Annotated in this window: 104 protein-coding genes, 1 tRNA gene and 2 pseudogenes (2 of these 107 only partly in view); 67 read left to right on the top strand and 40 right to left on the bottom strand. The window is 63.8% G+C overall.

Annotation, left to right across the window (positions count from 1 at the left end; translation table 11 throughout):
* Positions 1-637, top strand: a pseudogene (locus LB572_RS15180) (GH25 family lysozyme); its annotated part reaches 224 nt to the left of the window's first position; the annotation flags it as partial.
* A gap of 203 nt (positions 638-840) precedes the next feature.
* Here the strand turns inward: LB572_RS15180 and LB572_RS15185 are convergent.
* The 3 genes and pseudogenes from LB572_RS15185 to LB572_RS15195 all read right to left on the bottom strand — a co-directional run bounded on the left by LB572_RS15185 (position 841) and on the right by LB572_RS15195 (position 5,860).
* Positions 841-1,211, bottom strand: a pseudogene (locus tag LB572_RS15185) (VOC family protein).
* A 42-nt stretch (positions 1,212-1,253) separates the two neighbouring features.
* The gene (locus LB572_RS34715; RefSeq protein WP_224668275.1) at positions 1,254-2,003 is read right to left on the bottom strand and encodes a hypothetical protein; all 750 of its coding nucleotides are present in this window, start codon (positions 2,001-2,003) and stop codon (positions 1,254-1,256) included.
* An 80-nt stretch (positions 2,004-2,083) separates the two neighbouring features.
* Positions 2,084-5,860 carry a vitamin B12-dependent ribonucleotide reductase gene (locus LB572_RS15195; protein ID WP_224668276.1) on the bottom strand — a complete coding sequence of 1,259 codons (3,777 nt, stop codon included), beginning with the start codon at positions 5,858-5,860 and terminating at the stop codon, positions 2,084-2,086.
* 709 nt (positions 5,861-6,569) lie between these two features.
* Here LB572_RS15195 and gltX point away from each other — a divergent pair.
* On the top strand, positions 6,570-7,943 hold the full coding sequence (gene gltX, locus LB572_RS15200) for a glutamate--tRNA ligase (RefSeq protein WP_224668277.1): 1,374 nt from the start codon (positions 6,570-6,572) through the stop codon (positions 7,941-7,943).
* Here gltX and LB572_RS15205 read toward each other — a convergent pair.
* Positions 7,861-9,084 (bottom strand): DUF2865 domain-containing protein, encoded by a 1,224-nt coding sequence (locus tag LB572_RS15205; RefSeq protein ID WP_224668278.1) that lies wholly within the window; start codon positions 9,082-9,084, stop codon positions 7,861-7,863. The genes gltX and LB572_RS15205 overlap by 83 nt on opposite strands.
* 234 nt (positions 9,085-9,318) lie before the next feature.
* On the opposite strand from LB572_RS15205, the gene LB572_RS15210 reads away from it, so the two are divergent.
* Positions 9,319-9,957: a DUF1287 domain-containing protein gene (locus LB572_RS15210; RefSeq protein WP_224668279.1), complete on the top strand. Its 639-nt coding sequence runs from the start codon at positions 9,319-9,321 to the stop codon at positions 9,955-9,957.
* Here LB572_RS15210 and LB572_RS15215 read toward each other — a convergent pair.
* Both LB572_RS15215 and LB572_RS15220 read right to left on the bottom strand, forming a co-directional pair.
* Positions 9,954-12,278 (bottom strand): NADP-dependent malic enzyme, encoded by a 2,325-nt coding sequence (locus LB572_RS15215; RefSeq protein WP_224668280.1) that lies wholly within the window; start codon positions 12,276-12,278, stop codon positions 9,954-9,956. The genes LB572_RS15210 and LB572_RS15215 overlap by 4 nt on opposite strands.
* Positions 12,279-12,441: 163 nt before the next feature.
* Positions 12,442-13,221, bottom strand: a complete 780-nt coding sequence (locus tag LB572_RS15220; RefSeq protein WP_224668281.1) for an SDR family oxidoreductase — start codon at positions 13,219-13,221, stop codon at positions 12,442-12,444.
* A 120-nt stretch (positions 13,222-13,341) separates the two neighbouring features.
* Between LB572_RS15220 and LB572_RS15225 the strand changes: the two genes are divergently transcribed.
* Positions 13,342-14,172: a UDP-2,3-diacylglucosamine diphosphatase gene (locus LB572_RS15225; protein WP_140806645.1), complete on the top strand. Its 831-nt coding sequence runs from the start codon at positions 13,342-13,344 to the stop codon at positions 14,170-14,172.
* Between the two features lie 200 nt (positions 14,173-14,372).
* The gene (locus LB572_RS15230) at positions 14,373-15,587 is read left to right on the top strand and encodes an MFS transporter (RefSeq protein ID WP_224668282.1); all 1,215 of its coding nucleotides are present in this window, start codon (positions 14,373-14,375) and stop codon (positions 15,585-15,587) included.
* Here the strand turns inward: LB572_RS15230 and dgcA are convergent.
* Entirely contained in the window at positions 15,558-16,541 is a 984-nt protein-coding gene (gene dgcA / locus LB572_RS15235; RefSeq protein ID WP_224668283.1) for an N-acetyl-D-Glu racemase DgcA, read from the bottom strand. The two genes, LB572_RS15230 and dgcA, sit on opposite strands and share 30 nt — an antisense overlap.
* 77 nt (positions 16,542-16,618) lie before the next feature.
* Between dgcA and LB572_RS15240 the strand changes: the two genes are divergently transcribed.
* Genes LB572_RS15240 through LB572_RS15255 form a run of 4 tightly spaced genes read left to right on the top strand, consistent with a single transcriptional unit; the run spans position 16,619 to position 20,699 of the window.
* A complete protein-coding gene (locus LB572_RS15240; RefSeq protein WP_224668284.1) occupies positions 16,619-17,806 on the top strand; it encodes an ABC transporter permease in 1,188 nt (395 codons plus the stop codon).
* Between the two features lies 1 nt (position 17,807).
* Complete coding sequence (locus LB572_RS15245; protein WP_140806641.1) at positions 17,808-18,620, top strand: ABC transporter ATP-binding protein; 813 nt, start codon at positions 17,808-17,810, stop codon at positions 18,618-18,620.
* 14 nt (positions 18,621-18,634) lie between these two features.
* Positions 18,635-20,008, top strand: a complete 1,374-nt coding sequence (locus LB572_RS15250; RefSeq protein WP_140806640.1) for an MlaD family protein — start codon at positions 18,635-18,637, stop codon at positions 20,006-20,008.
* Between the two features lie 37 nt (positions 20,009-20,045).
* Positions 20,046-20,699: an ABC-type transport auxiliary lipoprotein family protein gene (locus tag LB572_RS15255; RefSeq protein WP_224668285.1), complete on the top strand. Its 654-nt coding sequence runs from the start codon at positions 20,046-20,048 to the stop codon at positions 20,697-20,699.
* Between the two features lie 97 nt (positions 20,700-20,796).
* Here the strand turns inward: LB572_RS15255 and LB572_RS15260 are convergent, their stop codons facing one another.
* Positions 20,797-27,180: a kinesin gene (locus LB572_RS15260; protein WP_224668286.1), complete on the bottom strand. Its 6,384-nt coding sequence runs from the start codon at positions 27,178-27,180 to the stop codon at positions 20,797-20,799.
* A 301-nt stretch (positions 27,181-27,481) separates the two neighbouring features.
* Between LB572_RS15260 and LB572_RS15265 the strand changes: the two genes are divergently transcribed.
* The 3 genes from LB572_RS15265 (at position 27,482) to LB572_RS15275 (ending at position 29,497) form a co-directional block, all read left to right on the top strand.
* Complete coding sequence (locus LB572_RS15265) at positions 27,482-27,850, top strand: Hpt domain-containing protein (RefSeq protein WP_224668287.1); 369 nt, start codon at positions 27,482-27,484, stop codon at positions 27,848-27,850.
* Between the two features lie 204 nt (positions 27,851-28,054).
* Positions 28,055-28,375 (top strand): 2Fe-2S iron-sulfur cluster-binding protein, encoded by a 321-nt coding sequence (locus LB572_RS15270; protein WP_042647743.1) that lies wholly within the window; start codon positions 28,055-28,057, stop codon positions 28,373-28,375.
* Between the two features lie 90 nt (positions 28,376-28,465).
* Positions 28,466-29,497, top strand: a complete 1,032-nt coding sequence (locus tag LB572_RS15275) for an NAD(P)/FAD-dependent oxidoreductase (protein ID WP_224668288.1) — start codon at positions 28,466-28,468, stop codon at positions 29,495-29,497.
* An 81-nt stretch (positions 29,498-29,578) separates the two neighbouring features.
* Here the strand turns inward: LB572_RS15275 and LB572_RS15280 are convergent, their stop codons facing one another.
* Both LB572_RS15280 and LB572_RS15285 read right to left on the bottom strand, forming a co-directional pair.
* The gene (locus LB572_RS15280) at positions 29,579-31,060 is read right to left on the bottom strand and encodes an MDR family MFS transporter (protein WP_224668289.1); all 1,482 of its coding nucleotides are present in this window, start codon (positions 31,058-31,060) and stop codon (positions 29,579-29,581) included.
* Between the two features lie 207 nt (positions 31,061-31,267).
* Positions 31,268-31,888, bottom strand: a complete 621-nt coding sequence (locus LB572_RS15285; RefSeq protein ID WP_140806634.1) for a DUF922 domain-containing Zn-dependent protease — start codon at positions 31,886-31,888, stop codon at positions 31,268-31,270.
* Positions 31,889-31,972: 84 nt separating this feature from the next.
* On the opposite strand from LB572_RS15285, the gene folP reads away from it, so the two are divergent.
* Genes folP through folK form a run of 3 tightly spaced genes read left to right on the top strand, consistent with a single transcriptional unit; the run spans position 31,973 to position 33,685 of the window.
* Positions 31,973-32,827, top strand: coding sequence for a dihydropteroate synthase (gene folP / locus LB572_RS15290; RefSeq protein WP_224668290.1), 855 nt, complete (start codon positions 31,973-31,975; stop codon positions 32,825-32,827).
* Between the two features lie 2 nt (positions 32,828-32,829).
* Positions 32,830-33,189, top strand: coding sequence for a dihydroneopterin aldolase (gene folB / locus LB572_RS15295; protein WP_140642958.1), 360 nt, complete (start codon positions 32,830-32,832; stop codon positions 33,187-33,189).
* The gene (gene folK / locus LB572_RS15300) at positions 33,173-33,685 is read left to right on the top strand and encodes a 2-amino-4-hydroxy-6-hydroxymethyldihydropteridine diphosphokinase (protein WP_224668291.1); all 513 of its coding nucleotides are present in this window, start codon (positions 33,173-33,175) and stop codon (positions 33,683-33,685) included. Before folB ends, folK begins: the two co-directional genes overlap by 17 nt.
* A 37-nt stretch (positions 33,686-33,722) precedes the next feature.
* On the opposite strand, the gene LB572_RS15305 is transcribed toward folK, so the two are convergent.
* A complete protein-coding gene (locus tag LB572_RS15305; RefSeq protein ID WP_224668292.1) occupies positions 33,723-34,271 on the bottom strand; it encodes a DUF924 family protein in 549 nt (182 codons plus the stop codon).
* Positions 34,272-34,281: 10 nt separating this feature from the next.
* A complete protein-coding gene (locus LB572_RS15310) occupies positions 34,282-36,117 on the bottom strand; it encodes a monovalent cation:proton antiporter-2 (CPA2) family protein (RefSeq protein ID WP_140806630.1) in 1,836 nt (611 codons plus the stop codon).
* A gap of 311 nt (positions 36,118-36,428) precedes the next feature.
* Between LB572_RS15310 and LB572_RS15315 the strand changes: the two genes are divergently transcribed.
* Positions 36,429-36,695 (top strand): hypothetical protein, encoded by a 267-nt coding sequence (locus tag LB572_RS15315; RefSeq protein WP_140806629.1) that lies wholly within the window; start codon positions 36,429-36,431, stop codon positions 36,693-36,695.
* A gap of 89 nt (positions 36,696-36,784) precedes the next feature.
* Here the strand turns inward: LB572_RS15315 and LB572_RS15320 are convergent, their stop codons facing one another.
* On the bottom strand, positions 36,785-37,681 hold the full coding sequence (locus LB572_RS15320) for a LysR substrate-binding domain-containing protein (protein ID WP_140806628.1): 897 nt from the start codon (positions 37,679-37,681) through the stop codon (positions 36,785-36,787).
* 257 nt (positions 37,682-37,938) lie between these two features.
* On the opposite strand from LB572_RS15320, the gene LB572_RS15325 reads away from it, so the two are divergent.
* The 7 genes from LB572_RS15325 to LB572_RS15355 all read left to right on the top strand — a co-directional run bounded on the left by LB572_RS15325 (position 37,939) and on the right by LB572_RS15355 (position 46,077).
* Positions 37,939-39,453 carry a leucyl aminopeptidase gene (locus LB572_RS15325; protein ID WP_224668293.1) on the top strand — a complete coding sequence of 505 codons (1,515 nt, stop codon included), beginning with the start codon at positions 37,939-37,941 and terminating at the stop codon, positions 39,451-39,453.
* A gap of 39 nt (positions 39,454-39,492) precedes the next feature.
* Positions 39,493-40,398 (top strand): proline iminopeptidase-family hydrolase, encoded by a 906-nt coding sequence (locus LB572_RS15330; protein ID WP_224668383.1) that lies wholly within the window; start codon positions 39,493-39,495, stop codon positions 40,396-40,398.
* Positions 40,399-40,416: 18 nt separating this feature from the next.
* The gene (locus tag LB572_RS15335; protein WP_224668294.1) at positions 40,417-42,078 is read left to right on the top strand and encodes an ABC transporter substrate-binding protein; all 1,662 of its coding nucleotides are present in this window, start codon (positions 40,417-40,419) and stop codon (positions 42,076-42,078) included.
* A 78-nt stretch (positions 42,079-42,156) separates the two neighbouring features.
* Positions 42,157-43,152, top strand: coding sequence for an ABC transporter permease (locus LB572_RS15340; protein ID WP_263498048.1), 996 nt, complete (start codon positions 42,157-42,159; stop codon positions 43,150-43,152).
* A complete protein-coding gene (locus tag LB572_RS15345; protein ID WP_224668295.1) occupies positions 43,152-44,123 on the top strand; it encodes an ABC transporter permease in 972 nt (323 codons plus the stop codon). Before LB572_RS15340 ends, LB572_RS15345 begins: the two co-directional genes overlap by 1 nt.
* Complete coding sequence (locus LB572_RS15350; protein WP_224668296.1) at positions 44,120-45,079, top strand: ABC transporter ATP-binding protein; 960 nt, start codon at positions 44,120-44,122, stop codon at positions 45,077-45,079. Before LB572_RS15345 ends, LB572_RS15350 begins: the two co-directional genes overlap by 4 nt.
* Before the next feature lie 8 nt (positions 45,080-45,087).
* Positions 45,088-46,077: an ABC transporter ATP-binding protein gene (locus tag LB572_RS15355; protein WP_224668297.1), complete on the top strand. Its 990-nt coding sequence runs from the start codon at positions 45,088-45,090 to the stop codon at positions 46,075-46,077.
* Between the two features lie 48 nt (positions 46,078-46,125).
* Here LB572_RS15355 and LB572_RS15360 read toward each other — a convergent pair whose 3' ends face one another.
* The 4 genes from LB572_RS15360 to LB572_RS15375 all read right to left on the bottom strand — a co-directional run bounded on the left by LB572_RS15360 (position 46,126) and on the right by LB572_RS15375 (position 50,010).
* Positions 46,126-46,680 carry a hypothetical protein gene (locus LB572_RS15360; RefSeq protein WP_181179611.1) on the bottom strand — a complete coding sequence of 185 codons (555 nt, stop codon included), beginning with the start codon at positions 46,678-46,680 and terminating at the stop codon, positions 46,126-46,128.
* Between the two features lie 212 nt (positions 46,681-46,892).
* Positions 46,893-47,975, bottom strand: a complete 1,083-nt coding sequence (locus LB572_RS15365) for a YcjF family protein (protein ID WP_140806619.1) — start codon at positions 47,973-47,975, stop codon at positions 46,893-46,895.
* The gene (locus LB572_RS15370) at positions 47,972-49,444 is read right to left on the bottom strand and encodes a YcjX family protein (RefSeq protein ID WP_224668298.1); all 1,473 of its coding nucleotides are present in this window, start codon (positions 49,442-49,444) and stop codon (positions 47,972-47,974) included. The genes LB572_RS15365 and LB572_RS15370 overlap by 4 nt, the downstream gene beginning before the upstream one ends.
* Positions 49,445-49,506: 62 nt before the next feature.
* Entirely contained in the window at positions 49,507-50,010 is a 504-nt protein-coding gene (locus LB572_RS15375; RefSeq protein WP_224668299.1) for a SixA phosphatase family protein, read from the bottom strand.
* Positions 50,011-50,258: 248 nt separating this feature from the next.
* Between LB572_RS15375 and dksA the strand changes: the two genes are divergently transcribed.
* On the top strand, positions 50,259-50,675 hold the full coding sequence (gene dksA / locus LB572_RS15380) for an RNA polymerase-binding protein DksA (protein WP_040972254.1): 417 nt from the start codon (positions 50,259-50,261) through the stop codon (positions 50,673-50,675).
* 111 nt (positions 50,676-50,786) lie between these two features.
* Here dksA and LB572_RS15385 read toward each other — a convergent pair whose 3' ends face one another.
* A complete protein-coding gene (locus LB572_RS15385; protein WP_224668300.1) occupies positions 50,787-51,506 on the bottom strand; it encodes a flagellar biosynthetic protein FliO in 720 nt (239 codons plus the stop codon).
* Positions 51,507-51,718: 212 nt separating this feature from the next.
* Here LB572_RS15385 and cckA point away from each other — a divergent pair, with 212 nt between their 5' ends.
* The gene (gene cckA, locus LB572_RS15390) at positions 51,719-54,304 is read left to right on the top strand and encodes a cell cycle histidine kinase CckA (protein WP_140807329.1); all 2,586 of its coding nucleotides are present in this window, start codon (positions 51,719-51,721) and stop codon (positions 54,302-54,304) included.
* Between the two features lie 108 nt (positions 54,305-54,412).
* Entirely contained in the window at positions 54,413-55,120 is a 708-nt protein-coding gene (locus tag LB572_RS15395; RefSeq protein ID WP_224668301.1) for a DeoD-type purine-nucleoside phosphorylase, read from the top strand.
* Position 55,121: 1 nt separating this feature from the next.
* On the opposite strand, the gene LB572_RS15400 is transcribed toward LB572_RS15395, so the two are convergent.
* From LB572_RS15400 to LB572_RS15415, 4 genes are all read right to left on the bottom strand, one after another.
* Positions 55,122-56,339, bottom strand: coding sequence for a cytochrome c (locus LB572_RS15400; protein WP_224668302.1), 1,218 nt, complete (start codon positions 56,337-56,339; stop codon positions 55,122-55,124).
* On the bottom strand, positions 56,336-58,102 hold the full coding sequence (locus tag LB572_RS15405) for a GMC family oxidoreductase (RefSeq protein ID WP_140807326.1): 1,767 nt from the start codon (positions 58,100-58,102) through the stop codon (positions 56,336-56,338). Before LB572_RS15405 ends, LB572_RS15400 begins: the two co-directional genes overlap by 4 nt.
* 3 nt (positions 58,103-58,105) lie before the next feature.
* Positions 58,106-58,732 (bottom strand): gluconate 2-dehydrogenase subunit 3 family protein, encoded by a 627-nt coding sequence (locus LB572_RS15410; protein WP_318014038.1) that lies wholly within the window; start codon positions 58,730-58,732, stop codon positions 58,106-58,108.
* A 388-nt stretch (positions 58,733-59,120) separates the two neighbouring features.
* The gene (locus LB572_RS15415) at positions 59,121-59,426 is read right to left on the bottom strand and encodes a ribbon-helix-helix domain-containing protein (RefSeq protein ID WP_040987133.1); all 306 of its coding nucleotides are present in this window, start codon (positions 59,424-59,426) and stop codon (positions 59,121-59,123) included.
* Between the two features lie 343 nt (positions 59,427-59,769).
* Here LB572_RS15415 and LB572_RS15420 point away from each other — a divergent pair, with 343 nt between their 5' ends.
* The 3 genes from LB572_RS15420 (at position 59,770) to LB572_RS15430 (ending at position 62,409) form a co-directional block, all read left to right on the top strand.
* Positions 59,770-60,165: a VOC family protein gene (locus LB572_RS15420; protein WP_224668303.1), complete on the top strand. Its 396-nt coding sequence runs from the start codon at positions 59,770-59,772 to the stop codon at positions 60,163-60,165.
* 76 nt (positions 60,166-60,241) lie between these two features.
* Positions 60,242-60,790, top strand: coding sequence for a gluconate 2-dehydrogenase subunit 3 family protein (locus LB572_RS15425; protein WP_140807324.1), 549 nt, complete (start codon positions 60,242-60,244; stop codon positions 60,788-60,790).
* A 47-nt stretch (positions 60,791-60,837) separates the two neighbouring features.
* Positions 60,838-62,409 carry a GMC family oxidoreductase gene (locus LB572_RS15430; RefSeq protein ID WP_224668304.1) on the top strand — a complete coding sequence of 524 codons (1,572 nt, stop codon included), beginning with the start codon at positions 60,838-60,840 and terminating at the stop codon, positions 62,407-62,409.
* A gap of 154 nt (positions 62,410-62,563) precedes the next feature.
* Here LB572_RS15430 and LB572_RS15435 read toward each other — a convergent pair whose 3' ends face one another.
* A complete protein-coding gene (locus LB572_RS15435; protein ID WP_140807322.1) occupies positions 62,564-62,953 on the bottom strand; it encodes a hypothetical protein in 390 nt (129 codons plus the stop codon).
* Between the two features lie 303 nt (positions 62,954-63,256).
* Between LB572_RS15435 and urtA the strand changes: the two genes are divergently transcribed.
* The 6 genes from urtA (at position 63,257) to LB572_RS15465 (ending at position 69,635) form a co-directional block, all read left to right on the top strand.
* Positions 63,257-64,567, top strand: a complete 1,311-nt coding sequence (gene urtA, locus LB572_RS15440) for an urea ABC transporter substrate-binding protein (RefSeq protein ID WP_140807321.1) — start codon at positions 63,257-63,259, stop codon at positions 64,565-64,567.
* Positions 64,568-64,682: 115 nt separating this feature from the next.
* Positions 64,683-66,299 carry an urea ABC transporter permease subunit UrtB gene (gene urtB / locus LB572_RS15445; RefSeq protein WP_224668305.1) on the top strand — a complete coding sequence of 539 codons (1,617 nt, stop codon included), beginning with the start codon at positions 64,683-64,685 and terminating at the stop codon, positions 66,297-66,299.
* Positions 66,296-67,519 carry an urea ABC transporter permease subunit UrtC gene (gene urtC / locus LB572_RS15450; RefSeq protein WP_224668306.1) on the top strand — a complete coding sequence of 408 codons (1,224 nt, stop codon included), beginning with the start codon at positions 66,296-66,298 and terminating at the stop codon, positions 67,517-67,519. The genes urtB and urtC overlap by 4 nt, the downstream gene beginning before the upstream one ends.
* Before the next feature lie 6 nt (positions 67,520-67,525).
* Entirely contained in the window at positions 67,526-68,272 is a 747-nt protein-coding gene (gene urtD, locus LB572_RS15455; RefSeq protein ID WP_140807318.1) for an urea ABC transporter ATP-binding protein UrtD, read from the top strand.
* A gap of 70 nt (positions 68,273-68,342) precedes the next feature.
* Complete coding sequence (gene urtE / locus LB572_RS15460; protein ID WP_224668307.1) at positions 68,343-69,038, top strand: urea ABC transporter ATP-binding subunit UrtE; 696 nt, start codon at positions 68,343-68,345, stop codon at positions 69,036-69,038.
* A 420-nt stretch (positions 69,039-69,458) separates the two neighbouring features.
* Positions 69,459-69,635 (top strand): hypothetical protein, encoded by a 177-nt coding sequence (locus tag LB572_RS15465; protein ID WP_181179699.1) that lies wholly within the window; start codon positions 69,459-69,461, stop codon positions 69,633-69,635.
* Positions 69,636-69,658: 23 nt separating this feature from the next.
* On the opposite strand, the gene LB572_RS15470 is transcribed toward LB572_RS15465, so the two are convergent.
* The 9 genes from LB572_RS15470 to LB572_RS15510 all read right to left on the bottom strand — a co-directional run bounded on the left by LB572_RS15470 (position 69,659) and on the right by LB572_RS15510 (position 78,192).
* Positions 69,659-70,804 carry a sensor domain-containing diguanylate cyclase gene (locus LB572_RS15470; protein ID WP_140807316.1) on the bottom strand — a complete coding sequence of 382 codons (1,146 nt, stop codon included), beginning with the start codon at positions 70,802-70,804 and terminating at the stop codon, positions 69,659-69,661.
* A 113-nt stretch (positions 70,805-70,917) separates the two neighbouring features.
* Positions 70,918-71,721 carry a DUF72 domain-containing protein gene (locus tag LB572_RS15475; protein WP_224668308.1) on the bottom strand — a complete coding sequence of 268 codons (804 nt, stop codon included), beginning with the start codon at positions 71,719-71,721 and terminating at the stop codon, positions 70,918-70,920.
* A 27-nt stretch (positions 71,722-71,748) separates the two neighbouring features.
* Complete coding sequence (locus LB572_RS15480) at positions 71,749-72,207, bottom strand: GNAT family N-acetyltransferase (RefSeq protein WP_224668309.1); 459 nt, start codon at positions 72,205-72,207, stop codon at positions 71,749-71,751.
* Positions 72,204-72,614, bottom strand: a complete 411-nt coding sequence (locus LB572_RS15485) for a DUF302 domain-containing protein (RefSeq protein WP_224668310.1) — start codon at positions 72,612-72,614, stop codon at positions 72,204-72,206. The genes LB572_RS15480 and LB572_RS15485 overlap by 4 nt, the downstream gene beginning before the upstream one ends.
* The gene (uvrA, locus tag LB572_RS15490) at positions 72,614-75,535 is read right to left on the bottom strand and encodes an excinuclease ABC subunit UvrA (protein ID WP_224668311.1); all 2,922 of its coding nucleotides are present in this window, start codon (positions 75,533-75,535) and stop codon (positions 72,614-72,616) included. The genes LB572_RS15485 and uvrA overlap by 1 nt, the downstream gene beginning before the upstream one ends.
* A gap of 894 nt (positions 75,536-76,429) precedes the next feature.
* Complete coding sequence (locus LB572_RS15495) at positions 76,430-76,774, bottom strand: hypothetical protein (protein ID WP_412033564.1); 345 nt, start codon at positions 76,772-76,774, stop codon at positions 76,430-76,432.
* A 14-nt stretch (positions 76,775-76,788) separates the two neighbouring features.
* A complete protein-coding gene (locus tag LB572_RS15500; protein ID WP_140807311.1) occupies positions 76,789-77,391 on the bottom strand; it encodes an ATP-dependent Clp protease proteolytic subunit in 603 nt (200 codons plus the stop codon).
* Positions 77,392-77,407: 16 nt separating this feature from the next.
* The gene (locus LB572_RS15505; protein ID WP_224668312.1) at positions 77,408-77,881 is read right to left on the bottom strand and encodes an SRPBCC family protein; all 474 of its coding nucleotides are present in this window, start codon (positions 77,879-77,881) and stop codon (positions 77,408-77,410) included.
* Positions 77,878-78,192 carry an ArsR/SmtB family transcription factor gene (locus tag LB572_RS15510; RefSeq protein ID WP_224668313.1) on the bottom strand — a complete coding sequence of 105 codons (315 nt, stop codon included), beginning with the start codon at positions 78,190-78,192 and terminating at the stop codon, positions 77,878-77,880. Before LB572_RS15510 ends, LB572_RS15505 begins: the two co-directional genes overlap by 4 nt.
* Positions 78,193-78,429: 237 nt before the next feature.
* Here LB572_RS15510 and LB572_RS15515 point away from each other — a divergent pair, with 237 nt between their 5' ends.
* Genes LB572_RS15515 through LB572_RS15525 form a run of 3 tightly spaced genes read left to right on the top strand, consistent with a single transcriptional unit; the run spans position 78,430 to position 79,845 of the window.
* On the top strand, positions 78,430-78,957 hold the full coding sequence (locus LB572_RS15515; RefSeq protein ID WP_224668314.1) for a single-stranded DNA-binding protein: 528 nt from the start codon (positions 78,430-78,432) through the stop codon (positions 78,955-78,957).
* Between the two features lie 33 nt (positions 78,958-78,990).
* A complete protein-coding gene (locus tag LB572_RS15520; protein ID WP_224668315.1) occupies positions 78,991-79,389 on the top strand; it encodes a DUF2306 domain-containing protein in 399 nt (132 codons plus the stop codon).
* Between the two features lie 30 nt (positions 79,390-79,419).
* On the top strand, positions 79,420-79,845 hold the full coding sequence (locus LB572_RS15525) for an OsmC family protein (protein WP_224668316.1): 426 nt from the start codon (positions 79,420-79,422) through the stop codon (positions 79,843-79,845).
* Between the two features lie 22 nt (positions 79,846-79,867).
* Here the strand turns inward: LB572_RS15525 and LB572_RS15530 are convergent, their stop codons facing one another.
* From LB572_RS15530 to LB572_RS15540, 3 genes are all read right to left on the bottom strand, one after another.
* The gene (locus LB572_RS15530; RefSeq protein WP_126082577.1) at positions 79,868-80,497 is read right to left on the bottom strand and encodes a MarC family protein; all 630 of its coding nucleotides are present in this window, start codon (positions 80,495-80,497) and stop codon (positions 79,868-79,870) included.
* 93 nt (positions 80,498-80,590) lie between these two features.
* Positions 80,591-80,968: a VOC family protein gene (locus LB572_RS15535; protein WP_140807307.1), complete on the bottom strand. Its 378-nt coding sequence runs from the start codon at positions 80,966-80,968 to the stop codon at positions 80,591-80,593.
* Positions 80,969-81,000: 32 nt separating this feature from the next.
* Positions 81,001-81,531, bottom strand: coding sequence for a hypothetical protein (locus tag LB572_RS15540; RefSeq protein WP_224668317.1), 531 nt, complete (start codon positions 81,529-81,531; stop codon positions 81,001-81,003).
* Positions 81,532-81,616: 85 nt separating this feature from the next.
* Here LB572_RS15540 and LB572_RS15545 point away from each other — a divergent pair, with 85 nt between their 5' ends.
* The gene (locus LB572_RS15545; protein ID WP_224668318.1) at positions 81,617-82,447 is read left to right on the top strand and encodes a helix-turn-helix transcriptional regulator; all 831 of its coding nucleotides are present in this window, start codon (positions 81,617-81,619) and stop codon (positions 82,445-82,447) included.
* A 112-nt stretch (positions 82,448-82,559) separates the two neighbouring features.
* Here the strand turns inward: LB572_RS15545 and LB572_RS15550 are convergent, their stop codons facing one another.
* On the bottom strand, positions 82,560-83,183 hold the full coding sequence (locus LB572_RS15550) for a ParB-like protein (RefSeq protein WP_224668319.1): 624 nt from the start codon (positions 83,181-83,183) through the stop codon (positions 82,560-82,562).
* Complete coding sequence (locus tag LB572_RS15555; protein WP_224668320.1) at positions 83,180-84,910, bottom strand: SulP family inorganic anion transporter; 1,731 nt, start codon at positions 84,908-84,910, stop codon at positions 83,180-83,182. Before LB572_RS15555 ends, LB572_RS15550 begins: the two co-directional genes overlap by 4 nt.
* 173 nt (positions 84,911-85,083) lie before the next feature.
* Between LB572_RS15555 and gyrA the strand changes: the two genes are divergently transcribed.
* Positions 85,084-87,870, top strand: a complete 2,787-nt coding sequence (gyrA, locus tag LB572_RS15560; RefSeq protein ID WP_224668321.1) for a DNA gyrase subunit A — start codon at positions 85,084-85,086, stop codon at positions 87,868-87,870.
* 51 nt (positions 87,871-87,921) lie between these two features.
* Here the strand turns inward: gyrA and LB572_RS15565 are convergent, their stop codons facing one another.
* Positions 87,922-88,074, bottom strand: a complete 153-nt coding sequence (locus tag LB572_RS15565) for a hypothetical protein (RefSeq protein WP_140802482.1) — start codon at positions 88,072-88,074, stop codon at positions 87,922-87,924.
* A 190-nt stretch (positions 88,075-88,264) separates the two neighbouring features.
* Between LB572_RS15565 and coaD the strand changes: the two genes are divergently transcribed.
* From coaD to LB572_RS15605, 8 genes are all read left to right on the top strand, one after another.
* The gene (gene coaD / locus LB572_RS15570) at positions 88,265-88,765 is read left to right on the top strand and encodes a pantetheine-phosphate adenylyltransferase (RefSeq protein ID WP_140802481.1); all 501 of its coding nucleotides are present in this window, start codon (positions 88,265-88,267) and stop codon (positions 88,763-88,765) included.
* An 18-nt stretch (positions 88,766-88,783) separates the two neighbouring features.
* Positions 88,784-89,374, top strand: a complete 591-nt coding sequence (locus tag LB572_RS15575) for a peptidylprolyl isomerase (RefSeq protein WP_224668322.1) — start codon at positions 88,784-88,786, stop codon at positions 89,372-89,374.
* Between the two features lie 31 nt (positions 89,375-89,405).
* A complete protein-coding gene (locus tag LB572_RS15580) occupies positions 89,406-89,918 on the top strand; it encodes a peptidylprolyl isomerase (RefSeq protein WP_140802479.1) in 513 nt (170 codons plus the stop codon).
* Positions 89,919-89,928: 10 nt separating this feature from the next.
* Positions 89,929-90,378 (top strand): DMT family transporter, encoded by a 450-nt coding sequence (locus LB572_RS15585; RefSeq protein ID WP_140802478.1) that lies wholly within the window; start codon positions 89,929-89,931, stop codon positions 90,376-90,378.
* Positions 90,378-91,466 (top strand): tRNA preQ1(34) S-adenosylmethionine ribosyltransferase-isomerase QueA, encoded by a 1,089-nt coding sequence (gene queA / locus LB572_RS15590; protein ID WP_140802477.1) that lies wholly within the window; start codon positions 90,378-90,380, stop codon positions 91,464-91,466. Before LB572_RS15585 ends, queA begins: the two co-directional genes overlap by 1 nt.
* A complete protein-coding gene (locus LB572_RS15595; RefSeq protein WP_140802476.1) occupies positions 91,456-91,725 on the top strand; it encodes a hypothetical protein in 270 nt (89 codons plus the stop codon). The genes queA and LB572_RS15595 overlap by 11 nt, the downstream gene beginning before the upstream one ends.
* Positions 91,718-92,848, top strand: coding sequence for a tRNA guanosine(34) transglycosylase Tgt (gene tgt, locus LB572_RS15600; protein ID WP_224668323.1), 1,131 nt, complete (start codon positions 91,718-91,720; stop codon positions 92,846-92,848). Before LB572_RS15595 ends, tgt begins: the two co-directional genes overlap by 8 nt.
* A gap of 84 nt (positions 92,849-92,932) precedes the next feature.
* The gene (locus LB572_RS15605; protein ID WP_224668324.1) at positions 92,933-94,405 is read left to right on the top strand and encodes a hypothetical protein; all 1,473 of its coding nucleotides are present in this window, start codon (positions 92,933-92,935) and stop codon (positions 94,403-94,405) included.
* A 19-nt stretch (positions 94,406-94,424) separates the two neighbouring features.
* On the opposite strand, the gene LB572_RS15610 is transcribed toward LB572_RS15605, so the two are convergent.
* Positions 94,425-94,844: a DUF4864 domain-containing protein gene (locus tag LB572_RS15610; RefSeq protein WP_224668325.1), complete on the bottom strand. Its 420-nt coding sequence runs from the start codon at positions 94,842-94,844 to the stop codon at positions 94,425-94,427.
* Between the two features lie 310 nt (positions 94,845-95,154).
* On the opposite strand from LB572_RS15610, the gene LB572_RS15615 reads away from it, so the two are divergent.
* From LB572_RS15615 to LB572_RS15690, 16 genes are all read left to right on the top strand, one after another.
* Positions 95,155-95,391, top strand: a complete 237-nt coding sequence (locus tag LB572_RS15615) for an Lrp/AsnC ligand binding domain-containing protein (protein WP_059185676.1) — start codon at positions 95,155-95,157, stop codon at positions 95,389-95,391.
* 170 nt (positions 95,392-95,561) lie between these two features.
* Positions 95,562-96,974 (top strand): circularly permuted type 2 ATP-grasp protein, encoded by a 1,413-nt coding sequence (locus LB572_RS15620; protein ID WP_224668326.1) that lies wholly within the window; start codon positions 95,562-95,564, stop codon positions 96,972-96,974.
* 122 nt (positions 96,975-97,096) lie between these two features.
* Complete coding sequence (locus tag LB572_RS15625; RefSeq protein WP_040987177.1) at positions 97,097-98,038, top strand: alpha-E domain-containing protein; 942 nt, start codon at positions 97,097-97,099, stop codon at positions 98,036-98,038.
* Positions 98,039-98,059: 21 nt separating this feature from the next.
* A complete protein-coding gene (locus LB572_RS15630; RefSeq protein WP_224668327.1) occupies positions 98,060-98,854 on the top strand; it encodes a transglutaminase family protein in 795 nt (264 codons plus the stop codon).
* A gap of 134 nt (positions 98,855-98,988) precedes the next feature.
* Positions 98,989-99,756: a peptidase gene (locus LB572_RS15635; protein ID WP_224668328.1), complete on the top strand. Its 768-nt coding sequence runs from the start codon at positions 98,989-98,991 to the stop codon at positions 99,754-99,756.
* A 68-nt stretch (positions 99,757-99,824) separates the two neighbouring features.
* Positions 99,825-101,237, top strand: a complete 1,413-nt coding sequence (locus LB572_RS15640) for a pyridoxal phosphate-dependent decarboxylase family protein (RefSeq protein ID WP_224668329.1) — start codon at positions 99,825-99,827, stop codon at positions 101,235-101,237.
* 123 nt (positions 101,238-101,360) lie between these two features.
* The gene (locus LB572_RS15645; RefSeq protein WP_140802468.1) at positions 101,361-102,128 is read left to right on the top strand and encodes a DeoR/GlpR family DNA-binding transcription regulator; all 768 of its coding nucleotides are present in this window, start codon (positions 101,361-101,363) and stop codon (positions 102,126-102,128) included.
* A gap of 126 nt (positions 102,129-102,254) precedes the next feature.
* Positions 102,255-103,781 carry a glycerol-3-phosphate dehydrogenase gene (gene glpD / locus LB572_RS15650; protein ID WP_224668330.1) on the top strand — a complete coding sequence of 509 codons (1,527 nt, stop codon included), beginning with the start codon at positions 102,255-102,257 and terminating at the stop codon, positions 103,779-103,781.
* A 39-nt stretch (positions 103,782-103,820) separates the two neighbouring features.
* Positions 103,821-104,900: an ABC transporter ATP-binding protein gene (locus LB572_RS15655; protein ID WP_140802466.1), complete on the top strand. Its 1,080-nt coding sequence runs from the start codon at positions 103,821-103,823 to the stop codon at positions 104,898-104,900.
* A 10-nt stretch (positions 104,901-104,910) separates the two neighbouring features.
* Positions 104,911-105,978, top strand: coding sequence for an ABC transporter ATP-binding protein (locus LB572_RS15660; RefSeq protein ID WP_140802465.1), 1,068 nt, complete (start codon positions 104,911-104,913; stop codon positions 105,976-105,978).
* The gene (locus tag LB572_RS15665; RefSeq protein ID WP_224668331.1) at positions 105,979-106,845 is read left to right on the top strand and encodes a carbohydrate ABC transporter permease; all 867 of its coding nucleotides are present in this window, start codon (positions 105,979-105,981) and stop codon (positions 106,843-106,845) included. It begins immediately after the preceding gene.
* A 3-nt stretch (positions 106,846-106,848) separates the two neighbouring features.
* Complete coding sequence (locus tag LB572_RS15670) at positions 106,849-107,757, top strand: carbohydrate ABC transporter permease (protein WP_140802463.1); 909 nt, start codon at positions 106,849-106,851, stop codon at positions 107,755-107,757.
* A 68-nt stretch (positions 107,758-107,825) separates the two neighbouring features.
* Positions 107,826-108,113, top strand: coding sequence for a DUF2160 domain-containing protein (locus LB572_RS15675; protein ID WP_140802462.1), 288 nt, complete (start codon positions 107,826-107,828; stop codon positions 108,111-108,113).
* A 77-nt stretch (positions 108,114-108,190) separates the two neighbouring features.
* A complete protein-coding gene (locus tag LB572_RS15680) occupies positions 108,191-109,918 on the top strand; it encodes an ABC transporter substrate-binding protein (protein WP_140802461.1) in 1,728 nt (575 codons plus the stop codon).
* A 91-nt stretch (positions 109,919-110,009) separates the two neighbouring features.
* Positions 110,010-111,503, top strand: coding sequence for a glycerol kinase GlpK (glpK, locus tag LB572_RS15685; protein WP_224668332.1), 1,494 nt, complete (start codon positions 110,010-110,012; stop codon positions 111,501-111,503).
* Between the two features lie 23 nt (positions 111,504-111,526).
* Positions 111,527-111,796 (top strand): DUF6882 domain-containing protein, encoded by a 270-nt coding sequence (locus LB572_RS15690; RefSeq protein WP_224668333.1) that lies wholly within the window; start codon positions 111,527-111,529, stop codon positions 111,794-111,796.
* Positions 111,797-112,126: 330 nt separating this feature from the next.
* Here the strand turns inward: LB572_RS15690 and LB572_RS15695 are convergent, their stop codons facing one another.
* The gene (locus LB572_RS15695) at positions 112,127-112,585 is read right to left on the bottom strand and encodes a BA14K family protein (RefSeq protein ID WP_224668334.1); all 459 of its coding nucleotides are present in this window, start codon (positions 112,583-112,585) and stop codon (positions 112,127-112,129) included.
* Positions 112,586-112,875: 290 nt separating this feature from the next.
* On the opposite strand from LB572_RS15695, the gene LB572_RS15700 reads away from it, so the two are divergent.
* From LB572_RS15700 to LB572_RS15710, 3 genes are all read left to right on the top strand, one after another.
* Positions 112,876-112,951: transfer RNA gene (locus tag LB572_RS15700), tRNA-Lys, on the top strand.
* Positions 112,952-113,112: 161 nt separating this feature from the next.
* On the top strand, positions 113,113-113,319 hold the full coding sequence (locus tag LB572_RS15705) for a hypothetical protein (RefSeq protein ID WP_224668335.1): 207 nt from the start codon (positions 113,113-113,115) through the stop codon (positions 113,317-113,319).
* 97 nt (positions 113,320-113,416) lie between these two features.
* A protein-coding gene (locus tag LB572_RS15710) for a hypothetical protein (RefSeq protein ID WP_224668336.1) crosses the window boundary here: on the top strand, positions 113,417-114,045 show its 5' portion. It continues 517 nt past the right edge of the window; 629 of the gene's 1,146 nt are visible here — the first part of the coding sequence; it begins with the start codon at positions 113,417-113,419; the stop codon falls past the right edge of the window.

Consider the following 114,045-nt stretch of genomic DNA (forward strand, 5'->3'; position numbering starts at 1 on the left):
CGTGCACGGGGTCGACGTCTCGCGCTGGCAAGGCAACATCAACTGGGAGAAGCTGCGCGCCCAGGGCGCCAACTTCGCCTATATCAAGGCGACCGACGGCGGCGATCATCTCGACCCGATGTTCATGAAGAACTGGCGCAACGCCGACGCCGCCGGGCTGAAGCGCGGCGCCTATCATTTCTTCTACTGGTGCCGCACCGCCGGCGAGCAGGCCGACTGGTTCATCCGCAACGTGCCGAAGGTCGACGGCGCGCTGCCGCCGGTCATCGACGTCGAGTGGAATGGCGATTCCTCCTGCAAGCGGCGGCCTTCGCGCGAGAAGGTGCTGGAGAAGATGCAGGTGTTCATGGACAAGCTGGAGCGTCACTACGGCCAGCGCCCCGTCATCTACACCAGCCCCGATTTCTACCGCGACAATCTGCAGGGCGCCTTCCAGAACTATCCCTTCTGGCTGCGCGCGGTGGCGGCGCACCCGTCAAAAGTCTATCCGGGCCGCAAGTGGCTGTTCTGGCAGTATTCCGGCTCGGGCCTATCGCATGGCGTGAGCGGCCGCATCGACCTCAACGTCTTCCACGGCGACGAGCGGCAGTGGCGGGCGTGGCTGGGCGGTGGGCAGATGGTGGCCGACGCGGATTAGGCGCTTCTCCTTCTCCCCTTGTGGGAGAAGGTGGCCGCGCAGCGGCCGGATGAGGGGTGCTCCAGCTTGACGGAGACCTTTGCCGGCTTGGGGCGCTGCAGCAAAATCGCCAGCGTCTCACTCTGCTGGAACACCCCTCATCCGTCTCGGCGCTATCGCGCCGATCCACCTTCTCCCACAAGGGGAGAAGGAGAGGGCGCGCTTCATCCCTCGTTGATCATCGCCTCGATGTTGTAACCGTCGGGATCGAGCACGAAGCAGGCGTAGTAATGCTCGGCATAGTCCGGGCGCGGACCGGGCGCGCCAATGTCCGCTGCGCCCGCCTCGAGCGCCGCCCGGTGGAACGCATCGACCTCCGCCTTGCTCTTCACCCGGAAGGCGACATGCAGATGGGTGAGCGGCGGTGTCTCGCCCGTGCTCTGGATCTCGAACAGGCAGCCATTGCCGACGTCGAAGGCCCAGAAGATGCCTTCTTTGCCGAAGGCGAGGCTGTATCCCAAAGGCGTAACGCCTTTTCGTAGAAGAGTTTGCTCTTATCTAGGTTGCTCACTTCGATGGTGATGTGGTCGATCATGGTGACTCGATGGCCGATGCTTCGACGGTGCTGACAGCGAGATTACCGACGACGTGGCTTTGGAAGCTTGAGGTCAAAGTCAAATGCGTAGCGTTCGCTGGGATTTGTACCAGTACGGATCCAATCGTACGAATTATCGTATCTGCTAATAGGAGTTCCAGAATTGTACTCTGCCTCCCTCAAGGCTCGATACCTCAGCCCATCATCAATGTATGTCATTAGCTCAATGGCATCGATGTCTCCCATTTCTAAGAGACCCATGTCACTGCCGAAATGCTTCGCGCTAATCCATCGAAGCACCTCATGAATCGAAAGGATTGCTTTAGTTATCTTCCTACCGGTTGCAGAGACTAACTTATTCGCAACGCCCGTCGATTGCTCTAAGTCGTTATGAGCAATTCTCTTATCCCGCCACGTTCTAGCAAACGATGCTCTTCGGCTTGCTGTTTCGGCACGTTGCTTCAGTCTGCCTTTGTATCTTAATGGATCAAGTTCAACTAACGTCCAAACACTGAGGTTCCGTCGTTGCCCGGTTCCAGCAGTGTCGCTCAATCGGCAGATGCCCAACAAAACATGCTCAAGCAACACGCCCTGTATTGCATGCCAGAAGCTTCCGCCACTCTCATTTAGGAGATTAACTCGCTCTTGGCTGCCAAATAGCGCCTCATAGCGATCCCAGGACGATGACACTCGCCAAAGCTCTTGGCAACAATGGTAAAACGCAAGGCCATAGTCATTGCCTAGCACAGCTATATCGTTAGCAAGAGTTTCGGCCGCAGTTCGGTGTGTCATTGGAGAAGCCGAAGAGCCCCGACTTCTGTCGGAGCTCAGGGGTAACGAGAAGTTTCGATTTTATTATTGATCGGGCTTTCTCAGCTGCACCCGCTCGTCGATCCGCACGTGTCGCACTTCTCGCAGGTGCCGTTCCGCACCATGGTGAAGTTGTGGCACTCGGAGCATTCGTTGCCAGTGTAGCCCTGGAGAAGCGACTGCTGGCGCCTCGTCGCGGCGAGCTTCTTTGCCTCGGCGGCCTCGTTGGCGGCAGCGTCGGTGAAGAGGGCTTCGGCGCCGCCGGCGGCCTCGGCTTCTTCTTCCACCATGTCCTCGGCCAGTTCCCTGGCACGCTCCTCATAGTCGCGCTTGTAGGCGAGCGCCTCGTCGCTGGCCGGCTTCAGTGCCAGAACGTTGGAGCCGGCAAAGGCGGTTGGTGCGGCGCGGGCAGGGGCCGTGGTCGGAGCCGGGCCGCCGAAGCCCTTGGGCTCGGAACCCACGCCCGACACCAGCTTCACCGGCGAGGCGCCGCGATAGAGGCCCTTGGAGAAGGGCGTCGCCTTGCCTTCGGTGATGCCGCGGCCGAGCGCGGTCTTGTCGAAGTCCGACTGGTCGACATGGGCGAGGTCGTGGCGGCCGAGATAGGAGACCGCGAGCTCGCGGAACACGTAGTCGAGGATCGACGTGGCGTTCTTGATCGCGTCGTTGCCCTGCACTATGCCGGCCGGCTCGAACTTGGTGAAGGTGAAGGCCTCGACATATTCGTCGAGCGGCACGCCATATTGCAGGCCGAGCGAGATCGCGATGGCGAAGTTGTTCATCATAGCGCGGAAGGCGGCGCCTTCCTTGTGCATGTCGATGAAGATCTCGCCGAGGCGGCCGTCGTCGAACTCGCCGGTGCGCAGGTAGACCTTGTGGCCGCCGACGACTGCTTTCTGGGTGTAGCCCTTGCGGCGGTTCGGCAGTTTTTCGCGGTCGCGGTAGAGCCGCTCGATGACGCGCTCGACGATCTTTTCCGTCACCTGCACGGCGCGCTGCGCGGCGGGTGCGGCGATCAGCTGCTCGACCACCTCGTCCTCGTCTTCCTCGCCATCGGCGAGCAGCGAGGCATTGAGCGGCTGCGACAGTTTCGAGCCGTCGCGATAGAGCGCGTTGGCCTTCAGCGCCAGCTTCCACGACAGCATGTAGGCGTTCTTGGCATCCTCGACCGTCGCCTCGTTCGGCATGTTGATGGTCTTGGAGATGGCGCCCGAGATGAAGGGCTGTGCCGCGGCCATCATCAGGATGTGGCTGTTGATCGAGAGCGAGCGCTTGCCGATCTTGCCGCAAGGGCTGGCGCAGTCGAACACCGGCAGGTGTTCGGCCTTGAGGAAGGGCGCGCCTTCCAACGTCATCGCACCGCAGACATGGATGTTGGCGGCGTCGATGTCCTTCTTGGAGAAGCCGAGCGCCGGCAGCATCTCGAAGGAGATGTCGCCGAGCTGCTCGTCGGTGAAGCCGAGTGTCTCCTTCACCCAGTCGGCGCTCAGCGTCCACTGGTTGAACACGAACTTGATGTCGAAGGCCGACTTCAGCGCCGCGTTGAGCGCCGCGATCTTCTCATCGGTGAAGCCCTTGGCCTTGAGTGAGCCGGGGTTGATGCCGGGCGCCTGGTTCATGTTGCCGTGGCCGACGGCGTAGGCCTCGATCTCGGCGATCTGGCTTTCGGAGTAGCCCAGCGTGCGCAGCGCTTCCGGCACGGCACGGTTGATGATCTTGAAGTAGCCGCCGCCGGCGAGCTTCTTGAACTTCACCAGGGCGAAGTCGGGCTCGATGCCGGTGGTGTCGCAGTCCATGACCAGGCCGATCGTGCCGGTCGGCGCGATGACGGTCGCCTGCGCGTTGCGGTAGCCGTGCTCCTCGCCGAGCTCGATGGCGCGGTCCCAGGCGGCTTTGGCATGCTCGGCCAAAGCCTGCTGCTTCAGGTCGGAGGCGACCAGCGGCACCGGGTTGACGGCGAGCTTCTCGTAGCCGTCCTTGTCGCCATAGGCGGCGCGGCGGTGGTTGCGCATGACGCGCAGCATGTTCTGGGCGTTGCGGTCATAGTCAGGGAAGGCGCCGAGCTCGGAGGCCATTTCGGCCGATGTGGCATAGGCCATGCCGGTCATGATGGCGGTGAGCGCGGCGCAGATGGCGCGGCCCTCGTCGGAGTCGTAAGGAATGCCCGAGGTCATCAGCAGGCCGCCGATATTGGCGTAGCCGAGGCCGAGCGTGCGGTAATCATAGGAGAGCTTGGCGATCTCCTTGGACGGGAACTGCGCCATCATCACCGAGATTTCGAGCACGACGGTCCACAGCCGAACGGTGTGCTCGTAAGCGGCGATGTCGATCGTGCCGTCTTCGTTGCGGTAGGGCAAAAGGTTGATCGAGGCGAGGTTGCAGGCCGTGTCGTCGAGGAACATGTATTCCGAGCACGGGTTGGAGGCCCGGATCGCACCGGCGGAAGCGCAGGTGTGCCAGTCGTTCATCGTCGTGTTGAAGTGCAGTCCGGGATCGGCGGAAGCCCAGGCGGCATAGCCGATCTTTTCCCACAGGTCGCGCGCCTTCAGCGTCTTCAGCACCTTGCCGTCCTTGCGGGCGGTGAGCTGCCAGTCGCCATCGGCCTCGACGGCGCGCAGGAAATTGTCCTTCAGCGACACCGAATTGTTGGAATTCTGGCCGGAGACGGTGAGGTAGGCATCCGAATCCCAGTCGGTGTCGTAGGTATTGAACGACATCGAGGTGTAGCCCTGCTTGGCGAACTGGATGACGCGGTAGATGTAGTTCTCCGGCACGGCATCCTTCTTGGCCGCCTTGATCTCGCGCTTCAGCGCGGTGTTCAGCGCCGGGTCGAAGCAATCGTCGTCATGGCCTTCGCAATTGACGCAGGCCTTCATGATCGCTTCGAGGTGCTTCTTGACGATCTTCGAGCCGGTCACCAGCGAGGCGACCTTCTGCTCCTCATTGACCTTCCAGTCGATGAATTGCTCGATGTCGGGATGGTCGGCGTCGACGATGACCATCTTGGCGGCGCGGCGCGTCGTGCCGCCCGACTTGATGGCGCCGGCCGCGCGGTCGCCGATCTTGAGGAAGCTCATCAGGCCGGACGAGCGGCCGCCGCCGGAAAGCTTCTCGCCTTCGCCGCGCAGCATCGAGAAGTTCGAGCCGGTGCCGGAGCCGTATTTGAACAGGCGCGCCTCACGCACCCACAGGTCCATGATGCCGCCCTCGTTGACGAGGTCGTCCTGCACGCCCTGGATGAAGCAGGCATGCGGCTGCGGGTGCTCGTAGGAGGACTTCGACTTGGTCAGCTTGCCGGTGAAGGGGTCGACATAGAAATGGCCCTGGCTCGGACCGTCGATGCCATAGGCCCAGTGCAGGCCGGTGTTGAACCATTGCGGCGAGTTCGGCGCGACACGCTGGGTGGCGAGCATATAGGCGAGCTCGTCGCGGAAGGCGCGCGCGTCGTCCTCGGACTTGAAGTAGCCGCCCTTGTAGCCCCAGTAGGTCCAGGTGCCGGCAAGGCGGTCAAAGACCTGGCGGGCATCGGTTTCCGAACCGTAGCGCTCGGCCTCGGGCAATTTGGCGAGCTCGGCCTCGTCGGCGACGGAGCGCCACAGGAAGGACGGGACGCCGTTCTCCTCGACCTTCTTCAGCCGCGCCGGCACGCCGGCCTTGCGGAAATATTTTTGGGCCAGGATGTCGGCCGCGACCTGGCTGAACTGCGCCGGCACATCGATGTTGTCCAGGCGGAACACCACCGAGCCGTCCGGATTCTTGATCTCCGACAGGGCCTTGCGGAATTCGATTTCCGCATAAGCTGACTGGTCTGGCTTGGTGAAGCGACGCTCGATGCGCATTGGTCCGGTCCCTTTTGTCTATATATAGCGCTTTTCCCCGGGGATTTCTGCCCCGCTAGGCGAAAAGCGCAGTCCGCCGTTTGCCGGCATCACAGGCGACGCCGACACTCCTCGTCGCGGGCGCAGCCATGCAGACACGCAAACGCCTTTCCAGGCGCTTACCCAGGTTGCAGGCCGACCCGCGGGTCCCTCGAAACTGAAACTTTTGTCGATTCCCTCCGTAGAGGGAGGTTCACACTATCTAGCGTCTAGCCTGCCTGCAAACACTAAATATAGTGTTAACAGATCATTTTTTCCAGGCCGACAATTCTCCCTTTCGCCCACCCAAGTCCTAACGATCCCAACGCTTCCGCCAGCCTCGTGAACAGGCGGAAATCCGGGCAAAACGCACAAAATCCGGGAAAAAAGACCGGCCTCGAAACTCTCCGGTCGCGCCCGCAACACAAGCGCATGGCCTATAAAAAGCGACTCGGTCTGACCCGTCAAGGATTCGTTTGTATAGGTTTTGTGACCCCAACATCTTGTGTGTCACATATGTGGATAACGGGGACATTAGAAGCCAGGGTTTGTGGGCGCTTGACGCCATTTGTCAGGCCGCCGCGAAGCGTGTCGGGCCAGCGGCTTTTCATTTTAGCTGGCTTGCACTATCTGTTGCGTTCGCGCGGGGGCGCGCCTTGTCAACACCAAAAGCATCCGTTACGCCCCGCTCATGACAGTTACCGTACGTTTTGCCCCATCGCCGACCGGCCGCATCCATATCGGCAATGCGCGCACCGCGCTGTTCAACTGGCTTTTCGCCATGAACAACAAGGGCCGTTTCATCCAGCGCTTCGACGACACCGACATTGCCCGCTCGAAGCAGGAATATGCCGATTCCATTCTCTACGACCTGCATTGGCTGGGCATCTTCCCGGATATCACCGAATACCAGTCGCGCCGCTTCGAGATCTACGACGCGGCGGTCGAGCGGCTGAAGGCGGCGCGGGTGCTCTATCCCTGCTACGAGACGCCGGAAGAGCTCGACCTGCGCCGCAAGGTGCGCCGCACGCGCGGCCTGCCGCCGGTGTACGGCCGCGAGGCGTTGACGCTGACGCCCGAGCAGGTGGCTGAATACCAGTCGGATGGACGCAAGCCGCATTGGCGCTTCCTGCTGCCCAACTTCACCAGCGATCCGCTGCAGCCCGAACGGACCGAGGTGCACTGGAACGACCTCGTGCGCGGCGAGGAGACCGTCGATCTCGCCTCGCTGTCGGATCCTGTGCTGGTGCGCGAGGACGGCACCTATCTCTACACGCTGCCTTCGGTGGTCGACGACATCGAGATGGGCATCAGCCATGTCATCCGCGGCGACGACCATGTCACCAACACCGGGGTGCAGATCGCCATCGTCAAGGCGCTCGGCGCCGAGCCGCCGGTCTTCGGCCACCACAATCTGCTCACCACCGTCTCAGGCGAGGGGCTGTCGAAGCGCACCGGCGCGCTGTCGATCGAAAGCCTGCGCGAGGACGGCATCGAGCCGATGGCGGTCGCGTCGCTGGCCGTGCTCGTCGGCACGTCGGAGAATGTCACCGCCGCGCACGACCTCAACGAGCTTGCCGGCCATTTCGACCCGGCGGCGACGTCGAAGTCGGCCTCCAAATTCGACCCGGACGAGCTTTTCGTGCTCAACCGCACGCTGATGCATCACATGTCGTTCGAGGAAGCGCGCGACCGGCTGATCGTGCTTGGTATTTCCGGCGACAAGGCCGAGCCGTTCTGGACGGCGGTCCGCGGCAATCTCGACCGTCTGTCGGACGCGGTCGCCTGGTGGCGTATCGTGGGCGAAGGCCCGCAGGAGCCGGCCGAATTTTCCGGCGAGGACCGCGATTTCCTCGATCAGGCTTTCGAACTGCTGCCGGAGGAGCCGTGGAACGGCACGGTCTGGAAGGACTGGACCGGCAAGATCAGGGAAGCGACCGGGCGCAAAGGCAAGCCGCTGTTCATGCCGCTGAGGCTCGCCCTTACCGGGCGGACTTCGGGGCCGGAGCTTTCAGATCTATTGCCGCTGATGGGTCGGGAAGGAACGCTGGCCCGACGACCCTGACCTTGCGCTGATCCGGCGGCAGCGCCGAGACCGGAGACACCGGCACCTTGGTGGTCAGCCGCTTGATCGCTTCCTGGTCGAGTCCGCCTTCGGCATTGGCGATCGTTTCGGGATCGGCGCCTGGATCAGGCTTGGCCGCCGGCACGGGAATGAAAGGCGCCGCCTCGCCGTCCGGCTGCGACTGTTCCGGATTGGGCGGGTTGCCGCCGATGATCGTGAAATTTCCATTGCCGGCTTGCGCGTTGCAGCCGCAGCTCGGCGGCCGCGAATAATTGGCCTGCTTGTAGAGATAGGCGGTCGGCAGCTCGCTGTAGGGTTGACCGGTGACCGAGGAGGTCATCGACTCAGAATCGTCGTCCATTCCACGTGAATAGAAGACCTGCATCTCAGTGCCCGGGCAGCTCGATTCGCAATTCTTCTGGTCGCGCTCGAAGTCGCCGATGGAAGCCGCGTTGGACATCGGGAAGAAATAGCCGTCGCAGGTGCGCACGCACATGGTGCGGAACTCGCCGCCCAGTCGCGGCAGGTCCATGCCGTCCGGCTGGTTGATGACGCGGCGGATGCTGCGCTCGCCGGGATCATCCGAAGGCACCTCCGCAGCGTCCGGGACATCGGGCGTTTCGAGCTGCTCGTCCTGGCGGCCGAAAAGCTGCTCGAACAGATTGCCGCCATTGTCGCGGGCCGCCTCCCGAAACGGGGCGCGTCGCGGCGCGATCTCGTCGTCGCGGCAACCATTGGCATCGAGCGACGCCAGGATACGGCTGCGGTCGCGCCGCGTGCCGCCGGCGGCGAGCCGCTCGCGCTTGGCCTGCAATGTGTCGAGATTGGCGTTCATGCGCTGGATCGAGGCATTGATCGCCGCGCATTGGCTGACATTGCGCGAAAACAGCGTGAAGCCGCAATTGGCGTCGCTCGCCCGGCCGCGGGCCTTGGCAAGCTGCTCGCGCTGGCGCTGGATGGCATCGTCATATTTGCGCACGATGCCTGGTCCGCCGCCGCCACCGCGTGTCGCGGCGAGTTCGGCTTCGAGCTGCCTGCAAGCGCGGGAGGCCGCCTGGGATTGGGTCACGGCGACGGCCGAGCCTGCAAGCGCTGCAAGCAGCGCGAACAGGTGGGTCAGCTTCAGCCCCAAGCCTTTCATCCGAAACCCCAATAGCCCGCCCAAATCGCTTGATCGACCCGAAGCTACCCGGCCGTGGTTAATCGACTATGCCAGAGTCGGCGCCCATCGGGCTCGAGGACAATTCAGCCCGAAGCGTTTTCAACCGGAAACACGACCTGCCATCGCCGGGCGGCAAAACGCCGAGAGCCTAAAAAAGACGCTTTCGCGCGAGACCAATTCCCGTGAACTCGGCTTGCAAGAGAGGGGCGATGCATGATCCCGATGACCCGTCGAACCGTGCTGCAACTCGGTCTTCTGTTCCTGGCGGTGCCGTACGCGATGGCCAGGAAAGCCACGCCCGAGGCGATGGCGAAGATCGCCACGCCCGATTGGACCTTCAGGTTGGTCGATGCCGCACGCCAGCAGATCGGCGTCACCACGCTCTACGATCCGGCTTACACCCGCATCCCTTATCCCGGCGGCGATGTCGAACAGGACCGGGGCGTGTGCACGGATGTCGTCATCCGCGCCTATCGCCGCGCCTTGCGGCTCGACCTGCAAAAGCTGGTGCATGAGGACATGCAGGCCAATTTCGCCGCCTATCCGAAGGGTTGGGGCCTGAAGTCGACCGATCCCAACATCGACCATCGCCGCGTGCCCAATCTCGCCATGTTCTTCGAACGGCGAGGCGCTTCCCTGGCCGTGAGCGAGGATCCCGCCGACTATCTGCCGGGCGATCTCGTCACTCAGATGCTGCCCGGCAACCTGACGCATATCGCCATCGTCTCGACCAATCGCTCGGCCGAGGCGCCGGAACGGCCACTGGTCATTCACAATATCGGCCAGGGCGCCCGCGAGGAGGACACGCTATACGTCTTCAGGCGGACGGGGCATTTCCGCTTCGCGCCCTAGCCAAGATCGACGATCGCCTGCGCCTTGTGCGCCGCCTCGACCACGGCAAGCGCGGTCATGTTGACGACGCCGCGCGAGGTCACCGACGGCGTCAATATGTGCGCCGGCTTGTCGGTGCCGAGCAGGATTGGCCCGACATGCAGCGCGTCCATCATGGCGCGCAGCGCCGTCAGCGTGATGTTGGCCGAATCGAGGTTCGGGAACACCAGCAGGTTGGCTTCGCCCTTCAGCCGCGAATGCGGATAGACGCGCTGGCGCAGATGCTCCGACAGCGCCGTATCGGCATGCATCTCACCGTCGCATTGCAGGTCGGGCGCGATGCGGCCGAGGATTTCCGCGGCGCGGCGCATCTTCAGCGCGCTTGGAGAATCGCGCGAGCCGAAATCCGAATGCGACAGAAGCGCTGCCTTCGGCTCGATGCCGAAGCGCTGGATTTCCTCCGACGCCAGCACCGTCATCTCGGCGATCTCCTCCGCCGTCGGGTCGACCGAGACATGCGTGTCGGTGAGGAAGATGATGCCGCGCTGCGAGATCAGCATCGATAGCGTCGACAGGTCCCAGTCCTTGATGCCCGCGCGGGGACCAATGATGAGGCTGACGTTGCGCAGATGCTTCTCGAAACGGCCTTCGAGGCCGCAGACCATGGCGTCCGCGTCGCCGCGCTTCAGCGCAAGGGCGGCGATCACCGTGTTGTCGGTGCGCACCATGGTGCGGGCGGCTTCCGTCGTCACGCCGCGCCGGCCGGCCAGCTCGATCAGAAGGTCGACATAGTGGCGGTAGCGCGGATCGTCTTCCGGGTTGATCAGAGCGAAATCGACGCCCGGCTTGATGCGCAGCCCGTAGCGCTTCAGCCTGACCTCCACCACATGCGGGCGACCGATCAAAGTCGGTTCGGCGATGCCTTCCTCCAGCACAACCTGCGCGGCGCGCAGCACGCGCTCGTCCTCGCCGTCGGCATAGATGACGCGCTTGGCGCTCGAAGCCTTGGCGGACGAGAACACCGGCTTCATCACCAGGCCGGATCGGAAGACGAAGCGGTTGAGCTTGTCGATATAGGCGGCGAAGTCGGCGATCGGCCGTGTCGCGACACCAGAATCGCAGGCAGCCTTCGCCACCGCCGGCGCGATGCGCAGGATAAGGCGTGGATCGAAGGGCGAGGGGATCAGGAAATCGGGGCCGAACATCGGCGTCTCGCCGGAATAGGCGCGCGCCGCGACATCGGAAGGCTCCTCGCGGGCAAGGGCGGCGATCGCCCGCACCGCCGCCATCTTCATCTCCTCGTTGATGGCGCTGGCGCCGCAGTCCAGCGCACCGCGGAAGATGTAAGGAAAGCAGAGCACGTTATTGACTTGATTGGGAAAATCCGAGCGCCCGGTGCAGATCATGGCGTCCGGGCGCGCGGCCCTTGCTGCTTCCGGCATGATCTCGGGATTGGGGTTGGCCAAAGCCAGGATCAGCGGTTTCGGCGCCATGTGCGCCAACAGTTCCGGCTTCAGCACGCCGGCGGCGGAAAGGCCGAGGAAGACGTCGGCGCCGGGGATGACGTCGGCCAGCGTGCGCGCTTCGGTATCCTTCACATAAGGGTCTTTCCAGCGATCCATCTCCTCGACGCGGCCCTTGTGGGCAACGCCGAAACGGTCGGTGACCCAGATGTTCTCGACCCTGGCGCCGAGCGAGACGAGCAGGTTGAGGCAGGCGAGCGCCGCGGCACCCGCGCCGGAAGTGACGATCTTGATGTCGGAAATCGCCTTGCCGGCCAGTTCCAGCCCGTTGAGCACCGCGGCGGCGACGATGATCGCCGTGCCATGCTGGTCGTCGTGGAAGACCGGGATGCCCATGCGAGCCTTCAGCCGCTCCTCGACCTCGAAACATTCCGGCGCCTTGATGTCCTCGAGGTTGATGCCGCCGAAGGTCGGCTCGAGCGCGGCCACCGTGTCGACCATGCGCTCGATTTCCGGCGCGTCGATCTCGATGTCGAAGACATCGATGCCGGCGAATTTCTTGAACAGGACCGCCTTGCCTTCCATCACCGGCTTGGATGCGAGCGGACCGATATTGCCGAGCCCGAGCACGGCGGAGCCGTTGGAGACGACGCCGACCAGATTGGCGCGCGCGGTGTAGTCGGCGGCGGTGGCGGGATCGTCGCGGATCTCGAGGCAGGGCGCGGCCACGCCCGGCGAATACGCAAGCGCGAGATCCCGCTGGTTGCCGAGCGGCTTCGTCGCCTGGATCTCGAGCTTTCCCGGCGTCGGGTGCTTGTGGAAGAAGAGGGCGGCCTCGTCGAGGTCCGACCGGGCCGTTTTCTTGCTCTCGCCGTCCATTGCGGCCCTCCACTGTTCCTTGCTTTCAAGCGTTCTAGCATGCGTCGGCGCGTTTTCGCGACGGCAAATAGCAGGCTCCGGCCTTCACAATGCCGGAGCGAAAATAATCAATTGATTCCAGCCAGTTGGCCTGTGAGGCTCAGGTCTTTTGGATTGCGGGCGGTCAGAATGCGCTGACGTAGAGACCGCCGTCGACGGGGATGTTCTGGCCCGTGAGGTAGCCGGCATGGACCGAACAGAGGAAGGCGCAGATCTGGCCGAATTCCTCCGGCGTGCCGAGACGTTTCGCCGGCACGTCGGCGCTGATGCGGGCCTTGCGCGCGGCGGCCGCGGCCGGGTCTTCCGCGGTGCCGGCCTCATGCGGGCCACGCAGCCGGTCGGTGTCGAGCTTGCCGGGCAGCAGGCTGTTGATGGTGACGTTGCGGTCGATCACCGTGCGCGCCACCCCGGCGAGGAACGAGGTCAGGCCGGCGCGCGCGCCGGACGACAGGTCGAGCCCGGGGATCGGCACATAGACCGAAAGCGAGGTGATGTTGACGATGCGGCCAAAGCCGCGCTTGGCCATGCCGTCGATCACCGCCTGGACGAGCTCGATCGGCGTGACCATGTTCTGCGTCACGCCTTCGAGGATCTTTGTGCGGTCGAGTTCGCGGAAATCGCGCAGCGGCGGGCCGCCATTGTTGTTGACCAGGATGTCGGGATCCGGGCAGGCGGCGAGGATCGCCTTCTGCACCTCGGGCTTCGATACGTCGCCGACGATCTCGGTCACCTTGACCCCGAACCGGTCGCGGATTTCCTTGGCGGTCTTGGCCACGAGCTCGGCGTTACGACCGTTGACGACGAGATCGACGCCGGCTTCGGCAAGCGCCATGGCGCAACCTTTTCCAAGTCCCTTGCTCGAGGCGCAGACGATGGCCTTCTTGCCGCGAATGCCGAGATCCATGGTGATTTCTCCTGATGAATTGCCGCGCAAGCTAGCGCCTGGGCTGGACCAACCGCAACCGTCATACGGTTGTTGCATGAATCGGGGCATAGGCACGCGAAAGCAAAGGGTAAAATCGTGATGTCGGACCCAGAGCCCCGCACTTTCCGCGCACTGTTCATTTCCGATGTGCATCTCGGCTCGAAAGCGGCCAAGGCTGATTTCCTGATCGACTTCCTGCGTTATCACGACGCCGAAATCATCTATCTGGTCGGCGATATCGTCGACGGCTGGCGGCTGCGGCGCAGCTGGCACTGGCCGCAGAGCCACAACGACGTGGTGCAGAAGCTGCTGCGCAAGGCGCGCAAAGGGGCCTCGATTACCTATATCGCCGGCAATCACGACGAATTCGCCCGCCAGTTCCAGGGTGTGCATTTCGGCGGCATCGTCGTCGCCGACCGCGCCATCCACGAGACCGCCGACGGCCGGCGCCTGCTGGTCATCCATGGCGACCAGTTCGACACGGTGGTGCACAATCAGCGCTGGCTCGCTTATCTCGGCGACTATGCCTATGACACGGCGATGCTGATCAACCGTGCGGTGACCAAGCTGCGCCATCTGCTCGGCCTGCCTTACTGGTCGTTCTCGTCATGGGCCAAGGTAAAGGTCAAGAAGGCGGTGAACTTCATCGGCTCGTTCCAGACCGTGCTTTCGGAAGAAGCGCGGCGCTCGCATGTCGATGGCGTGATCTGCGGCCATATCCATCACGCCGCGATCGAAAGCTATGGCGACGTGCAATACATCAACACCGGCGACTGGGTGGAAAGCTGCACCGCGGTGGTCGAGCATTTCGACGGCCGCATGGAGATCCTGACCTGGGCGCATGTGCTGCCCGAGGCTTCGGCCGGCAACGACGTGCTGGTGCCGGTCGACATCATCGACCTCAAGGGCAGGGCGGCTCAGGCGGCCTGAACGCGGCTGCCTTGTCCCGGTTCAGCCTGCTGCCGCCGTCGCCCTGACATAGGGCGCGCCGCGCTCGCTCCCAGGCATCGTTCGTTCGTCAACAGCTTTGCTCTTGATCGATTGATCCAGCCAGTTCCGCCGCGCTTTGCCGCATGTTAGGGATCGGGACACGTTGCGCGGAGTCGAGTGCAGCGAAATTGGATCGATTCATGTCGCTGCCGCCGCTAACGCCCGAACAGCTTGTCAAGCCGAGCCATTTCGAACTGCGCATGAGCCTGATCTTCGCGACCTTGTTCGTGTCGCAGGGCACGCATTTGCCTTACTTTCCGCTCTGGCTGCAGGCGAAAGGGTTTCATGCCGAGCAGATCGCCGTCATCCTGGCGGCGCCGATGTTCCTGCGTGTCGTGACGACGCCGATGCTGACCGCGCTTGCCGACCGCGCGAATGACCGCGCCAACGTCTATATCGCGCTGGTCGCAGCCTCGATGGTTATTTCGGCGGGCTATTTCCTGCCGGCCACCTACGCGATCGTGCTTGCCGTGTCGCTGCTGCTTACGATCGTCTGGACGCCGCATTCGCCGATCGCCGATTCGCTGGCGCTCTCGGGCGTGCGCCGCTTCGGGTCGAACTACACGGCGATGCGCAAATGGGGCTCGATCTCCTATCTTTGCGCCAATGTCGTGGGCGGCTTCATCCTGGCGGCCACGGGTCCGCAGGCGGTGCCGGTCATTATCTTCGTCGCGATCGGCGCGGCCCTGGCCGCGGCACTGCTGGCGCCGCGCATGGGGCGGCCACGCAAGGCCTCGCCGCTGTCGGCCACCGAAATCCAGCAGAAGGCGCCGAGCCTGTTCAACGCCTATTTCCTGTATTTCACGCTCGGCGTCGGCATCATCACCGCCAGCCACGCTTTCCTCTACGGCTTCGTGTCGATCTACTGGAAATCGATCGGCATCGGCGATTCCGTCGTCGGCCTGCTATGGGCCTGGGGAGTTGTGTGCGAAGTCGGTATGTTTCTGTTTTTCAATCGTATTTTTGCTTCCATCTCGGTTGCCAGGGTGATGCTGGTGGCCGGCATCGGCGCAATCGTGCGCTGGATCGCCTTTCCGTTGGTCTGGCCGCTCGGCCTGGGTGTAGCCGGCTTCTTCGCCGTTCAGTCGTTGCATGCGGTATCCGTCGCCATGGTGCTGATCGGCTTGCAGAAAATGATCGGCGAGACGGTGTCCGAGGAACGCACCGGCGCCGCGCAAGGCATCGCCTATTTCTTCAACGGCTCCTTCAGCGCGGCGGTGACGCTCGCTTCCGGCCCACTCTATGAGCGGCTCGGCGTGGACGGCTTCCTGGCGATGATCCCGATCGCGGTCATCGGCATGGTGTTGATCGGGCTGGCCTCGCGTTCAGCCCCAAAGCACCCTGTCAGGGGGTGAAACGAGCGATCCCTGGTAGACGAGGCCCGGCTCGCGATCGCGCGCCAGCAGCAGCGGGCCATCCAGGTCGACGAAGTCGGCATCCTGCGCCAAAAGCACCGCCGGCGCCATGGCGAGCGAGGTGCCCACCATGCAGCCCACCATGATCCCGAAGCCGAGATCGCGGGCGCGGTCGCGCAGCTTCAACGCCTCCGTCAGGCCGCCCGATTTGTCGAGCTTGATATTGACGGCGTCGTAGAGACCGACCAGCGTGTCGAGGTCTTTTGCGGCATGCACGCTTTCGTCGGCGCAGATCGGCACCGGATGGGCGATCCGGCGCAGGATATAGTCCTTGCCGGCCGGCAGCGGCTGCTCGACGAGCGCGATGCCGTGCTGCGCCGCGAAGGCAAGGTTCGCCTCGATAGTCTCGTCGGTCCAGCCCTCATTGGCATCGAGGATGATGCGGCTTTCGGGAGCGGCTTCGGTCACCGCGCGAATCCTCGCCATATCGTTGTCACCGCCGATCTTGACCTTGAGCAAAGGCCGCGTGGCGTTGGCGCGCGCCTGCGCCGCCATGGCCTCCGGTTCGGCGAGCGACAAGGTGTAGGCGGTTTCTAACGGCCTCATCGGAAGGACGCCGATCGCCGCCGCCACCGATGTGCCGGTCGCCTTGGCTTCGAGATCCCAAAGGGCGCAGTCGATGGCGTTTCGCGCGGCGCCCGCGGGCATGGCCGCGAGCAAGGCGGTCCGGTCGATGCCGGCGACGATCGGATCGCGCATGGCTTCGATGGTCTCGTACACACCCTCCATGGTCTCGCCGTAGCGCTTGTAAGGCACGCACTCGCCGCGCCCGGAACGTCCCCCCTCAGCGATCGTTACGGTGATGACTTCGGCTTCGGTCTTGGATCCGCGCGAGATGGTGAAGGTGCCGGCGATCGGGAATCGCTCCATTTCGACCGAAATGACACGCGCCATAATTTTCTTCTCCGGCTGAGCGACACCGGTCTGCCGGCAAATCGACACGCCAGTCCCGTCACGCTAAACAGGACGCCATGTTGACCATCCGCAAACGCGACGCAAGCGGCGAGGCCGCCAAGGACGCCGAGCACCGGCCGCGCGTCGCCGTGGGCGAGGAAGGCGGCGTGCTGGGCTGTGCCTTTTCCGGTGTATGGACGACGCGCACCGTCGCGCTGGTCGATGCCGACATGCGCAAGATCGAGCAGAGAAGCGGCGCGAAACAGCTGATGCTCGACCTTTCCCACATCGAGAAGATGGATACGGCCGGCGCCTGGCTGATCGACCGGCTGGCCAGCGCCTTCGAGAAGAAAGGCGTCGAGGTCCATTTGCAGGGGCAGAGCGAGATCGCCTCGATCCTGCTCGGCGCGGTCGGCGACGCGGTCCGCCGCGAGCCCGAATCGGGCCCATCCGGGCCGCCCAACATCGTCCTGCGCGCGCTGGAGCTGGTTGGCCGGCGGGTCTATGAGATGCGCGACGATTTCTTCGCCTCGATGAACATCCTTGGCGCCACGATCCGCGGCGCGCAGATGAAGCTCGGCCGTGGCCATGCGGTCAACCTGGCCGCGATCTTCAACCAGATCGACCGCATGGGCGTAGGCGCGATACCGGTCGTGGTGCTGATGTCGGCCATTGTCGGCGCCATCGTCGCCCAGCAGGGCGCCTACCAGCTCAGCTATTTCGGCGCCAACATCTTCGTCGTCGACCTGGTCGGCGTGCTGATCCTGCGCGAGCTCGGGGTGCTGATGACGGCGATCATGCTTGCCGGACGTTCGGGCAGCGCCATCACCGCCGAGATCGGCTCGATGAAGATGCGCGAGGAGGTCGACGCGCTGAAGGTGATTGGCCTCAATCCGATCGGCGTGCTCGTCTTTCCGCGGCTCGTCGCGCTGGTGATCGGGCTGCCATGCCTTACCATCATCGCCAATTTTGCAGCACTTGCCGGCGGCATCGTCGCCGCCTGGCTCTATTCCGACATCCCGCCGGCCGCGTTCATCGACAGGCTGCGCGTCGCCATCGATCTCAGCACCATCTTTGCCGGCCTGATCAAGGCGCCGTTCATGGCCCTGATCATCGGTATCATCGCGTCGGTCGAGGGCATGAAGGTCGGCGGCAGCGCCGAATCGCTCGGCCTGCACGTCACCGCGTCGGTGGTGAAGTCGATCTTCATCGTCATCATCCTCGACGGGCTTTTCGCCATGTTCTACGCAGCGATCGGGTTCTGAGATGGCGAACGGCAACGGCGCCACGGCAGCGCAGGACGCGAACGACGACGAAATCGTGCTTTCGGTTCGCGACGTCACCGTCGCGATCGAGGACAAGCTGATCCTCGACAAGCTTTCGCTCGACATCAAGCGCGGGGAAATCCTCGGCTTCGTCGGCGCTTCGGGCGCCGGCAAATCGGTGCTGCTGCGCACCATATTGGGATTGATGCCGAAGCAATCGGGGACGATCAGCCTGTTCGGCATCGACGTCGACAAGGCGAGCGACACCGACCGCCTGCGCATCGACATGCGGCTCGGCGTTCTTTTCCAGCACGGCGCGCTGTTTTCGGCGCTGACGGTGCTGGAAAACGTCCAGGTGCCGATGCGTGAGTATCTCGACCTGCCCAGGGCGCTGATGGACGAGCTCGCCATGCTCAAGATCGAGCTGGTCGGATTGCCGGCCGACGCCGCGCAGAAATTCCCCTCCGAGCTGTCCGGCGGCATGATCAAGCGCGCGGCGCTGGCGCGCGCCTTGGCGCTCGATCCGGACATCGTCTTTCTCGACGAGCCGACATCGGGGCTCGATCCGATCAGCGCGGCCGAATTCGACGAGCTTGTCGTCAAGCTGCGCGACACGATGGACCTGACGGTCTACATGGTCACGCACGACCTCGACACGCTGTTCACCGCTTGCGACCACGTCGCGGTGCTCGGCAAGAAGAAGGTACTGGTCGAAGGCACGATCGACGACATGCTGAAAAGCGAGGAGCCGTGGGTGAAATCCTATTTCCGCGGAAAACGCGCCCGGCAACTTGATCTTGCGGCGCGCGCATAGCCATAAGTGGGGCGATGGAAACAAGAGCCAACTACGTAATTGTCGGCATCTTCACGCTGGGTGCGATCCTGGCGGCCTTCGCCTTCGTCTATTGGACCGCGGCGATCGGCGACAGAGGCGAGACGACAATGCTGCGCGTGCGCATTCCGGGTTCGGCCTCAGGTCTCGGCCGCGGCAGCTTCGTGCTGTTCAACGGCGTCAAGGTCGGTGACGTCAAACGGGTTTACATCGACGTCGACAATCCGACGGTGGCCATCGCCGACACCGAGATCGACCGCATGACGCCGATCACCAAGTCGACGCAGGCCGATATCGGCCTCGCCGGCCTGACCGGCCAAGCCAATATCGAACTGCGGGGCGCCGACCCCAAGGAAGTGAAGCTGCTCGACGAGGCGGAGAAGGAGGGCAGGATCCCCGAGATAACCGCCAATCCGTCGGCGGTCACCAACTTGTTGCAAACGGCGCAGAACATCTTCACCCGCGCCGACAAGGTGCTGAGCGAGCTCGAAGGCTTCACCAGGGACGTTCGCGGCCCGCTGACGCAGACGGTCAAGAATGTCGAGACCTTCTCGGACGCGCTGGCCAAGAATTCCGACGGCATCGACAAGTTCCTGACGGCGGTGAGCTCGCTTTCCGATCAGCTGAAGAATGTCTCGGGCCGCCTCGACAGCACGCTGAAGGCCGCCGAAGGCCTGCTCAATTCCGTCGACAAGGACCAGATCAAGAGCATCGTGGCCAATGTCGATACGGTGACGGCGAACCTGAAGGAGACGTCGAAGCAGTTCGATACAGTCATCGGCAACGTCAACACGGCGGTCGGCTCGATCAACGATTTCGCCAAGCAGACGCAAGGCACGTTGGCCAAGGTCAACGGCGTGCTCGACGGCATCGACCCGGCCGACGTCAAGGCCGCCTTGGCCAACATCCAGAAGGCCAGCGCCAGCGCCGACAAGGCGGCCTCCGACATCGCCAAGGTCACCGACAAGATCGCCAACCGTTCCGACGATATCGACCAGACCATCAAGGACGCCCGCCAACTCGCGCAACGGCTCAACGATGCCTCTGTGCGCGTCGACGGCATCCTGGCCAAGGTCGACAAGATCCTCGGTTCCGGCGAGGCCGACGGCGTGATGGCCGATGCCAGGGCGACGCTGAAATCCTTCAAGCAGGTGGCCGACACGCTGAATGCGCGACTCGGTACCATCACCGACAATCTGGCGCGTTTCTCCGGCCAGGGCCTGCAAAACGTCGAGGCGCTTGTGCAGGACAGCCGGCGCTCGATCAACCGCATCGAGGAAGCGGTGACCGACCTCAGCCGCAATCCGCAGCGCATTCTGTCCGGCGGCGACGGCGAGGTCCGACAGTTCGATGGAAGGACACGGCGTTGACTTCGGCTGCCGCGACCGCCAAGAAAATGGATCGCAAATGCGGGTTGATCGTAAGATCCGGGGACAACGGGGATCACGCGTGAAGTCGGTCAGGGTGGTAGCGGGTCGTTTGAGATTGTCCGCGGCAGCGTTGCTGGTGCTTTCGGTTGCCGGCTGCGCGGCCCTTGGGGGCAAGCCGGCGCCGCTCGACACGTTTGAATTGTCGGCTCCGTCGGTCGACATGCGCGCCCACAGCCGCCGACAGATCCTGATCGCCCAGCCGTCGGCGCTCAAGGCACTGGACAGCCAGAACATCGTCATCAGGCCCTCCGACCGGTCGATCCAGTTCCTCAAGGGCGCACAGTGGGCGGACCGGCTGCCGTTGATCGTACAGGCGAGGCTAGCCGAAACCTTCCAGCGCTCCGGCAGCTTCGCCGGCGTCGGCAAGCCGGGCGAGGGGCTGGCGATCGACTACCAGATCATCGTCGAGGTGCGCTCCTTCGAGGTGCACGTCGATGGCGGCGAGCATGCCGATGTCGACCTGTTCGTGCGCATCCTCAACGACCGCAATGGCGAGGTGCGCGCCTCGAAGAACTTCACCGCGAGCGCTCCGGTCTCCGGCGGCGGAAATGCGGCTTACGTCGGCGCGCTGGACAACGCCTTTGGCCAGGCGGCGAAGGACATCGTCCGCTGGACGGATTCGACGATCTGAGAATCTGAGCGCGTCGGCCAAGCCGGCAAATCGATCATGGACATGAAAAAGGCGGGCCGAGGCCCGCCTTTTTCGTTCCGACCTGCTTGGCGCGACCTCAGTGCAACCGGCCGCTGGCGTGGGCCAGCATGGTGTAGACCTTGCCGGTGTCGGACGTCAGATAGGTCTGCGCCATGATGTTGTCGCGGTCGTTGCGCGAAACATCCTTGAGCAGCTTCTCGAAATCCTCGCAGTAGCGATCGACCGCGGTGCGGAATTCCACCTCGGCCTGGTACTTGCGGCGGATCTCGTCGAAGGTCTGCTGACCCTTCAGCGTGTAGAGGCGACGCGTAAAGACGTCGCGCTCGCCGCGCCGGTAGCGGTTCCACAGCTCGATCGAGGCGTCATGGTCGATGGCCCGGGCGATGTCGACGGAGAGCGAGTTGAGCGACTCCATGACATGCAGCGGCGAGCGCTGGGCAGGGGTCGCGCGCGGCGCTTCCGCCGGCGCTGCGGGCCGCAGCTCTTCCTCGCGCGAGGCGTTGGTCAGGAGGTCGCGCACCCAGCCGCCCTGCGGCGGCTTGCCGTTCGGGTCGCGGCGCGGCGCTTCGGCGGGACGCTCCAGGTCGAGCGTGCCGCGCAAAGTGGTCTCCGCGAGCGGCGCCTGTGGAGCGCGAGCCGTTGGTTGCGGCTGAGGCTGCGGCTGCGGGGCCGGCGGACGGCGCAGCGGCGGCTCGGCGGCGCGGGCCGGTGCCTGCGGAGCAGGGCGCAGACCGCGCGGTTCGCCCTGTTCGCTGCTGCCGCTGCGGCCGGATTTCGCAACGATATCCGACAGTTCCTTGAGCGCATTGATCTGTTCGGCGACAGCGCGACGGATGGCCGAGGTGGATTCCTTGGCCTCTTCCGGCATCTCGATGACGCCCTTCTTCAGTTCGGCGCGGGTCAGGTCGAGCTCGCTCTTGATCGAGCCCGCCGTGCGGCGCATCTCCTCGGTGGCGTCGGCAAAGCGACGCGTCGCCGAATCGACGACCTCGGCGATGGCGGTGCGGATCTTTTCCGCCGATTCCATCGTGCGGCCCTCCGCGGTCTGCATCGTCTGGCCTACGAGGCTTTCGAAGGAGCGCATCACCTTCTCGAGGTCTTCCGACTTCTTGACCAGGCCGACGGCGAGGTCTTCCAGCGAGGACTGACGCTCCAGCGTGTGTTCGAGATTGCTCTGCGCGGAGCTGAGCAGGTTAGAGGCGCTGGACAGCAGCCGGCTGTGTTCGTCGAACTTGGTCGCGATCGAAGCCACCTCGCGCAGCGTCGCCGAGGACAGGTCGGTGAGCCGCGTCGTGTTGGAATCGACGAGACGCGCCGAGCTGGCGAAGGTCTGGGCGGCCTTCTCCGTGGTCGTGGCGAAGCTCTGCGTGCTGCCCGAGAGCCGCTCCTCGACCTGGCCGAGGTTGACGGCTGCCTGCTCGATCAACTGGCCGAGCTGCGCGCTGGAGGTCGTCATGCGGCCGATGAGATCGGCCACGCTGTCGGCGAGCGACGAGCGGGCGCCTTCGACGGCCGACAGCGTCTCGGCCGTGCGGCTGGCCAGGGCGTTGACGAGGTTGGTGTTTTCGCTGCGCAGCTTCTCGGCCGCCCGTTCGGTGACCTCTTCCATGCTGCGCTGCAATTCCGAGCCGCCCTGGGCGAAGCGCTCGACCAGCGGCTTGGCCGTCTCGTCGAGGATTTTCGCCATCTCGGCCGAACGTGCCGCAAGCATGGTGTTGAGCTCGCGGGTGTTGGCGCCGATCGTGCGCGCGGCCTCATTGGTGCTCTGGCCGATATGCTGGCCGACCGCCGTGAAGGTCTCCGCGATGACATTGGCGCGCGAGATGAGCTGGGCCTCGGCGCTGGAGACCTGCTCGTTGAGCTTCTGGCCCATGGTCTCGGCGGTGTAGGCGAGGCGGCTTTCCACGCTCGCGACCTGGTCCTCCACGCGTGCGGCGGCGGCCGTGGCACTTGCAGCAAGCCGCTCGTCGGCGCCGGCCAGCGCCTGCTCGATCTCGCGGGCATGCACGGCAAGCTCCTGACCGGTCTGGCGGGCACGGTCGGCGACACGCTGCTCGGTGGCGGTGAAGGCGCCGACGATCGTGTCGGCATGCTCGCCGATGGTCGAGGTGCTCGAGGCGATGCGCGACACCAAGCGGTTGTCGGCGTCGTCGAAGATGCGGCCGATTTCGCCGGCGCGGGCCGAAAGCGCTTCCGAACCCTCGGCGATGCGCGACATAAGCTGCTGGTCGGCGCCGTCGAAGATGCGGCCGAGATCGGAGGCGCGGGCGGCCAGCGCTTCGGCCGATTCCGTGATGCGTACCGACAGCCGCTCGTCGGCACCCTCGAAGTTACGCAGGATGTCTCCGGCGCGGGCGGCCAACGACTGCGCCGTTTCGACGGCGCGGGCAACCAGCTTCTGGTCGGCTGTGTCGAAGGTGTTGGCGATCTCGCCGGCGCGCGTGGCCAGCTTGTCGGCGGTTTCCTCGACGCGGGCCATCATCGCGTTGGACGCATCGTCGGCGCGCGCCATCAGCATGTTGGACGTATCCTGGGCACGCTCGTGCAGGCGGCGGTCCGCTGCCTCGAAGGCCTGGGCAATGTCCTCGGCCCTGGAAAGCAGCGCGGCGGACGTCTGCTCGGCCCGTTCGGCGATCTTGCGATCGGCGTCGCTGAAGGCAGCACCCGCCTGCTCGTGCAGCGTGCTGGTGACCTCCATGACCTTGTCGCGCAGCGCGCCAGCGACGAAGACCGCGGTCTTCTCCAACACGCCGCGGACATTGTCGACACCCGTCGACAGCGCACGTTCCATGGTGCCGGCGCGTTCTTCGATCACACCGGTCTGCCGGCTGAAGGCCTGCTCGATCTTCTCGACGTCGGCGGCAATCGCCGCCGAGATGTCGGTGCTCCTGGCGGCGATCTGGTCGATATGCCCGGAAACCGAACGATCGACGTCCTTGCGCGCGTCGGCGAGCTTGACGAGATCGTCCTCCAGGGCCTTGGCAAGCATGTTGCGGCCCTCGGACAGCTTGCCGACATGGCCGGCGATGACGTCGTCGATCTCCGAGCGGCTCTCGGTCAGCTTCTGGAGGTCGGCTTCGAGGGCGCGCCTGAGGATATCGCGGCCTTCGGCGAGCTTCTCGACCTGGCCGGCGACCAGCCCGTCGATGCCTGAACGGCTTTCGGCAAGCTTGGCGAGGTCGGCTTCAAGAGCACGCGTGAGCACGTCGCGGCCCTCGGCGAGCTTCTCGACCTGGCCGGCGACAAGGCCGTCGATGCCGGAACGGCTTTCGGCGAGCTTGGCGAGGTCGGCTTCAAGAGCGCGCGTGAGCAGGTCGCGGCCTTCGGCGAGCTTCTCGACCTGGCCGGCGACAAGGCCGTCGATCGAGGCACGGCTTTCGGCGAGCTTGGCGAGGTCGGCTTCCAGCGCGCGCTTGAGGATGTCGCGGCCTTCCGCGAGCTTCTCGACCTGGCCAGACACCAGGCCGTCGATGCCGGAGCGGCTCTCGGCGAGCTTGGCAAGATCGTCCTCGAGCGCCTTGGACAGCGTGGCGCGGTTCTGCAACAGCTGGTCGGCATGGGTCTGCATGAGGCCGTTGGCATTGGCCATATCGGCGTCAAGCGCACGCGAAAGCTCGGCGCGGTGGCCGGTGATCTTCTGCGAATGATCGACGATCGCGCCCTGGATGGTGTTGAGGTCGGCCTCCAGCGCGCGCTTGAGGATATCGCGGCCCTCGGCGAGCTTCTCGACCTGGCCGGCGACCAGCCCATCGATGCTGGAGCGGCTTTCGGCCAGCTTGGCGAGATCGTCCTCCAACGACTTCGACAGCACCGAACGGTCCTGGACGAGCCTATTCTGATGGTCGGCGATAGCGCCGCTTACATTCTGGAGGTCATCCTGCAAGGCCCTCGACAAAGTCGAGCGATCCTGCGCGAGCCTGTTCTGGTGATCGGCGATGGCGCCGCTGACCGTCTGCAGGTCGGCGTCGAGCGCTTTCGAGAGCTGGGCGCGATCCTCCAGCACCTTGTCCGAGTGTCCCGCAATGGCACCCTTGATGGTGTTGAGGTCCGCCTCCAGCGCGCGCTTGAGGATATCGCGGCCTTCGGCGAGCTTCTCGACCTGGCCGGCGACCAGGCCGTCGATCGAGGCTCGGCTTTCGGCGAGCTTGGCGAGGTCGGCCTCCAGCGTCTGCGAGAGCAGGCCGCGGTCGTCCGCGAGCTTGCCTGCGTGGCTGTCGATCAGGCCACGGATGCCGCTCAGATCGTTTTCGAGCGCGCGGCTGAGTTCGCCGCGATCCTCGGCGAGCTTGGTCGAGTGGGTCTCGATCAGGTTCCTGATGCCGATGATGTCGGTTTCGAGCGCCTTGGCGAGCACGGCACGGCCCTCGGCGATCTTCTCGACCTGACCGGCGACGAGGCCATCGACCGAAGCGCGGCTGTCGGCGAGCTTGCCGAGATCTGCCTCCAGCGCGCGCGCCAGAATGTTGCGGCCCTCGGCCAGCTTCCCGACGTGGCCTGCGACCATTTCATCAATCATCGTACGGGCTTGGACGAGTCTGCCGGAGTCTTCGTTCAAGGCCTGAGACAGGCGATTGCGGCCTTCCTCGAGCTGCTCCAGGTGGCCACCCAGCGACGCATCGATGGCGGCGCGAGACTCGTTGACCTTGCGCAGGTCTTCTTCCAGCGCGCGCGAGATCAGGCCGCGGCCTTCCGCCAGCTTCTGCACCTGGTTGGTGACGGCGGCATCGATCGCCACACGGCCCTCGGCGAATTTCGCCAGATCAGCCTGCATGGCCGTGGCCATACGTTCGCGGCTCTCGGAGAGCGCGCGGCTGTGATTCTCGACGGCTTCCTCGATGCCGACACGGGCGTTGGCAAGCCGCTGGATATCGGAATCGAAGGAGCGCGACACCACATGCCGGGCCGCTTCCATGCGGCCGGCGAAGTCGGTGGCGCGGGCTTCGAGCATGGAGGAGGTGGACGAGATGATGTCGGCCATGTCGGCGCCGATCTGGGTCTTGCCCTGATCGATCATCGACGACAGCGTGTCCTTGCTCTCCGCGAAGGCGTGAGCGATTTCCTTCGCGCGCTCCACCATCGTCTCGTTGATCTGGCGCGCGCGCGCCTCGAGGGCGGCGTTGAGCTTCTGCGTGCCGGTGTCGAGCGCCTCGGCGCGGGTCTGGAATTCGCTGATCAGGGCCTGGCCGCGTTCGGCCAGCGTCCGCTCGATGCCGCTAAGGCTCGCCTCGAATTCCGAGCTCAAGGTGCGCGCCGCGCCGCCGAGCAGCGAGACCATGCCATGGGTGCGGTCGTCGAGCAGGTCGGTCAGCGAGCGCGTCAGGCCGTCCGTGGTGTCGGTCAGCTTGGCGATACGGGTGTCGAGCAGGCTTGCGAAAGCCTCGCCGGAGGTCGAAAGCCGGTCGGTGATGTTGTCCAGGCGCGATTCCACGGAATCGAAGATCGACGTCGAGCTTTCATTGATGCGGTCGATCAGCGTGTCGCCGGAATTGTTGATCGTCATCGACAGCTTGGTCGACGCGTTGAGGATGGAGTCGCGGATGATGTCGCTGGCCGAGCCGATCTCGTCGCGCAGCGTCTCGTGCGCGCTGGCAATCGAGGCGCGCACGCGCTCGGCATGCGTGACGACCGCTTCGCGCTCGCTGCCGAGACCGTCGACCAGCGAACGGATGCGGGCCTCGTTCTCGGAGTAGGAGCGTTCGATCTGGTTGACTTCGCCGTGGACAAGCGTTTCGAGCTCGACCGCGCGGGCCAGGGTGCGCTCGATGCCTTCGCCCATGGCCGCCACCTCGCGACGAACGGCCTGGCCGATCATCATGACACGGTCCTGGGCAAGGTTTTCCGGCTCCGCCAGGCGGAAGGCGACCTCGGTCATGGATTGCGCGGCGATGCGCATTTCCTGCGCGCGCCGGATCATGGTGGCGAAGGCCCAGAACAGGATGACGGGAACGATCGCGGCGACCGCCAGGCCGATCAGCTCGGGGCGGGCGAAGAACTGGTCGAAGGTGCGGATCTTCCAGATGCCGGGGCCGAACAACAGGTTGGCCAGGCCGCCGGCGCCGGCGATCCAGGCCAGCGAGATAAAGGCGATCACCCAGTAGACGGTGCTCGACGCACGGCGGTTGAGGCTGTGCAGCAGCGTCTTGTAGTCCTTCTGGCGGTCGTCATTGGCGGGCGTGAAGCCGGCCGGCTGTCCGCTGCGCGGCTCGACAGGACGCAATTCGGCTGGCTTGGCCGCGGGCGCCTTGGGCGGCTGGGGATTGTTTGCCGGCGCCGTCCGCTGGCTGCGACCTTCGCGCGCCAGCTCGTCGGCCGCCGCCGAAATCTGCGCTTCGAGGTCTTCCATCGACGCCGCCATGTCGAGGCCGCCGTCGTCGCCGTTGAGGTCAAGGTCGAGCGCCTTTTCCAGTTCCGCGGCTACGTCGCTGTCGAGAGACTTGGTCGTCGTTGGTTTCTTAGCCATGCCTTCGCTACCCTGTACTAGCTGCCGCGGGACTTATGATTTTGGCCTGATTCTGGCCCGATTTTGGCTTGTCTATCCCGAGCAGGAGGCTGAAAAATGGACCTTCGTATCGTAATGACACACTGGGGTAAAGAAAACATGCATTCCGGGCGATACGTAAAACTTTAAATATAAGGTTAACGCAAGCGTGATGCGGCCGCCTCCGTGACAACATTTTTCCCCTGCAATCGTTAACCCGTTGGCGACTGGAGTCGCCTATTTTCTTGGGCTCGTCTGCCCGCTTGATGGAGTTGCAGTGCGTATGCGTGGCGAAAGTGGTATTGCGTTCTCGATGCCGGGGGGGGACGCCTCCGGAACGGCTGGAGCCCGACCTGTGGATCTCGGCCATCTGGCTCGTCAGACGATGGGGGACCGCGACCTCGAGCGGGAAGTGCTGGCGCTGTTCGTGCACCAGTCGCTCACCGTCCGCGACCAGATCGTCGGCGCCGACGCCAGGCAAAGGGTTCTGCTGGCGCATGGCTTGAAGGGCTCGGCCCGCGGCATCGGCGCCTTTGCGGTCGCCGAATGCGCGGCGATCATCGAAAAGCAGCCGGAAGATTTCCGCGCGCTCAAGCGGCTGGGCACGCTGATCGAGGAAGTCCGCGATTTCATCGCCGGCATCAGCCGCTAGAGCGGTTCAGCGTTTCGTGGAATCGCTGACTCAATCCAGCTCTTTAATTTCTACGCAATTCCGGACGGAAAACCCCTCCGCGCTTTTCCTGGAATTGCTCTAGCATCCACCTTTTTGAAAAACGTCATTTCGTGGCGCTTTCGCGCCGCAGTTGACTTGTCCGGTGGAGTGATTATCTCGGCTGCGACTCCTCAGGTGACTTTAATGACCAAGCTGACTTACATCGCCCATGACGGGACCCGATTTGACGTGGAGGCCGAGAACGGCTCGACCGTCATGGAAAACGCGATCCGCAACGCGGTGCCCGGCATCGAAGCCGAATGCGGTGGCGCCTGCGCCTGCGCGACCTGCCATGTCTATGTCGATGAGGCATGGACGGCCGAGGTCGGCGAACCGGAGGCGATGGAAGAGGACATGCTGGACTTCGCCTACGACGTCCAGCCGAATTCGCGCCTGTCCTGCCAGATCAAGGTGCGCGACGCCCTCGATGGCTTGGTTGTTCGGGTCCCCGAACGCCAGGGTTAAAGCCGACCTCCCAATTTCTTTCACGCTGGCTGCTTGGCAGCAGGCCAGCGCTCATGCAGTCTCGCACCATTTCCCAATGGGGCGCAGCGCATGACCGATACCATCAAAACGGACGTTCTCATTGTCGGGGCAGGGCCGGTCGGCCTGTTCGCCGTGTTCGAGCTCGGCCTGCTCGACATGAAGTGCCATCTCATCGACATTCTCGACCGGCCCGGCGGGCAGTGCGCGGAGCTCTACCCGGAAAAACCGATCTACGACATTCCGGGCTGGCCCACGATCTCGGCCCAGGGTCTTGTCGACAAGCTGATGGAACAGATCCATCCGTTCAAGCCTGAATTCACCTTCAACCGCATGGTGTCGAGCCTGGAAAAGCTCGAGGACGGCACCTTTCGCGTCGCCACCGACGAAGGCGAGCTGTTCGAGGCCAAGGTGGTGGTGATCGCGGCCGGCGGCGGCTCGTTCCAGCCCAAGCGCCCGCCCATTCCGGGCATCGAGGCTTATGAAGGCAAGAGCGTCTTTTATTCCGTCCGGCGCATGGAGGAATTCCGCGGCCACGACCTGGTCATCGTCGGCGGCGGCGATTCGGCGCTCGACTGGACGCTCAACCTGCAGCCGATCGCCAAAAGCGTGACGCTGGTCCATCGCCGCCCGGAATTCCGGGCCGCGCCCGACAGCGTCAACAAAATGTACGCCATGCAGGAAATGAAGCAGCTTGAATTCCTGGTCGGTCAGGTCAGCGCCCTTGCCGGCGCCGACGGCCAGCTTGCATCGGCGACCATCAAGGGCGGCCCGGACGGCGACGTCGAGGTGCCATGCACCCGCATGCTGCCGTTCTTCGGCCTCACCATGAAGCTCGGGCCGATTGCCGAATGGGGCCTTAACCTCAACGAGAACCTGATTCCGGTGGACACCGAGAAGTTTCAGACCTCGATCCAGGGTATCTTTGCGGTCGGCGACATCAACTGGTATCCCGGCAAGCTGAAGCTGATCCTGTCGGGCTTCCATGAGGTGGCGCTGATGGCCCAGGCAGCCAAGCGCATCGTCAGCCCGGGCGAGCGCATCGTTTTCCAGTACACGACCTCGTCGACGAGCTTGCAGAAGAAGCTCGGCGTCCACGACTGAGGGTATTGAGATTCAAGTGACGCCGGCCTGCGAACGGCAGCTTCCTGCGCTGACCTGAATCTCAACACACCTTCAAGCGATCTACTCCGCGAGCACGGGCGCGGCGTGTTCGTCGGCGCCGCGCAGTTCCTTTTCGGGCATCAGGGCCAGCGTGATCAGCGTCAGGACAAGCGTGATGCCGGCGGTGAGGAAGATCATCACGAACGGCATCGCCGATGTCAGCGGGATATGCGTCTGCGAACCTTCGGCGGCTAAGGGCAGGCCATAGCCAAGCGCAACGGCGCCAAGCATGGCGACGCCCAGCGCGCCGCCCAGCGTGCGCAGAAAGGTCAGCACGCCCGTCGCGACGCCGAGATGCGCGCGGTCGACCGCGTTCTGGACCGAGACCGTGGCGACCGGGAATGTCGTGCCGCTGCCCAGGCCGATCAGCGTCGTCAGGATTTCGACTTCGAGAAGCGAGGCGTGTCCCGCAATGGCACTGAGCACGCCTATACAGACGATCGCCAGGCTGATGCCGATCATGGCGATGCGCTTGTAGTGGACGAAGCGTGGGATCATGCGGCCGCTGAAGGCGGCGCCGGCAACCGTGCCGAGCAGCAGGCCGAGCATCGCCGTGCCGGATTCGCTCACCGAAAGCCCGACGACCGATTGCAGATAGACCGGCAGGTAGACCGACGCGCCGATATTGGCGGCCTGCAGCAGGAACATCGACAGTGTGCCGGCAAGCACGATCGGGTTGCCCAGCACTTCGAGCGAGACCAAAGGCTCGGCCGCCCGCTGCAGCCTCAGCGCGAAGAAGAACCAGAATACGGCAGAGCAGGCCACCAATCCGAGGATCTGCGATGAGAACCAGGGATAGGTGCTGCCGCCCCAGCTGAGCGCCAGAAGCAGCAGCGCTGTCGCGACGACCAGGAGCACCGCCCCCAACCCGTCGATGCGGTGATGCTTGGCCGCGATCGGCAGCTTCTTCAGCGGGTTGTTGACGATGGCCATGGCCAGGATGCCGATCGGCAGGTTGATCCAGAAGATCAACGACCAGTGCAAATGCTCGGCAAAGACGCCGCCGAGCAGCGGACCGGCGACGCTGGCCACCGCCCAGGTGCCGGAGATCCAGGCCGCGTAGCGGGCGCGCTCGCGCGGCGGCACGAGATCGCCGATGACCGTCTGGGCCAGCGCGAAGAGACCGCCGCCGCCGGCGCCCTGGATGGCGCGGCCGATGACCAGCACCAGCATGTTGGGCGCGAGGGCGCTGACCAGCGACCCGAGCAGGAAGATAAGGATGCCGGCGTGGATGACCGGCCGGCGTCCATAGACATCGGAAATCTTGCCGTAGAGGGGCGCCACCGCCGTCGCGGTCAAAAGATAGCCGGTGACGATCCATGGCAGGTACTCGGCATGGCCGAGCGCGCGCGCGATCGTCGGCAGGGCGGGGGCTACGATGGTCTGGTCAAGCGCCGCCAGCAGCATCGACAACAGCACGCCGCCGATGATGGTATTCTTCTCGCTCTCGCTCATCGGCGCGGCTTTCGGCGCCATCGCCTGGTTCTCGACGGTCTGGTCCATGCGTCATTCTTTCAAAGGCTGATGCTTGGCGCGCCAAGACGGCTCTGGCCGGGCGCGCCTGTCATTTCTCATCGTGGATAGCGGCTCGAGCGTTTCGAACCCGCTATATGTCGTCCGATATAGGCCGATTTCGACCGCGCTTCGAAAGTTTTCCCGGTCTGGCACCATGCTTGGGCGAAATTGGCCTCGGATACGGCTTGCCTCAGGTCAAGGCGGCGGCAGTTGCCCGGCTTCGACGCGCTGCATCCGGTAGCGCATCAGGCGAAGGATACGGCTTTCGAAATTGACGCTCTCGACGCGGTCGAAGCGCACCTGGTCCTGATCGTGCCTGGCGAGCTCGGCTGCCTGGATCGCGGCGGCCTTGGCCTTTGCCTCTTCGCATGTCCTTTGCGCAGGGATGGCTTTCAGCGCATCCTCGAGCAGGCGCGCATGGTTCTTGGCGATCTCGACATGGCGCTCCTCGTGCCGCTTGATGTCGGCCGATAGCGTGTCCCAGAACAGCCTCACGTCGGGATCGGCTTTGCGCGGGCGACGCCATTCGGGGAGGATCACCTTGACCTTCACGGTGACGGCGGCGTCGGCGATACGGCAGGATTGCGCGCTCTGCGCGTAGCTGATGCGGGTCGTGAAGGCCATCTGCGTGGCGCCCGGGTGCCGCGAGCCGGTGCTCTTCACCTCGGGGCCGTTCTTCGAAAGCTGGTTCTGAATGTCGTCGAGCGTGCGGCCGCCGACACTGAAATAGCTGTAGGTCTTCACCAGATTGGCCGCGCCCGCCGGCATGGCGGTGAGCGAGAGCATCAGGGCGCAGAGCAGGGACCGGTTCATCATATTGCCTCTTCACGCACCTTGCTTTAGGGCCGTCGCCAGCGCAACGGAATTGATTTCGCGCGGATCACGCATGGTTGATGGATGATGACGACAAGGCGATGGCAGTTGGCGCATGGACGCTATCTCGACCTCGGTCCGAAGGCGGTCGTCGTCGGCATCCTCAACGTAACGCCCGACAGTTTTTCGGACGGCGGCCTGTTCATCGCGCCTGAGAAGGCGCTGGCGCAGGCGCGCCGGATGGTGGAAGAGGGCGCAGCCGTCATCGATGTCGGCGGGGAATCGACCCGGCCGGGTTTTGCCCCGATCTCCGCCGAGGAAGAGCAGGCGCGCGTGCTGCCGGTCATCGCGGCGCTCGCCGCGTCCGGCGAGGCGCTGATCTCGGTCGACACTTATCGCGAGGACACGGCGCGGCTTGGCGTCGCCGCCGGCGCCCATATCGTCAACGACGTCTGGGGGCTGCAGCGCGAGCCCGGCATTGCGCGCGTCGCCGCCGAGACCAGCGCCGGGCTGGTCATCATGCATACCGGGCGCGAACGGCAGAAGCTGCCCGACGTGATCGAGGACCAGTTGCTGTTCCTGCGCAGATCGCTGGAGATCGCGCGCGCCGGCAAGGTCGCCGACAGCCAGATCGTGCTCGATGCCGGCTTCGGCTTCGCCAAGGAGACGGCGGAGGAGAACCTCGACCTGATGGCGCGGTTTTCCGAACTTCAGGCACTTGGCTATCCGCTGATGGCGGGAACCTCGCGCAAGCGCTTCATCGGCAACGCGACGGGGCGCGAGGCCGCCGACCGGGCCGCCGGCACGGCGGCCACCAGCGTCATCCTGCGCTTGAAAGGAGCCGACCTGTTTCGCGTCCACGATGTCGCAATCAACGTGGATGCGCTGGCGGTGACCGATGCTATGCTGGCGCGCGAAACCGAGCTCCCTCCCGGACACTGATCATGTACGTCATCCGTATGAAGAATTGCGCCTTCTTCGCCCGCCACGGCGTGCTGGACGAGGAGGAGACGCTTGGCCAGCGTTTCTATGTCGATGCCGAGCTGACGGTCGAACCCAGCCGGCCGCTGACGGAGGATTCCATCGAGGATACCGTGAATTACGGCGTCGCCTTCGCGGTCATCGAGAAGATCGTGACCGGACATCGCCGCTTCCTGATCGAGGCGCTGGCGCTGGAGGTCGCGAAGGCGCTGACCGCACGGTTCTCGCAGATCAGGAAGGCCGAGATTACCGTGCGCAAACCGAACGCCCCGGTGCCGGGCGTGCTCGATTATGTCGAGGTGACCGTTGTCTGGCCAGAATAGCGCCGTCTATCTCAGTCTCGGCGGCAATCTCGGCGACCCGGCGAAGTCCATGGGCGCGGCATTGCGTTTGCTGGACGGCGACGACGCGACGCGCGTCACCGCCGTCTCCTCGCTTTACCGCACGCCGCCCTGGGGCAAGCTCGACCAGCCCGACTTCCTCAACGCCGCCGCCGCGATCGAGACGGCGCTTTCGCCGCGCGCGCTGCTCGACCTCTGCCTCGATGTCGAGAAGCGATTGAAACGCGTGCGCGAGGAGCGCTGGGGGCCGCGCCTTATCGACATCGACATCCTGGTGTTTGGCGACCGGGTGATCCACGAGACCGGGCTCGAAGTGCCGCATCCGCGCATGCTGGAGCGCGCCTTCGTGCTGGCGCCTCTGGCCGAGATCGCGCCCGGGCTTTCGATCAGTGGCAGGAGCGTGTCGGAACGGCTCGGCGCCGTCGATATTTCGGGTATCGAGCGCTTGCCGTCCGGCCGCGAATGGTGGCTGGGCTGATTTTGGATTTTCCTGGACTTGCTCCAAAGCCTGCTGGTTAGCCGGAAAAGCCGCCGTCGTCCAAAAATGCCCGCTCATCGGCGGTCGTCGCGCGGCCAAGCATCCGGTTGCGATGCGGAAAGCGTCCGAAGCGCCGGATGATCTCCAGGTGTTCCTCGGCATATTTCAGATATTCAGGTGCCTTGGCGGTCGTGAGTTCCACCGACCGTTGCTGGTCCGCGAGCAATTCGGAATGCTCGAAGGGCAAATAGAGAAAGACGCGAACCAGTTCTTCCATTTCCAGGTCATGGCCGGCGGCGATCGCCCTGTCGGCAAAATGCCGGGCGAGCGGATCGGTCGCGAACATGTGGCCGGTGCCGCGGAAGCAGTTGCGCGGGAATTGATCGAGCAGGATCATCAGCGCCAGCGAACCTTCGGCATCAGCGTTCCAGTCGTCGCATTCGCGTCGCGCGGCGGCGTAGTGCAACTCCAGGAAGCGATTGCGGAAATCCGTGTCGAAGGCGTCGCTCTTCTCGAACCAGGCGTCCTCGCCGGCATCGCGCCAGAATTTCGTAACGGAAAGCGCTCGCGGATCGAGTTCTGCCATGCCTTGCCCTTCAGTTCTTGGTCTCTGCGTTGTTCAGCACGACCGCGGTTTCCTGGTTCAACGCCCGGCCGGCGCGGCGTGGCTGCGTGAGCGGCGTCGGGATCGGCGTGCCGATATTGCCCTTGAGGAAGCGCTGGCCGGCGCGCACGCCTTCTGCCAGTTGCGTCTCGAAGCGCGCTTCGTCACGGCGCCGCACATCCTCGATGACTTCGGCGACTTCTTCGGGATCGACGCCCAGCGCTTCCAGCGCGGAGCCGCCGAAAACCAGCGCCGATTCGAAGGTCTCGCGCAGCTGATAGTCGACGCCGGCGCGCACGAGTTGCAGCGCGGTGCCGCGGTCGAAGGCGCGCGCCAGGATGGTGACCAAAGGGAATTCGGCCTTGATCAGCTGCGCGATGCGCACGGCGGCGTCCGGCTTGTCGACGCAGATCAGCACCGCTCGGGCCCGCCCTGCGCCGGCCGCATGCAGGATGTCCAGCCTTGTGCCGTCGCCGTAATAGACCTTGAAGCCGAAATCGGCCGCGGCCTGGATCATCTCCACCTCGTTGTCGATGATCGAGACATCCATCCCGCGCAACAGCAGCGGCTGGCTGGCGATCTGGCCGAAACGGCCGAAGCCGATGATCAGCACGTTGCCGGTGAGGCCGTCGGCGATGTCGACGCCATCGAGCGACTGCTCGTCACGCGGGGTGAGGTAACGCAGCGCTATGATCGCCAGGGGCGTCAGCACCATGGAGATGATGACGATGGCGGTCAGCGTGGCGTTGGCCTGGCCGTCGATGATGCCGACCGCGGCGGCGGACGAGTAAAGCACGAAGGCGAACTCGCCGCCCTGCGCCATGAAGACGGCGCGTTCGAGCGCCTCGCGGTGGCTGCTTTTCAGAATGCGGGCGACGGCGTAGATGCCGACCGCTTTCATGATCATGTAGGCGACGACATAGACGGCGACGAGCCGCCAGTTCTGCGCGACGACGCCGAGGTCGAGCGACATGCCGACGGCGAGGAAGAACAGGCCGAGCAGGATGCCGCGGAACGGCTCGATATCGGCTTCGAGCTGGTGGCGGAAGGTCGATTCCGACAGGAGCACGCCGGCGAGGAAGGCGCCCATCGCCATCGACAGGCCGGAGAGCTGCATGGCCAGGGCCGACCCCAGCACCACGAGCAGCGCGGCGGCGGTCATGACTTCCCGGGCGCGGGCGTCGGCCAGGATGCGGAAGAGCGGATTGAGCAAATAACGGCCGGCCACGACCAGTCCGACGATCGCCGCGATGCCGATGCCGACCTCGGTCAGCCGCTCCGAAAGGCTGGTCTCGGCGCCGCCAGGCGCGAGGAACGCCACCAGCGCGAGCAGCGGCACGATCGTCAGGTCTTCGAGCAGGAGGATGGAGACGATGCGCTGGCCTTTCGGTGTGGCGATCTCGCCGCGCTCTTCGAGCAACTGCATGACGATGGCCGTCGAGGTCAGCACGAAGCCGGCGCCGGCGACGAAGGACTGCGCGATGGGAAAGCCTCCGGCCAATCCGACCAGGGTCAGAAGCACCGCGCAGACGCCGACCTGCAATGCGCCCAGGCCGAAAATCTCGCGACGCAGCCCCCAGAGCCGCGACGGCTGCATCTCCAGGCCGATGATGAACAGGAACATGACGACGCCGAGCTCTGCGACGTGGAGGATCGCTTCCGATTCGGAAAAGACGCGCAGCCCGAACGGGCCGATGACGACGCCGGCGGCGAGATAGCCGAGGATCGAGCCCAGCCCCATGCGCTTGAAGATCGGCACGGCGACGACGCCCGCGGCGAGCAGCGCCACCACCTGCACCAGATCGCTGCTCGACGCCTCAACTGCCATGCCTGTCGTCATCCCATTGCTCTAAAGCGCGTCGCCTGAAGCTGCACACTTCTGGGCGACATGCATTAGAAGCACTCCTTGCATGCCCCGGGAGCGAGAGGCAAGGGCGCGGAGACTGGCTGGAAGAGCAGGGGCATCCACGAGGTTACGAAGCAACAGGCTCCGCGGCAAACGCTTGTTGCAAGCGCGTTACACAAGTTGACACGGCCCGGTCGTTGCGCGCCGCCACAATCAGAGGTTATGGCACGTTCGGCTTCGGCCATTGGAGGCAGCGGCGATGGGCGGCTGCCTTTTTTGAGGAGATGACTGACATGAAGAAGTTTTTGCTCGTTGCCGTCGGTGTTGCGGCGCTGGCCGGTTCCGCTTGCTCCAAGGGGCCGGAATGCACGCAGGAAATCGCTGCCAAGAAGGCGCAGGACATGGCCACCGCCCTCCAGGAAGCCATCACCAAGGATCCGAGCAAGGCTGCCGATCTGACCGCCAAGGTGCAGGCCGTGACGACGAAGTATCAGGGCGCGACGACGCTCGACGAAGCCTGCAAGGCCTATGACGAGCTGACCGCCACCATCAAGGGTTGAGCGCAGCCGTCGACAAAGGAAAAGGCGGTGGCCAGGCGGCCGCCGCCTTTTTTTGCGCGGCGCTTCGGCCGGCACCTTGCCGGGATGCGCTACGCGATACCCATCGTTTGCTTATGGTCGGCGATCTCGGCGAGCAGCCAGTCCTGGAACATGCCGGTGCCGGGCTTGTTTCCGATGCTGCGGCGCTGATGCAGGTAGATTCCGGCAGGATAGGTGTGGCGGGCGCTGAACGGAGCGACAAGCCTGCCTTGCTGCAGAAGGTCCTGCGCCATCATGGTGTCGGCCAAAGCGATCCCCGCGCCGTTTATCACCTCGCGCATGATCAAGGTGCAGTCATCGAGCGTCGTGCTTGATTTCGGCGTGGTGTCCAGAACGCCTTCCTGCTCCAGCCAGCGCCGCCAGCGCATGCTCTCGCATTCGTGGATCAGGTGATGATTGACCAGATCTGCGGGTGTTCTGAGCGGCACCGGGCCTTCGAGCAGCGAGGGCGCGCAGACCGGGGTCAGGACCAGCGGGATCAGCAACGTCAGGGCCGGGCCGGCCTTGTAGACGAACTCGTCGACGATGGCCAAATCGAAGTTGGCCCGCTTGCCGGACGTCGAGATCTCCAGGTCCACCGACGGGTGCAGCTTGCGGAAATTCGGCAGCCGGTCCGCCAGCCAAAGGTTCAGGACCGCCGGCACGCAGAGCACCCTGACGCGCTGGGTCCTGCCATGGCCATGGACGAAGCTGACGTCGTCGGTGGCGCGCCAGATGGCCTCGAACGCCTCGGAAAGACTGCGCGCGTAATATGAGCCCCTGATGGTCGGGGTGATCTGGCGAAAGCCGCGTTCGAACAGGTCCTGGCCAAGGTTCCTCTCGAGCGCGCGGATGTGACGGCTGACGGCCGACGGCGTCAGATGCAGCTCTTCCGCCGCATCCTTGATGCTGCCGAGACGCGCGGCGGCCTCGAAAGCGCGCATGCCATTGAGCGAGGGCAGGGCCATTGGCCGATCATGAATTGTCAGTTGAGTTTTTGTCAATCGACTTGGGCAAAATTGGCGTTTGATCGCCTGGCCGGTTCGGGGATACCCAAATGGCAAGAGCGACTAAGTCGCCGTCAGAAAACAATTATTTGGGTACTCCGATACCATTTCCCCAACGGCGCGAACCGGCCTCTTCGGTTTGTCCGGTGGCGGGAGAAGTTTGCGCGTGACGCAGACGACTTGGCAGGAGCCGCCCCGCAAATGGGAGAACGAGCTTCATGCCTCAGTCGCCGGTGCCGGTCTTTGAAGCGGCGGACGAGATTTCAGCGGAAACCTCCGTCGTCGTGATCCTGCAAACCGCTCAAGGCGGTTTTGGCCCCCGGGCAACGGCGCTCGATGCTGAGATGAACGGGATCTTGTCTCGCGCATGCTCCGACCCGGCTGCGCTTTCCGTATCCGGCACCTGCGTCGACGTCATCGCCCCCAAGGCAATGTCCGCCAGGCGCGTGGTTGTGCTGGCTTTGGGCAGGGCCGAGGCCGTAACCACGCTTTCCCTGGCGCGGGCCGGCGGCCTGCTTGCAGCGCATCTGGAAGGCAAGGGCGAATGCGCGGCAACTGTCGTCTTGGACCCTATCGCGGGCGTGGACCTGTCCGCGGCGGAAATCCTGGCGCGGGTCGCGCTCGGCATGCGGCTGCGGCGCTATCGTTTCGACATGCGCAACCGGCGGCAAGGAGCCGGGGCTGACCGGACCTTGCGGGTGCAATTGATCGGCGCGGCCGGCCCGGGACTGAAGGCGGCGCTGGCGCGGACCAACGCCATCGCCGATGGCGTCGAATATGCGCGCACGCTGGTCAACCTGCCGCCGAACCATCTCCACCCGGACAATTTCCACGACCACCTCGAGCCGCTGCGCGAGGCCGGCATCGATGTCGAGATCCTCGACATGGCGCGGCTGAAGGAATTCGGCATGAATGCGATCCTGGCCGTCGGCTCCGGCTCGGCGCGACCGCCGCGCGTCGCGGTCCTGCGCTACCGGGGCAAGGGCGCTCCTGCGCAGCCGCTGGCTTTCGTCGGCAAGGGCGTCTGCTTCGATTCCGGTGGCTTGTGCATCAAGCGCGGCGAGCAGATGTTCGACATGAAGGCGGATATGGGCGGCGCGGCCGCCGTGGTCGGGCTGTTGATCGCGCTCGCCCGGCAAGGCAGCCCGGTGCATGCCGTCGGCGTGCTCGGCATTGCCGAGAACATGCCGTCCGGCACCGCGCTCAAGCCGCGCGACATCATCACGACGGCGTCGGGGCAGACCGTGGAAGTGTTCGACACGGATGCGGAAGGGCGGCTCATCCTGGCCGACTGCCTCTATTATGCCGCTTCGCGCTTCAACCCTTCGGTGATCGTCGATCTGGCCACGCTGACCTATTCCGTGATGCGCGGCCTCGGCTCGGTCTTCGCCGGCCTTTTCAGCACCGACGACACCATCGCCTCGCGCATGATCGCGGCCGGAGAAAAGGTCGGCGAGCGGTTCTGGCAGCTGCCGCTCGACCGGGCCTATGATGAGGGGCTGCAATCGCCTTTCGCCGACATCCGCCACCACGCCAAGGACATGGAGGACGGCGACGCGCCCTATGCCGCAGCCTTCCTGCGCAATTTCACCGAGGACCGCCCCTGGGTGCATCTCGACATTGCCGGCAAGGAACTGGCCGACAAGGACCGGCCGCTGGGCCGGGAAGGCGCAACGGCCTTCGGCGTGCAGATGCTGGAAGAATGGGTGCAATCCGGCCGGGCGGCGAACTAGGCGACAACGAGAATGTCTTCAACCAAGCAGGGAACCGGGATGCCGTCCGAGATCGTCAGCAAGGAAGGTCGGGCCGGCTTTGGCGCCTATGAAACCTGGTATCGGATCAGCGGCGAACTCGATGCCGGCAAGGCGCCGGTGGTGATCCTGCATGGCGGGCCGGGCGCCGCCCACAACTATGTCGATGCCTACAAGCTTCTTGCCAGGGGCGGCCGGGCCGTCATCCACTACGACCAATTGGGCTGCGGCAATTCCACCTTGCTGCCGGAAAAGGACGCCGATTTCTGGATGCCCCAGCTCTTCATCGACGAGCTGGAAAACCTCGTCGACCATCTCGGCATCCGCGGCGGCTTCCATGTGCTCGGCCAGAGCTGGGGTGGCATGCTGGGCGCCGAATATGGCGTGACCCGGCCGAAAGGCCTGAAGTCGCTGACCATCGCCAACTCGCCGGCTTCCATGAAGCTTTGGGTCGAGGAGGCCAACCGGCTGCGCGCCGATCTGCCCAAGGACGTGCAGGAGACGCTGACCAAGCACGAACAGGCCGGCACGACGGACGATCCGGCCTACCAGGAAGCGACGATGCGGTTCTACGAACGGCATGTCTGCCGGGTCGTGCCGTTCCCGCCGGAGGTGACGGAGACCTTCGCCCAGATCGTGCGCAATCCGACCGTCTACAATGTGATGAATGGCCCGAACGAGTTCCACGTCATCGGCACGCTGAAGAGCTGGAGCGTCATCGACCGACTGTCGGCCATCGAGGTTCCCACACTTCTCGTCTCCGGCCGTTACGACGAAGCCACGCCCGCGACCGTGCAGCCCTTCAAGGACGGCATCAAGGGATCGCGCTGGCGGATATTCGAGCACTCCAGCCACATGCCGCATGTCGAGGAGCAAGAGGCCTGCATGCGGGTGGTCGGCGACTTCCTGAACGACAACGACAACTGAGAAAAGGGGAATAACCACATGAAGAAACTGCTTTTGGCGGCCTCGGCCGCTTCATTGCTGGCCGGCGCGTGGCTGGCTCCGGCGCAGGCCGAATATCTCAAGGAGCACCGCGGCGGCACCATTCGCCTTCTCGCCCGATCGGCCGCCGGAACGCTCGACCCGCACATCAACTACACCGACCAGGGCTGGCAGATGTACCAGCCGATCTATGACGGCCTGGTCACCTTCCGAAAGGCCGAAGGCGTCGACGGCTTTTCCGTCGTTCCCGATCTGGCCGAGGCTCTGCCCACGGTCAGCAATGACGGCAAGACCTTCACCTTCAAGCTGCGCAAGGGCATCAAGTTCTCCAATGGCCAGGACCTCGGTGTGAAGGACGTCGTTGCCTCCTTCCAGCGCATCTTCAAGGTTTCCGGCCCGACCTCGGGCACCTTCTACGCCGGCATCGTCGGCGCCGACAAATGCCTGGCCGACACCAAGAGCTGCACGCTGGAAGGCGGCGTCGTCGCCGACGAGGCGGCCGGCACGATCACCCTCAATCTCACCAAGCCGGACGCCGAGATCCTCTACAAGCTTGCCTTGCCGCATGCCGTGATCCTGCCGGCGGACACGCCGACGGAGGATATGGGCTCAAAGCCTATCCCCAGCACCGGCCCCTACATGATCTCGGCCTTCGATCCCAACAAGGGCATGACGGTTTCCCGCAATCCCAACTTCAAGCAGTGGAGCGAGGAAGCCCAGCCGGACGGCTATCCGGACGTCGTGCAGTATGATTTCGGCCTGTCGGAAGAGGCGGCCGTGACGGCGATCCAGAACGGCGAAGCGGACTGGATGTTCGACGCGCTGCCCAGCGACCGCCTTGGCGAGCTCGGCAGCAAGTCCATGGACCAGCTGCATATCTCACCGCTTTCGGCCTGGTGGTACGCGCCGCTCAACACCCGCATGGCTCCGTTCGACAATGAAAAGGCCCGACAGGCCGTCGCCTTTGCCGTCGACCGCAACACGCTGGTCAAGCTGTTCGGCGGCAAGGTTCTGGCCTCGCCGGTCTGCCAGGTCCTGCCGCCGGATTTCCCCGGGCATGAGGACTATTGCCCGTTCACCAAGAACCCTGGCGCCAAATGGTCGGCTCCGGATGTCGACAAGGCCAAGCAGCTCGTCGAGGAATCGGGCACCAAGGGCCAGAAGGTGACCATCATCGTCGAGGATACCGCCATCTCGCGGTCGATCGGCGTCTATCTGCAGAGCGTGCTGACCAGCATCGGCTACGTCGCCGACGTCAAGCCGATCTCGTCCAACCTGCAGTTCACCTATATCCAGAACACCAACAACAAAGTGCAGATGTCCGTCACCCAGTGGTACAAGGACTACCCGGCGGCGTCGGATTTCCTGAACATCCTGTTCAGCTGCGCTTCCTATCGCGAAGGCTCGGACGCCTCGATCAACATCTCGGGCTTCTGCGACAAGGATATCGACGCCCAGATGCAGAAGGCGCTGGATCTCGGCGTGACCGACCAGAAGGCGGCCGACAAATTGTGGGCGGCAATCGACAAGCAGGTCACCGACAAGGCGCCGGCGGTCGGTCTCTTCACGCCGAAGCGGCTTGATTTCGTCGGCAAGCGCATCGGCAATTTCAAGTTCAACCCGCAGTTCAACTGGATTATCACCCAGTCCTGGGTGCAGTAAGGGGCCTGGGTGCAGTTAGGGCCTGGGTGCAGTAACGAAAAGCGGAAGGCACATATCGTGTCCAGCCAAGTCGCCGCCATGCCGCGCAAGACGCGAGGGCCCTGGGCCGTCGCGTCTGCGAAGCTGGCAACGGACAGGGCCGCCATGGCGTCCCTGGCCGTGTTCCTCATCCTCGTTCTCGCCTGTTTCAGCGCGCCGCTCTACGCGAAATGGGCGGGCACGGACCCGTTCGCCTCGACGCTCGACGCCGTCATCCAGATCGACGGCGCCGACGTTCCGGTGATGGAGCAGTCGACCGAGGGGCTGGGGCTTGGCTATACGCCGATCGGTCCGACCTGGCGGCTCGGCAATTACTTCCTCGGCGCCGACAGCCAGGGCCGGGACGTCATGGCAAGGTTGCTCTATGGCGGCCTGAACTCGCTGCTGATCTCGGGTGCGGCCACCATCTTCACGCTGATCTTCGGGACGATGGCGGGATTGATCGCCGGTTATTTCGGCGGCATCACCGACACCGTGCTGTCGCGCCTGCTGGACGTGCTCTGGGCGTTCCCGATCTATCTGCTGGCGATCTCGCTTTCGATCGTCACCATCGCGCAAGGCATCGCGATCGGACCGATCGAGATCCAATCGGGCAGCCTATGGCTGCCGGTCATCATCATAGGCATCGTCTATATACCCTATGTCGCGCGCCCCATTCGCGGGCAGGTCCTGGCGCTGCGGCACAGCGAGTTCGTGCTTGCCGCGATCAATCTCGGCGTGCCAGGCTGGCGCATTCTGTGGCGTGACATCCTGCCCAACATCACCACCACGCTCATCGTCTTCGTGCCGCTGATGATGGCGCTGAACATGCTGACGGAATCGGCGCTTTCGTTCCTGTCGATCGGCGTGCAGCCGCCGGCCGCCAGCTGGGGCACCATCATCCAGGACGGGCAGGCGCTGCTCTACACGCGGCCACTGGTGGCGCTGGTGCCCGGCCTGGCGATCGCCGTTTCCGTCATGGCGCTCAATGTCTTCGGCGACGGTTTGCGCGATGCGCTCGATCCGCGCTCCAAGGTCCGGCTGGGGCGCGACTGATGTTTTACGCGATCCTTCGCCGTTTCGGTCAGATGCTGTTCGTGATGTTCGGCATCTCGGTCATCGTCTTCCTGATCTTCTTTGCCACGCCCGGCGCCGACCCCGCCGCGCGCATCGCGGGCCGCAACGCTTCGCCGGAAGTGCTGACGGCCGTGCGCCACAGCTTCGGCTTCGACCAGCCGCTCTATGTGCAGTACACGCGCATGATGGAGAAGATCTTCGTCACCGGCGACCTGACCTCCTTCGTCAATCGCGGCTGGAAGGTTGTGCCGGCAGTCATGGATTCGATCCCCGTCACGCTTTCGCTGGTGTTCGGGGCCGCGGTCCTGTGGGTGGTCGTCTCCATCATCATCGGCATCGTCGCCGCGGCCACCCGCGACAGTTGGCTGGACAAGCTGCTGATGGCGCTCGGCCTGCTCGGCATTTCCATGCCGGTCTACTGGCTGGGCGAGGTGATGAACCTCATTACCCAGAGCCGTTACCACGACAGCTGGGCGTTCTCCTGGGTGCCGCCGCTTGGTTACAAGAACTTTTCCGACGATCCGAAAGGCTGGTTCCTGACGCTGGTCATCCCATGGATCACGCTGGCCATCCTCTATATCGGCATCTACGGGCGCGTGCTGCGCGCGGCCATCATCGAATCCATGCAGGAAGATTACATCCGCACGGCGCGCGCCAAGGGCCTGTCGGAGACCCGCATCCTGTTTCGCCATGCGCTGCGCACCTCGCTCATCGCCTTCGTCACGCTGTTCGGCCTCGACTTCGGCGCGCTGGTGGGCGGCTCGGCCCTTCTGACCGAGGTCGTCTTCGGCCTGCACGGCATCGGCAAGCTCACCTATGACGCGCTGCAGAATCTCGACCTGCCGATGATCATGGCGACGGTCATGTACGCGTCCATGTTCGTGGTGATCGCCAACGCGGTGGTCGATTTTGTCTACATCCTTCTCGATCCGCGCCTGAGGGCATCATGATCCTGTCGGTGCGCGATCTCAAAGTCTCCTTCCGCACACACGATGGGCCGGTGCGCGCCATCGACGGCGTTTCCTTCGACCTCGAGGAAAGCGAGATCCTCGGTGTCGTCGGTGAATCCGGCTCCGGCAAGACGGTGTCGCTGCTTGCCGTCATGGGCCTCATCACCGACCCGAACGCCACCATCGAAGGCTCAATCCGCTACAAGGGCCGTGAGTTGGTAGGCTTGTCGCCGCGCGAGCTGAGGCGCCTGCGCGGCAACGAAATCGCGATGATCTTCCAGGATCCGATGACGGCGCTGACGCCGGTCTACACGATCGGCTGGCAGATCGCCGAGCAGATCCGGGCGCATCGCGGCGTCAGCAAGGCCAAGGCAATGGCGCGCGTCGAGCAGTTGCTGGCGGAGGTGAATTTCCCCAACCCGCACGAGGCGATGTCGCGCTATCCGCACCAGCTTTCCGGCGGCATGCGGCAGCGGGCGGTGATCGCGATGGCCTTGTCCTGCGATCCGGCGCTGCTGGTGGCAGATGAGCCGACCACCGCGCTCGACGTCACCGTGCAGGCCGGCATTCTCGACCTCGTGCGCAAATTGCGCGCCAAGCACAAATCGGCCGTGGTCTTCATCACGCACGACATGGGCGTGGTCTCCGAACTCGCCGACCGCGTCATGGTCATGTATGCCGGCCGCGTGGTGGAGCGCGGCACCCGCACGGAACTATTTTCCGATCCGCGGCACCCTTACACACGCGCGCTGCTCGGCTCGATCCCGCCGCTGACCGGCCAGAAACCGCGCCGCCTGCCGGCCATTCCCGGCTCGCCGCCGTCCTTGCTGCGGCTGCCGCAAGGCTGCGCGTTCGGTCCGCGCTGTCCGGTTCGCTACGAGCCTTGCGAGACCGGCAAGCCGGGTCTCGGCAGCGACGCGCATGCGGCCGCGTGCTTTCGGGTGGCACAGGCATGAGCGAACCGATGACAGATTTGGACCGCCCGATCCTCGAGACGCGTTCGCTGGCGAAACGGTTTTCGATCGGCACCCGCTTTTCCGCCGAAGGCAGACGGACCGTCCATGCGGTCGACAATGTTTCGCTGACCGTGCGGCGCGGCGAGACGGTGGGCCTTGTCGGCGAATCGGGATGCGGCAAGTCCACGCTGGCGCGCTGCCTGGTTCGGCTCTACGACATCACCGACGGCAAGCTTCTGTTCGAAGGCAACGACATCACCTCGAAGTCGCTGTCCGAGCTCAGGCCGCTGCGGCGGCGCCTGCAAATGGTCTTCCAGGATCCCTCGGCCTCGCTCAACCCGCGACGGCGCGTCGGCGACCTCGTCGCCGAGCCGCTGCGCATCCACGGCAAGCCTTCGTCACGTGAGATCACGGCGCGGGTGGCGGAGCTGTTCGAGCTGGTCGGACTGCTGCCGGACCACGTGATGCGCTATCCGCATGAATTCTCCGGCGGCCAGCGCCAGCGCGTCGGCATCGCGCGGGCGATCGCGTTGAACCCGGACCTTGTCGTGCTGGACGAGCCGGTTTCGGCGCTCGACGTGTCCGTGCAGGCCCAGATCGTCAACCTGCTCGCCGACCTGCAGGAGAAGCTGAAGCTCACCTATATCTTCATCGCCCACGACCTCTCGGTGGTACGCCAGGTCTCCACCCGCATCGCCGTCATGTATCTCGGCTCGATCGTCGAGGAAGGGCCGGCGGAAGAGGTGTTTGCGACGCCGGCCCATCCTTACAGCCAGGCGCTGATCTCGGCCGTTCCGGTCGTCGAGACGACGCCTACGGGCGCGCGCAAGCGCATCATCCTCACCGGCGATGTGCCAAGCCCGCTGAAGCCTCCATCCGGATGCCGTTTCCACCCTCGATGCCCGATCGCGGTTGACCGCTGCCGTTCCGAGCGGCCGGAACTGAAAGAACATCGCCCTGGCCGCAAAGTGGCCTGCCACTTTCCGACTTTGACCTGAGCCGTCTTCTTTGCGGGTGGCGGGCGCGGCTGCCGGGGCTGCGCCGGATCAATTCTTGGCGATGGAGCCGACTTCGACGGAGTCGATCCGCTTGAGGCTCATGCCGATCACCGGCACCAGCTGATTGTTGACGCGCACGGCCACCGTCACGGTCATCGAATTGCCGTCTGGCACACGTGCCTGCATGACGCCGTTCAACTGCTTGCGGTTGATGGTGAAGACGACCTTCTGGGCGTCGACGACATTGCCGCCGACGATGTCCATTCCGCTTTCGGTCGAGCCGCCCATGAAGGTGCCCCTGTAACCGTCGCGGCCCTTGCGCTCGACGCTGGCCGACATCTTTTGCGTGAAGACGCCGACCCTGCAGCCGCCGTCAAGCGTCATGCCGAGCTTGCTGGCAGGCGTCGAGCCGTTGAAATCGCAGGTGAATTTGGTGCCCTTGTACTTGCCGGCGATGATCTCGCCGGGGCCGACCCATCTGCCTTCGACCGAGTGGAAGAACTGCTTGTCCGGCTCCGCGCCAAAGGCCTTTTCGACCAGTCCGAGCGGCGCGGCAATCGCCACCGTCGCAGGCAGCACGCAGGACAAGATTACGCTTCTCATGGACGACACCTGGCACGACAGAGTCTGTTCTTGGGACCTGCCTGACCATGGAGAAGATTGGTTAATGCTTCGTCACTGGAGCATGATGCCGAAAAGTGTGAAGCGGTTTTCGGACGACATCATGCTCTACTTCTTTGACTCAGAACCGGATTCAGATTTCAGGTTGATTCGACCTGAAATCATCCGGCTCTGGCACGGGTTTTCGCGTTTACCTATTGCTCTGCCTGACCGCCCTTCTTTGCCGCGAACGACGTGAGCGCCGAAAGGAAATCGCCGAGGCCTGGGCGCTTCACGGCGATGAACGGCAGGGGGCGGGCGGTCTCCATCGCGGCGATGCCGATGCGCGCCGTCATCATGCCGTTGACCACGCCTTCGCCGAGTTTTGCCGAAAGTTTCGCGGCAAGCCCGTGGCCGACGATCTGCTGCACGAAACTATCGCCCACCGCGATCGAACCGGTCACCGCCAGATGCGCGAGCACGCCGCGCGCCAGGCGGAAGAAACCGAGCGTGCCTGGACGGCCGCCGTAGAGTTCGGAGAGCCGCCGGATCAGGCGCCCGGCCTCGAACACGACATAGGCGATGTCGACCAGCGCGCGGGGGCTGACCGCTGTGATCAGCGACACGCGCTTCGCCGCCTCCAGGATCATGATCTTGGCGCGGGCATCGAGAGGCGACAGGATTTCGGTCTCGGCCAGCCGCACCAGATTGGCGCCGTCGATGATCTCGCCGCGCAATTCGGCAAGCGAACGGCGGCCAGCGGCGGTTTCGGGTTTTGCCGCGACGAAAGCGGAGAGCTCGTCGACCAGGGCGCGCGCCGCCTTGGGATCGTCGCGCGCCACGGCATCCAGCGCCCGATTCTGCATCTTTTCGACCTCGGCAAGGCGGGCGATGGCGAGGAATTCGCGGACAAGGATGACGAGCAGCGAGAGCAGCGCGATCGCCGCCATGCCGGCCGCCAGCCAGCCGAGCCATTCGGCGCGCGCGAACAGGTCGCGGATCAGCTGGTCGGCCCATAGGCCGACCGCCAGCGAGACGAGCACGCTGAGAGCACCGAAGAACAGCCCGGCAAGCAATGAGCGCTTTCTTGGCGCCGTCGCCGGCGGCGGGGCCGCGGCTTCGATGTCCGGCTCGTCGAAAACGTCGATTTCGGAGGGGATGACCACCGCGACATCCGCCCTGGCCGCGCGCGGCCGGCGCGTCGGTTGCTCCTGCGCGACACGGCTCTGTGACGCTTGCGGCTTCGGTTCGAGCTCGGGCTCGATGCGAAAGGCCGCGGGTTTGCGGGGCGCGGTCATGCCAGATGATCTCCGATCAGGAACTGCAGCGCGCGGTCGAGCCGGATATGCGGCAGGGACAGCGTGACGCCCTCGGCGGTGCGTTCGAGCTTCGGCGGGCGGAAACGCACGAAGCGGATCGCCGGTTCGGCGCTGTCGGGCGGCGATCCGGAATTGTCGAACACCGCATCGACCTTCTCTGGCAAATCGCCCGGGAATATGGCGGTTTCGGTCTTTCCGTCGAATGTCTCGCCGTTGATCTTCTCGCCCTTCAGCGGAGTGCCGATGATGACCGGCAGCATCTCGCGCCCCTGCTTCACCGTGCCTTCGCGGGTCGAGCGAACCGCAGCCATGGCGACGACATCGACAGCGGCGCCGCTGAAATTCGCCCGCGCCACGGCGCGGTCGGTCAGCCGGCGCACGATCGCCTGCAGCCGGTCGTGGCTTTCATGGTGCAGATGGTCAGCCTTGGTCGCCGCAACCAGGATGCGGTCGATGCGGCGCGAGAAGAAGTCGGTGAGGAAATTGCCGCGTCCGGGCCGGAAGCACGACAGGATCTCGGTGACGGCACGCTCAAGATCGGCCATGGCGGCCGGGCCGGCATTCAGCGCCTGCATGGCATCGATCAGCACGATCTGCCGATCGAGGCGGGCGATGTGCTCGCGAAAGAACGGTTTGACGACATGCGTCTTATAGGCCTCGTAGCGGCGTTCCATCATCGCCTGCAGCGATCCGGAGCGCGGCCGGCCTTGCGCCAGCGTCATCAGCGGCGCGAAGGTCAGCGCCGGCGAGCCTTCGAGATCGCCGGGCATCAGGAAACGGCCGGGCGGCAGCGTCGACAGCGCCCGCTCGTCAAGCTTGCAGGCCTTGAGATAGGCGGCGAAGCTTTCGGCCAATCGCCGCGCGGTCATCTCGTCGGCGTCGGCATCGGGATCGATGGCGGAGGCCAGCTCGCGCCAGGCCTGCGACAGGTCGGAGCGGACGGGCAGGGCGGCCAGCTCCAGCGCCTCGCGCGAAAAATCGGCGAAGGATTTGCCCAGCAGCGGCAGGTCGAGCAGCCATTCGCCGGGATAGTCGACGATGTCGACCGATAGTTTTCCGGCTGAAAAAAGCCGGTTCCAGCCCGAAGCCGATTCATATTCGATGGTGAGCCGAAGCTCGGAGATGGCGCGCGTGGAGTCCGGCCAGACGCGGTCGTTCACCAGAGCCGCGACATGATCCTCATACTGGAAGCGCGGAACAGCATCATCCGGCTGCTCCTCGAGGAAGGCGCGGGCGATGCGGCCGGATTTCTGCGCCTCGAACAGCGGCAGGCGTCCGCCACGGATGAGGTTGTGGACGAGAGCCGAGATGAACACCGTCTTGCCGGCACGGGACAGGCCGGTGACGCCAAGACGCAATGATGGAGAGAAGAGCCCGGCGGCGCGGCCCGACAGCGTGTCGAGCGCAATCCTTGCCTCGTCGGTAAAATTGGTCAGCGATGATGCCAAATCAGCCTCTGGTTGCGCGCCAGCGCCCGATATAGGCCTTGGACCGCGGGTTTGAAATGGCCTCAGAGGTCGGCGGGCGTGAGAAAGGCTTCGAGATAGCCGTTGCCCTGCGCCGCTTCGGCGAGGTTGCCCGGAAAGCGCACCACGGCGAGGCCGGAGGTCGGAAAACCGTGGTTCATCATGCCGCGCGCCGCCTCCTCGCCGTCGCCTGACACCGCCATGGCCAGGTCCTCGGTCATCGGATTGTGGCCGATCACCAGAAGCTGGCCAGCGCCGCCATTCTTGCGGATGATGTCGAGGTAGCCGGCCGCATCCTCGCTGTAGAGCGTGTCGAAGAACAGGACCCGGCCGGTGTCGGCGCGCCCCGCCAGGCCTTCCAGCGTCTGCCTTGCCCGCTTGGCGTTGGAACAAAGCGTGACGTCCGGCACGTAGTTGCGCGCCCGCATGGCCTCTCCGATCGCTTCGGCATCGGCCATGCCCGCTTCGTCGAGCGGGCGGTCGAAATCACGCACGCCGGGCAGCGCCCAGCCGGCTTTGGCATGCCGCAACAGATAAAGTCTGCTCAACCGGACCCCCATGGCGCTGCTTTCCCGGCAAAGCGCGATTAGTCACCAGAACCACGTGATGCACAATGGCCGGCGCCAGCAACTGCAACGAATCGTGTGCGAATTCGTTTTGTGCCGTTGAAACAAAGTAGTCGCGCGGGCTGCCGATGCGAGACTAACAATTGCGTGAAACTGTCGCCGATAGCGCTTGTGCGGGCTCTTGTCCCCGAATATATAGGCGCCAAATTTGGGGTTGTTGGGTGAGTCGAATGAACGACATCGTTACCGCCGATTACGTACCCTCCGAAGACGAGCCGTTCATGAATGAACGGCAAAAATCGTACTTCCGTCAAAAGCTTATCACTTGGAAGAACGACATTCTCCGCGAAGCACGCGAAACCCTCGAAATCCTGCAGCAGGAAAACGCCAACCACCCCGACCTAGCTGACCGCGCCTCCTCCGAAACCGACCGCGCCATCGAATTGCGCGCCCGCGATCGCCAACGCAAGCTCATCTCGAAAATCGACTCCGCGCTTCAGCGCATCGACGAAGGCACCTACGGCTATTGCGAGGAAACCGGGGAGCCGATCGCACTGAAGCGGCTTGACGCACGTCCGATCGCAACGTTGTCGATCGAGGCGCAGGAGCGCCACGAGCGCCGCGAGAAGGTCTATCGCGACGATTGACGCGAACCGAATAGGCACGGGAACAATGAAAATGGCCGGAAATCCGGCCATTTTTCGTTTCCGGTGCTCAGGCGCGGAGATGTTCGCCAGTGCCGGCAAGCTGCCGTTAGGTCAGCGCTTGTGGTTGCCCAACTCGCCAAGCAGCTTGGTCATCTCGTCGTCGAGCGAAGGTTTGGCCGCGGGCTTGCTGGGTGGCGGCTGGGAGTGCGTTTCGTCGAGAGAGGTCTCGAGTTCGTGCATCAGCGTGTCGTCGATGGAGTCGTTTGAGGGCGGCGGCGCGTATCGGGTGCTGCCATTCGTCGTCGTCCCGTAGCCCGGCAGCGGCATGACCTTCGCCGTCGGCTGGCTCGGCGCTGCCGGCTTGGGTGCGGGAGCCGGCGCGCGCGGGCGCGCGGCAGCAACTGGCTGGGCGGCAGGCGGCGGCGCCGGCCTGGTAGGGGCGGGTGCGGGAGCTGGCACAGGCTGAGGCGAGCGGGGGCGTGGGGCGGCGGCCTGCTGCTGACCGCTGTCGCCGGTCAACGCCGGGCGGCGAGGTGCTGCGAGCCGGATGTCGCGCTCGACCACGACGTCGGTCGGTCCGCCGATCAGGATCAGGTGCTCGATGTCGTCGCGACGCACCAGCACCAGCCTGCGATGGCTGTCGACGGCGGTGGCGTCCATGACCGCAAGCCGCGTCTTGCGGTTCCTGCCGCCGGCCACGAAGGTGCCGAAGGTCAGGTTGCGCACCACCTTGATCACGAGCAGCACGACGACAAGCAAAATGAGCGCCGCGAACGTCCACAGGATTGCAGCGACATAACCCGGACCCGCCACGCTATCCAGCCACTGCATCGGTGCACCCCAATCGCCATCTTTGAAGTGAGGGGACACTAGACCGTTGGGACCAGCGACCGCAAGTTCACATCACCCATCGTGAACAGTTTGAAACATGAATCATTTGATTTTATCGGACATTTGCCGCCGGGGCCTTTTCCGTTACAGGAGAATGTGATTCAACCGACCGTCCGCGCCCGTCGGACATCGGAATCACGAGCAGGGGGAACATGGCCAAGGAAGCGCGCGGCGATTTCTATCCGGTACCGATCGTCGACCAGAACACGCGTCCGGGCGCCGTCACCAGGCTCATCGTCTTCATCGTCGTGCTGACAGGCGCTGCGATCGTCTTCGGGCTTTTCCGCGAGCGCCTCGGCGATCCGTTCCTGCTCGGCATGCTCGGCGTGCTCGCCATGATCGGCGTCGGCTTCCTGTTCGCGACCGCGATCGGCTTCGTGCAGATCGCACCGCGCTCCACCGGCGACGAACTGTCGAAAGCCTTCGTCGACTCGATGTCGCAGGGCCTGCTCGTAACCGACACCAAGGGCCGCGTGGTCTACGCCAACCGCGCCTATGCCGACATGACGGGCGCCGCCTCGGCCGCCGACCTCAAGACCGTCGAGGGGCTGCTGTCGGATGTCCCCGAGGCGTCGATGACGATCTATCGGCTGGCGTCGGGGCTGCGCGACGGCCAGGCGGGCGACGGCGAGTTCCGGCTGGCGCAGTCGATCAAGCCGGGCGCCGAGCCCGGCGCGCGCTGGTACCGCGCCCGCGCCCGCGCGTTCAGCATGCCCGGGCAAAGGCTGCCGATGCTGGCCTGGCAGCTCGCCGACATTTCGCAGGAGCGGGCCGAGCAGGAGCGTTTCTTCCTCGATCTGCAGAAAGCCATCGATCATCTCGACCATGCGCCGGCCGGGTTCTTCTCGGCCGACCAGGAAGGCCGCGTCACCTATATCAACGCCACGCTGGCCGAATGGCTGGGCATCGATCTTGCCTCCTTCACGCCGGGCGCCATCACGCTGCCGGAAATCATCGCCGGCGACGGCATGGCGCTGGTCCGTTCCGTCAAGGCAGACCCAGGCACCACCCGCAACGCCGTCATCGACCTCGACCTCACCACCATGAGCGGCCAGGCGCTCCCGGTGCGCTTCATGCACCGGGTTTCGGCGAGCCGCGAAGGCGTGAACGGCCCGACGCGCACGATCGTGCTCAACCGCACCCAGGGCGAGGACGCTTCGGCGGAGCTTCGGGCCTCCGAGGTTCGCTTCACCCGCTTCTTCAACTCGACGCCGATGGCGATTGCCGGCGTCGATGCGAACGGACGCATCCTGCGCACCAACGCGCCCTTCCTGCAGCTGTTCTCATCGGTCGTCGACCGCGACGCCGTCGACCGGCGGGTGCGCTTCGAGACCATCATCCACGAGCGCGACCGCCCGGGTTTCGCCGCCGCCTTCGAGAAGGCGCAGCAGCGGCAGGCCAATATCGAGCCGATCGACTCCGTGCTGCCCGGCAATGAGGAACGCCACATCCGCTTCTACGTCAATGCCGTCGCCGACAGCGCGGGCAGCGAAGGCGCCGAGGAATCGGCGATCGTCTATGCGGTCGAGACCACCGAGCAGAAGGCGCTCGAAGGCCAGATGGCGCAGAGCCAGAAGATGCAGGCGGTCGGCCAGCTTGCCGGCGGCATCGCGCACGACTTCAACAACGTGCTGACCGCCATCATCATGGCGTCCGACCTTCTCCTGACCAACCACCGGCCGTCGGACCCGTCCTTCCCCGACATCATGAACATCAAGCAGAACGCCAACCGGGCGGCCTCGCTCGTGCGGCAATTGCTGGCCTTCTCGCGCAAGCAGACGCTGCGGCCGGAAGTGCTCAACCTGACCGATGTCCTGGCCGATCTCAGGATGCTGCTCGCGCGCCTGGTCGGCAACGACATCAAGCTGAAGATCGACCATGGGCGCGACCTGTGGCCGGTCAAGGTCGATATCGGCCAGTTCGAGCAGGTGGTGGTCAATCTCGCCGTCAATGCGCGCGACGCCATGCCAGGCGGAGGCGATCTCACCGTGCGCACCCGCAACGTCACGGCGGAAGAGTGCAAATCCTTCGCCTATCGCGAATTGGCGCCGGCCGACTATGTGCTCGTCGACGTCGAGGACACCGGCAGCGGCATTGCGCCCGACGTGCTGAAGAAGATCTTCGAGCCGTTCTTCACGACCAAGGAAGTGGGCAAGGGCACCGGCCTCGGCCTGTCGATGGTCTATGGCATCATCAAGCAGACCGGCGGCTTCATCTTCTGCGATTCCGAAGTCGGCAAGGGCACGGTGTTCCGCATCTTCCTGCCGCGCCACATTGCCGAGGTGAAGAAGCAGGCCGAGCCCGGCGAGGCGCCTGCGACCGCAGCGGCGGTCCCGACCAAGCAGGCCGACACCGCCAAGGACCTTTCCGGCTCCGCCACTGTGCTTCTCGTCGAGGACGAAGACGCGGTGCGCATGGGCGGCGTCAGGGCGCTGACCTCGCGCGGCTACACCGTGCATGAGGCATCGTCCGGCGTCGAGGCCTTGGAAGTGTTCGAGGCGCTCGGCGGCAAGGTCGATATCATCGTGTCCGACGTGGTGATGCCGGAAATGGACGGGCCGACATTGCTCGGCGAGTTGCGCAAGCGCCAGCCGGACATCAAGTTCGTGTTCGTTTCGGGCTATGCCGAGGACGCGTTCGCGAAGAACCTGCCGGCCGACGCGCATTTCGGCTTCCTGCCGAAACCGTTCTCGCTCAAGCAACTGGCGACGATCGTCAAGGATGTCCTGGAATCCTAGAGCGTTCAGCGGCTTTCCTGGAATTGCTTTAAGTAAGCCAGCGCTTGCGCATCGCGGCCACCCTGTCATGATGGCGACCGGATGGGTCTATCATGGGGGTGGTAGCGCGTGACGCCGCATATCGAGGCGCAGAGGGGGGACTATGCCGAAACGGTGCTCTTGCCGGGCGATCCCGAGCGAGCCCAATGGATGGCGGAAACCTTTCTAGAGGCACCGCGCTGCGTCAACCGGCGAAGGGGGGCGCTGGGGTTCACCGGCCAGTTCCGCGGCAAGCCGGTCAGCATCCAGGCGACAGGCATCGGCGTTTCATCCTTTCTGATCTACGCCCACGAATTGCTCGATTATCATGGCGTGAAAACGCTGATACGCACCGGCACCTGCGGCGGCTTGTCGGAAGATGTGCCTCTGCGCGGCGTCGTTATCTCCAGCGAAGTGCGGGCAGAGGGCGCAATCAGCGGACAGGTGTTCGGGCTTTACCAGCCGGCGGGACCGGACCGGGCGCTGCATGCGCTGGCGATGCGACGCGCGGCCGAGCTCGGCATAGCCTGCAGTGCCGGCCTGACGATCTGCAGCGACGTGTTTCATCATCCCGACGGCCGCGCCCGGTTCGACGAGCCGATAGCGCTGGGAGCGTTGGCCGTCGATATGGAGACCAGCGCGCTCTACCGAATTGCGGCGCAGTTCGGCGCGCGAGCGCTGTCCCTGCTCACCGTTGTCGATCATATCGGCACCGGCGAGTTGACCGATTATTCGGAGCGTCAGGCTCTCTTCACCGACATGACCCGGCTGGCGCTCGAAGTCGCGGCAGCCGGCTAGATTATTGCGTCAATTCCTTGCGCACGGCAGCCACGTCGCCGGATGAAACCGCCGGAGCGGCGTTACCCCAGCTGTTGCGGACATAGGTCAACACGTCGGCGACCTGCTGGTCGTTCAAGCGCCAGGCCAGAGAGGGCATTGCCGGGGTTGTCCGCGCGTGTTCCGTATGCACGGCCTGGCTTCCCGCCAGGACCAGCCGCGCCAGCGTCTCCGTATTGTCCTGCGCAATGATCGAGTTGCCGGTCAGCGCCGGGAACAGGGCGCCGGCGCCCGAGCCGTCACCGCCGTGGCAGGCCGAGCAATTGTCGCGGTAGATGGCCTCTCCCGCCACCATCCTTGCCTGATCGGGTTTTGCCGGTTGGGCGGCGCCCGCATCCGAGCCAAGGCCCTTCAGATAGACGACGACGGCCTTCAGGTCCGCGTCGGTCATCTTCGAGGTCGAGTTCTCGACTGCCTCCGCCATTGGGCCAGACGCGATCGAATGCGCGTTGACGCCGGTCTTGAGGTACTGGATCAGATCGTCCTCGGACCATTTTCCGAGACCGGATTGCGCATTGTTGGTGATGTCGGGCGCGAACCAGCCCTGCAGCGACGCGCCCTGCAGGAAGACGCTGTCCTTGTCGGCGCCGAGGAAGGATTTCGGCGTGTGGCAGGTGCCGCAATGACCTGGCCCCTGGACGATATAGGCGCCGCGGTTCCATTCCGCCGGCTTGGATGGATCCGGTGTGAAGGGTGTCTCGCTGAAGTTGAGCAGATTCCAGCCCCACATGCTGAGCCGGATGTTCAGCGGGAACGGCAACTGGTTGGCTTCGACCTTGTTCGAGATCGGGTCAACCGTGGTGAGATAAGCCCATAGATCGGAAATGTCCTGGTCGGTCATCCTGGTGTAGGCCGGGTAGGGCATCGCCGGATAAAGCCGCACGCCATTGTGACCGATGCCGGTCTTCATCATGTTGCGGAAATCGGCCTCGCTCCAGTTGCCGATTCCGGTCTCGCTGTCGGGGGTGATGTTTGGCGGGATCAGGGCGCCGAACGGCGTTTCGAGCGGCAGGCCGCCGGCCAGGGGCTTGCCGCCGGGCCTTGTATGGCAACCGGCGCAATCGCCGAGCACGGCCTGATACTGGCCGCGAATGATCTGGTCCGCCTGGTCGGCAGCGATGGCGCAGGTCCAGGCCAAGGTAGCGAGGCCTGCCGCAAGGGTGAGCGCGAGCGTCCTCATGCCTGCACCAACGGCGCGCCCGGATTGCGCAGATAATGGTTGCGGATGGCATCGGCGGCGCGGAAAGCCAGCGCGCCCACGGTTCCCGTCGGATTCTTGCCCGCGTTCTGCGGGAAGGCCGAAGCGCCGATGACGAAGACGTTCGGCACGTCCCAGCTCTGCAGGAAGACGTTGACGGCGCTGCGCTTGGGGTCGGTCCCCATGATCGCGCCGCCGGTGTTGTGCGTACTCTGGTACGGCACGCTGTCCCAGCCCTTCTTGCGCCGGCCGACGGCGTATTGCTTGCCGCCGAGCTTCTTGGCGATCTCCTCCATGCGGTCGCAGAGATAGTTCGACATGCGGATGTCGTTGTCCGGGAAATCGAAGGTCATGCGCATCAGCGGTCGGCCGAAGCGGTCCTTATAGGTCGGATCGAGGTCGAGGTAGTTGGTGCGCGTGGCGTAGCTGCTTCCCTGCGAGGAGAAGCCAAGCGTGCTTTTGTAGCCCTGGACGGTCGCCTTCTTCCAGGCGCTGCCCCATTTCGGGGTGCCGGGCAGAGTGGGGCGCGTGCCGATCGGGCGGCCATTGGTCGGAATGCAGTTGATGCCGGCGCCGCCGACGAAGTCGAGGCCGCCGTGGTCGAAGGCGTCGCCATTAAAGTCGTCGATCGTCTGTCCGAGCGCGCCGGCTGCGATGAAAGGGTTGAAGTTCTTGTCGTCGTAGAACACCTGCACGCCGGCATTGGTCTGGTAGCAATAGTTGCGTCCGACCGTTCCTTCGGCGGTGTTAGGATCATAGATCTTGCCGATACCGGACAGCATCATCAGCCGCACATTGTGCAGGCCGTAGGCGCACAGAAGCACGAGATCGGCCGGCTGGAAATATTCCTCGCCGGAGGAGTCAATGTAGGTCACGCCGCGCGCGGACTTACCGCCGGAGGCAAGGTCGACATGCAGCACTTCGCTGTCGGTGCGGACCTCGAAATTGGCCTTCTTCATCAGCACCGGCAGGATGGTCGTCTGGGCGCTCGACTTGGAGTAGTTGGCGCAGCCGAAGCGTTCGCAGAAACCGCAGAACGTGCATTGGCCAAGCGTGATGCCGAGTGGATTTGTGTAGGCGCGCGACATGTTCGCCGACGGGGTCGGGAACGGATGCAATCCCATCGACCTGCCAGCCTCGGCAAACAGGGTGGGCGCGTAGGTCATCTGCATCGGCGGGTTCGGGTAATCGCGCGCCCGCGGGTCCTCGAACGGATTGCCGCCTTCCTGCAATTGGCCCTTGATGTTGCCGGCCTTGCCCGAGATCCCGGCCAGATACTCGAACTGGTCGTAATAAGGCTCCATATCGGCGCCGGTGACGCCCCAGTCCTCGACCTGGAGGTCGGCTATCCGGGCGGCGCCATATTTATTCGTCAGATTGGTCTTGGTCTTGAAGTCGGAATCCCAGAACCGCCAGGTGTGGCCGTTCCAATGGACACCGGCGCCGCCGACGCCGTTGCCCGGCAGGAAAGAGCCGAAATCGCGCATTGGCAGCGCCGTCTGCGAGGGGTCGTTGCGCATCGTCATGGTTTCGACGACCGGCTGCAGGAAGAGGTCGCGACGGATCGAGTAGCGCAACTCATCCTGCGCATAGCCGATGTTGAAGTCGGTCGCGGTATCCCGCCAGGGACCGCGCTCGATGGCAAGCACGTCCAATCCCTGATCCGTCAGCTCATTGGCAAGGATCGCGCCCGTCCAACCGAGGCCGACGATGACGACATCCTTTCGGGGCAGTATCTTCGTCATGGATCAAGCTCCCTTGCCGAGCCATTCCGGGCGCCCGGTGATCGAAACCGGCGGCTGCGGGTAGGGCTGATTGTGCTTGGCGACGTGATCGCGGTAGTCGTAGCGGGCACCCGGAAAGCCAAGCATGCGCCACGACACCATGTCCTTGTTGCCGCCATAGACCGGGTCGGCGAAGAAGCCTTCCATCGTGTTCTGCAGCATTAGTCCGAAGAATCCAGGGCCCTTGACCCCATTGGGCAGCTCGATCTTGCCCGTCTCCATCGCGGTCAGGAACGCATCCTGATCCTCGGGCTTGAGCTCCACGAACGTCTTGCCGTCGCGTTGCTTGAGGAATGCGTCGATGGCCGCAAGTCCGGCGCGATAGCGCTGCGCCGGGTTGGCTTCGCCCTGGTAGCCTTGTGTCGGCAATGCCGGCTTGAACGGCCCTTGCGTGTAGAGCCGGCTCGATGTCCCGAAGGCGCCCACCAACTGCCGGTCGATGTAGACGGCGCAGCCGGCTTCCTTGCCGCCGATGCTGAGGTCGTCATGCGGGATGAGCCTGTCGACGATGGCCTCGACCAGAGCCGCCTCCTGCGGCGTGAAGAACTGCCATCCTCCCGGGACCACCTGCATCGGCGGATCCGAAGTCATGGGCTCCCAGGGCAGCGCGCCTGAGATGGTTCGCGCAAGGCTCACCGCTGGAGCGGTGATCGTGAGCATAGCAACGGAGGAGAGGAAAAGACGCCGATTCACCCGGATAGGATAGCGATGGCTCATATTAGGTCCCTCGAAAATAAACGTGCCCCTCGGGAAGTTATTCCCAAGTTAAAGATGACAAATCGCGTAATCTTTAAGCCGCATAGCTCGATTTGTTGACAGCCTGCGGAAAGATAGACTGTCCGTCAAGCCAATCATCAACCGTGAGTTGGGCCTGTCGTCGTTGTCCGTTGTGCCTGCGTTTTAGATAGACGCAATAATACGTCGGCGCGGATTGTTCCACGCCCTGGGCTTGTCCAGCAGGATTAACCCGCGTCGCTGGTCAGGCAGCTTCCCGCTTCAATGCAGCCTGGTCCTCGGCGTTGGGCCGGTGGCCGCGCAGATAGAGCGCGCAGGTCGTGCGCAGCATGGAGGCGAAGTTCGGGATCTGACCGTTGATCTCGATTGCCTCATCGTAGAGCTTGGAGATGAATTTCGGGGTCGTCAGTCCCTGGCTCTCGGCGATCTCGTCAAGCAGACCCCAGAATGTCGCCTCTAGCTGGATGCTGGTCGAATGGCCGTCGATGCGGATCGACCTGTTGATCTGCCGGTAGCCTTCCGGATCCTGCCCAGCAAAGACTCTGCACATCGGTACCTCCCGTTGTTGTTTGTCTTGGGCGCCGATTGAGCGAGCCGGCGCCTTTTTTGAACACTGCCTGCGCTTGTAATCTTCGATCCGATAGCCGCCGACGGCAATCGGACTTTCGTCCTGAAAGCGCGTCGCCGAAACCGTTCGGCGCGACGCGCTTTAAGTCTTTCGTTTGCTGCATGCCGTTCCCCAAAACCGCGGCACACTTTTGGGCGGCATGCAGCTAGAACTGGAGCGACACTAGCCGTTTTCCAGCTCCACGCGTGGTAATCGGCTGCCACCACCTTTTTTCACCAGCGCGCATAATCGGCTTCGAAAGCATGCAGAGCTCACGGAGTCCGATTTGGCGAAGACGATCCATTCCATGATCAGGGTTCTCGACGAGGCGCGGTCTATCGATTTCTACAACAAGGCGTTCGGCCTCAAGGTTGCGCAGCGGCTCGATTTCGAGACCTTCACGCTCGTCTATCTCAGCAATGGCAGCTCGCCCTTCGAGGTGGAGTTGACCGTGAACAAGGGACGCACCGAGCTCTATGCGCTCGGCGACGGCTACGGCCATCTTGCCGTCTCGGTCGCCGATCTCGACAGCGAGCATGACCGGATCGGCGCGCTCGGTCTCAATCCGAAGAAGATCGTCGAGTTCAACCACGACGGGGCGCTGATCGCCCGCTTCTTCTTCATCGAGGATCCCGACGGCTACAAGATCGAGGTCCTGCAGCGGGGAGGGCGCTTCCAATAGGGGATATTGGCCGCGCATAGGCGCGGCGCCAGCAACGGCACCCCTTTGGGTGCGAACAGCAAGCAGGGAGGAAACAATGGTCACAGTATACGAGAAGAAACCGGTCGATGAGAGGAAGATTGGGCTTTCGCGGCGCGAGCTTCTCAAGCGCGGCGGCGCGGGCGCGCTGCTCATCATCTCCGGCAGCGCCGTCATCAGCCCAGAACATGCCTGGGGTCTGGAAACCGCGACGCTGAAGCCCGAGACGATGGCGACGCTCATCCAGATGGCGCGCGACATCTATCCGCACGACCAGGTGCCGGACAAATATTACGCCATTGCCGTCAAGGGGCACGACGAGACGGCCGCCAAGGACCCGGCCCACAAGGAGTTGATCGAGAAAGGCATCGCCGAGCTCGACAAGAAGGCCGGCAAGGGCGGCTATCGCGGGCTCGGCTGGGAAGAGGAGCGGGTGGCGCTGCTCACCGGCATCGAGAAGACGCCGTTCTTCCAGGCGGTGCGCGGCGGTCTTGTCGTCAGCCTCTACAACCAGAAGGAGGTGTGGCCGATCTTCGGCTACGAAGGCGAATCCTACTCCAAGGGCGGCTACATCGCGCGCGGCTTCAACGACATCGAGTGGCTGTAAGCCGCTCTGTTCCGAACCGTATTTCTACAGATTCATGGGAGGAAACCATGGCAGCATCATTTGATCTCAATAACGACGGCGTGGTCGTCATCATCGGCTCCGGCGCCGGCGGCGGCACGCTCGGCAACGAGTTGGCGCAGAAAGGCATCGACGTCGTCATCCTCGAGGCGGGCGCCCGCCACGAATATGAGGACTTCATCAACGACGAGTGGGATTCCTTTGCCCAGCTCGCCTGGAAGGACAAGCGCACCACCTCGGGCGACTGGCGGGTTGCCAAGGATTTCCCGAACCTGCCGGCCTGGATCGTCAAGTCGGTCGGCGGCTCGACCACACACTGGGCAGGCGCCTCGCTGCGCTTCCAGGAGCATGAGTTCAAGACGGCCTCGACCTACGGCAAGGTCAAGGGCGCGAACCTTCTCGACTGGCCGGTGACGCTGGCCGCGATGGAGCCCTATTACGCCAAGGCCGAGGCCAAGATGGGCGTGACCGGCACCAACAACTGGCCGCGGCTGCCCGGCAACAACAACTTCAAGGTGCTCAAGGCCGGCGCCGACAAGCTCGGCTACAAGGAATGCCACACCGGCAACATGGCCATCAATTCGGTGGAGCGCGACGACCGCAATTCCTGCCAGCAGACCGGCTTCTGCTTCCAGGGCTGCAAATGGGGCGCCAAATGGTCGACGCTCTACACCGAAATCCCGAAGGGCGAGGCGACCGGCCATCTGGAAGTGCGGCCGAACGCGATGGCGATCAAGATCAACCATGACGCTTCGGGCAAGGTGACCGGCGTCGTCTATGCCGATAAGGACGGCAAGCTGCAGGAGCAGAAGGCCCGCATCGTCGCGGTCGCCGGCAACTCGATCGAGAGCCCGCGCCTATTGCTCAATTCGGAATCGTCCAAATTCCCGCATGGACTCGCCAACTCGTCGGGGCAGGTTGGCAAGAACTACATGCGCCATACCACCGGCTCGGTCTACGCCATCTTCGACAAGCCGGTGCACATGTATCGCGGCACCACCATGGCCGGCATCATCCGCGACGAGGCGCGCCATGACCCCTCGCGCGGCTTCGTCGGCGGCTATGAGATGGAGACGCTGTCGCTCGGCCTGCCGTTCATGGCGGCCTTCCTCAACCCCGGCGGCTGGGGCCGCTCCTTCACCACGGCGCTCGACCATTACGACCATATGGCGGGCCTTTGGATCGTCGGCGAGGACATGGCGCGCGAGGAGAACCGCATCACGCTGCACAAGGACGAGAAGGACGAGCACGGCATGCCGATCGCCGACGTCCATTTCGACGACCACCCGAACGATGAGGCGATGCGCGATCATGCCTACAAGCAGGGTCAGGCGCTCTATGCCGCCGTCGGCGCGACCAGGACCTTCCCGACGCCGCCTTATCCGTCCACCCACAATCTCGGCACCAACCGGATGAGCGAGAAGCCGCAGGACGGCGTCGTCAACAAGCACGGCCAGTCGCACGACATCAAGAACCTGTTCGTGTCCGACGGCAGCCAGTTCACAAGCGGCGCGGCGGAAAATCCGACGCTGACCATCGTGACGCTGGCGATCCGCCAGGCCGACTACATCGCAGCCCAGATGTCGGCCAAGACCATCTGAAGCGGTTCGGCGTAACCGCCGACCCGCTCCAGCTATTTTGTTTGACGCAATTCCGGACGGAAAACCGCCACCCACTTTTCCTGGAATTGCGTTGGTCCTCCCGACTGCCTGCTGGCGCGGGACCCGCGAGGGTTCCGCGCCTTTTTTATGCGGGCTATCTTTTGGTGCAGGTCGAGGCCGTGAAGGCGCCGTCCTGCTGCTTCATGATGATGTCGAAGGAGGGACCGCTCGGGTCGTCCAGCGTCGCCTGGCTCATCGAGATCGAATTGCCGCCGCTGGTGTAGCCGCCGAGCGGACCAAGCCAGCTGATCTCGCCGTTGGGGTTCATCTGGTAATTGTAAGGCGGCGGCGCGGCGCCGAAGGTCACCGGGCCGCTATAGAGGTTGCCCTTGATGGTGATGTCGCCGAGGTTGAGGAACAGGCCGAGCAGGTAGACCTCGCAGTGATAGACGCCGTCAGGGAGCTTGCCGTCGGTGAAGTCGGCGCGGGCGCCGCCGGCGGCGGACACGAGAAGCAGGAAAGTCAGGATCGTTCGCAGGGCCATCACGTTGCTCGTTTGCTGCGACCTTGCCCCATTTTGTCGTGAGCCTGCAACAGGGCCAATCGGGCTGATTTGCCTGAATGATGAATGTTTAAGCATTTTTACAATTTGGGCAAAATCTAGGCAGCGTTGCGTAAACTTTTCTCAACCTGCTGCATCGCAGCGGATGCGGAAAGTTTCCGGCTACCTTGTAACCAATTGTAATCTCTTCGCTATCCTGAAATTCCGCCCGACCCATCCCCGTCTGGCACGTCGCTTGCACAGTCTATGTTGCGATGCAAACAACCATGCTTGGGAGTGTGTCATATGAGGGGTAACTTCGCGAAAATAACAAAAATCCTGTCGGCGGGCGTCGTCGCGGCCGGTCTGCTGGCGTCGGCTTCCGCAAGGGCGGCCGAGGACACGATCAAGGTCGGCATCCTCCATTCGCTGTCGGGGACCATGGCGATTTCGGAGACGACGCTGAAAGACGTCATGCTGATGCTGATCGACGAGCAGAACGCCAAGGGCGGCCTGCTCGGCAAGAAACTGGAAGCGGTGGTCGTCGATCCGGCGTCCAACTGGCCGCTCTTCGCCGAAAAGGCGCGCGAGCTGATCTCGAAGGACAAGGTCGCGGCGGTGTTCGGCTGCTGGACCTCGGTGTCGCGCAAATCGGTGCTGCCGGTGTTCTCGGAACTCGACAACATCCTGTTCTACCCCGTCCAGTATGAGGGCGAGGAGAGCGAGCGCAACGTCTTCTACACCGGCGCGGCGCCGAACCAGCAAGCCATCCCGGCGGTCGATTATCTGATGAGCGCCGATGGCGGCTCGGTGAAGCGCTGGGTGCTCGAGGGCACCGACTATGTCTACCCGCGCACCACCAACAAGATCCTCGAGGCCTATCTGAAGGCTAAGGGCGTTCCGGCCGAGGACATCATGGTCAACTACACGCCGTTCGGCTTCTCCGACTGGCAGACCGAGGTTTCTGCGATCAAGAAATTCGGCTCGGCCGGCAAGAAGACGGCCGTGGTTTCGACCGTCAACGGCGACGCCAACGTGCCGTTCTACAAGGAACTCGGCAACCAAGGCATCAAGGCCGAGGACATCCCGGTCATGGCCTTCTCGGTCGGCGAGGAAGAACTGGCCGGCCTCGACACCGGTCCGCTGGTCGGCCATCTCGCCGCCTGGAACTACTTTGAAAGCGTCGACACGCCGGAGAACAAGAAGTTCATCGACGACTGGCACAAGTTCATCAAGAACGACAAGCGCACCACCAACGACCCGATGGAAGCCCATTACATCGGCTTCAACATGTGGGTGAAGGCGGTCGAGAAGGCTGGCACCACCGATCCGGACAAGGTCATCGACGCCATGGTCGGCGTTTCGGTGCCGAACCTGACCGGCGGTTATTCGACGATGATGCCCAACCATCACATCACCAAGCCGGTGCTGATCGGCGAGATCCAGGCCGATGGCCAGTTCGAGACCGTCTCGCAGACGCCTGGCCTGGTCATGGGCGACGAGTGGTCCGACTACCTGCCCGATTCCAAGAACCTGATCTCCGATTGGCGCGCGCCGCTCAGCTGCGGAAATTTCAACGTCGCCACCGGCAAGTGCGGCGGCAAGGGCACCAACTGATCCTCCCAGGTCTGTCGGGTCGCGGCGTGGCCCTGCGATCCGAGACCGCGGCCCGGGCGGGGCCTTCGTGTCCTGCCCGGGCAGAAACCTAAACCTTTGAGATCCGCTGAAGCTGATGATCCTGTTGCGCGCGATTGGCTTGACGCTGCTGCTGACGATGGCAGGCCTGCTGCCGTCGAAGGCCGCCGATGCCGATCTTCGCGCGACCATCGCCAAATTCGCGACAGCCGCCAATTTCTCGGCCACCGAAGCGATCGTGCGCGAGCTGGCGGCCAGCGGCGATTCCGCCGTCGAAAAGCCGCTGTCGGCGCTCGCCGATGGCAATCTCTATATCCGCAAGGCTGATTCCCAGGTCTTTATCGGCAAGGAGGCGGGAGACGGCATCGAATTGCTCGATCCCCTAAGCGGCGAAAAAGCAGCCGACGCCGCCAAGACCGACCTCACCAAGATAAAGGTCAACAACGGGCTTCGTCGCACCATCCGCGACACTCTGGGCTCGCTGACGTTGCGGGCCAAGGACGCGAGCGTGCGCCTGGCCGCCGCCGCGACCATGTTCAAGACGCCCGACGCGGCGAACATCGAGCCGCTCGATGCCGCGATCGCCGCGGAGACCGATCTCGGCGTCAAGGCTTTGTTCGAGCAGGCGCGCGCGGCGTCGGTACTGGTGTCCGACAAGCCCGAAGCCGACAAGCTCGCTGCCGTCTCGGTCATCGCGGCGCGCGGCGATCGCGACGCGCTTTCGTTGCTCACCTCCGCCGAGGCGAGCGCCCAGGGTACGGTCAAGGACGCGGCCACCGCCGCGATCGGCCACATCGACTCCAAGCTGGCGCTCTGGGATGCCGGCCAGAACATCTGGTACGGCATTTCGCTGGGATCGGTGCTGCTGCTGGCCGCGATCGGCCTTGCCATCACCTTCGGCGTCATGGGCGTCATCAACATGGCGCATGGCGAGATGGTGATGCTCGGCGCCTATACCACCTTCGTCGTCCAGCAAGTGATCCGCACTTCGTTCCCTGGCCTGTTCGACTGGTCGCTGGTCATCGCGCTGCCGCTCGCCTTCCTCGTCGCGGGGCTGGTCGGGCTGGCGATCGAACGCGGCATCATTCGCTTCCTCTATGGGCGACCGCTGGAAACGCTTCTGGCCACCTGGGGCGTCTCGCTGATCCTGCAGCAGGCGGTGCGCAGCATTTTCGGGCCGACCAACCAGGAGGTCGGCAACCCGTCCTGGATGTCGGGTTCGTTCGATATCGGCCAGCTGGCCATCACCTGGAACCGGCTGTGGATCCTGGTGTTCGCGCTCCTGGTGTTCGGCGTGCTGCTCTACGTCATGAAGCGCACGCCCTGGGGCCTGCAGATGCGCGCCGTCACCGCCAACCGCCGCATGGCCGCCTCGATGGGCATCAAGACGCCATGGGTCGATGCGCTGACCTTCGCGCTCGGGTCCGGCATTGCCGGCATCGCGGGTGTGGCGCTCAGCCAGATCGACAATGTCTCGCCCAATCTCGGCCGCGGCTACATCATCGACAGTTTCATGGTCGTGGTCTTCGGCGGCGTCGGCAATCTATGGGGCACGCTGGTCGGCGCCTTCTCGCTCGGCATCGTCAACAAGTTCCTCGAGCCCTATGCCGGCGCGGTGCTCGGCAAGATCGTCGTCCTGGTGCTGATCATCCTGTTCATCCAGAAGCGGCCGCGCGGCCTGTTCGCGCTGAAGGGCAGGGCGGTGGAAGCATGATCGCGCAGCGCTTCTTTTCGGGCGACCGCCGCATCCTCGTCACGATCCTCGCCCTGCTGGCAGCCGCCATCATCGTGCCGCTGCTCAACCTGGCGGTCTCGCCGCAAAGCGCCTTTTACATCCCGTCCTATATCGTGGCGTTGGTCGGCAAATATCTCTGCTACGCGCTGCTGGCGCTCGCGCTCGACCTGGTCTGGGGCTATTGCGGCATCCTTTCGCTCGGCCACGGCGCCTTCTTCGCGCTCGGCGGCTATGCGATGGGCATGTATCTGATGCGCCAGATCGGTTCGCGCGGCGTCTACGGCAATCCGATCCTGCCCGATTTCATGGTGTTCTTGAACTACAAGGAGCTGCCCTGGTTCTGGCATGGCTTCGATCATTTCTGGTTCGCGGTGCTCATGGTGCTTGCGGTGCCGGGCCTGCTCGCCTTCGTGTTCGGCTGGTTCGCCTTCCGCAGCCGCGTTACCGGCGTCTATCTGTCGATCATCACACAGGCGATGACCTATGCGCTCCTGCTCGCCTTCTTCCGCAATGACATGGGGTTTGGCGGCAACAACGGCCTGACCGATTTCAAGGACATACTCGGCTTCAGCGTGCAGGCGGACGCGACGCGTGCGGCGCTGTTTGCGGCGAGCGCGGTCACGCTGGCGCTTGCCGTCTTCGTCGCGGCAGCGATCGTGCGTTCCAAATACGGCAAGCTGCTGATGGCGGTGCGCGATGCCGAGAGCCGCACCCGTTTCCTCGGCTGGCGGGCCGAGGACGTCAAGCTCTTCGCCTTCACAGTCTCGGCCATCATGGCCGGCATCGCCGGCGCGCTCTACGTGCCGCAGGTCGGCATCATCAATCCTGGTGAGTTCGAGCCGTCCAACTCGATTGAGGTGGTGATCTGGACCGCCGTCGGCGGGCGCGGCACCATCGTCGGCCCGATTATCGGCGCGCTGCTCGTCAACGCCGGCAAATCCTGGTTCACCGGCGTGCTGCCGGAATTCTGGCTGTTCGCGCTGGGCGGGCTGTTCGTCGCCGTCACGCTGCTTTTGCCCAAGGGCGTCGTCGGCATGTGGGATGCCTGGCGCAGCCAGGCCAAGGCGCTGCGCGCGGCTTCGCTCGCAGCTGAAGCCGGCGCCGATCCGCAGGCGCCGGAGCCGAGGATCGTGCGCTCGGCGGCAAGGACACCGGGTGCCTGGTCCGCCGCCGGCGCCGAACCGCAGCCGGCGGAGTGAGCGATCATGAGCAAGTCGAACACCATCCTCTATCTCGACGGCGTCTCGGTTTCCTTCGACGGCTTTCGCGCCATCAACAACCTGTCGCTGGTGCTCGACAAAGGCGAGATGCGGGCGATCATCGGACCCAACGGCGCCGGCAAGACGACCATGATGGACATCGTCACCGGCAAGACGCGGCCGGACGAAGGCGAGGTGTTCTTCGACGGCCAGGTCGATCTCACCCGGCATGACGAGGCCGAGATCGCCATGATGGGCATCGGCCGCAAGTTCCAGAAGCCGACCGTCTTTGAGAGCCATAGCGTCGAGGATAATCTGATGCTGGCGCTGAAAGGTCCGCGCTCGATCTTCCCCGCGCTCTTCCATCGCCGCTCGGCGGCCGAGACGCGGCGCATCGACGACATCCTCGGCGTCATCCGGCTCGGCGACAAACGCGGCGAGCTCGCCGCCAATCTAAGCCACGGCCAGAAGCAGTGGCTGGAGATCGGCATGCTGCTGGCGCAGGACCCAAAACTCTTGCTCGTCGACGAACCGGTCGCCGGGATGACCGATGCCGAGACCGAGGAGACCGCGCGGCTGCTCAAGGACATCGCCCGCGACCATTCGGTCGTCGTCGTCGAGCACGACATGCATTTCGTGCGCGAGCTCGGCGTCAAGGTCACCTGCCTGCACGAGGGCTCGGTGCTGTCGGAGGGCACGCTCGATTTCGTCTCGGCGGACGAGCGTGTCGTCGAAGTCTATCTGGGGCGATGAGCATGGTCTGGCGGATTCCGTTTTACCGTTTCGATTTCGCTTTCCTGAAGCGCTGGAGAAGGAGCTGACCATGCTCGAAGTCTCCAATGCCACGCTTCACTACGGCGCCGCCCAGGCGCTGCGCGGCGTCTCGCTGAAGGCGGGTGCCGGCAAGATCACCTGCGTGCTCGGCCGCAACGGCGTCGGCAAGACCAGTTTGATGAGATCGATCGTCGGCCATCACCGGCTGACGAGCGGAAGCGTTGCCTTCGAGGGGAAGGCGCTCGACCGGAGCGCGGCGTATGATCGCGCCCGGTCGGGCATCGCATTCGTGCCGCAGGGCAGGGAGATCTTTCCGCTGCTGACGGTGCGCGAGAATCTGGAATCCGGCTTCGCGCCACTCAGGCGCGCGGACCGTAATGTTCCAGCACATGTCTTCGAGCTGTTTCCGGTCTTGAAGCAGATGCTGGGCCGCCGTGGTGGCGACCTTTCCGGCGGGCAGCAGCAGCAACTCGCCATAGGCCGGGCGCTGGTGATGCGGCCGAAACTCCTGGTGCTCGACGAGCCGACCGAAGGCATCCAGCCTTCGATCATCAAGGATATCGGCCGCGCCATACGCTACCTGCGCGACCGGGCGGGGATCGCCGTGCTTCTGGTCGAGCAGTATCTCGACTTCTGCCGGGAACTTGCCGACGAGGTCAACATCATGGATCGCGGCCAGATCGTGCATACCGGGCCAGCCGAGGATCTCGACCGGGCGGATGTGCGGAAGTTCCTGACGGTATAGCGCCGGTCGTCATCCTTGAGCAAAGCAAGGAGCGTGGCGACGCCGCGTAGACCCAAGGATCCATGCCATGACCGATGCCGGATGCGGCGGTGCGGAATATTGGCCATTCAACCTCGCTCCTACCACCCCAAATTCCGCACCGTTGGTGACGCGTCCAAGTAACGGCATGGATCCCTGGGTCTTCGCTCCCTCCGCGTCGCTACGCCCAAGGATGACGAAGTGTTCGGCGGCTCTGGTGCGTCGAACATCGCATGCTAGTCTTTTCCTGGCCTTGGTGAGTCGGCCGCTTTCCGTACCAGTCGCGAATGAGGGGGAAGGCGCGCACACCGCCCGCAAGTTCCACGCAAGCAAGCCTGCCTAGCTTTCCCCGCAGTGATTGTCGGTCAACGCGTCCAAAAAGATTCGTGCCAGGGGATGGCGATGGAACGTTTTGTCGAGGACTACCAGAAGCGGCGGCTCACCGATCGCGTCGATATCATGACCGCGATCAACATCCTGATGTCGCAAGGCTATGACGAGGATGATCTGCTGGGCGAAATGACCAAGGTCTTCTACGTCGATCTCGACGCCTTCAATGACGTGATCTCACACCATTGAGAGTTCGCACGCGGCGGTAAAACTCAACCGGCGCGGCGGAAATCAAGGACGCGGTTGCGGCCGCCGCGCTTGGCGGCATAGAGCGCCTTGTCGGCGGCGCTGAGCACTTTGTCGAAGCTCATGCTATCTGTGCTTCCAAATGCGAAGCCGGCGCTGACCGTGCAGCGCAGCGGCCCGGTCTCGGTCTCGACCGCACGTGCGGCGAACGCGGCCCTGACACGTTCGGCTGTGGCCTCGGCGGCCTCGGGCAAGGTGCGCCTCAACACCATGGCGAATTCCTCGCCGCCCATGCGGGCGACGGAGTCGTGCGGGCGCAGATCGGCAGAGAGCACTTCGGCAAAGACCTTCAGCACCTGGTCTCCCGCAGCGTGGCCGAACTGGTCGTTGATTGCCTTGAAACCGTCGAGGTCGAACACCACCACAGCCGTGAAAGCGCCGACGGGCTTTTTGCCGTGCAGGTCGAACAAAGCGCGGCGGTTGAGCAGCCCGGTTAGCGCATCGGTTTGCGCTTCTCGCTGATGATGGCGGGCAAGCCGCCCCTGGTTGAGCGCCAGCGACAAGGCGCCGATGCCGGTCATGGAGGCGATGACGATGACGAGACTCAGATCCTCCGCCCAATTGCTCGGCGCATGGCCGAGGACCAGCCTGCCGTCCCATGCCAGCACGGCCGCGCATGCCACGAAGGACGCGGCCGTCAGCGAATAGAGCAGCGCCACGCCGATGAGATGAACGGGCGCTTCCGCGCGGCCCCGCCAATATTCATACGCCGTGCCGAACAGCAGCAGCGCGGCCAGCGCGTTTTCCAGCATGAATCCCAAACCGTCATAGCCGAACGCCATCGGCGGCAGCGCGAGAGCATAGGAAATGCCGGCGCCGAGCGCGATAAGCGGCAAAGGCGAACGTCTTGTCCTGAATTGATGGGCGGCGCCCAGCATGACCGAGAAGCCGAGCAGCAACAGCGCCAGTGTCGCCACGCCAAGGGCCGTTCCGGGCCTCTCGATATAGGCGTCGTAGACAAAGACTTCGACCACCACGACCAGCACGCTGATTGCCCAGGTCAGCAGGAACCTGTCGGAGCGCGCGGCCAGCCAGGTTCCGAACAGCGTGAGGCTGAGGCAGGCGGCGGAGAAGCCGACGGCCAGAAGCAATGAGTTGTAGTCGAGCAGCATGCACGCGTCCTTGCCGGCGCCGGGCTTCTGCAACCTGACGTAGGTCCATTAGTGCAGCAAGGAAGTATCGATTGCGTTACGATCGCCGCGAAGATTGCGGCATTCGCCCCTTATCAGCCTGCCATCCGCTTCATCAGCGCCATGGCGCCGAACGGCGCGCGCACCTTGCCTTCGGTGATGAAGTAAGCGAACACGTCGCGCGGCTGGACCGGCGCATCGGTCTTGGGATCGGCGCGCGGCAGGTCGGCCGGCTGCTTGCCTTGCGCCCAGGTCTTCACCCGTCCCGCCCATTCGTCGAGGCCTTTCGGCGTGTAGCAATCGGGGTTGTCGTCGCTGCCTATCTGCAGCCGCGCATAGACGAAATCGCCGGTGACGTCGGCGATCGCCGGATATTTGGCGTGGTCGGCATAGACGATCGCGGCTTTGTATTTTCGGGCGAGCGCCGGGAATTCCGGCACGATGAAGCTGTCGTGGCGCACTTCCAGCGCATGGCGCAAAGGCACGCCATCCTGCTGCTCGGGCAGGAGTTTGAGGAAAGCTTCGAAATCGTCGGCGTCGAATTTCTTGGTCGGCGCGAATTGCCACAGGATCGGACCGAGCTTCTCGCCGAGCGCGGCGACGCCGGAGCCGAGGAAGCGCATCATCGATTCGCCGGCTTCGCCGAGCACGCGGCGGTTGGTGACGAAGCGGTTGCCCTTGAGCGAGAAGACGAAGCCCTCCGGCGCTTCGTTGGCCCATTTGACGAAAGTCGGCTCCTTGAAGCTGGAATAATAGGTGCCGTTGACTTCGATGCTCGGTACCTGGCGGCTGGCGTATTGCAGTTGCTTGGCCTTGGCGAGCTTCTCCGGATAGAAGGAGGTGTCCCAGGGCTCGAAAGTCCAGCCGCCCATGCCGGAGCGGATCGTTCCTTGGCTCATTGTCTTCCTCCTCCGTTCAAAATGCGGTCAGGCCGCTCGGTCGACCGTCTTCACCATGTCGACCAGGATCCACCCTGGCCGGTACGGGTTAGGCCGGCGACCCGTTTCGCGATAGCCGTAGGCGGAATAGAGCGCGATGTTCCGCTCCATGCGCGAATTTGTGTAGAGCCGCACCTCCGGCACGCCCCATGACCGCGCCTGCTCGTCGGCGAAGCCGAGCAATCTGATGCCGAGCTTCCTGCCCTGGAAGGCCGGCGCGACGGCGACGCTGAAGATCATGGCGTGGTCGGGATGATGCTCGAGCACGATCAATCCGGCGAGGTTTGAGTCTTCTTCCAGCAGCCAGACTTCGCCACGCTCGATGCGCGGCGCGTAATCCTCGGTGACTGGGACAGGCGGTCCACCAAAGATGGGCGTGTAAGGCGCATAGGCATTCGCACTCAGAGCGACAACGGCGGCGATATCGTCGAGGCGGGCCAGTCTCACGATTGATCCACTCCAGCAGCGGCCGCGACAACCTTTTTCATGCCGGTGGCAATCGCCGCGACGGCATCGCGGCTGGCATCGCCAAGACCATGGCGCTCGGCCAGCCAATGCGCGTCGTTGTAGGACAGCCAGACCTTGCCTTGCTCGTCCTCCCAGGCCAGCGCCTTGATCGGCAGGTCGATACCGGCCAACTGGCGATCCTGTATCAACGGCGTGCCGCCCTTCGGATGGCCGAAGATCAACAATTCCGTCGGGCGAAGCGCCGCTCCGACCTCACGCGCGCCGGCGGCATGGTCGACGCGAGCGAAGACGCGCAATCCGGCACGCGTCACCGTGTCGACCAATCGGTCGATGGTTTCGGCCACGCCGAAACGGCTTTCGACGGAAACGAGGCCGTTTTCCGTCATCACTCCGCCGCTTCGCGCTTGCCTCCGGGGCGGCGCTCCAGAAGCTCCTTGAGGAACTGACCGGTGTAGCTGCGCTTCTCGCGCACGATGGCCTCCGGCGTGCCCGACGCGACCAGCTCGCCGCCGCCGTCGCCACCCTCGGGGCCGAGATCGAGCACCCAGTCGGCGGTTTTGATCACCTCGAGATTGTGCTCGATGACCACCACCGTGTTGCCCTGGTCGACCAGCTCGTGCAGCACTTCCAAGAGCTTGGCGACGTCGTGGAAATGCAGGCCGGTGGTCGGCTCGTCGAGGATGTAGAGCGTCTTGCCGGTCGCCTTGCGCGACAGTTCCTTGGCGAGCTTGATGCGCTGCGCTTCGCCGCCCGAAAGCGTCGTCGCCTGCTGGCCGATATGGATGTAGCCGAGGCCGACCTGTTTCAGCGTCTCCAGCTTGTCGCGCACGCCGGGCACCGCAGAGAAGAAGTCGACGCCTTCCTCGACCGTCATGTCGAGCACGTCGGCGATCGACTTGCCCTTGAACATCACGTCCAGCGTCTCGCGGTTGTAGCGCTTGCCGTGGCAGACGTCGCAGGTGACGTAGACATCGGGCAGGAAGTGCATCTCGATCTTGATGACGCCGTCGCCCTGGCAGGCCTCGCAGCGGCCGCCCTTGACGTTGAAGGAGAAGCGGCCCGGCTGATAGCCGCGCGCCTTGGCTTCGGGGAGGCCCGCGAACCAGTCGCGGATCGGCGTGAAGGCGCCCGTATAGGTCGCCGGGTTGGAGCGCGGGGTTCGCCCAATGGGCGACTGGTCGATGTCGATGACCTTGTCGAGGAATTCCAGCCCCTCGATGCGGTCATGCTCTGCCGGATGCTCGCGCGAGCCCATGATGCGACGCGAGGCCGCCTTGAACAGCGTCTCGATCAGGAAGGTCGACTTGCCACCGCCGGACACGCCGGTGACCGCCGTGAAGGTGCCGAGCGGGATCTCCGCCGTCACGTTCTTCAAATTGTTGCCGCGCGCGCCGACCACCTTGATGCGCCGGTTCTTCTTCGCTTCGCGGCGAACCGCGGGCGTGGCCACTTCGAGCTCGCCCGACAGGTACTTGCCGGTGATCGAGGCGGGTGTGGCCATGATCTGCTGTGGCGTGCCTTGCGCGATGACGTGGCCGCCATGGATGCCGGCCGCCGGACCGATGTCGACGACATAGTCGGCGTGCAGGATGGCGTCCTCGTCATGCTCGACGACGATCACCGTGTTGCCGATGTCGCGCAGATGCTTCAGCGTATCGAGCAGGCGCGCATTGTCGCGCTGGTGCAGGCCGATCGACGGCTCGTCCAGCACATAGAGCACGCCGGTCAGGCCCGAGCCGATCTGCGAGGCGAGCCGGATGCGCTGGCTCTCGCCTCCCGACAGCGTGCCGGAATTGCGCGACAGGGTCAGGTAATCGAGGCCGACGTCGTTGAGAAAGCGCAGCCGCTCGCGGATTTCCTTGAGCACGCGGACCGCGATCTCGTTCTGCTTGTCGTTGAGCTGGGCGGGCAGATCGGTGAACCACTGGTCGGCCTTGCGGATCGACTGCTCGGTGACTTCGCCAATGTGCTTGCCGCCGATCTTCACCGCCAACGCCTCGGGCTTCAGCCGGTAGCCGTTGCAGGCGGGGCAGGGGGTGGCCGACATGAAGCGCTCGATCTCCTCGCGCATCCAGGCGGATTCGGTTTCCTTCCAGCGCCGGTCGAGATTGGGGATCACACCTTCGAAAGTCTTGGTGGTCTTGTAGGAGCGCAGGCCGTCGTCATACTGGAACGTGATCTCGCGCTCGCCGGTGCCATGCAGCACGGCTTCTTTAGCCTCCGCGCTCAGATCCTTGAACTTGTCGCCGAGCTTGAAGCCATAGGTCTTGCCGAGCGCCTCCAGCGTCTGCGCGTAATAGGGCGAGGTCGACTTCGCCCACGGGCTGATGGCGCCGTGGCGCAGCGTAAGGTTTTCGTCGGGCACGACGAGGTTGGGATCGATGGCGCGCTGGCTGCCGAGGCCATCGCAGGTCGGGCAGGCGCCGAACGGATTGTTGAAGGAGAACAGCCGGGGCTCGATCTCCGGGATAGTGAAGCCGGACACCGGGCAGGCAAATTTCTCCGAGAACAGGATGCGCTCATGCGTCTCGTTCTTCGACTTGTTGACGGCGTCGTCACCGGTCAGGCTGGCGTCGAGCGGCCGGTCGGCGAACTCGGCCACGGCCAACCCTTCGGCGAGCTTGAGCGCCGTTTCCATCGAATCCGCGAGCCGCGTCGCCAGATCGCCACGCACGACGATGCGGTCGACGACCACGTCGATGTCGTGCTTGTATTTCTTGTCCAGCGCCGGCACGTCGGCGATCTCGTAGAAGGTGCCGTCGACCTTGACGCGCTGGAACCCCTTCTTCTGCAGTTCCAGCAGTTCCTTGCGGTACTCGCCCTTGCGGCCGCGCACGATCGGCGCCAGCAGGAACAGGCGGGTGCCTTCGTCCAGCGCCAGCACGCGGTCGACCATCTGGCTGACCGTCTGGCTCTCGATCGGCAGGCCGGTGGCCGGCGAATAGGGAATGCCGACACGCGCGAACAAGAGGCGCATATAGTCGTAGATCTCGGTGACCGTGCCGACCGTCGAGCGCGGGTTCTTCGACGTCGTCTTCTGCTCGATCGAGATGGCGGGCGACAGGCCGTCGATCTGGTCGACGTCCGGCTTCTGCATCATCTCGAGGAACTGGCGGGCATAGGCCGACAGGCTTTCGACATAGCGGCGCTGGCCCTCGGCATAGATGGTGTCGAAGGCGAGCGACGACTTGCCGGATCCCGACAGGCCAGTCATGACGATCAGGCTGTCGCGCGGCAGGTCGAGATCGACGTTCTTGAGATTGTGTTCGCGCGCCCCGCGAATGGAAAGGTATTTATGGTCGGCCATCGCCGGTCGCCGCCTCAGATCTGGAATTTGCTGGATTGGGCGGGTTCGTCCCGGCCATCCCCTATGTAGGTATTTTCGCCGCCACGTCGAGAGACGCCACAATCTCGACGGAAGAAGCCGATTACGGGTTTAACCGCCTTTCGCGCGGGTGGGCAAGCGGAAAGAACAAAGGCCGAACACGCTCCTGACAAAGCGTTGTGGAAACAATCGCGTCAAGCGCTGTGGAAACAATCGCCACATGCACCGGGGAAACAAATGCCACGGATGCCGGCCGCTTGATCCACAGAGGCGCTGGACTTACCTGCACGTTCAGGCGATCACATTTTTCGGTAACCGGCTATTCAACGGTTGACGTCCCGGGCCCAGGGGAGCAGTCTCGAAAGCGTCAACGAAGCCGGCCGTCTTTCGATGGCCTCGCCGCCCAACAGGCGGCCTGCGAGACGCCGCAGGTGATAGCGATTTGCGCTTCGAACGACATTGTCGCAACGGACCCAGGAGCGGAGCATGACGCCACCGGACAGTCCCTTGAGGCTCCACACCGAGATGGAGCCGCGGCGGGCATAAGTGCCAGGGCAGACTTGAAACGCCAGCCCGACAAACCGTGACTTGCCGAATCCCAACAATCAGAGACCGTAGTCGGATCGTCGGCTGAAAGCCGCGGTGCATCCGAAACAGAACGCCGGCAGTCCACTCCCGGCTAAAGTTGGATTTCAGATCCATGAAGCCCCATCCATCTGCACAGCAGGGATGGGGCTTACATTTTTTGCGGTCATGACAAGTTCGCAGTTGGCCGGAGTCGTCGCAACGTCGAGAGGCGCTTTAGTCAATCGCCACAGTCGTGTGGATTGCGCTGACAGGTATCAGCCAATCCGATAAAATTTCTGTGCAGGATTATCAGTGGTTCGGCACCTTCATGCCGCCCGTCGCCATATCGATCGTTATGCTGCCGCTGATCCTGACATCGGTGTTGCCGATCTTGAAGGAGCCATCGCTGCCGGCGGGCTGCGCGTCGTCCGGTTCCGGTTGCGGCGCCGGCTTGGCGATGCGGTAGTCGCTGCTGACGCCGGGCAGTTTCTGCGACGAGTTGTCATCGGCGAGCGCGGTGCCGGCAACAAGCGCGGCGGCAAACGCGGCGAGGGCGGCGTAGAAATGCCTGGGCTGGAGCGGATTGGTCATATGCGGACTATAGGGACGCGCCTGGAGCGATGCCAGACGCGCGACGATCAAATTGCCGCGCATCTGCCCCGCGATTGTCAGGCCGCTTTCTTGCGCGTGTCGTAGACGTGGTCGACGAGGCCCCATTCCTTCGCTTCTGCGGCGCTCATGAAATAATCGCGGTCGAGCGTGCGTTCGACCTCTTCGTAAGTGCGCCCGCAATGCCTGGCATAGAGCTCGGTCATATGCCGCTTGGTCCGCACGATGTCCTCGGCGTGGCGCTGGATGTCGGAAGCCTGGCCCTGAAAACCGCCGAGCGGCTGGTGCAGCACGATCCTTGTGTTGGGCAGCGCGATGCGCCGACCCGGTTCGCCGGCCATCAGGAGAAACGAGCCCATCGAGGCGGCGAAACCCATGCACACCGTCGACACCGGGCACGAGATGTACTGCATGGTGTCGTAGATGGCGAAGCCGCTGGTTACCATGCCGCCTGGCGAGTTGATGTAGAGCGAGATCTCCTTGTCCGGATGGTCCGATTCCAGCGACAGAAGCTGGGCGCAGACCAGCGCCGATACGTTGTCGTTGATCTCGCCATTGATGAAGACGATGCGCTCGCGCAGCAACCGCGAAAAAATATCGAAGGAGCGCTCGCCGCGGCTCGATTGCTCGATGACCATCGGCACCAGATTGGCAATGCTCATGACGGGTTCCTTTCGATCAGGCGGCGCGCAGCATCATGCTGGGCGCGTTGGCGGCGGTCGGAGACTTGCGGGCGTAAAGCGAGAGTCCGCAGCCTGCGCCGGCAACGGCAAGCACAGGCTCCGCCACCGGCACGAAGCCGTCATGGACAATGCTCAGATGCGTGCCGCCGAAGGCGGTGCGGGCGAGCGTGAAAGTGACGATGCTGCCGAAGGCGGGAAGCCCGTCAGCATCGCTCGCGCTTGGCCGCTCGCGCCAGGAATAGCGCAGCAGCTTGCCGGGCTCGGCCTCGAGCACCTCGCACTCGATCGGCGTATCCGGTCCGGCAAAGGTGAAATGATTGCCGGCTTCCGTCTTGATGTCGTTCGGCATCATCCAGGCGGCGAGCAGCTCCGGCTCGGTCAGCGCCCGCCAGACTTTCTCCGGCGGGTCAGGAAGGTCGCATTCGAAGCTGAGCGCCTCGGTCGCTGTCGGGTTCTCTGCTTTCGTCATTGGTCCATTCCCTTCAGAACGGTCTTCAACATCTCGATGCGCTCCGGCCAGAAGGCGCGGTAGCGTTCGACCCAGCCGAGCAGCGGATCGAGCCCTTGCGGATCGGCGCGGTAATAGGCGTTGCGACCGGCGCGCCGCTCGACCACCAGGCCGGCGCCGCGCAGCACGGCAAGGTGCTGCGAGACCGCCGGCTGCGACACGCTCATCCCGGCGCGCAGTTCGCTCACGGACATCTCGCTGGCGGTCAGCCGCTCGTAGACGGCGCGTCGTGTCGGGTCAGCCAGGGCGCGGAAAATCTCTGCTTCGATCATGGATAAAGCATAAGTCGATACTTATTGATTTGGCAAGCTCCTATTTGAGCGCCATATCGAGATGCACGTTCAGACCCTGCCTTTGCTGACATTCCTTGACAGAAAGGGCGGTTATGACTAGAACGAAAAGGGAACAAAAACCTTGTGGGAAAAGCCAGCCTTTGCGGGCGGCGACGGCCCGCAAGCTGTAAGGTGAGCGACTTAAAATTTGTTTCGGATAAGCGCAGGAGAAGTACGATGGCGGGTAGCGTCAACAAGGTCATTCTGGTCGGTAATCTCGGGGCGGACCCTGAAATCCGCCGCCTGAATTCCGGCGATCCGGTCGTCAACATCCGCATCGCCACGTCGGAAAGCTGGCGCGACAAGAACTCGGGCGAGCGCAAGGAAAAGACCGAGTGGCACAATGTCGTGATCTTCAACGACCAGCTCGCCAAGGTGGCGGAGCAGTATTTGAAGAAGGGCATGAAGGTCTATGTCGAGGGCCAGCTGCAGACGCGCAAATGGCAGGACCAGACCGGTGCCGACAAATACACGACGGAAGTCGTGCTGCAGAAATTCCGCGGCGAATTGCAGATGCTCGACGCGCGCGGCGAGGGCGGCGGCGGCCAGGTCGGCAATTATTCCGGCGGCGGCAGCAGCCGCGGCTCGGATTTCGGCCAGTCCGGCCCGAACGAAGGTTTTAGCCGTGGCGGCGGCGGTGGTGGTTCCAGGGGCGGTGGCGGCGGTGGCTCGTCGCGCGAGCTGGACGACGAGATCCCGTTCTAAGCGTTTCGAAACGGGCATTTGAGGGGAGGCGCGATGTCGCTCGGACCGCTTCTGTCGGCGCCGCCTCCCATTCCATGGCATGCCTTCGCGGCCTTCGCCGCTTTAGCCGTCGGCGGCGCCCAGCTGGCGCTGCCGAAAGGCACGACACGACACCGCGTGCTGGGCTATGCCTGGGTGGCGCTGACGCTGGTCATTGCCATGTCGAGCTTCTGGATCCAGCAGATCCGGCTCGTCGGTCCGTTCAGCCCGATCCATTTGTTGTCGATCCTGGTGCTGGTGACTGTGCCGCTGGCGGCGTGGTACGCGCACACCCACAAGGTGGCCGCGCATCGAAGCGCCATGATCAAGCTCTATCTGTTCGCGCTGGTCGGCGCCGGTATCTTCACGCTGTTGCCCGGCCGGATCATGCACGCCGTCGTGTTTGGTCAATAAGACGGCCGGAATTTCTCAAGGAAGGGTATCGTGAAAGCACGCGTCAAATGGGTCGAGGAACGCACCTTTGTCGGCGAGTCCGGCAGCGGCCATAAGGTGGTGCTGGGCACGGCGCATGGACCGGATGGCCACACGCCTGGACCGAGCCCGATGGAACTGGTGCTGATCGGCACCGGCGGCTGCTCGGCTTATGACGTCGTGCATATCCTCGAGAAAGGACGCGAGGCGATCGAGGATTGCGTGGTCGAGCTCGACGCCGACCGGGCCGAGACCGACCCGAAAGTGTTCACCCGCATCCACATGCACTTCATCGTCAAGGGCCGGGCTCTGTCGCACGACAAGGTGAAACGGGCGATCGACCTGTCGATCGAGAAATACTGCTCGGCCAGCGCCATGATGGCGAAGACGGCGACGCTCACGCATGATTTCGAAGTGGTCGAAACGGCGGCGAAGTAGGCAGTAGGCAGTAGGGTACTGCTCAAGCGGCCATCAGCGCCCTGACGCCGTCGGCCACGAACTGCACGGCAAGCGCCGCGAGGATGACGCCGAGCAGGCGCGTCAGGATCGAGCGGCCGGTCTGGCCGAGGATGCGGTCGATGCGCTCCGACAGCACGAACACCAGATAGGTGATGACGAGGCAGAGGAAGATGATGCCGACCAGGGCCGCCTGGGCGGCAAAACCCTCGAAATGTCCCGACAAGAGCACGGTTGCCGAGATCGCGCCGGGGCCGGCGATCAGCGGGATCGCCAGCGGGAAGGCGGCGATGTTGTGGATCATGTCCTTGGTGATGGCGACGTCGCCGATCTTCTCCTTGCGGTCCTGGCGGCGCTCGAACACCATTTCGAAGGCGATGAAGAACAAGAGAAAGCCGCCGGCGACACGGAAGGCCGGCAGCGTGATGCCGAACACCGACAGGATCGAGGCGCCGGCCACCGCAAACAGCGCCATGACCAGGAAGCCGATCACCGAGGCACGGACCGAAACCTGCTGGCGCTCCTCACGGTTCATGCCGCGCGTGACGGCAAGGAAGAGCGGCGCCAGTCCCGGCGGATCGATGGTCACCAGGATGGTGACGAAGGCGTTGAACAGGCTGTCGAAACTCGGCATCGCTGGTCCCCTCCCGCCGGGCCAAGCCCAAGCTCTGCAATTGGTAGAGCAAAGCCCGGACGCTGGAAACAGGCGGGAAGGGAAATCAGCCGGCTATTCGGCTTTGCCGCAATAGGCTTCCAGCCGATAGCCATCCGGGTCGATGACGAACGCGGCGTAGTAATTATCGCCGTAAGCCGCGCGCAGTCCGGGCTGACCGTTGTCTTTGCCGCCCTCACGCAATGCCGCGGCATGGAAGGCGTCGACATTGGCGCGCGTCGGTGCCGAGAAACAGAAATGCAGGCCAGACTCCGCGTTGGCAGGAACCGGCTGCCCGGCGTCGTTCACCCAAAGCTGGACTGTTTGGGCGCCGTAACCGAGGGAACCGGGAGACTGGCTGAGGCAGGAATAGCCGAGCGGCTTAAGGGCAGCATCGTAGAAGCGTTTCGAAGCGCTGGCGTCGCGGACGCCGATCGAGACATGATCGAGCATTGTTTCCTCCATGATTGCAACTCGTTGATCGCTCAGCTTGGAGTCGCTCGACGCGCCAAAAACTCGACCTCCATGCGCCAGCTTGCGCCGCCGTCATGCGACCGCTCGCCGAGCCAGCGGAACGAGTTCTCGGTGACGCGCGAAAAGCTCCAGCGCACCGAGGCACCGGTGCCGTCCGCGCCGACCTGGACGATCGTGTCGTCCTCGGCGCGACCGAGCTGCCGGCTGTAATACTGGTTGCGCGGGTCGCTCCAGAAGATGTGCCAGGCATCCGCGCCGGGATCGTAGACGCGCAGCGTCGTGCCGTAGAAGGTCCACGGCCCGAGCGACGGGGAGGGGGCCGCGTCGCGCGCGGGCAGGATCCAGACATCCTGCACGGCCCTGCCTTCGAGGACCCAGCCGAAATGCACCTCGCCGCGCCCCGTGAGCCTGGTGCCGTCCTCGAGAATGCGTGTGGCGTCCAATGCCCAAGCGCCGATGAAGCGGCCATAGAGCTTCAGTTTTTCGGCAAGGTACGGCCTGGGACCGTCGCTGTGCAGGGCCTCGATGAAGGGATCGGTCATTGCTGCTGCCTCGTTTGTCAGGAGAAGGCCAGCAATAGGCGCGCGGCAGGGTTCGTCGCTTGGGAAAAATTGCTATCTTTCAGGCATGACGACAGCGCAGAAAACTCTGGCTTCCGGGCATGGCTGGCAGGTGTCCGACGTGGTCTGCACCGCCGTCGCCGGCGACAAGCCATTCGAGGAAGAGCATCGCGGATTCTGCGTCGCCGCCGTGACCACAGGCACGTTCCGCTATCGCACGCGCCAGGGCACGGCGATGCTGGCGCCGGGCGCCATCCTGCTCGGCAATCCCGGCGCCTGCTACGAATGCGGGCATGAGCACGGCGCCGGCGACCGCTGCATCTCCTTTCATTTTTCGCCGGCCTATCTGGAGCGCGTGGTGGCCGACCTGCCGGGCGTGAAACGGCTCGGCTTTGCCGATCCGCGCCTGCCGCCCTTGCCGGCGCTGGCGCCGTTGCTCGCCGAGGCGGAAGCGGCGCGGGAGACGGACGACAGCGACGCGTTCGAGGAATTCGGCTTGCGCATGGCCGGCGCAGTGGTCGCGGCCGCGACCGGGTCTGCCGCCGCGACCCGAACGCCAAGCCGGCGCGACCAGAAACGCGTTGCCGAGGCGGTGCGGCTGATCGAGCTCAATGCCGAACGGCCGGTGTCGTTGAGCGCGCTCGCCGACGGTACGGCGACCAGCCCGTTTCATTTCCTGCGTATGTTTCGGCAGGTTGCCGGCATGACGCCCTATCAGTTCCTGCTGAGGACGAGGCTGCACCGGGCTGCGGTGCGGTTGCGGACCTGCGAGACCGCAATCTCTACCATCGCCTTCGATGCCGGGTTCAACGACCTGTCGACCTTCAACCGCCGATTCCGGCGCGAGATGGGCGAGGCGCCCGGCAGCTACAGGGCCAAGCGAACTAGCGCCCGATAGAGCGGTTCACCGTTTCTCACGGAAACGGCGAACCGCTCTATCTCTTTGTTTTTACGCAATTCCGGACGGAAAACCGCTCGCACTTTTCCTGGAATTGCTCTAGCTCTTGCCGTCAATCGTCCGTCGGGCCGCACCAGCCCGGCAGGTAATCCGCATCCTTGCTTTTGGCCAAGGCAAGCGCGTCTTTCATCGCCTTGTCGAAATTCTTCGCGACCGCCGCGCGAGCGATGCGGCGGCGCAAGAAATCCGCCCACAGGAATTCGCTGAACGGCGTGGTGTCCTTGGCGAAGCCACCTTGCCGGCGCAGTTCGCCGGCAAGGCTGCGATAGGGGTCGTCGACAAGCGCGCCAATCGTCTTCGGTATGGCCGCATAGTCTTGGCGCTGGCCGCTCTCGTCGAACGGATGCATCCAGCCGCGGTTGTCGAGGATGAAAAGGAATGCGTCCTTGTCGAGCGCCGACAGATCGGCGATCACCGTCACCAGCACGTCCTTGACGCCTTCCTCGAGCAGCGCGCGGGCGAGATGATGGTGGTCGGTGACGTAGTTGCGTTTTTTGGGACCGAGCACGACCGGCACCATGTGCCTGCCGAGAAAAGCCCCGGTCTGCCTGCGAGCGTCCTGCGCCCGGATCATCTGGCGCTTCAGCCCAACTTCGCGCATGCCGACCGTGATCTGCGTCGGCCTCAATTCGTCGACGGGGACCGGGGTCACAATCGGTTCTCGGGGGTCAATCATGGCACTCCATCCTGTTCTTTGTGCTGCGGTTTCCCCGGACCAAGTGATTTGATCGCCGCGTCGACGCTGTGGAAGATACGCTCTGTGCCGACAATTTCAGCGATGCCGAACCGCCGCAGCGCCGCCTGGGCGCGCAGCGATTCCATACGTGCGATAGCAAAGACCGCGCCTTTGTCGCGACAATGGCGGATGGCGTCTATCAGCGCCTGAGCGGCGGTGTAGTCGATCTCGACGATGTTGCTGGCCTCCAGCACCACCAGCTTCACGTCGTCGCTCCTGGCGTCGATCAGGTCGGTGAGGCCGCGCTTGAAACGGTCGGCGTTGACGAAGGAAAGCGGCGCCTGGAACGCCGCCACCAGTACGCCGGGGTGCTGCTCGCCGGGGCTGGAACCGCTCGGCGGCCACCAGACCGATGTGCCCGGCACCTGGGCCAGCTCGATCGGCTCCGTGCGCGTCGAACCCCAGATGCCGTGCAGCAACGACAGCCCTATGCCGATCGCGACGCCCGTTTCGATCGGCAGGATGACGATGGCGATCATGGTGATCAGGATCAGCGCGAACTCGATCTTGGCCTGGCGCCAGACCTTGGCGAACACCTGCCAGCGCAGGATATGCTGGGCGACGAACATCAGCACGCCGGCAAGGGCTGCCTGCGGCACGTTGGCAAGCAGGCTGCCGCCGAAAGCGCCGACCGCCAGGACGATGGTCGCAGCGATCAGGCCCGACAGCTGCGAGCGGCCGCCTGTCTGGGCAACGATTGCCGTCCGAGGCGGGCTGGCGTTGACGGCAAAGGCGCCGAACAGGCCGGCCACGATGCTGCCCGCGCCGACGCCGACGAAGTCGCGGTTGATATCGGGTGCTTCGCCGTCCCGAGGCGCGAAGGAGCGGCTGGTGGCCGCCGTCTGCACCATGACGACGATGGCGATCAGCAGGGCGAGCGGGACAAGGGCCTGCGCGTCCTGGAAGTCGGCGGTCGGCATGCCGGGGGCCGGCAGCCCGTTGGGCAAGGCGCCGAGCACTTCGACGCCCCGGTTCTTCAAATCGAAGGCGACAACGCCAAGCGTCGCCAGAGCCATGCCGATCAACGCTGCCGGGATGCGAGCGCTGATATGCTCCGAGGCGAAGATAAGGACGAACACGCCAAGCCCGATCGCCAGGCTCCACGGATTGGTGAGGTGGAGATTGGCGGCGATCTCGCCGACGCGCCGCACCGTCTCGCCGCTTTCCGGCGACAGGCCGAGCAAGGAAGGCAATTGCGAGACGATGATATGGACGGAAATGCCAGCGAGGAAGCCGGTCGTGACCGGCACGGACAGGAGATCGGCGATCCAGCCGAGACGGAAAATGCCGCTGAGCGCCACCAGCAGGCCCACCATCAGCGCCAGCATGGCCGCCAGCGCCAGGTAATGCGGCGAGCCGGAGGCGGCGATCAGCGCCAGGCCGCCGGCGAACAAGGGCGTGATCGTCGAATCCGCGCCGGCCGAGAGGTGGCGGTTGGCGCCGAACAGCGCAAAGGCCACCGAGCCGGCGACGAAGGCGAAGAAGCCGATCTCCGGCGCGAAGCCGCCAAGCCGCGCCGTTGCCATCTGCTCGGGAATGGCGATCGCCGCCAGCGTGATGCCGGCCGCCAGATCGCCGTTGAGGTCCCTGAAGCTCCAGCCGCTCAGCGCCCGCAAGGGAAGCCATGAGGCCAGGTTCAATGCGCCTGGGGTTTTTGCCTGATCCATGACCGACCTTGCCGCATGGTGACGAAAACGACCGTGGCCATATCGTCGCAATCAGCGGTATCCATTTGAAATTACCATCAAAATTGTCTCTGGAAAAGTCCGGCCGACATTGGAGTTTCGGCAAGGCTTCCTATATAAGCATGCAGTGATTCCCGACTGGATTGTGACCTGATTTGACCGACCAGAAGACACCGCGCGGGCCGGACGGCGGCCCCACCGGCATCGAGCCGATTTCGATCATCGAGGAGATGCAGCGCTCCTATCTCGATTACGCCATGAGCGTGATCGTCAGCCGTGCGCTGCCCGATGTGCGCGACGGCCTGAAGCCCGTGCATCGCCGCATCCTCTACGCCTCGCATGAGAGCGGCTACCACTGGAACCGCAAATATGTGAAGTCGGCGCGCCCGGTTGCCGACGTGATGGGTAAATACCATCCGCATGGCGATGCCTCGATCTATGACGCTTTGGTGCGCATGGCGCAGGACTGGTCGCTGCGCGTGCCGCTGATCGACGGTCAGGGCAATTTCGGCTCGATCGACGGCGATCCGCCCGCGGCGATGCGCTACACCGAGTCCAGGCTCACCAAGGTCGCGCATGAATTGCTGGAGGACATCGACAAGGAAACCGTCGATTTCCAGGACACTTACGACGCCTCGGGCAGCGAGCCCAAGGTGCTGCCGGCGCGTTTCCCGAACCTTCTGGTCAACGGCTCCGGCGGCATCGCCGTCGGCATGGCCACCAACATCCCGCCGCACAATCTCAGCGAAGTCTGCAACGGCGCCATCGCCCTCATCGACAATCCGGCGATCGACCTGACGGCGCTGATGGAGATCGTGCCCGGGCCGGATTTCCCGACCGGCGGCATCGTGCTTGGCCGTTCCGGCATCTACAACGCGTATTCGACGGGCCGCGGCTCGATCGTCATGCGCGGCCGCGTCGAGATCGAACAGCGCGGCAACGATCGTGAGTCGATCATCGTCACCGAGATTCCGTATCAGGTGAACAAGGCTTCGATGATCGAGAAGATGGCCGAGCTGGTGCGCGACAAGCGCATCGAGGGCATTTCCGATATCCGAGACGAGAGCGACCGCCAGGGCTACCGCGTCGTCGTCGAATTGAAGCGCGACGCCGTGGCCGATGTCGTCCTCAACCAGCTTTACCGCTTCACGCCGCTGCAGACCTCGTTCGGCGCCAATATGGTGGCGCTCAACGGTGGCAAGCCGGAAGTGCTGACGCTGATCGACATGCTGAAGGCCTTTGTCGGCTTCCGCGAGGAGGTCGTCAGCCGCCGCACGAAATACCTGCTGCGCAAGGCGCGCGAGCGGGCGCATGTGCTGGTCGGCCTTGCGATTGCCGTCGCCAATATCGACGAAGTGATCAAGCTCATCCGCACCGCGCCCGATCCGCAGACGGCGCGCGAGCAGTTGATGGAACGGCGCTGGCCGTCGCACGACGTCGCGCCGCTGATCAAACTGATCGACGATCCGCGCCATCGCATCAACGAGGACGGCACCTACAATCTCTCCGAGGAGCAGGCTCGCGCCATCCTTGAACTGCGCCTGCAGCGCCTGACCGCGCTCGGCCGCGACGAGATCGCCGACGAGTTGAATCAGATCGGTACGGAAATCGTTGATTTCCTTGATATTCTGTCGTCGCGCGCCCGCATCCAGCAGATCGTCAAGGACGAGCTGATCGCGGTCCGCGACGAGTTCGGCACGCCGCGCCGCACCGAGCTCTCCGAGGGCGGTTCGGATATGGAAGACGAGGACCTGATCCAGCGCGAGGACATGGTCGTCACCGTCAGCCATTCCGGTTACATCAAGCGCGTGCCGCTGTCGCTCTACCGGGCGCAGCGCCGCGGCGGCAAGGGCCGCTCCGGCATGTCGACCAAGGAAGAGGATTTCGTCACCCGGTTGTTCGTGGCCAACACGCATACGCCGGTGCTGTTCTTCTCCTCGCGCGGCATCGTCTACAAGGAGAAGGTCTGGCGGCTGCCGATCGGCAACCCGCAATCGCGCGGCAAGGCGCTGATCAACATGCTGCCGCTCGAGCAGGGCGAGCGCATCACCACGATCATGCCGCTGCCCGAGGACGAGACCAGCTGGGGCGAGCTCGACGTGATGTTCGCCACGACGCGCGGCACCGTGCGCCGCAACAAGCTGTCCGATTTCGTCCAGGTCAACCGCAACGGCAAGATCGCCATGAAGCTGGAGGAAGAGGGCGACGAGATCCTCGGCGTCGAGACCTGCACCGACAATGACGACGTGCTGCTGACGGCGAATTCGGGCCAGTGCATCCGTTTCCGGGTCTCCGACGTGCGCGTCTTCCAGAGCCGCAATTCCGTCGGCGTGCGCGGCATAACCATGGCCGATACCGACCGCATCATCTCGATGTCGGTGATCGAGAACGTCGATGCCTCACCCGCCGAACGCGCCGCCTATCTGAAGCGCGCCGCAGCCGAGCGCCGGCTTGCCGCCGATACCACCGGCGAGGAAGAGGAGATTGCGCTCACCAACGAGGAGGTCGGCGAGGAAGCCGAACTTTCCGAGGAGCGCTATGAGTTCCTCAAGGCGCATGAGCAGCTTGTGCTGACGGTGACGGAATATGGCTACGGCAAGCGCTCGTCGTCCTATGATTTCCGCGTGATTGGACGTGGCGGCAAGGGCATCCGCGCCACTGACGTGTCGAAGACGGCTGAAATCGGCCGCCTGGTCGCGACTTTCCCGGTCGGCAATGACGATCAGATCATGCTGGTTTCGGACGGCGGCACGGTTATTCGTGTGCCGGTCAACGGCATACGCTTCGCCAGCCGGGCCACCAAGGGCGTGACGATCTTCAACACGGCCGAAGGCGAGAAGGTTGTCTCGGTGGAGCGGATTTCGGAGCCGCAGTCGGATGAAGAGGCCGAAGACATGGCTTCGAACGAGACTGATGCGGACGATACGGGCGGGAGCGAATAGGTTCTCGTCCGGCTCAACCGGCCCTCTGGGCCGGTTCGGTCATGATGGGGATCAGTGGCGACGGTAGACGTTGCGGTGGGCGAAACCATCGAGCCGCCTGGTGTTGGCCTTGACGCGTACTCGTGCTGCTTCCTGATGCAACCCGAATGCGGTCGCGATCAGCATCACGATGGTCATTGCGGTGGCAAGCATATAGATCAGCATTTGCGTGTTCTCCTGCGCTTACAACGAAAAGATGGGGATTTGGTTTCATCCCTTGAAGTGCAACCTAGTGAACGGTGCGTGAAACGTTCGTGATCGTCGCATTCATCTGTCGTTCATCGGCGCGGAAAGGTTCATGCACGCCCCATCAATCGGATTTGCCTTCCGCCCGCCCGCCCGCTAGAAGCCTGCCATGACCGAACGCACCGCCCTTTACGCCGGCTCCTTCGACCCGCTGACCAACGGCCATCTCGACGTGCTGAAAGCCTCGCTGGCGGTGGCGGACACCGTTTACGCGGCGATCGGCATTCATCCGGGCAAGAAGCCGTTGTTTTCCTTCGAGGAACGCGTGACGCTGATCGAGGCGGCGACCAAGGCCGAGTTCGGTCGCGACAGCGACCGCATCAAGGTCGTTTCCTTCGACGGGCTGGTCATCGATGCTGCTCGCAAGCACGGCGCCTCGATCATGATCCGCGGCCTGCGCGACGGCACCGACCTCGATTACGAGATGCAGATGGCCGGCATGAACGAGACGATGGCGCCGGAACTGCAGACGGTTTTTCTGCCCGCCAGCCCTTCCGTGCGCACCATTACGGCCACACTTGTGCGCCAGATTGCGTCGATGGGCGGCGACATCCGCCCATTCGTGCCGGCGGCCGTTGCCGGCGCGCTCAACGCCAAGTTCACCAAATAGGCTTTCCCGGAGATCCCTATGCAGCTGAAGAAGCTCGCTTCGTTCCTTGTCGTGCTTGCCGGCCTTCTCGCGGCATCCATGCCGGCCGTCGCCGCCGACAAGGAAAACACCATGATCATCACGCTCAAGGACGGCGACGTGACGATTGCGCTGCGTCCCGACCTGGCGCCCAAGCATGTCGCGCAGATCAAGAAGCTGGTGCGTGACGGCGCCTATGACAATGTCGCCTTCCACCGCGTCATCGACGGCTTCATGGCGCAGACCGGCGACGTCAAGTTCGGCAACATGAAGAAGGGCTTCAACCCTGAAGCCGTCGGCACCGGCGGTTCCGATCTTCCCGACCTGCCGGCCGAGTTCTCGCAGAGCGAGCAGTTCACCCGCGGCGTGGTCGGCATGGCCCGCTCGCAGGACCCGAATTCGGCGAATTCGCAATTCTTCATCATGTTCGCTCCGGCGCCGAACCTCGACGGCCAGTACACCATCGTCGGCAAGGTGGTCGGCGGCATGGATATCGTCGACAAGATCAAGAAGGGCGACGAGGCCGACAATGGCACGGTCGCCAGCCCCGACAGCATGATCAAGGTTCGCATTGCCGCCGACGGCAAATAACTCCCGCAATTTTCAAAAAGGATTTTCTGACATGGCTGAGATCAAGGATCGCGAGAACGCGCTCATCATGGAAACGACCAAGGGCCAGGTCGTCATCGAAATGTACCCCGAGCTGGCGCCAGGCCACGTCGCCCGCATCAAGGAGCTGGCGCGTGAGGGCGCCTATGACGGCGTAGTGTTCCACCGCGTCATCGACGGCTTCATGGCGCAGACCGGCGACGTCAAGTTCGGCAATTCGTCGAAGCCTACCTACGCTCCTTCAAGGGCTGGCATGGGCGGTTCAGACAAGCCGGACCTCAAGGCCGAGTTCTCCAACGCCAATCACGGTCGCGGCGCCTGCTCGATGGCGCGTGCCCAGAACCCGAACTCGGCGAATTCGCAGTTCTTCATCTGCTTCGACGACGCCGCCTTCCTCAACCGCCAGTACACGGTGTGGGGCCAGGTCATCGAAGGCATGGACAATGTCGACAAGATCAAGCGCGGCGAGCCGGTGCAGGATCCCGACAAGATCGTCTCGCTGAAGGTCGCGGCAGACGTCAAGTAAAGGCGGAACGATGATGGGCGCTGTCTGGTCCCTGCTCGGCATCCTGTCCGGCGCCTTCATCGCCATCCAGGCGCCGATCAATTCGCAATTGGCAAAGGGTCTCGGCCTCCCGGTCGCGGCCGCCGCGTTCTCCTTCCTGTCCGGCGCCATTGTCCTCGGCATCATCTCCATCGCGGTGGTGAAGCTGCAGGGCGTCTCGCTCGACTGGAAGGCGCCGGCGCCCTGGCTGTTCGTCGCCGGCGGTATGCTTGGCGGCTTCTACGTGACGCTCTCCACCATTCTCACGCCGCGCATCGGCGCGGCGGCGCTGATGGCCTTTCTCGTCGCCGGCCAGTTGCTTGCCGGCATGCTGATCGACCGCGCCGGCTTCCTTGGCGTGGCGGTGCGCGAAATCTCGCTTGGCCGCGTTGCCGGCGCCGTGCTCTTGCTTGCCGGGGCGCTGCTCATCCGGCTCTACTGATGCGCGTCGACCTGTTCGACTTCGACCTGCCGGAAGAGCGCATCGCGCTTCGCCCGGCGGAGCCGCGCGACAGCGCCAGGCTGCTGGTCGTCAACCCGGGCGAAACGCTTCAGGACCGCGTCGTCGGCGATCTGCCGTCGCTGCTGCGCGAAGGCGACGTGCTGGTGTTCAACGACACCAAGGTCATTCCGGCGCAGCTGAAAGGCATGCGCAGGCGCGGCGAGGCAGTGGCGCAGGTCGAGGCGACGCTGCATATGCGCGTGGCGCCGGACCGCTGGCAGGCCTTCATGCGGCCCGGCAAACGCATCGCCGCCGGCGACCGCATCCATTTCGGCCATGACGGCAATTCCTGCTTCCTCGGCCAGCTCGATGCCACGGTGATCGAGAAGGGCGAGGCGGGCGAGGCGCTGCTCGGCTTCGACCTGTCCGGACCGTTCCTCGACGAGGCGCTGCACGCCGTCGGCCACATTCCGCTGCCGCCCTATATCGCCTCGAAGCGCGACGACGACGAGCGCGACCGCGCCGACTACCAAACCATCTATGCCAGGGAGGAGGGCGCCGTCGCGGCCCCTACCGCCGGCCTGCATTTCACGCCGGAGCTGTTTGCCGCGCTGGACGCCAAGGGGGTCGAGCGCCGCTTCGTCACGTTGCATGTCGGCGCCGGCACCTTCCTGCCGGTGAAGGCGGACGACACGGCCGATCACAAGATGCATGCCGAGACCGGCTCGGTAAGCCCAGAGACGGCGGCGGCACTCAGCGCGGCCAAGGCTCGGGGAGGGCGGATCATCTGCGTCGGCACGACGTCGCTGCGCCTGCTTGAGAGCGCAGCGCGCGGCGACGGCAGGATCGAGCCCTGGTCCGGTCCCACCGACATCTTCATCACGCCCGGCTACCGCTTCCGCACGGCCGACATGCTGATGACCAATTTCCATCTGCCGCGCTCGACGCTGTTCATGCTGGTCTCGGCCTTCAGCGGACTGGAGACGATGCGTTCGGCCTATGCGCATGCCATCGAGAACCGCTACAGGTTCTATTCCTATGGCGACGCCAGCCTGCTTTACCGGGCGGAGACGAGCGATGGACGATGATCTCGACGGCATGGACCGCGATAGGCTGATCGCGGAGGTGAAGACGCTGCGCGCCGGCATCCGCGCACATCGCGATACGACCGGCCATGATCTGTGCTGGCATCATCCCGACCTCTGGGGCCTTTTGCCGGAAAAGACCGAGCCGTCGATCGCCGTGCCGCCCTGGCCGAAATTCATGCGCGGCTGCATCCGCTACCGGCAGTCGCTCGACGAGCAGGCGCCGGCCGCGCCGGTGCATGACAAGGAATTTAATGGCTGAGATTTTCTCCTTCGAGGTGCTTGCCACCGACGGCAAGGCCAGGCGCGGCCTTGTCTCGATGCCGCGCGGCGAAATCCGCACGCCGGCCTTCATGCCGGTCGGCACCGGCGGCACCGTCAAGGCCATGTATATGGACCAGGTGCGCGGCGTCGGCGCCGACATCATCCTGGGCAACACCTACCATCTGATGCTGCGGCCGGGCGCCGAGCGCGTGGCTCGGCTTGGCGGCCTGCACGAGTTCGCCCGCTGGCCATACCCGATCCTGACCGACAGCGGCGGCTTCCAGGTCATGTCGCTGTCGAAGCTTAGGAAGCTGACCGAACAGGGCGTCACCTTCCGCTCGCATATCGACGGCGCGCCCTATGAAATGTCGCCGGAACGGTCGATCGAGATCCAGGGGCTGCTCGATTCCGACATCCAGATGCAGCTCGACGAATGCACGGCACTTCCGGCCAAGCCCGAGGAAATAGAGCGCGCCATGGAATTGTCGCTGCGCTGGGCCGAACGCTGCAAGACCGCGTTCGGCGACCAGCCGGGCAAGGCGATGTTCGGCATCGTCCAGGGCGGCGACAGCGCGGGCTTGCGTGTGCGCTCCGCTCAAGCGCTGAAGGCGATGGACCTCAAAGGCTATGCCGTCGGCGGGCTCGCGGTCGGCGAGCCGCAGCCGGTGATGCTGGAGATGCTCGACATCACCTGCCCGGAACTGCCGGCCGACAAGCCGCGCTACCTGATGGGCGTCGGCACGCCGGACGATATCCTGAAATCGGTGGCGCGCGGCATCGACATGTTCGACTGCGTGATGCCGACCCGCGCCGGCCGCCATGGCCTTGCCTATACGCGGCGCGGCAAGGTCAATCTCAGGAACGCCCGTCATGCCGACGATCCGCGGCCGCTCGACGAGGAAAGCGACTGCCCGGCCGCGCGCGACTATTCGCGCGCCTACCTGCATCACCTCGTGCGCTCGCAGGAAGCGCTCGGCGCCATGCTGCTGACCTGGAACAACCTGTCCTACTATCAGAGGCTGATGCAGGACGTCCGGGCAGCCATCGAGGCGCAGGCTTTTGAAGCGCGCGCCGCCGAGATCACCGAAGGCTGGGCGAGGGGCGATATTCCAGCCCTTTGATCAGCGGAGCCGTCAGAAAACTTTTCATAAATCAAATGAAGAGTAAGTATCCCTTGCCATATCGAGGTAAAGGGCGGCACGGCCTTGGCAAAAATAGACGCGTCGATCGCTGAAGCTAATGTAGCAATAACTAATGTATATGCCGATCCACTGCGATCGACGGCGATCCGGCAATGGAACGCCGGCTTATTACTTGCAATTTCGACGGTCGTGCTTGTCGGCCTGGGCTTGCGCCTGCTCGGGGCGCGCGGAGATCTCTGGCAGGACGAGGTCTGGAGCATCACGCTGCTCAGCCCCCTGACGTCGATCGACCAGATATTCTGGCGTATAAACCACGACAACAATCACTTCCTCAACTCGATATATCAGTATGTCGTCGGCCCCGATGCCGCGCCGCTGGTCCAGCGCGGCCTGTCGATAGCGCTGGGTGCCTGCACCGTCGTCGCGGCCGCGGCGATATCGCGCGGACGCTGGGCGATGATTGCGTCGGGGTTGCTGTTCGCCGTGAGCTATCCAATGGTTCACTACGGCTCGGAGGCGCGTGGCTACGCTGGCATGGTGCTGTTCACACTCGTTGCCGTGGCCTTTCTGGAGCGCTGGTTCGACAAGCGGGGGCCGTATGGCATCGCCTTCGCCGCCGCAATTCTGCTTGGCTTCCTTTCCCATCTGACGATGATCGAAACGGTCATGGTGCTTGCGGTCTGGACGGCATGGCTAAGCTGGCGACGCAGCCGCAGCCTGATCGTCGTCAACAGGGAGGTCGTCCAGGCCTTCCTGCCCGCGTTCCTTGCAGTGCTACCGCTTGCCGCGGCAATACTCGTGGGCGCTCGACTGTTCAGCTTCAGGATCGGCGGGTTTTCCTCTTTCTCGCTCGAGCGGTTCGCCGCCGGCTATGGGTCAATGATCCGCTATCTTTTCGGTCTGCCGGACTGGATCGGCGACTGGACGTGCATCACGATCGTCTGCGCCCTGATTTTGGCATATGCAGGCGTCTCGCGCGATCGCCGGGCCAGTCTCTATGCCATCGGCATCGTTGCGCTGCCCGCCTTGATGGCGGCGGTGCATATGCCGAATGTCGAATTCCCGCGCTATTTCCTCGTCAGCGGAACCTTGTTGCTGCTTTGGGCCGGAGAGACGATCGGACGCGGCCTCGACGCTGGCGGCACGAGGAGGCTTTGCGCCGTCGGGATGCTCATGCTCGTTGCGGGCGGCAACGCGGCGCTGCTTGCCCGTTTCTACGAGCATGGGCGTGGTTCCTATTCCAGCATGGTGGACGAGATGACAAAGGGCGGCGCCGCCACATATGCCACCAACGCTGATTTCCGCACCGGCATGATGGTCGATTATTTCGCTGCGCGCATGGGTCGTCAGGCATCGCTCGTCACCCAGGACAGGATTTGCGCCGGACGCGCGGAGTGGCTCATTCTCGAAGGCGATCTCCAAAAACAGCCGGAGCGCGTGGACTTCGATTGTGCGCTTGCCTACGAACGGGCCGGAACCTCGGCCTTGTGGGGCCTTTCCGGTTTGGACTGGACACTATACAGCCGCCGGGATTGAGCAGTCATGCCGGGCGCACTCAGGTGCTGACCGAAGTCGAGGCGCGCAGGCTGCAGCCGGTGATCCTGAAACTGCCGTCCGCCTGCTGCTGCAGCGTATAGACCGCCTCATAGTCCTTGCCGTCGGGCCCGACGATCAGCACCTGCTGGACGATCGAGCCGGGTCCGGTCTGCTCGACCTTGCCGAAGGAATAGGATTGCGGCTTGCGCACCGGCGCGTAGCCGTTCGTCACCATGTTCATGAAGGTGTCGACGGTCGGAAAGATCTGCTTCACGTTCGGCGCGGCGAAACTGTAGGCGGTGGCGCCGTCATTGGCGATGAAGGCCTTCAACTGGCTGTCGATGACCGTCTGCGCGGCCTTGATCTCGGCGTCGCCAGCGAAGGCAAGCGAGGCTATCAGCATCGGAAGAAGAGCTAGTGCGAACAATGCGCGGCGCATGGCCTGCCTCCCCGGAAATTCGCTTGGCGAATGCAATCTAACATACGCGTCGCGGCATGGCGTGGTTTCACCGACCTGCGAAGATTTCGCCATTTTTGGTGTCGGAGGCGGGATCAGGCACTCTTTGAGGTGCGCGGCGCGTGAAGCTTGAAAGCCGGGCGGCAGTCTGCCACAAGGGCCGCTTATTCGTTGGAACGGATCCGCTCTTGGAATCGCCGACCCGTTCCAACTATTTGTTTTGACGCAATTCCGGACGGAAAACCGCCAGGCACTTTTCCTGGAATTGCTCCGAGGCTGGCAGGACTGGGCAATGAAGGCGTTTTTCGTGCAGATAAAGTGCGACCTGGGCAAGGCCTATGAGGTCGCCAGCGCGCTGGCCGATGCCGAGATCGCCTCGGAAATCTACTCGACCGCCGGCAATTACGACCTGCTCGCCAAATTCTATGTCGACGACGAGGAAGACATCGGCCACTTCGTCAACGAGCGGGTGCAGATTCTGCCGGGCATCAAGGACACCTTCACGATCGTGACCTTCCGGGCGTTCTGACGGGTCCTGGCGATGCCCTGCCGGGAAGCAGGAACTGACCCGGCCCTTGCCGCCCGTGCCTTAAATTTAGGCAATTTGCATAGAGCGGCCGTTACGGCTTCCTAAATCACCGATTGCGCTTGATTTTCTCGGGCGAGGCCAGTGAAATGGTCTCAGAGGGGAGTACGCGATTGGCAGCGTTCGACGAAATGCTTCCGGAAGTCTCCGGATTGAGAAGACCTTATGAGGCTTACGATCGCTGGCTGAAGGAGCAGGACCCGGCCAGGCTTACCCAGAAAATGCAGGACGCCGAGCGCGTCTTCCGCAAGACCGGCATCACCTTTGCCGTCTATGGCGAGCAGGAAGCCTCCGAGCGGCTGATCCCTTTCGACATCGTGCCGCGCATCCTCTCCGGCCAGGAATGGCGCCGGCTGACGCAAGGCATCGAGCAGCGCGTGCAGGCGCTGAACGCCTTCCTCGACGACATCTACCACCGCCAGGAGATCCTACGCGCCGGGCGCGTGCCGAGGGAGCTCATTGCCAAGAACGAGGCCTTCCTGCCCGAGATGATCGGGGTCAGGCCGCCGGCCGGCGTCTACACCCACATCATTGGCGTCGATATCGTCCGCATCTCGGAGAACGAGTTCTACGTGCTGGAGGACAATGCCCGCACGCCGTCCGGCGTCTCCTACATGCTGGAGAACCGCGAGACGATGATGCAGCTCTTTCCCGAGCTGTTCCAGAAGATCAAGGTGCGGCCGGTCGAGAACTACCCGCAACTTTTGCGCCAGTCGCTCGCCGCGGTGCGGCCGCAAGGCGCAAAGGGCGCGCCGACCATCGCGGTGCTGACGCCGGGCTCCTACAACTCGGCCTATTTCGAGCATGCCTTCCTCGCCGACCAGATGGGCGTGCAGCTCGTCGAGGGGCAGGATCTGCGCGTCGTCGACGGCCATGTCGCGATGCGTACCACCGAAGGCTACAAGCAGATCGACGTGCTCTACCGGCGTGTGGACGACAACTTCCTCGATCCGCTGACGTTCCGGCCGGATTCGGCGCTCGGCGTGCCGGGCATCATGGATGTCTACCGCGCCGGCAACATCACCATCGCCAACGCGCCTGGAACCGGTATCGCCGACGACAAGGCGATCTATTCCTACATGCCGGAGATCGTCGAGTTCTACACCGGCCGCAAGGCGATCCTCGGCAACATCCCGACCTGGCGCTGCTCGGAGCCGGACAGCCTCAAATATGTGCTAGAGCACATCGGCGAACTGGTGATCAAGGAAGTGCACGGCTCCGGCGGCTACGGCATGCTGGTCGGCCCGGCGGCGACCAAGAAGGAATGCCAGGAGTTCGCCAAGAAGCTGCAGGCCAAGCCCTCGAACTACATTGCCCAGCCGACGCTCGCGCTGTCGACCTGCCCGATCCTGACCGAGAAGGGCCTGTCGCCGCGCCATGTCGACCTGCGGCCTTATGTGCTGGTTTCGGATCGTATCCAGATCGTGCCGGGCGGCCTGACGCGCGTGGCTCTCAAAGAGGGATCTCTGGTGGTCAATTCCTCACAGGGTGGCGGCACGAAGGACACGTGGGTGCTGGATGATTGAGATGAATGAGTAGGGAATAGTCAGTAGTCAGTAGGGGAAAGAGCAATGCCACATTCGGTCGAAGTTGGAAGATTCACTACTCACTACTCACTATTCCCTACTCACTAACCGAAGGGCCCGACATGCTTCTAGGCCGCACCGCCAACGGTCTCTACTGGATGAACCGCTATATCGAGCGGGCCGAAAACATGGCGCGCCTCGTGGATGCGGGCCTGCGCATGGCGCTGACGCGCACCCAGGATGCATCCGAAGAGTGGAACTCGGTGCTGCTCAGCGCCGGCTCGGACATCGCCTTCAGCCAGAAGTACCAGGATTACACCGCCGCAAACGTATCCGACTTCCTACTGCGCGATACTTCGAATCCGTCGAGCACGATGTCGTCGATCGAGACCGCGCGCAACAATGCCCGCATGGTGCGCACGGCGTTGACGCGCGAGACCTGGGAAAGCATCAACGAAGCCTGGATGTCGCTGAAGCGCATGCTGGCGAGGCCGATCGACGAGCGAGACCTGCCGACGGTGCTCGATGCCATCAAGCGCGAGACGGCGCTGATCCGTGGTTCGTTCTACGGCACGATGCTGCGCAACGAGATCTTCGATTTCTCGCAGCTCGGCACCTATGTCGAGCGCGCCGACAACACGGCGCGCATCCTCGACGTGAAATACTATGTGCTGTTGCCTTCGCTGTCCTGGGTCGGCTCAACGCTCGACAATTACCAGTGGGAGTCGATCCTGCGCTCGGTGTCGGCGCACCGCTCCTATCGCTGGGTTTATGAAGCCGACTACAAGCCGACGAACATCGCCGATTATCTGATCCTCAACGTGCGCATGCCGCGCTCGCTGACCTTCTGCTACCGTTTCCTCGGCGAGCACCTGAAATTCCTCGCCGACGATTATGGCGAGCGCCATGCCTGCCACGCCACGGCCGAGAAGATCCAGGCGCTGCTCAAGAGAGGGTCGATCAAGGACATATTCGATCACGGCCTGCACGAGTTCCTGGCCGAGTTCATTCGAGACAACACCAGGCTGGGCGACGAGATCGCCCAGGACTACCGGTTCTATTGAGCACAGCCGAGGGCGAGCACTATGCGGCTCAAGATCTCCCATCGCACCGAATACCACTATGATCAGCCGGTGCAGTATCTGCTGCAGCGGCTGCGCCTGCTCCCTTCCAGCGGGCGTACGCAGACCGTCGGCTCCTGGGCGATCAAGGTCGAAGGCGCGCGCGAGGAACTGCGCTTCACCGACCATTTCGGCAATGACACGCGGCTGGTGAGCGCCGAGAGCGGCCAGAATTCGATCACCGTCGAGGCCGCCGGAGACGTGACCACGCATGACACGGCGGGCGTAACGGGGCCGCATCAGGGCTTTGCGCCGCTCTGGCTGTTCGCACAGCGGACGCAACTCACCGCTGCGGGCGAGGGCATACGCGAGTTGGCCGGCCTGGTCGGGCAGGGCCCCGAGATCGAGCGGCTGCATCGGCTGATGGGCGCTATCCGCGAACGTGTCGCTTACAAGCCCGGCACGACCAGCGTCGTGACGCCGGCGGAGGAAGCTGTGGCGTTGAAATCCGGCGTCTGCCAGGACCACAGCCACATCTTCATTGCAGCGGCCGGCGTGCTTGGCTTTCCCGCCCGCTATATCAGCGGCTATCTGATGATGGATGCCGCCGTCGAGCAGGCGGCGAGCCATGCCTGGGCCGAGGCCTATGTCGTCGGGCTCGGATGGGTTGCCTTCGACCCCGCCAACGGTATCTCTCCCGACGAACGCTATGTGCGGGTGGCGATGGGGCGCGACTACCGCGACGCCTCGCCGGTGTCGGGGATACTGCTGGGACAGGCGCAGGAGAAGCTTGCCGTCACCGTCACGGTAGAGCAGTAATCTGCGCCGCAATCGCTGGAGCGGTTCAGCGTTTGATAGAATCGCCGAACCGTTCTATCTCTTTGTTTTCACGCAATTCCGGACGGAAACCGCTCCACGCCTTTCCTGGAATTGCTTTTAGCAGAAGAGCGACCATGACCTATTGCGTCGGCCTCAAGATCGATCGCGGGCTCGTGTTCATGTCGGACACGCGCACCAATGCAGGCATGGATTCGATCTCGACCTTCAAGAAGATGCATGTGTGGGAACAGCCCGGCGAGCGCGTGATCGTGCTGATGTCGGCGGGCAACCTGGCCACGACGCAAGCCGTCGTCAGCCTGCTCGACGAGCGCAACAAGGCGGTGAGCGACCGCCATGGGAAGCTGCTCGAGACGCCGTCCATGTACCAGACGGTGCGGCTGGTCGGCGACACGGTCAAGGAAGTGATCGCGCACGCGTCGCCGGACGGCGAGAAGGCGGATTCCTATTTCAACGCCTCCTTCATCCTTGGAGGTCAGATCAAGGGGAGCGCGCCCAGGCTGTTCATGATCTATCCGGAAGGCAACTTCATCGAGTCGACCGACGACACGCCTTTCTTCCAGATCGGCGAAACGAAATACGGCAAGCCGATCATCATCCGTGCCTATGACCGGACAATGAGCCTGGCCGAGACGGTGAAGCTGCTTCTGGTGTCGTTCGATTCGACATTGAAATCCAACCTTTCGGTCGGGCTGCCACTCGATCTGCTGTTCCTGGAACAGGATGCGTTCAAGGTCGGCTTGAACCGACGGATCGGCCAGGACGATCCGTACTACCGCACCATTTCGGACGGCTGGTCCAACGCGCTGAAAATCGCGTTTTCAAACCTGCCGGATTTCCCGGGGTGGGAGCTCTCGATCCTACCGTTGCCTGATCATATTTAACATGTTAATTAAAAACTGAGAACGGTTCGACCGGCCGGTATCTTCGACGGCTGCTGGGAGGAAAAAATATGAACAATGACGAATTCCGCGGCTGGTCGCGGCGGGCGGCCGATTGGGGCGTCGATTACCGTGCCGGCCTGCGCGACCGTCCGGTGCGGCCGGCGATCGCGCCGGGCGAGATCTTCAGGAGCATCGAGGCCTCGCCGCCCGAAATGCCCGAACCGATGGAAAAGATCTTCGCCGATTTCGAAGACAAGATCGTGCCTGGGATGACGCATTGGCAGCATCCGCGCTTCTTCGCCTATTTCCCGGCCAATGCGGCGCCGGTTTCGGTCGTGGCTGAATATCTGGTCTCGGCGATGGCCGCGCAGTGCATGCTGTGGCAGACCTCGCCGGCGGCGACTGAGCTCGAGACGCGCATCGTCGACTGGATGCGCCAGGCGCTCGGCCTGCCCGAGGGCTTTTCCGGCGTCATCCAGGATTCGGCCTCGTCGGCGACGCTTGCTGCGGTGCTCACCATGCGCGAGCGGGCGCTCGACTGGCAGGGCAACAAAAAGGGGCTGGCCGGGCAGAGCAAGCTTCGTGTCTATTCCTCCGACCAGGTCCACACCTCGATCGACCGCGCCATCTGGGTCTCCGGCATCGGCGAGGAAAACCTCGTCCGCATCCCGGTCAGCGGACGTTTTCGAGCGATGGACACCGCCGTGCTCGAAGCGGCGATCGTCGCCGATCACGAAGCCGGGCTGCTGCCCGCGGGCATCATCGCCTGCGTTGGCGGCACCAGCACCGGCGGCACCGACGACATCGCGGCGGTGGCCGCCGTCGCGAAGCGGCACGGGCTCTATCTGCATGTCGACGCCGCCTGGGCCGGGTCGGCAATGATCTGCCCGGAATACCGGCATTTCTGGACTGGCGTCGAAGGTGCCGATTCCGTCGTCTTCAACCCGCACAAGTGGCTGGGCGCGCAGTTCGACTGCTCGATCCAGTTCGTGCGCCAGCCGGAGGACCTGGTGCGCACGCTGGCCATCAAGCCGGATTATCTGAAGACGCGCGGCCATGACGGCATCATCAATTATTCGGAATGGTCGGTGCCGCTCGGCCGCCGTTTCCGCGCGCTGAAACTCTGGTTTCTGCTGCGTGCCCATGGCCTCGAAGGCCTGCGCAAGATGATCCGCAACCATGTCGCCTGGAGCGAGGGGCTGGCCGTGCGGCTGGGCAAGGAAGCGGATTTCGAGCTGGTCAGCGAGCCGATGCTGTCGCTGTTTTCGTTCCGGCACCGGGCGCCGGCAGGCACCGATCCGGACGAGCACAATCTGCGCCTGGTCGACGCGATCAACACCGATGGCCGTATCTACCTGACGCAGACACGGGTCGATGGGCGCGTTGCGATCCGCTTCCAGGCGGGGCAGTTCGAGTCGACGGCAGCTGATGTCGATGCGGCGTTCGATGTCATAACCGAGATTGCGCGGCGTCCATCTTGAGGCAGCGGACGTTCCGCGCTGGTTTGCCTCTTGCAATCAGGTAATTTTCGTTAGCCGGCTTATGCCTTTTCTTCACTTTCGTTTTCCGCTATAGACGGAAAAAACGAAAATGGAGGACGCGCGATGTTTCTTTCGCCACGCCATGCCGAGATCATCCAGATGGCGAAAGACCATGGCCGGGTGCTGGTCGACGACCTGGCGACGCATTTCAATGTGACGCCGCAGACCATCCGCAAGGACCTCAACGATCTGTGCGATCAACGCCTGCTGACCCGCATCCATGGCGGCGCGCTGTTCCCGTCCGGCATCGAGAACATGGAATACGAGGCGCGCCGCAAGATCGCTGCCGACGAGAAGGAAGCGATCGGCAGCGCGGCGGCGAGACTGATCCCCGACAATGCCTCCCTGTTCATCAATATCGGCACCACCACGGAGGCCGTCAGCAAGGCGTTGCTCGATCATAACGGGCTTATGGTCATCACCAATAACATCAATGTTGCCAATAGGATGCGTATCTATCCCACGATCGAGGTGGTGATCGCCGGCGGCGTGGTGCGCGGATCCGACGGCGGCGTCGTCGGCGAAGCTGCCGTCGATTTCATCCGCCAGTTCAAGGTCGATTATGCCGTCATCGGCGCCTCGGCGATCGACCATGACGGCGCGCTGCTCGATTTCGACTTTCGCGAGGTGAAGGTGGCGCAGGCCATCATCGCCAATGCGCGCCACGTCATCCTGGTTTCCGACCGGACGAAATTCGAGCGCACGGCCCCGGTTCGGATCGGTCACCTTTCGCAGGTGAATACCTTCATCACCGATCGTTGCGAGATCCCGTCGATCCGCCGGATTTGCGAGGAGACAGAGGTTCGGCTGATCGAGACGGCGCTCGAATAGGCGCGTATCACGGCTGGCTCACGCAGTCGTGATATTTCGTTTGACATTCGGTTTGAGTTCGAAATAATTCCGCCACGGTTTCGTAAAACACAAAAATGGTGCAATGCGAAATCGTTGGAGGAAACTTTGGACGCATCTCCGATCCATGACATTTTCGTCATAGGCGGCGGCATCAATGGCTGCGGCATAGCCCGCGACGCCGTCGGTCGCGGATTTTCAGTCTATCTCGCCGAGATGAACGATCTCGCCAGCGGAACCTCGTCGGGCTCGACGAAGCTCATCCATGGCGGCCTTCGCTATCTCGAATTCTATGAGTTCCGGCTGGTGCGCGAGGCGCTGATGGAGCGCGAGGTCCTGTGGAAGAACGCGCCGCACATCATCTGGCCGATGCGCTTCGTGCTGCCTTACGCCAAGGGCCTCAGGCCCGCTTGGCTGATCCGACTCGGCCTGTTCCTCTACGACCATATCGGCGGGCGCAAGCTTTTGCCGGCGACGAAGACGCTGGACATGGCCAACGACCCTGCCGGCAAGCCTTTGAAGCCTTTGTTCCACAAGGCTTTCGAATATTCCGACGGTTGGGTCAACGATGCGCGCCTGGTGACGCTGAACGCGCGTGACGCGGCCGACCGAGGCGCCATCATCCGCACCCGCACCAAGGTCGCCAGCGCGCGGCGCGACGGTTCGAACTGGACCGTCAAGGTGCAGAATGTGCTTACCGGTGAAACCGAGGAGGTTCGCGCCCGGCTTCTCGTCAACGCCGCCGGCCCCTGGGTCGATCACGTGCTGTCGACCGCGGTCGGCCAGAACGACGTCCACAATGTCCGCCTCGTGCAGGGCAGTCACATCGTCATCGCCAAGAAGTTCGACGATCCGCGCGCCTATTTCTTCCAGAACAAGGATGGCCGCATCATCTTCGCCATTCCCTATGAGGAAGAATTCACGCTGATCGGCACCACAGACCGCGACTATCCCGGCGATCCGCATGACGTGAAGATCTCCGATACGGAGATCGACTATCTGTGCGCCGCGGCGAGCGAGTATTTCGCGCAACCCGTGAAGCGCTCCGACATCGTCTGGACCTATTCGGCGGTGCGCCCGCTCTATGACGACGGCGCCTCCAAGGCGCAGGAGGCGACGCGCGACTACGTGCTGAAGACCGATGGCGGGGAGGGAACTGCCCCGCTTCTCAACGCCTTCGGCGGCAAGATCACGACCTTCCGCCGGCTGGCGGAATCGATGCTGGAGAGGATCGAAGGTTTTCTCGGCAAGCGCGGCCAGCCGTGGACGCATGACGCGCCGCTGCCGGGCGGCGATTTCCCGGCGACCGGTTTCGATGCCCAGGTCGCCAGGTTGAAGAACACCTATCCGTTCCTCGACCAGCGGCTGGCGCGCCGCTTCACCCGGCTCTACGGCACGCGCGCGGAAAAGCTGCTCGGGTTCGCCAAGTCGAATGCCGATCTCGGCCGCAATTTCGGCGCCGACCTTTTCGAGGCCGAGGTGCGCTATCTGGTCGACAACGAATGGGCGGTCACCGCCGAGGACGTGCTGTGGCGCCGCACCAAGCGCGGCCTGCATTTCAGCCGCGAACAGATGGCGGCACTGGAAGAATTCATGCGCGGACTGAGCAACCGTCACGTCGCGGCGGCGGAATGAGGATCGACCGCTGACGCGCAAGGCCTGGGAGGAGGCGTGATGCTGGAACTGAGGAACGTGACGAAGACGGTCGGCGCGCAGGAGCACATCCGCGACGTTTCGCTGACGCTTCAGCACGGCTCGCTGAACGTGCTCCTCGGGCCGACGCTTTCCGGCAAGACCAGCCTGATGCGGCTGATGGCGGGCCTCGACGCGCCGACGTCCGGCTCGGTCTGGTTCGACGGCAAGGACGTCACCGGACAGAAGGTGCAGAAGCGCAACGTCGCCATGGTCTACCAGCAGTTCATCAACTATCCGGCGATGACGGTCTATGAGAACATCGCCTCGCCGCTCAGGGTGGCCGGCGTCGAGCGGGGCAAGATCGACAAGGAAGTGCGCAACGCGGCGGCGCTCTTGCAGCTCACGCCCTATCTCGACCGCACGCCGCTCAATCTGTCCGGAGGACAGCAGCAGCGCACCGCGCTTGCCCGCGCCATCGTCAAGAATGCCAGCCTGGTGCTGCTCGACGAACCTCTGGCCAATCTCGACTACAAACTGCGCGAGGAACTGCGCGCCGAGCTGCCGAAGATCTTTGCCGCCGCCGGCACGATCTTCGTCTATGCCACGACCGAGCCGCACGAGGCGCTTCTGCTCGGCGGCAACACGGCGACGCTTTCGCAAGGGCGCGTCACGCAATTCGGCCCGACGGTCGATGTGTTCCGCAAGCCCGTCGACCTGGTGACGGCAAGGACGTTTGCCGATCCGCCGCTCAACACCATCGTGCTCTCCAAGAAGGGGGCGGACTTCCTGCTCGAGGGCGGCGTCAAACTGCCGGTGCCGCCGGAGCTCGCCGGCATTGCGGACGCCAGCTACACGATCGGCTTCCAGCCGCATCATCTGTCGCTGGAGCGTCCGAACGCCAGCGCCGTGCCGGTGCGGGCCAAGGTCACCATCACCGAGATCACCGGCTCGGAAAGCTTCGTCCATCTCGATTTCGCCGATGCGCGCTGGGTAATGCTTGCGCATGGCATCCTCCATTTCGAGACGGACGACGAGGTCGAGGTGTTCATCGATCCGCGCCACATCATGGTGTTCGACCAGAACGGCCGCGCCGTGACGGCGCCGAAGCTGGCGGCCTGAGGAGCAAACGATGGCGCGCATCGACGTCAACCACATCCGCCACTCCTACCTGCCCAACCCGCAGAAGGATTCCGATTTCGCGCTGAAGGAAGTGCACCACATCTTCGAGGATGGCGGCGCCTATGCGTTGCTCGGGCCGTCGGGCTGCGGCAAGACCACCTTGCTCAACATCATTTCAGGACTGCTGCACCCGTCGCACGGCCAGTTGCTGTTCAACGGCCGGGACGTGACCAATCTGTCGACGCAGGAGCGCAACATCGCGCAGGTGTTCCAGTTCCCGGTCATCTACGACACGATGACCGTCTACGACAATCTGGCCTTCCCGCTGCGCAACCGCCGCGTGCCGGAGACGGACGTCGACCGCAAGGTGCGCGAGACGCTCGACATGATCGATCTCGCCGGGCTGGCGAAGAAGAAGGCGCGCGGGCTCACCGCCGACCAGAAGCAGAAGATATCGCTGGGGCGCGGCCTGGTGCGCTCGGACGTCAACGCCATCCTGTTCGACGAACCGCTGACGGTGATCGATCCGCATATGAAGTGGGTGCTGCGCTCGCAGTTGAAGCAGCTGCATCGCCGCTTCGGCTACACCATGGTCTATGTCACGCATGACCAGACCGAGGCGCTGACTTTCGCCGATCAGGTGGTGGTCATGTACGATGGCGGCATCGTGCAGATCGGCACGCCGGCGGAGCTCTTCGAGCGCCCGCGCCACACCTTCGTCGGCTATTTCATCGGCTCGCCGGGCATGAACGTGCTGCCGGTTGCGCTCGAAGGCAAGACCGCGAAGCTCGGCGCGCAGCGCATCGAGCTTCCGGGCGTGCCGAAGGCCGAAGCCGGCGCCGTCGAGCTCGGCATCCGCCCCGAATATGTGCGGCTCGGCCGCGAGGGCATGGCGGTGCAGGTCAGCAAGGTCGAGGACGTCGGCCGCCACAAGGTCGTGCGCGCCAATCTCGAGGGCAAGGAGATCGCGGCCGTCATCGGTGAGGACGACGAAGTCCCGGCCGAGCCGAAAGTCCGCTTCGATCCGGCCGGCATCAACATCTATGCCGATTCCTGGCGCGTCGAGATGGGGGCATAGATGGACAAGACCTGGAACAACAAGGCCTGGTTCCTCGTGCTGCCGGTGCTGGTGCTGGTGGCGTTCTCGGCCGTCATCCCGCTGATGACCGTCGTCAACTATTCGGTGCAAGACACGTTCGGCAACAATGTCTTCTTCTGGGCCGGCACCGAATGGTTCGAGGAACTGCTGCATTCCGACCGCTTCTGGGAAGCGATGGTGCGCAACCTGATCTTCTCCTTCATCATCCTGGCGATCGAGGTGCCGCTTGGCATCTTCATCGCGCTCAACATGCCGAAGAAGGGCTGGGGCGTGCCGGTCTGCCTCGTGCTGATGGCGCTGCCGCTGCTCATCCCGTGGAACGTCGTCGGCACGATCTGGCAGGTGTTCGGCCGCAACGACATCGGCCTGCTCGGCTATTACGTCAACGCGCTCGGCATCGACTACAATTACGTCCAGGATCCATTCGACGCCTGGGTCACCGTCATCATCATGGACGTCTGGCACTGGACCAGCTTGGTCGTGCTGCTCTGCTATGCTGGCCTCGTCTCCATTCCCGACGCCTTCTACCAGGCGGCAAAGATCGACGGCGCCTCGCGCTGGGCGGTGTTCCGCTACATCCAGCTGCCGAAGATGCAGCGCGTGCTGCTGATCGCTGTGCTGTTGCGCTTCATGGACAGCTTCATGATCTATACGGAGCCCTTCGTCGTCACCGGCGGCGGTCCCGGCAATTCGACGACCTTCCTGTCGATCGACCTGGTGAAGACGGCGCTCGGTCAGTTCGACCTCGGCCCGGCGGCGGCGATGTCGCTCGTCTACTTCCTGATCATCCTGTTGTTGTCGTGGGTGTTCTACACCGTGATGACCAACTACGACGCGGAGCGCTGAGAGATGGCGGGCGCCAACGAGACGACACGCGTGAGCGACGCGGCGGTCACCGAAGTCGGCAGCGCTCTGTCGCAGGACGAGGTGGCGAAGCTGATGCGCCGCCGCGGCGAGGAATCGCGCTGGTGGTGGATCGTGCCGACGCTCTACATCGTCGTGCTGCTCCTGCCGATCTACTGGCTCATCAATATGAGCTTCAAGACCAATGCGGAGATCGTGTCGTCGCTGACGCTGTTCCCGCACAATCCGACACTGGCGAATTATCGCACCATCTTCACCGATGCTTCCTGGTACTCGGGCTACATCAATTCGATCACCTATGTGGTGATGAACATGGTGATCTCGGTCGCGGTGGCGCTGCCGGCTGCCTACGCCTTCTCGCGCTATCGTTTCCTTGGCGACAAGCACCTGTTCTTCTGGCTGCTGACCAACCGCATGGCGCCGCCGGCGGTGTTCGCGCTGCCGTTCTTCCAGCTCTATTCGGCCTTCGGTCTGATCGACACCCATATCGCGGTGGCGCTGGCGCATTGCCTGTTCAACGTGCCGCTGGCGGTGTGGATCCTCGAAGGCTTCATGTCGGGCGTGCCGAAGGAGATCGACGAGACCGCCTATATCGACGGCTATTCCTTTCCGCGCTTTTTCGTGAAGATCTTCATGCCGCTGATCGCCAGCGGCATCGGCGTGGCCTGCTTCTTCTGCTTCATGTTCTCCTGGGTGGAGCTCCTGATCGCGCGCACGCTGACCACGACAGACGCCAAGCCGATCGCCGCCACGATGACCCGCACCGTCTCGGCCGCCGGCATGGATTGGGGCCTGCTCGCCGCCGCCGGCGTGCTGACGCTGATCCCCGGCGCGGTCGTCATCTGGTTCGTCCGCAATTACATCGCCAAGGGCTTCGCCCTGGGGAGGGTGTGAATGAAACGAACGCAAAAGTTCGTCCACAACACCATCGGCAAGGACTTTGCCCCGGGGAGGGTGCGACCATGAACCTCGACTTCTCCTGGATGGCGTGGACCTGGCCGACGGCGGCTTTCTTCGGAACCATCTTGCTGCTGCTGTGCGGCATGGCGGCCTGGGAATATGCTTCGCCGGGCGGCAATCCGCGTATCGGCATCCTGCGCTTCGAGACGACGCGCGGCGATCGCCTGTTCCTTTCGCTGCTCGGCAGCGCCTTCATCCATCTCGCTTGGCTGGGTCTGGTTGGACCCAACCTGTGGTGGGCTCTCGCTCTTTCCGTGATCTACGCCATTGGCGTGTTCCGATACGTATAGAGGGGGAATAGTCGGAGCGGTCGCGTGCTGGCGGCCGCTCCGGATCGCACTTGCAACCTAAAGACTGGAGGAGACACATGCGACGGCAATTTCTAACATCGACGACCGCCCTTGTCCTATTGCTGGGAGCGGGTCATGCCTATGCCGGAATGGATGAGGCAAAAGCCTTTCTCGACAAGGAGATAGGCCCCCTGTCGACGCTTTCGCGCGCCGATCAGGAAAAGGAAATGCAGTGGTTCATCGACGCCGCCAAGCCGTTCGCCGGCATGGACATCAAGGTCGTGTCGGAAACCATCGCCACCCACTCGTATGAATCGCAGGTGCTGGCGCCTGCCTTCTCTGCCATCACCGGCATCAAGGTCACGCATGACGTCATCCAGGAAGGCGACGTCGTCGAGAAGATCCAGACCCAGATGCAAACCGGCCAGAACCTCTATGATGGCTGGGTCAACGACTCCGACCTCATCGGCACGCACTGGCGCTACCAGCAGGTGCGCAACCTGACCGACTGGATGGCAGGCGACGGCAAGGATGTCACCAACCCGAACCTCGACCTGAAGGACTTCATCGGCACCTCGTTCACGACGGCGCCGGACAAGAAGCTCTATCAGCTGCCCGACCAGCAGTTCGCGAACCTCTACTGGTTCCGCTACGACTGGTTCAACGACGAGAAAAACAAGGCGGACTTCAAGGCCAAATACGGCTACGACCTCGGCGTGCCGGTCAACTGGTCGGCCTATGAGGACATCGCCGAGTTCTTCACCGGCCGCGAGATCGACGGCAAGAAGGTCTATGGCCACATGGACTACGGCAAGAAGGACCCGTCGCTCGGCTGGCGGTTCACCGACGCCTGGCTGTCCATGGCCGGTAACGGCGACAAAGGCATTCCGAACGGCCTGCCGGTCGACGAATGGGGCATCAAGGTCGACGAGAATTCGCGTCCCGTCGGCTCCTGCACGGCGCGCGGCGGCGACACGAATGGACCGGCGGCGGTCTACTCGATCCAGAAGTATCTCGACTGGCTGAAGGCTTACGCTCCGGCCGAAGCGCAGGGCATGACCTTCTCCGAATCCGGCCCGGTGCCGGCGCAGGGCGCGGTCGCGCAGCAGATCTTCTGGTACACCGCCTTCACCGCTTCGATGGTCGACGCCGGCGCCAAGGCCGTGATGAACGACGACGGCACGCCGAAATGGCGCATGGCCCCGTCGCCGCATGGCGTCTACTGGAAGGACGGCATGAAGCTCGGCTACCAGGACGTGGGTTCCTGGACGCTGATGAAGTCGACGCCGACCGACCGCGCCAAGGCCGCCTGGCTCTATGCGCAGTTCGTCACCTCGAAGACCGTCGACGTGAAGAAAAGCCATGTCGGCCTGACCTTCATCCGCGAGAGCACGATCCACGACAAGAGCTTCACCGAGCGCGCTCCGAAGCTCGGTGGCTTGATCGAGTTCTACCGTTCGCCGGCCCGCGTCCAGTGGTCGCCGACCGGCACCAACGTGCCTGACTATCCGAAGCTGGCGCAGCTCTGGTGGCAGGCAATCGGCGATGCCTCGTCCGGCGCGAAGTCGGCTCAGGAAGCGATGGACTCGCTCTGCGCCGAGCAGGAAAAGGTCATGAGCCGCATCGAGAAGTCGGGCGTCCAGGGCGATATCGGCCCGAAGATGGCCGAAGAGCATGACCTCGCCTACTGGAACGCCGACGCGGTCAAGAAGGGCAATCTCGCTCCTCAGCTGAAGATCGAGAACGAGAAGGAAAAGCCGGTCACCATCAACTATGACGAGCTGGTGAAGAGCTGGCAGAAGTAAGCCTGTCTATGCGGGCGTTCGCGCCCGTGTGAAATTGGGGGAGGCGGCGCGTTGCCGTCTCCCCTGTTCGTGTCAAGGCGGAGGAAATGGAATGAGCGGTTTTGTGCTGGCGATCGACCAGGGAACGACGTCGACCCGGGCGATCCTGTTCGACGACAAGATGAAAGTCGCGGGCACCGGCCAGCAGGAATTCGCGCAGCATTATCCGGCTTCCGGCTGGGTGGAGCATGACCCCGAAGACATCTGGTCGAGCGTTCTCACCACGGTGAAGGCCGCGCTGAAGGCCGCCGGCCGCGCGGCCTCGGATGTCGCCGCGATCGGCATCACCAACCAGCGCGAGACGGTCGTGATCTGGGACAAGGCGACGGGCAAGCCGATCCACAAAGCGATCGTCTGGCAGGACAGACGCACGGCGCCGCTCTGCCAGAAGCTGAAGAAGCAGGGGCTGGAGAAGACATTCACGAAGAAGGCCGGCCTGCTGCTCGACCCCTATTTCTCCGGGACCAAGATCGCCTGGATGCTGGATAAGGTGAAAGGCGCCAGGAAGCGCGCCGAGAAGGGCGAATTGCTTGCCGGCACCATCGACAGTTTCCTGATTTGGCGGCTGACCGCCGGCAAGGTTCACGCCACCGACGCAACCAATGCCTCGCGCACGCTGGTCTACAACATCGAGAAGAATGTCTGGGACGAAGAGCTGCTCTCGATCCTGAACATACCGGCCGCGATCCTGCCTGAGGTGAAGGACTGCGCCGACGATTTCGGCGTCACCGAGAAGGGTCTGTTCGGGGCCGAGATGCGGATCCTCGGCGTGGCCGGCGACCAGCATGCGGCGACCATCGGCCAGGCCTGTTTCGAGCCCGGCATGATGAAATCGACCTACGGCACGGGCTGCTTCGCGCTGCTCAACACCGGCGCCGACCTGGTGCGGTCCAAGAACCGGTTGCTCACCACCATCGCCTACAGGCTGAACGGCAAGACCACCTACGCCCTGGAAGGCTCGATTTTCATCGCGGGCGCCGCCGTGCAGTGGCTGCGCGACGGTATCAAGGTGATCGGCAAGGCCGAGCAAAGCGGGGCGCTGGCGGCGACCGCCGATCCGGCGCAGCAAGTCTATCTGGTGCCGGCCTTCGTCGGTCTCGGCGCGCCGCACTGGGACGCCGAGGCGCGTGGCGCGATCTTCGGCCTGACGCGCAATTCGGGTCCGGCCGAGTTTGCGCGCGCAGCACTTGAGTCGGTCGCTTTCCAGACGCGCGACCTGCTCGACGCCATGCGCAAGGACTGGAAAGGCGCCTCGGCCAAGACGGTGCTTCGCGTCGATGGCGGCATGGTGGCCTCCGACTGGACCATGCAGCGGCTCGCCGACATTCTCGACGCGCCGGTCGACCGCCCGACGATCCTGGAGACGACCGCGCTTGGCGCGGCATGGCTCGCAGGATCGAAGGCCGGCGTGTGGCCGAAGGCAAAGGAATTCGCAAAGAGCTGGGCGCTGGAGCGGCGCTTCAGGCCGGAGATGGATGCGGCCACGCGTTCGGTGAAGCTGGCCGGGTGGCGCGATGCCGTGCGGCGGACTTTGAGTGGGCAATGAGGACTACTGGATCCGGCAGGGGAATGCAGCCAGATTGGTATCCTGCTTGGCGCGATGAGGCCTTTGAACAGCTCACGGCCAAGAACGCGCGCCTGGCGAAGGATTTCCGCCTCGGCAGCTGGTCGCATTACGACTACGATCTGACGGCCGGAAAGCTGCTGTTTTCCGACCAGAGCGGCGTCAAGGTCGTCTCGCAAATCCAGATTGCGGGTTCCACCAGCGCCAAGGCCGGCAACTGGCTCTGGGCCTGGGCCAATTCGAACTTGCCTGGCGACCTTCTCGGCGACGCGTAGACGACCTGTCCCAAGCCTATGTGGACGATATGAGCGGTGATCTGGAAGCCCTCGGCTGGGAGTTGACGGCGGCTATGGTTCGGGTTTGCAACGCACTTAGAGCTTACCGCTCCCCACGGGGTGAAGGCGGAGCGCTGTATCTGGTCTTCAAGACTATAGGATGGGCGAACTGACACAGCCCTTCGCTGCAAGGCATGGTGAAAATGAGAGAGCCCGTGCCTCTCGATGCACGGGCTCATTCAACGACTAAATATTCGCTTTCCGCAATTCCGGACGGAAAACCGCTACGCGCTTTTCCTGGAATCGCTTTGGGACTCTGACTGGAAGCCGTCAGTAGGGCGACATGCACTGCTGACGCGGGCCGTTGTAGGGCTGGAAGGTGTTGTCCGAGGCGCGGTACGAACGGTAGCGGTCGTAGCACCACTGGACATGCGAGTTGCCGCGATAGACGCGGTTGTTCTCGCTGTTGACGATGGCGCCGGTGATCAGCGCGCCGGTGGCGAAAGCAGCGAGCGGGAACCAATAGTCGCCATGGCGGCGATAGCCGTGGCGATATTCGCGGTAGCCGCGATGGCCGTTCCAATAGGCGCCGTCGTTTCGCGAGAAACGCTGGCCGCCGCGCCAATGGCCGCCATGCCGCCAGCGGAAATCGCGCACGTTCTGGACATCGGGCGACGCCGGCGAAGCTTGCGGGACGAACACCTGCGCGGCATTGGCGGGCACTGCCGCCGCGGCGGCGAACGAAACTGATAAGGTGGCGGCAAACAAGCCCGACACGATCTTTTTCATGGTCTTCTCCTTGAGAGAGTGGTTTGACGTCCCTGTGCCGGAGAAACGGAAAATCATCGCGAAGGTTCCCGTTTGAATCTCAAGCCGTTGTTATTTAAGGAACTTCTGAGATATCCTGGCCGATCGAAGCACGCATCGGAGTCGGCATCCACGAACGCCAGATCGTCGGTCGCCAACCTTGGCCAGACCCGTTGATAACTCCGGCGGGAAGCCGTCTTTTTCCGGTTGACCGGCCGCGGCACTCTCCCTATGTTCCGCGCAATTTCGAGGGCGGCGTTTCGAGCCCGCGGGAGCGCGTAGCTCAGCCGGTAGAGCAACTGACTTTTAATCAGTAGGTCATGGGTTCGAATCCCATCGCGCTCACCAAAAATCCACCGTTCAAACAGACGCCAGAACCCGCTTGCCGACGCTTCCATATCTGGGGCGATCGAAGCAGGAGTTCGTCGTCTGCACCCTGGCCATCGGAACAAAAACCTGTGCGCGGCTGTTTCCCTGTCGAAGGGACCGCAATTTGGGATGCGGATACAGTGGACGTACTGAACTTGGAACTGGCCAGAGCCAGGCAGCGCGTCAAGCGCGCGGAGACTTCTCTCAATCATGCGAAAGAAATGCTGGACGCGGAATGCGGGGTCGGAATCAATCTCGCGCTGTGCAGCCGTATAAGGTCGGAGAAGCAGCGAGTGGCGGAGGCCAGAAAGCGGCTGATGAAGATCGCTTCGACCGCCTCAGCCTGACGGGGTGACTTTCCCCAAGACGGGGGAGATCCTGTCGCGTTGCCTTGTCCCTGGATAGGGTCATGGTTAAACTCGGGCTTCCGAAGGAGGCTCCAGGATGACACTTGACCTTTCGGTAGACGCTCAGGTCCCCAAGGCGACGCCAAAGCCCGGCAAATATCTCTTCGGTCCGATTGCCGACTTCCTGATGCTCGGCGGCAGCGCGTTTCTGATCCTGCCGGTGCTGTTCTTCGTGCCGCGTGAGTACGAAGGCCCGTTGGCCGCGACCATGGTCGTCGTGGCCTATCTGGTGAACTATCCGCATTTCGCGCATTCCTACCAGATATTCTACCGCAATTTCGGCCGCAAGGCGCGCGGCGACGGCTACGACCGAAGCCTGCAGCTCCGCTATATCTTCGCCGGCGTCATCGTTCCGGCGGTCATGGCCCTGTTCTTTGCCTATGGCGCGGCGACATCCAACACCCGGCTGCTCGGCCTCGCGGCCAATGCGATGTTCTTCTTCGTCGGCTGGCACTACGTCAAGCAAGGCTACGGCATGCTGATGGTCGACGCCGTGCTGAAGCGCAAATTCTTCGATGACCGGGACAAGAAGGTGCTGCTCGTCAACAGCTATGCGGTGTGGATCCTGGCCTGGCTGCAGACGAATACGGCGGTGACGCAGGGGCAGTATTACGGCCTTCAATATTACACCTTCGCGGCGCCGTCCTGGATCACCGACATTGCCGT

Source organism: Mesorhizobium sp. BH1-1-5 (genome assembly GCF_020165615.1).
Classification (GTDB): Bacteria; Pseudomonadota; Alphaproteobacteria; order Rhizobiales; family Rhizobiaceae; genus Mesorhizobium.

Excerpts from the sequence above, each read along its gene's own strand:
- LB572_RS34715 (WP_224668275.1), bottom strand. The coding sequence starts at position 2,003 with ATGACACACCGAACTGCGGCCGAAACTCTTGCTAACGATATAGCTGTG.
- LB572_RS15195 (WP_224668276.1), bottom strand. The coding sequence starts at position 5,860 with ATGCGCATCGAGCGTCGCTTCACCAAGCCAGACCAGTCAGCTTATGCG.
- gltX (WP_224668277.1), top strand. The coding sequence starts at position 6,570 with ATGACAGTTACCGTACGTTTTGCCCCATCGCCGACCGGCCGCATCCAT.
- LB572_RS15205 (WP_224668278.1), bottom strand. The coding sequence starts at position 9,084 with ATGAAAGGCTTGGGGCTGAAGCTGACCCACCTGTTCGCGCTGCTTGCA.
- LB572_RS15210 (WP_224668279.1), top strand. The coding sequence starts at position 9,319 with ATGATCCCGATGACCCGTCGAACCGTGCTGCAACTCGGTCTTCTGTTC.
- LB572_RS15215 (WP_224668280.1), bottom strand. The coding sequence starts at position 12,278 with ATGGACGGCGAGAGCAAGAAAACGGCCCGGTCGGACCTCGACGAGGCC.
- LB572_RS15220 (WP_224668281.1), bottom strand. The coding sequence starts at position 13,221 with ATGGATCTCGGCATTCGCGGCAAGAAGGCCATCGTCTGCGCCTCGAGC.
- LB572_RS15225 (WP_140806645.1), top strand. The coding sequence starts at position 13,342 with ATGTCGGACCCAGAGCCCCGCACTTTCCGCGCACTGTTCATTTCCGAT.
- LB572_RS15230 (WP_224668282.1), top strand. The coding sequence starts at position 14,373 with ATGTCGCTGCCGCCGCTAACGCCCGAACAGCTTGTCAAGCCGAGCCAT.
- dgcA (WP_224668283.1), bottom strand. The coding sequence starts at position 16,541 with ATGGCGCGTGTCATTTCGGTCGAAATGGAGCGATTCCCGATCGCCGGC.
- LB572_RS15240 (WP_224668284.1), top strand. The coding sequence starts at position 16,619 with ATGTTGACCATCCGCAAACGCGACGCAAGCGGCGAGGCCGCCAAGGAC.
- LB572_RS15245 (WP_140806641.1), top strand. The coding sequence starts at position 17,808 with ATGGCGAACGGCAACGGCGCCACGGCAGCGCAGGACGCGAACGACGAC.
- LB572_RS15250 (WP_140806640.1), top strand. The coding sequence starts at position 18,635 with ATGGAAACAAGAGCCAACTACGTAATTGTCGGCATCTTCACGCTGGGT.
- LB572_RS15255 (WP_224668285.1), top strand. The coding sequence starts at position 20,046 with ATGCGGGTTGATCGTAAGATCCGGGGACAACGGGGATCACGCGTGAAG.
- LB572_RS15260 (WP_224668286.1), bottom strand. The coding sequence starts at position 27,180 with ATGGCTAAGAAACCAACGACGACCAAGTCTCTCGACAGCGACGTAGCC.
- LB572_RS15265 (WP_224668287.1), top strand. The coding sequence starts at position 27,482 with ATGCGTGGCGAAAGTGGTATTGCGTTCTCGATGCCGGGGGGGGACGCC.
- LB572_RS15270 (WP_042647743.1), top strand. The coding sequence starts at position 28,055 with ATGACCAAGCTGACTTACATCGCCCATGACGGGACCCGATTTGACGTG.
- LB572_RS15275 (WP_224668288.1), top strand. The coding sequence starts at position 28,466 with ATGACCGATACCATCAAAACGGACGTTCTCATTGTCGGGGCAGGGCCG.
- LB572_RS15280 (WP_224668289.1), bottom strand. The coding sequence starts at position 31,060 with ATGGACCAGACCGTCGAGAACCAGGCGATGGCGCCGAAAGCCGCGCCG.
- LB572_RS15285 (WP_140806634.1), bottom strand. The coding sequence starts at position 31,888 with ATGATGAACCGGTCCCTGCTCTGCGCCCTGATGCTCTCGCTCACCGCC.
- folP (WP_224668290.1), top strand. The coding sequence starts at position 31,973 with ATGACGACAAGGCGATGGCAGTTGGCGCATGGACGCTATCTCGACCTC.
- folB (WP_140642958.1), top strand. The coding sequence starts at position 32,830 with ATGTACGTCATCCGTATGAAGAATTGCGCCTTCTTCGCCCGCCACGGC.
- LB572_RS15305 (WP_224668292.1), bottom strand. The coding sequence starts at position 34,271 with ATGGCAGAACTCGATCCGCGAGCGCTTTCCGTTACGAAATTCTGGCGC.
- LB572_RS15310 (WP_140806630.1), bottom strand. The coding sequence starts at position 36,117 with ATGGCAGTTGAGGCGTCGAGCAGCGATCTGGTGCAGGTGGTGGCGCTG.
- LB572_RS15315 (WP_140806629.1), top strand. The coding sequence starts at position 36,429 with ATGAAGAAGTTTTTGCTCGTTGCCGTCGGTGTTGCGGCGCTGGCCGGT.
- LB572_RS15320 (WP_140806628.1), bottom strand. The coding sequence starts at position 37,681 with ATGGCCCTGCCCTCGCTCAATGGCATGCGCGCTTTCGAGGCCGCCGCG.
- LB572_RS15325 (WP_224668293.1), top strand. The coding sequence starts at position 37,939 with ATGCCTCAGTCGCCGGTGCCGGTCTTTGAAGCGGCGGACGAGATTTCA.
- LB572_RS15330 (WP_224668383.1), top strand. The coding sequence starts at position 39,493 with ATGCCGTCCGAGATCGTCAGCAAGGAAGGTCGGGCCGGCTTTGGCGCC.
- LB572_RS15335 (WP_224668294.1), top strand. The coding sequence starts at position 40,417 with ATGAAGAAACTGCTTTTGGCGGCCTCGGCCGCTTCATTGCTGGCCGGC.
- LB572_RS15340 (WP_263498048.1), top strand. The coding sequence starts at position 42,157 with ATGCCGCGCAAGACGCGAGGGCCCTGGGCCGTCGCGTCTGCGAAGCTG.
- LB572_RS15345 (WP_224668295.1), top strand. The coding sequence starts at position 43,152 with ATGTTTTACGCGATCCTTCGCCGTTTCGGTCAGATGCTGTTCGTGATG.
- LB572_RS15350 (WP_224668296.1), top strand. The coding sequence starts at position 44,120 with ATGATCCTGTCGGTGCGCGATCTCAAAGTCTCCTTCCGCACACACGAT.
- LB572_RS15355 (WP_224668297.1), top strand. The coding sequence starts at position 45,088 with ATGACAGATTTGGACCGCCCGATCCTCGAGACGCGTTCGCTGGCGAAA.
- LB572_RS15360 (WP_181179611.1), bottom strand. The coding sequence starts at position 46,680 with ATGAGAAGCGTAATCTTGTCCTGCGTGCTGCCTGCGACGGTGGCGATT.
- LB572_RS15365 (WP_140806619.1), bottom strand. The coding sequence starts at position 47,975 with ATGACCGCGCCCCGCAAACCCGCGGCCTTTCGCATCGAGCCCGAGCTC.
- dksA (WP_040972254.1), top strand. The coding sequence starts at position 50,259 with ATGAACGACATCGTTACCGCCGATTACGTACCCTCCGAAGACGAGCCG.
- LB572_RS15385 (WP_224668300.1), bottom strand. The coding sequence starts at position 51,506 with ATGCAGTGGCTGGATAGCGTGGCGGGTCCGGGTTATGTCGCTGCAATC.
- cckA (WP_140807329.1), top strand. The coding sequence starts at position 51,719 with ATGGCCAAGGAAGCGCGCGGCGATTTCTATCCGGTACCGATCGTCGAC.
- LB572_RS15400 (WP_224668302.1), bottom strand. The coding sequence starts at position 56,339 with ATGAGGACGCTCGCGCTCACCCTTGCGGCAGGCCTCGCTACCTTGGCC.
- LB572_RS15405 (WP_140807326.1), bottom strand. The coding sequence starts at position 58,102 with ATGACGAAGATACTGCCCCGAAAGGATGTCGTCATCGTCGGCCTCGGT.
- LB572_RS15410 (WP_318014038.1), bottom strand. The coding sequence starts at position 58,732 with ATGACTTCGGATCCGCCGATGCAGGTGGTCCCGGGAGGATGGCAGTTC.
- LB572_RS15415 (WP_040987133.1), bottom strand. The coding sequence starts at position 59,426 with ATGTGCAGAGTCTTTGCTGGGCAGGATCCGGAAGGCTACCGGCAGATC.
- LB572_RS15425 (WP_140807324.1), top strand. The coding sequence starts at position 60,242 with ATGGTCACAGTATACGAGAAGAAACCGGTCGATGAGAGGAAGATTGGG.
- LB572_RS15430 (WP_224668304.1), top strand. The coding sequence starts at position 60,838 with ATGGCAGCATCATTTGATCTCAATAACGACGGCGTGGTCGTCATCATC.
- LB572_RS15435 (WP_140807322.1), bottom strand. The coding sequence starts at position 62,953 with ATGGCCCTGCGAACGATCCTGACTTTCCTGCTTCTCGTGTCCGCCGCC.
- urtA (WP_140807321.1), top strand. The coding sequence starts at position 63,257 with ATGAGGGGTAACTTCGCGAAAATAACAAAAATCCTGTCGGCGGGCGTC.
- urtB (WP_224668305.1), top strand. The coding sequence starts at position 64,683 with ATGATCCTGTTGCGCGCGATTGGCTTGACGCTGCTGCTGACGATGGCA.
- urtC (WP_224668306.1), top strand. The coding sequence starts at position 66,296 with ATGATCGCGCAGCGCTTCTTTTCGGGCGACCGCCGCATCCTCGTCACG.
- urtD (WP_140807318.1), top strand. The coding sequence starts at position 67,526 with ATGAGCAAGTCGAACACCATCCTCTATCTCGACGGCGTCTCGGTTTCC.
- urtE (WP_224668307.1), top strand. The coding sequence starts at position 68,343 with ATGCTCGAAGTCTCCAATGCCACGCTTCACTACGGCGCCGCCCAGGCG.
- LB572_RS15465 (WP_181179699.1), top strand. The coding sequence starts at position 69,459 with ATGGAACGTTTTGTCGAGGACTACCAGAAGCGGCGGCTCACCGATCGC.
- LB572_RS15470 (WP_140807316.1), bottom strand. The coding sequence starts at position 70,804 with ATGCTGCTCGACTACAACTCATTGCTTCTGGCCGTCGGCTTCTCCGCC.
- LB572_RS15475 (WP_224668308.1), bottom strand. The coding sequence starts at position 71,721 with ATGAGCCAAGGAACGATCCGCTCCGGCATGGGCGGCTGGACTTTCGAG.
- LB572_RS15485 (WP_224668310.1), bottom strand. The coding sequence starts at position 72,614 with ATGACGGAAAACGGCCTCGTTTCCGTCGAAAGCCGTTTCGGCGTGGCC.
- uvrA (WP_224668311.1), bottom strand. The coding sequence starts at position 75,535 with ATGGCCGACCATAAATACCTTTCCATTCGCGGGGCGCGCGAACACAAT.
- LB572_RS15495 (WP_412033564.1), bottom strand. The coding sequence starts at position 76,774 with ATGCGCGGCAATTTGATCGTCGCGCGTCTGGCATCGCTCCAGGCGCGT.
- LB572_RS15500 (WP_140807311.1), bottom strand. The coding sequence starts at position 77,391 with ATGAGCATTGCCAATCTGGTGCCGATGGTCATCGAGCAATCGAGCCGC.
- LB572_RS15505 (WP_224668312.1), bottom strand. The coding sequence starts at position 77,881 with ATGACGAAAGCAGAGAACCCGACAGCGACCGAGGCGCTCAGCTTCGAA.
- LB572_RS15510 (WP_224668313.1), bottom strand. The coding sequence starts at position 78,192 with ATGATCGAAGCAGAGATTTTCCGCGCCCTGGCTGACCCGACACGACGC.
- LB572_RS15515 (WP_224668314.1), top strand. The coding sequence starts at position 78,430 with ATGGCGGGTAGCGTCAACAAGGTCATTCTGGTCGGTAATCTCGGGGCG.
- LB572_RS15520 (WP_224668315.1), top strand. The coding sequence starts at position 78,991 with ATGTCGCTCGGACCGCTTCTGTCGGCGCCGCCTCCCATTCCATGGCAT.
- LB572_RS15530 (WP_126082577.1), bottom strand. The coding sequence starts at position 80,497 with ATGCCGAGTTTCGACAGCCTGTTCAACGCCTTCGTCACCATCCTGGTG.
- LB572_RS15535 (WP_140807307.1), bottom strand. The coding sequence starts at position 80,968 with ATGCTCGATCATGTCTCGATCGGCGTCCGCGACGCCAGCGCTTCGAAA.
- LB572_RS15540 (WP_224668317.1), bottom strand. The coding sequence starts at position 81,531 with ATGACCGATCCCTTCATCGAGGCCCTGCACAGCGACGGTCCCAGGCCG.
- LB572_RS15545 (WP_224668318.1), top strand. The coding sequence starts at position 81,617 with ATGACGACAGCGCAGAAAACTCTGGCTTCCGGGCATGGCTGGCAGGTG.
- LB572_RS15550 (WP_224668319.1), bottom strand. The coding sequence starts at position 83,183 with ATGATTGACCCCCGAGAACCGATTGTGACCCCGGTCCCCGTCGACGAA.
- LB572_RS15555 (WP_224668320.1), bottom strand. The coding sequence starts at position 84,910 with ATGGATCAGGCAAAAACCCCAGGCGCATTGAACCTGGCCTCATGGCTT.
- LB572_RS15565 (WP_140802482.1), bottom strand. The coding sequence starts at position 88,074 with ATGCTGATCTATATGCTTGCCACCGCAATGACCATCGTGATGCTGATC.
- coaD (WP_140802481.1), top strand. The coding sequence starts at position 88,265 with ATGACCGAACGCACCGCCCTTTACGCCGGCTCCTTCGACCCGCTGACC.
- LB572_RS15575 (WP_224668322.1), top strand. The coding sequence starts at position 88,784 with ATGCAGCTGAAGAAGCTCGCTTCGTTCCTTGTCGTGCTTGCCGGCCTT.
- LB572_RS15580 (WP_140802479.1), top strand. The coding sequence starts at position 89,406 with ATGGCTGAGATCAAGGATCGCGAGAACGCGCTCATCATGGAAACGACC.
- LB572_RS15585 (WP_140802478.1), top strand. The coding sequence starts at position 89,929 with ATGATGGGCGCTGTCTGGTCCCTGCTCGGCATCCTGTCCGGCGCCTTC.
- queA (WP_140802477.1), top strand. The coding sequence starts at position 90,378 with ATGCGCGTCGACCTGTTCGACTTCGACCTGCCGGAAGAGCGCATCGCG.
- LB572_RS15595 (WP_140802476.1), top strand. The coding sequence starts at position 91,456 with ATGGACGATGATCTCGACGGCATGGACCGCGATAGGCTGATCGCGGAG.
- tgt (WP_224668323.1), top strand. The coding sequence starts at position 91,718 with ATGGCTGAGATTTTCTCCTTCGAGGTGCTTGCCACCGACGGCAAGGCC.
- LB572_RS15610 (WP_224668325.1), bottom strand. The coding sequence starts at position 94,844 with ATGCGCCGCGCATTGTTCGCACTAGCTCTTCTTCCGATGCTGATAGCC.
- LB572_RS15615 (WP_059185676.1), top strand. The coding sequence starts at position 95,155 with ATGAAGGCGTTTTTCGTGCAGATAAAGTGCGACCTGGGCAAGGCCTAT.
- LB572_RS15625 (WP_040987177.1), top strand. The coding sequence starts at position 97,097 with ATGCTTCTAGGCCGCACCGCCAACGGTCTCTACTGGATGAACCGCTAT.
- LB572_RS15630 (WP_224668327.1), top strand. The coding sequence starts at position 98,060 with ATGCGGCTCAAGATCTCCCATCGCACCGAATACCACTATGATCAGCCG.
- LB572_RS15635 (WP_224668328.1), top strand. The coding sequence starts at position 98,989 with ATGACCTATTGCGTCGGCCTCAAGATCGATCGCGGGCTCGTGTTCATG.
- LB572_RS15640 (WP_224668329.1), top strand. The coding sequence starts at position 99,825 with ATGAACAATGACGAATTCCGCGGCTGGTCGCGGCGGGCGGCCGATTGG.
- LB572_RS15645 (WP_140802468.1), top strand. The coding sequence starts at position 101,361 with ATGTTTCTTTCGCCACGCCATGCCGAGATCATCCAGATGGCGAAAGAC.
- LB572_RS15655 (WP_140802466.1), top strand. The coding sequence starts at position 103,821 with ATGCTGGAACTGAGGAACGTGACGAAGACGGTCGGCGCGCAGGAGCAC.
- LB572_RS15660 (WP_140802465.1), top strand. The coding sequence starts at position 104,911 with ATGGCGCGCATCGACGTCAACCACATCCGCCACTCCTACCTGCCCAAC.
- LB572_RS15665 (WP_224668331.1), top strand. The coding sequence starts at position 105,979 with ATGGACAAGACCTGGAACAACAAGGCCTGGTTCCTCGTGCTGCCGGTG.
- LB572_RS15670 (WP_140802463.1), top strand. The coding sequence starts at position 106,849 with ATGGCGGGCGCCAACGAGACGACACGCGTGAGCGACGCGGCGGTCACC.
- LB572_RS15675 (WP_140802462.1), top strand. The coding sequence starts at position 107,826 with ATGAACCTCGACTTCTCCTGGATGGCGTGGACCTGGCCGACGGCGGCT.
- LB572_RS15680 (WP_140802461.1), top strand. The coding sequence starts at position 108,191 with ATGCGACGGCAATTTCTAACATCGACGACCGCCCTTGTCCTATTGCTG.
- glpK (WP_224668332.1), top strand. The coding sequence starts at position 110,010 with ATGAGCGGTTTTGTGCTGGCGATCGACCAGGGAACGACGTCGACCCGG.
- LB572_RS15690 (WP_224668333.1), top strand. The coding sequence starts at position 111,527 with ATGCAGCCAGATTGGTATCCTGCTTGGCGCGATGAGGCCTTTGAACAG.
- LB572_RS15695 (WP_224668334.1), bottom strand. The coding sequence starts at position 112,585 with ATGAAAAAGATCGTGTCGGGCTTGTTTGCCGCCACCTTATCAGTTTCG.